We start from the raw sequence: 115343 nt of genomic DNA on the forward strand, positions 1-115343 counted from the left end.
TTTCTATTTTTAACAAAAGGGTTACGTTTAATTTTTACAATCATGATGGTTTTAATTATAATTGGACTTATTATGATAGGCGTATTATGTGCAGGGGTAATTTTTGTGCCGGAGAATAGTGTAAATAATTTTCTAGAACAAGGTAATATAACAGCTTTCATTCATTTAGAAGGGATTCAAATTGAATTAGCAGATAAGGTAATGGAAAATATTCAGTATACGAAAATGAGTGTCGTGAAATTACTATTGACTGCTACAATCTACATAGGATTATTATTATTCATCGTTGTTCAAGTAAGAAATCTGTTGAGTAATTTAAGTAAAGGAATTATTTTTTCAGAAAAGAATAGTAGAAAAATAGAATGGATAGCTTATACTGTAGTTGTATTAAGCTTGACAGTAGATACATTTCGCACGTACATTGCTTATACAGTTACTGAACAAATACAATTAGGTGAGTTGTTAGTAGGTACAGGTTTGATAAAAGAGATAAGCTTTCAATTTCCCGGAATTAATTGGACTTTATTATTATGTGGTTTCGTCATTTGGACGATAGCACGTGTATTCCGATATGGTGCGTTTTTACAGGATGAATATGATGCAACAGCTTAGGAAGTGAAAAAATGACGATAATTATTCGATTAGATCGAATGCTTGCTGATCGAAAAATGCAGCTAAGTGAGCTAGCAGAAAAAGTAGATGTGTCGATTGTCAATCTATCCAACTTAAAAACTGGAAAGGTTAGAGCTGTGCGGTTTTCTACGTTGAATGCAATATGTAAGGCATTGAACTGCCAGCCAGGAGATATTTTGGAGTATATAGACGATGAAGAATAACAGAGACCCGAAGCGTGAATGCTATTCGGGTCTCGATTTTTTTTACGGTAATTGACGATGTGAAATAAGAACTGTAAAATAAAAAAGACCGACCAGACGGTTTTTTCTTCAGTCAGTAGAAGACTCCTACCTGTGAAGGTGGCGAGATGAATGCTGACGAGGTTTCTATTCAGTGGGTGGTTTCTAAACCCCTACTGAATGAAGACAAAGCCTCCGGCGGATGTCACGGATTTTTAAAGGAATGAGAAAATGATGTTAGCCTAAAACCTTCGCAACCTGCGAAAACGGCTAACTGACCTGCATCGGTAAAAACGCCACGTCCTGTGGCATTACGAAATGACCGACATCGTGTCGGCCCTCGTGCAGGCCTGGGGACAATTCAAAATCCGGACGCAATTACGCCAAGGCGAAAAGGGGGGATTGTGTGTCATCAAAAGCAGATTTAAAACGAATACATATTATTCAAACGGCGATTCTATTTTTAAAGGATAATGATTTAAGTACTTTAACTTTAGAAAGGATAGCCGAAAGGGCGAACATTAGTAAAGGTGGTTTACTGTATCATTTTAATACGAAGGATGCCCTTCAAACTGCAATTGCTGAAACGATTTTAAACGAGGTTATACAATCCTTTGAACATCTAGCAAGTTTTGAGCAAGGGACAGGAAGGCTGTCGAGAGCATTTATTTTAACTTCTCAAAAAGATCTTGCGAATGGAGCATCTTTAAATATTGCGGTTCAAATATTGCAAAATGACCATTCATCCATCTCAACCGTTTATGAATGTTTATTAGAAGAGTTGTTTCAGGATGGCTTAGAGGCCTCCGTTGTTCATTTGATTCGGTTAACGATTGATGGATTGTATTATTCAAAACTATTAAATATCGCACCGTTATCCGATAAGGCAACAGAAGCTGTCTTTGAACAATTAATGCACATGACAAGGAAGGACTAACATACATGAGTGCTTTAGGTTTTTTATTTATTTCAATTATCGCAGAAGTTTTTGCAAGTTCGATGCTGAAACTTACAAATGGCTTTAAACGATTATTCCCCTCAATTGGTGTAGTGGTTGGCTATGGAACAGCTTTTTATTTCTTTTCTCTAACATTACAATCTTTAGCAATTGGCACTGCCTATGCGATATGGGCAGGAATAGGAACGGCGCTAACGGCATTAATCGGTGTAATCTTTTATAAGGAATTATTTAATAAAAAAAAGCTGATGGGTATTCTATTTATTATTGTTGGTGTAGTTATCCTTAACCTTGCGGGTAGCGGACATTAAGGAGGAATTTGTAAATGAAGGGTTATCTTTTTTTAGCGTTATCTATTGTCAGTGAGGTATTTGCAACTACGATGCTTAAGTTTTCAGAGGCATTTACAATTATAGGTCCATCCATCGCTGTAGCCATAGGATATGGGATTTCGTTTTATTCTTTGTCCTTATGCTTAAAAACGCTGCCATTAAGCCTTGCATATGCCATTTGGTCAGGTATAGGTACAGCCTTAACAGTAATTGTCGGAATTGTTGTGTGGGGAGAAATGTTTAATTTATACTCAGCAATCGGAATTACACTAATTATTGGCGGTGTCATTCTGCTAAATCAGGGAGACCAACAAAGTGTTCAATAAAGTGAAACGTGGAGTTCACTATTAATAATTACTCATCATCAAACGAGTATTAACGGGCAGTTGAACTCCGACCTAACTTCTTTGTTGTTGTTTAGGGAGTCATACTGCCCGTTTATTCTTGCTTTAAAACCTTCTGCAATGAACTTCAAAATATCAATTCTCCAAATGAAAGGTTAACATAATCTGAATTCGGTTAACTATTTTCCCTCAGTTTTCAAGATAAAGAACTAATTTTATAGGTAAATCGAAAAAAGTCGTCATATTCATTGTCTTTACATATGATAAAGAGAAGATGTTGGATAAAGTGAAATGGGAGATTCTTATCCCCGCTGATTGTTCATAAACCAATCAGGCTATTACGGGCAGTAGAACTCCCACTTATATTTTTTACACTAAAACCTTAAATAGGTAGTCTTACTGTCCTGGACGAATGGGCACATGTAGACTTGGGAGGGGCTGGGGGAAATGAATAATGAAAATAAAAGAAACCATTTTCTATGTGAAGCGCTCTACGACATAAAAGCACTCCAAGATATGATAAAGGATTTTCATTCTAAATACTTTGGTCAACTGCTTGTGAAAATTGTGGGAAGTGATACAATTCCCTTTTTTTTAATTACACAAAACGGTACCCATTTAAGGTTAATGGATACGGTAAAGCAGTTTGAAACAGAGTTTTTTCGTATAGAGGCTATTGATAAAGAACTTTGTCGAGGAACTGTTTCGCTTTTGCGTGCTTATGATTATGAAGGGCATGATACGAATTTAATTGCAGAGGTTGTCAGATTAGAGCGAACGTCCACAGTAAAATCCATTGAATTAAGTAGTATTTCTGCGATTCAGTTACTGAAGCCAGACATGTTAAAAGGGAAATTTATCATTGAGCCCAAATGGTGATGAAATTTTTAACTTTTTGCAGCCTATTAAAATAACATGAAAATTAGAGCATCTGTCTATATGCACGTTGTATGACTGAATTTATTAAAGAGAGAATCGTATGAAGGGAAGAGATTAATGAATGACAATTATTGGAATGTTACATCATCGTCTAGATCCTCGAACAGTTATTAAGTCTTATGCGTTTGCAGCTGTCGCAAAAGCAGAAGGGACTCAATTTTTTTACTTTACACCAAAAAGTGTTAACTTCGATGATCGTTCCATTAGAGGAAAAGTATATGAAAATGGTGATTGGCATGAAAGAACGATGCCTTTCCCAGATGTTATATACAATGCAGGGAGTCCAGAAAAATTATCCGTATCAAAGGACATTATTGAGAAATTGAAAAAGGAAATCCCTTTTACAACCTATTCTATAGGGAATAAGTGGAATGTAATGAAGCGGCTGAAGGAAGCTAAGGAGTTCGAAAAGTATTTAATTCCATCTGAAATTGTAGCAAATATTGATTTATTCCATAAATTTATCGCTTTTTATAGAAAAGTCGTATTTAAACCGACAGATGGCCGTAAGGGTAAAGGGATTTATTTTATTTCGAAAGTAGGAAGTACTAACTTTGAAGTAAAAAAGGATTCTGAAACGACTGTTTGTTCCAAGTCACAGCTAGATGAAATAATTAGAGGGCAGCTTTCTACAGGCACCTTTATCGTGCAACCCTATATTCAATCCACAACAAAAACAGGTCAAGTTTATGATTTTCGTCTTCATGTTCAAAAAAACGGTGAAGGTAAATGGGTTATAACGACGATTTATCCACGAATTGCACCAAATGGCTCTATTATACCTAATATAAACAATGGTGGATTTACGAATTATTTAGATCCTTTTCTAGAGCAGGAATTTAAAGAAGAGGCCTTTGATATTCGGCGTATGTTAGAGCATTTTTCCTTATCGCTAGCTCAACATTTAGATGAAATTCAGATGGTGCAATTTGGAGAAGTTATTGATGAAATTGGCATTGATATAGGCTTAGATGAACATCGGAAAATTTGGATGTATGAAGTAAACTGGCGACCAGGTTGCCCTCCTGCCTTTTATTTAGAATTAGACGTGGTGATTAATACGATAAGGTACGCCATGTACCTTGCTAACAACCAAAAGCAAATAAAAAGGGAAATTAAGAAACAGAAGAAAAATAAGGATATAAGCGAAGTTAAAAGTGAAAATACACAACAGACGACAAATAAGGCTATTGGCGAAGTTAAAAGTGAAAATACACAACAGACGACAAATAAGGCTATAAGCGAAGTTAAAAGTAAAATTACCCAACAGAAGACAAATAGGGCTTTACCGATTATTGCGATTACCGGCAGTGCTGGAAAAACGACATCAAAAGCATTTCTTGCCTCTATTTTATCGGAAAAATGGAATATTTTTGAGTCAAAAGATTATTGGAATACAACAGAGCATACGAAAAAACATAAAGAAGAAATTAACGATTCGCATGAGGCTGTTGTGTTAGAGTACGGGATGGCCTACCCAGGTATCATAACGAATCACTGTAGTATTATCCAACCGAATATTAGTATTATTACAAATATAGGTTTAGCTCATGTAGGCAACTTTGATGGAGATATTAAAGGCGTGGCCAAGGCAAAATCAGAATTAATACATGGCATGGATCAAAACGGTTTATTAATATTGAATAAGGACGATGACAACTCAAAATATTTAGAGACACAGCAATTTAAAGGAAAGGTATTAACAGTTGGTATTCATGGCACAGCGGACTATAATGCTTATGATATTCAATATAAAGATATCGGTATGACCTTTAAAATAAAGCTACAAGGACAGGAAATGGCTATGTATATCCCCATTTTAGGAGAGCATCATGTTTACAATGCGCTGAATGCGGTTGCAGTTGCAGATTATTTAGGATTTAGTCCAGCAGATATTCAAGCGGGGCTAAACTTTAAAAAACCACCTAGAAGATTAACGATTTATAACTGTTCAGATGATATTACGGTTATTGACGATACGGTTCACTCTCATCCACAGGGCGTACGTGCAGCTATTAATGTTCTTACAAATATAGCAAAGAAACGTAAAGTTGCTATTATTGGGCAAATGCGAGAACTAGGGGATTTGAGAGAAGAGGAATATCGTAAATTGGGTGAATATATTTATGAGCAAGACATAGATTTATTCATCACATATGGCTTTAGAACGGAGGAAATGGGAGCAGCCGCAAAGGCTATAGGGATGGATCCTTCTAAAATTTATCATTTCATTAATAAGGAAAGCTTGCATGCTCTTTTAGAGAAAGTTATAGAACCTCACGACACCATTTTAGTAAAGGGTGCTAGTAAAACGAATATGTTCGAAACGGTTAAATTTTTAGAGCAAACATTTAAAGAATAAATAAAAAAGCCCGAGTAATTGACCTTTTGAAAAGGGACAATTATTCGGGATATTTTTTGTAGCTAAACAATGAGAGCAGTTTCATGAATCTTAAATCTATGACACTTTTAGAATGAATTTTATTTCTTTTGCGGCATTTATTGCGTTATCTTTTGCTTCATCTAATGTCGCACCTTCCGCAATTACATAGGCATAACGATGTCCCATCGATAAAGGAGGGGTCAGAAATGTTCCTCTTCTCGGCTTCACATATACTTCCACAACTCCCGGTGAATTCGTTGCTCTATTTCTTCCAATAACTTTTTCTAAAATACCTTTACTTTCAACAATTACGTATTTTGTATAGACGAACTTTTTATGCCTAGGATTGATATTAGGGCATTCACCTAAAAATAATTTAAGTGTTTCTTCCACTAAATTAAATCCAAAAGCGGCAGAAATCATTGAATTCATTGCCCCCCCTGAAATTCGAGGATTAATCTCGATAAGCTTCCAGCCATTCTTTGTTAAACGGAGTTCTAAATGCAGTGCCCCATTTTCGATGTTAAACGCTTTAACAATAGATTGGAGCACCTCCTCAAGACCAGTTTGAATTTCTTTAGGAACTTTCACGAGAACCCCGTAACCAGTTATGATAAAACGTTTACCTTGAGTAATTTCTTGTTCAATAATGCCAATGACATGAGGTTGTCGCTTATAGACAAGTGCTTCTACTAAATATTGTGGGCCATCGATATATTCTTCAATCATTAGTGTTTCACGAGGATTTTTACTTCGTAGGTAGCTTAGGTGTTTATTCAGTTCGCTTGAGTCATTTGCTAACAAAACATCTTTGGAGCCTGTTGATTTTGGAGATTTTACAATGAGTGGAAATTTCAAGTTGTTAGGCACGGACTCATTAGGCTTGAGAAGGAAAAATGTAGGAGTATAAGGCTGGTTCTTTAAAAAATTTCTAGTCTTCTCTTTATCCTCCATCATTTCAATAGCTGTTGAAGATGTATAGTTTTCACAAAATTCATCACATAACATAGAGGCAATATGGACATAAGGATCGACAAAACTAACGATAGATTTTATTTCTAACCCAATTTTACTTAAATTGTTAATCTCATCTTTCATGTCTTCTATATTTGAAGTATCAATAAGAATCATTTTATGAATATCTGGGTAGGCTCTTCTCTGCTGCAATTGCTTTTCGTTGTTTGTAAAAAGTACAGTAAAATAACCTAATTTTTCTGCTGCTCTTGTTGCTTCACGACTTGACCCGGATTTGTTTGTGCCGATAAATATAATCGTTTTCAGGTATATCACTCCTTCTATTGGTACTTAGATACTTAATCAACTATATATATATGCGAAGAAATAGATTTCCTCTAGTTATGTATCTCGTCTACATCCAAGCAACTTTTAAGAAGTTACATATACTAGAAAATGAAAGGAGGGGAGATTGATATGAAGCCTCTTACAGTGCAGGATTTAAAAGCGATAACTGCAGGCGATTTAGTGCAAGGGTCGGAGGAAGTGTTGATTCAACATGGTGCATATCGACTAAAGCAAGTTAAAAGACCAAATACAGTCCTTTTTACGAGTAAGCCTATTGTCAACTGGGAAAAACTTGAGCCATTTTATCCTATAGTACTTGTAACCGATAGATTTTATAGAAAAAAAGAAGTACCTGAGCAAATAATCATCATTAAAGTAAGAGATACAGATGAGGCCTATTGGAAGTTTGTAGATTTTTATCGCAATCAATTTAATATCCCTATCGTAGCCATTACTGGTACTTCTGGTAAATCGACGACGAAGGAAATGATTAAACATATACTATCTGCCAATAAAAATGTAACATCTACGCCACTTAGTAGTAATTCTAGAACTGCTTCTTTGCAATACTTACTGAATATTGATGATCATACTGAAGCAGCCGTTTTTGAGACTGCTGTTGGTTCACCGGGAGACATCCGAATTGCAGGGGATTATTTTAAGCCGACTATTGGGATCATTACAAATATAGGAGCACATCATTTAAATTATTGTAAAACGTTGGAGGGATATATCCAAGCAAAGGGTGAAATGTTGGACATTATTAGCCCTACAGGCACATTAATCATTAATGCTGAGGATATCAACACAGGTAAAATAGATTTATCGAAGTTTCACGGCCGCATCATTAAAGTAGGCAAGCATACATCCTGTGATTTTCGAGCAAGTAATATTCGCTACCACAAAAATGGTATGTTGTTCAACGTTCATCACAAGAAGAAACTCTATGAAATCTATGTACCAGGTTTTGGCGAGCACCAAGTATATAATGCGCTTGCTGCGATTGCAGCTATTTATGAAATGGGCTTGCCGATTTCTTTAGCAGCTGAACAACTGCAATCATACCGAAAACTGAATAAGCAGCTTCAGGTGTTTAAGGGCATTAATAATTCCATATTAATAGATGATACATGGAATATTACGACTACTTCTTTGGAGGCAGGGTTAAAGGTTTTGAATGCGCTCGGAGAAGGGAAGAAAAAGATTGCCATTATTGGGACGATTACAGATTTAGGGTCTTGGGGATATATCATTCACGAGCAAGCGGGAGAAATAATTAGGCAAATTGGGGTTGATGTACTCATTACGATAGGGGAACATGCAAGTATTATGGCGGTTCATGCCATTGAGGCAGGACTGAGTTCACCTGTGTATATTTATAAAAATAGTACGCTGGCCTATAAATTATTAGAAGATATTGTAGATGAAAATACGATTATTTTCATTAAAGGAGATATGTATAGTAAAGAAATTTATAAGTTGGCAGATGATCTAAAAATAAAGAAATCATCTGCTTCCGAATAGATTTCACCTAAATAAATGTTATTTTTCATCATTTACTAGATATTGAGCATATATATAGCTGATTGCTAAAAGAAAGAAGGCTAGTTATATATTGCTCATTTATTCAGAAATGTACTTTATAGAAAGGAGGCGAAGTTAACTTGCAACATATCAGTGTGCATGAGATAAGAAAACTATTGCAAGGAGAATTATTAAGCGGTTCTGAACGCTGGTCTGTTAAACATGCGATTTATTACAACCGACATGATCTTACACAAAATCATACCCTTATGTTTGTTAGTAAAAGAGATACCATCAACTGGCAAGAAATAGATCGAAAGGGGCCATCTCTAGTCATTTCGGATAAATCATCAGAAGAATTGAAAGATGCACTGAAGAATACAACTGTAATACGCGTTAGGAGTATTGTGCAGGCCTATTGGAAATTCATTGAATATTACAGAAATCTATTCGAAATACCAGTCGTTGCTTTAACCGGAACATGTGGGAAAACTACTACGAAAGAAATGATTAAACACATAACTAGTAAGGAATGGGATGTTCAAGCATCTGTAAGTAGTAAAAATGAGCCACGGCAATCCTTGCCATACTTGACTGGAATCAATCAGAAGACAAAAGCAGCTATATTTGAATTAGGTTTGGGCAATATCGGAAATATTAAACACCAGTGTATGATCTATCAACCGACGATTGGTATTATTACGAATATAGGTGTCCATCATTTAGACGGGTGTATAAATCTTGATGGGTATATAAAAGCAAAGGCAGAAATTTTAGAAGGAATAAAAAAAGATGGCACACTAATCATTAATGGTGATGATGAAAACACTAAAAAGATCCCCTTGCATAAATTTAAAGGGAAGTTGATTACTTTTGGCGTTCACGAAAAATCAGATTATCAAGCTAAGAATATCCAATTCACAAAAGGCGGTATGCAATTTGTACTAAAAGTGTCAAATGACCAGTTCAATGTATTTGTTCCAGGATACGGTGAACACCAAGTATATAATGCGTTAGCGGCTATAGCTGCTGTAAAGGAAATGGGGCTTTCCATTGAAATCGCAATTTCGCACTTAAAAACGTTTAAAGCGATGGCAAGACATTTAGAGTTTTCAACTGGCATCGGTGAAAGTACGATCGTAGATGATACTTGGACAAATAACCCAACTTCTGTTGAAGCGGCACTAAAGGTGTTAGATACGATAGGAAAAGGGAAAAAAATAATTCTTATTTTAGGTGACATTAAGAGATTAGGCAATTTCGAAGAAAAATATCATCGAGAGATTGGCACAATGGTCGCGAAAAGAACTATTGATACGCTTATTACTATTGGTAAAAGAGCAGAAAATATCGCGAACCAAGCGTTGAAGGAAGGTACGAAGGCGGACGTTCATATGTTTAAAGATGTTTCAGGAGTATTAGATGTACTAAAGACTAAGCTCGATAGTGAAACCATCGTACTTATTAAAGGACCAATGTCTAGCAAATCTATGATCGAATTTGCGAACCAGTTGAAAAATAAATAAAAAGAAAAAGAAGCTTCCTTAAGGAAAGCTTCTTTTTTCTACATACAATTTAGAGCGGTCTTAAAAAACACGTTTTGCTGTAATATAATGCTCTTTGTAATAATCAACCATTAGTACTCTTGTATTTATACCACTAGAACTTGGAATGATAATACGGTGATCACCTGCATAGATAGCTACTAGTGAAGGAGTTTTAGAGCCTACAACACTATTAAAGAACACTAAATCACCCTTTTTTAAATTGGAACGTGAAACGGTTGTGCCAGCATTCATCAGATCCTTTAAATTGGTTGTACCAAGTTTAACGCCACTCTTGCGATAAACAAAGTCTACAAATCCTGGCGCTGTAAAGCGAAGACTTGCTTCATTATTTGTAGAGCTGATCGTTACTTTATTTTTATAATTAAAGGCGTTTTCAACAATTTTATCGCCTTTCGTTGCAGGGTTAGCTGAAAGTAGTGTAGGTAATACTCTACGAGCAGTTACATAATTATCTGTATAATATGGTTTACTATTTAAATCAGAGATAACGATATTTTGCTTAGGATCAGCCATGTGAATCATTTTATTGTTGCCAATATACATTCCTACATGATCAGGATCTGTTCCTGTTTTTTTACTCTTAAAGAAAAGTAAATCGCCTTTTTGTAATTGATTCTTTGCCACGTAAGTCCCTTGTTGCATCATATAATCTTCATTGTAAGTTCCAATATCTATACCATTTTTCTCGAAAATGTACATGATAAAAGTTGCACAAGAAAATTTATATGGATACGTAGCCTTGTATGTTGTATTACTATATGTTGCTTGACCAATTAAGCTTTTTCCAGTTTGAATTAATTGTTCCGCTTTCGCAGCAACAGCCTGAGAGTTATTTTGAGCATTAGTTGTTGCAGCCTCTACTTTTACTGGGTGAACAGTTGGTTGTACTATTCCCAATGTACTAAAACCTATCGATAATGCTAATGTTGTTGTTAAAAATTTTTTATTCATGATGTTAAGTTCCTCCTGAAGCTATTTGTTAAGTTTAATCCTGTTTTGGATTTTCTCTGGAATTAATCGTAGCATGAAAAAGTAAGGCTTCTTTGAGGTAATTGTTACCACGGTGGATGGGAATTCACTGTAAACACCTGATACAAAAGGCTTCATCGCCTTAATTTACAGTTTTATTACAAATGTTTCAGTTGGGTGAAGTAATTGTTAGAATCGAAAGGTCATAGGGTAGTAAAAGCCTTGACGGAGGGGGAAACGACGATACACTCAGCATGAAATACTTAGCGATATTCAGGTTTTCATTTTTTTGCTTTTTAGACGGCGGATGTCGATAAAATTCAAAAGTTGGGGGATAAAACGCAAAAGTTAATCGATAAAATAAAACAATTGGCCAATAAAACGAAAAAGTGATCCGATAAAATTCAAAAGTTAGATGACATTTGTTAAAACGACTGTCATGAGATATTCACCATCATATTTTTGAAAACATGCCAGTTGAATAGAAATTAACTTCTATTCAACTGTTGATTTAAATTTCCTGAATCATTTCTACTCTATTACCGAATGGATCTCTAAATTCAAAGCGTTCAAAATGAGGAATAGGAACTGAGTCGAAAATTTCAATATGATGTTCGATTAATATCTTTTTCCACTCACCTATATTTTTAACTTGATAGGCGATATGAGCTTTAGTCGTTGATCTATCAAAGCCATCTTCTGTTCCTACATGTACCTCTTTATTGCCGACCTGTAACCAAAACCCACCTCGTCCTTTAAGCGAATCAGGCTTTTCAAGTTCTTTTAGTCCTAATACTTGACAGTAAAAATGTTTCCCTTTTTCTTCTTCACCTTTTGGAATTGTTATTTGAACGTGATGTAGGCCTATAACCATTTGTTCTCCTCCTTTAATTCTAATCAATACTTACTTCTAGGATAATGATGGAAAACCCTTTAACTTCTTTCAGCGGGTGTCTAAACACTCGCTGAAATAGAGGAACTCAGACTAAGAACTTCACATCCTGCAAAAAACGCCTGAGTGGCCGACATCGTGTCGGCCCTCGTGTTGTTGCTGTCGCTGCGCTTTCGCACAGACAAAAACATGTTGCTGTCGCTGCGCTTTCGCACAAAAAACATCTGCAGGCCCAAGTACAAAGTGGATTCCGGACGCAATTAAGCCGAGGCATAATTGATTTTCATGAATGAATAGTATTCTTCCTCACGAATGAAGCCTTTGTAACACCTGTAATAAGTATTAGGGAATAGGCCCATAGAAGCCATGAGGCGAAATAACGATCTACATCAGCTGATAAATTCGGAAAAATATTATCGAAAACTAATAATACGACTGCATCAATGAGCATGCCCGGTAATACGATACAAATAGCAGCCAGTAATCGCTCAGTACCCTTTATCTTTTTCAAAGAATAAATAGGTATTGTCGCTATCAAAATGAGTGGAATAGCTAAAATGAAAGCGGCTATCATGAATAATGGTTTTTCAAGGATAAAAAAGTAATTCCCCATTAATCGGAATACAGCACTTGCTACAAGCCAAATTGCGAACCCCCAATATAAAAAGAATGGCATTGTGGTTCCTCCTCAAATTATTTCCCTAGACGATACAGTGTCTCTAGGATTTTTTCTAACTGTTGATAGAATGCATCTACGTCGAAATCGTCCCGCATCATCACTTGTACGGCTAAACCGTCAATAAGGGCATTGAGAAAAATGCTCCACGTTTCCACTGTGACACCTTCAATTGGTGATGTATCCCACATTTTTTTTAAAATGTTACATAAATGTTCATTTTCAGTCGCTAAAATTTATCCAATTTGCTGCCTAATAGCTGGGTTAGTAAAGCCAAAGACGATTAAGGTGAAAAATAATTTATGATAAAAGGCTTCGTTTTCATATCGACTTTTTGCAGAGAAAAGTGCAGATTGAATCATTTGTTGATCAATCGTCAAAATTTTATTCCAAGAATTTCTACATATATCTTGGACAATTTCTAGAATTATTTGCTCTTTTGATTTGAAATGATAATAAATAGTTCCTTGTGTCACCCCGGCTCGCTTAGCAACAGCCTTTAATGTAAATTTTTCAATCCCTTTTACCACTAAACTTTGCTTGGCAGCCGTTAATAAATCAGACTTTTCGATTCCAGTAGGTTTCGCCATTGGTTTACACCTCTCTAGTTATTAGTTAGTTGGATAACTAACTATGAAATAATAAAATATTCCTTGATTTACAAGTTTATTTTAACAATGGAGGATACACATTGGATAAAAGATAGAAGGACTTAATAACACAAGACGCTATGGTATAATAATAAAAACGGAATAATAAGATAGAGGTACAAAGTTGAATAGTTTCTCTCTAAAGACAAGCAAAGTAGGTGAACAAAGTGGGGAAATATCAATTGGATACCAAAGGTAAGGTAGCTGTGCAAAAATATCATGAGAAACAGAAGCCTGCCAAATTTGATAAAAAGCAGCAACTTGAAAAAATACGTGCGGAGTATTTGAAAAAGAAGCAAAAACAAACAGATCAATAAGAGTAGTAAAGGAGCGAGATGAACGATGTGTTTATCTCGTTCTTATTTTGAGGGCATGCAAGTATCCGATACCTCTGTATAGTTGTGAAAACGTCGTAAGCTATCTTGTGAATGAGGATGCCCCTGTTTCCGATAAATTAGTGTTGTCTACACTGATATAAAGGTGTCAATGTACACAAACCACTATGGTATAATAATAAAAACGGAATAATAAGATAGAGGTACAAATCATATTTTGATTTGTTTAAAAGGGAAGATCGGTGCAAATCCGACGCTGTCCCGCAACTGTAAATGGGAGCACGTTTCAAAAGACCACTGTTACAACTTGTAATGGGAAGGTGAAAAGTGTGATGAACATAAGCCAGGAGACCTGCCTTTATCTAGTACAACCAAAAAACCTACGAGGATAGGGGGTGTTGAGTGTGACTAGAGAACTTCTCCTGCATGCTCATAGTACGATGATTGCTGAACAGGTAGCTTCTATTGCTAATAGAAAGCCTTTTTCACCGTGGCAATCACCGTATTATGTCGTGTATTTGTCATAGTAGACATCTTTCTGTAGAGGGAAAGATGTTTTTTTATGCTAAAAATGAAGGAGTGTTACACATGAATCCACAAGTAATCGAGTATTATGAAAGTCTGTTAAAATTTGAAATCATGGAAAAGCAGTATTCAAGTACTTCTCAAACATTAGGGGAGCTAGTTGACGAGTATGTAGGGCAGGATGCTGTTCATAAAAATGATATTTTAACAGCATATAAAAATGTAATGAAAGAACTAATGGGATAAAGTGAAACTAAGTTAATATATTCCCTGAATTTATCCATTTACTTGCACGAGGTGTTATTGGTGATAATGCCGTAATTATAAGTCAAAAAACTTAGATGACCTTATAGAAAAGCAGAGTAGCCAAACCTGAAATGATTGCGTTTGGCTACTTTTTATTTCTTATAAACTGATTATATTAATAGGAATACATATAATTGTCATAAAATAATCTCTAGTACTTCATTTATATTTCACTTTTTACCTATATAATAATTTTGTGCTTATCTTCATTCAGTAAATGTTTTTATGACGACTTCCATCTTTGTAGGTGTGGATGAATGCAGATGTGGATCTTTTTTTTGTTGATGCCCAAGCATCTACTGAATGAAGATAATGCCTCCGGCGGATGCCACGGATTTTGAAAGGAAAGAATTGTGCATGCACAATTCAAAATCCGGACCGCAATTACGCCAAGGCGAAATTGATTATTTATAGATTGGAGAATACAACATGAAAAACACATTTTATCAGAGCTTTTGGCGAACGCACTTTTATGCCGCATTATTTATTACGCCACTGCTTATTTCGCTAACATTAAGTGGTATAGGCTATTTATTTTATACTGATGTTGAAAATCAGTTATATGATAAATACTTTTTTGGTGAAAGTGGAAAAACCGAGGTACAATCTATTGATGATGCTGTTAAACTTGCAGAAGAATCATATGCTGGCTATAAAACAAATAAAATTATTGAGTTAGAAGAGCCATACAATACACGTTTATCGATGAAAAATGCAGATGGCAAAGAAAAATATGTGTTTTTAGATGATCATAATCAAATTATTGGTGGTCAAGATGCTGGCTACACATTTGGGAATATTATTAGAAATATCCATAGCTCCTTATTTATTGGGGGAACGTTTGTCAATTATTTAGTTGAATTAGCTGCGTGCTGGGCTATCTTTTTAATGCTTTCAGGCATTTACATGACGTTTAAAGGAAAATTACTAAAGAAAACAAAGCAAACAAACAAACGTCAAAAGAGTAGAAAATTCCATGCCCTTCTTGGGACAATTATTACGATTCCAATGCTAGTTATTATTTTCACAGGCTTACCATGGTCTGCGTTTATGGGGAAATACATTTACCAAGCTTCACAAGATTATCCTTCTTTCGGAACGCCATTATTGCAACAGCAGCCACCTACATCTGATGTAAGTGAGATTCCTTGGGCTACTCGCCAAGAAACTCCTCCAACGTCAGACTCGGCACATGCAGCCCATCACGGGGGAGGAAATACAGGCTTTGTTGCTAACCCTAACCAACTTACTGTGGAAAAGCTACAACAAGAAATTGACGCAATGAATATCTCAAAACCATACGCTATTATTTATCCTACTAGCGAAGACGGTGTCTATACAGTTGCTAAATCTAGTAATACAGGTGTCACAGGTCTTGATGTTAGCCCAGATGATGAAACGACAATGTATTTTGATCAATATAGCGGGGAATTTATAGACAAGGTTGGCTATGAGGACTATGGTATTCTTGCTAAATGGTTTACTTGGGGTATTCCTTTACATGAAGGTCATTTGTTTGGTTGGCCAAATAAATTAATCAATTTACTAGTATGTCTAGCATTTTTAGTAGTTATTGCTTGGGGATTCAGAACATGGCTACTGCGAAAAAAACAAGGTATTTTATCTGCACCACCTAAAATCTCTCAAAAAGTATCTATTCCTTTTATCATTTTTATGATCATTTTAGGAATTCTGATGCCACTATTTGGACTTTCTTTAATTGCTGTCGTCCTTGTAGAATTAATTATAAATTTGGTGTCTAAAAATAAAAAAGAAGCTAATTAACATGCTAAAGCGATACTGTATCCTGTTAGAAAGGAATGCAGTATCGCTTTTCTTTATTTAAAGCCACCCTTTATCACTGGCGACTTGAGTAGCTTGTTGTCTAGACTCTACTTGTAGTTTCTGAATAGAGGTAGATAAATAGTTTCGAATAGTACCTTTCGTTAAAAATAGTTTTTTACTAATCTCATTTGTTGTGAGTCCTTCTTTGACAAGCTGCAGAACAGCAATTTCACGTTCATTTAGTGGATTCTGTTCTTTCATAAACAACGTAGCGGCTAAATCTCTGCTGACGACCTTTTCATCATTCATGACTTTTCTTATTGTTTCGATTAAATAGTCTATAGGTTCATCTTTTAATAAATAACCATGTACCCCACAATCCATAGCTTTTTGTAAATAGCCAGGACGTGCGAAGGTAGTAACAATCATCACCTTGCACGGTAAATTTGCCTGTTTAATTTTTTCAGCAAGGTCAAGCCCAGAAAGATTCGGCATTTCGATGTCCAAAACACATACATCTGGTAGCTCATGTTGAATAAATTCCCACGCTTTTTGACCATCTGAAACTTCTGCGATCACTTTTATATCAGGCTCAAACGACAACAAGGAAGTCAAGGCGCCACGTAACATTTGTTGATCCTCTGCTAGTAATACTCGTATCATGTAGTTTGCTCCAATCTGTAGTGTTGGATAGGCAGTGTTAACGTCACAATTGTTCCATCTGTCGGTAAATTCTCTATGGAAGCAGTTCCTAAAAGAGCATTCATTCTTTCTTTCATCGATGAAAGTCCATTCCCATACCCTTGGATATGTAAGCCGACACCATCGTCAACAATGTTTATTTTTAAAATTCCATTTATAGTATTGATATCGATTTGGCATTTTTTTGCTTGACTATGTTTAATAATATTTGTAGTTGCTTCCCGCAGACATAAGGACAGCATCGTTTCTTCTACACTCGCTAGGAGAAGCTTTGGACAGTTATTATTGATATTTATTGAGATATCCGCTGTTTGTAAATGCTGTTTACAATGAATAAGCTCACTTTCTAACGAAATAAAATTCATATCGGAAACTAATTCTCTTACTTGCTTTAACGCAGTTCGTGTCGTTGCTAAAATATCATTTAACTCATCTTTCACACGCATCGTATCTTTATCGACTAATTTTGTAGTTAATTCGGTTTTAATTTTGATCATTGTCAATGTATGACCGATCGTATCGTGAAGGTCCCTTGCAATACGTTGTCTTTCTTCTTGTTGAACAAGCTGGGTATTTACTTCTGTTAATTCCGATTGTAATTTTTTTGATTTTTCTACGTAGTAAATTAGCATTGGAAATAGTAGCTGAATAATCATAATGGGTATTAATGCTTGGGATTCTAATTTAAATGATGCTCCTGATTCAAACCAAATAACGATAAGAAACATAAAGGCAATGGCAATCATTCCTAAAGCAATATGCCATTTCTTTTTAGCTCGCCCAATTAAATCAGCAAAAATAAATCCAAAAAATAACATAGCAGATCCTTCATAAATACCTAGTATGATAATAAGAGTAAAGCCTATTAAGGAAGCAAAAAGTAAACGCCAATCTTTATTCCATAAAGCAATATAGAAAGCTACTAAAAATAACATAAGGATTATTATTTTAGCCAATAATGGTAGTTGAGAATGCGATCCTAATACTTTGGTGAATAAAAAAATTAACGAAACTACATCAATAATTAGATAATGTATCGCCTGATCTCTTGGATATATCTTTATATTTCACACCAACCTTTGTCGATTATTTCTGCGTGACACTTTGAATGGCATGTTTTCGAATCCATTCCATTGGTCCAACATGAAAATGCTTGATACAAATATGTGCAATGAAAAGTTGGAAGAGGGAAAGGGTTAACCAAATACCAATAACTTCAATGCTATTCAATTTCCCTCCTAAACCTAAGCCCCAGCCGTAGAAAATAATAGATGCCATAGTATTTTGAAGGACATAGCAACTTAAAGACATTTTCCCAATCTCACCAAATCTCTTCCATAACCAATCAAGCTTCTTATATTCTAACATTTTACCTAATATTCCAATATAACCAATAGATAGGATTGGTGCAAATAAATACCGAACAGGTAAATCAAATACTCCACCAGGAATAAAGATTAGAAGGTTTAAAGGTACTCCAATAAAAATACCGATTTTAAATAGCTTTTGTCGCGCCTGGCGTCCTTTGTCATTTTGCAAAAATACACCATTTCTCATCAGCTTAACCCCAAGTAAAAATAAAAAGATATTCATCGGGATAATAAAAATAGCTTCCGTTCTATAATAAAGAAAATTTGTTAAACGATATTGTATTTGTTCAAACCAAGTACCATTTTCATAAAGACTAACAACAGGATCGACGCCAGTAAGGTAAGCGTTGGCACCAAGCAATGAACTAACTAAAATTAGCAAAATCATTACTGCGTGGAAACTACCAAAAACGTATAAAGCGCGTTTAATCGCTTTATCACCAAATTTAACAATAAAGACAACAATGATGGCTGTCACAGCATAGCTCATTAAAATATCGTATTCCATGACTAACGTGAAGTGGATAAGCCCCTCCATAAATAAAAAGACTATTGTCCAAATATACATTCCTGGCCAAGCATTTCCTTTTCGTAAAGCTTGCTGATATTTTAATTCCAAACCAACACCAAACATGATTGTTAATAAACCAAGAAGTTTACCGTTTACGAAAAATAAGACTACCATTCGTAAAAAATCGTTCAATGACCACCAACCTGAATAATTGCTCGTTGTGATATACGAAATATCACCAAGATAAGCAAAAATCCAAATATTAGTGCCAAGTGTCCCTAATACAGCAAAGCCACGTAACATATCGATTAAGGGTAATCTTTGTTGAACTTTCATCATGTAATCACTCTTTCTGTGTTTTCTTATAATTATGATAAGAAAACAACAGGAAAAAACATATTCACACCAGTCAAAGGTTCTTTATGACAGGTGTCATTTAAGGTGTCTCAAAAGCAAAGGAAGGCCATCTCGGAAGGTGGGACACAGATCGATTCGTCTATTGTTTTCGAAATTAGCGTAATGAAAATAAGAATGTTATTTATAAAATAAATATTGCGAAAACTAATATAATTAGTTAAAATTGAAATACGATTAGTTCGCAGAGGGGATTTGATGTAGAATGAAAGTTGAAAATAGTGGCACAGTGTATCAATTGTCCTTTATGCCGAGGATTTTTCCTGTTAATTGTTATTTCGTAGAAGAAGAAAATGAGCTTACACTGATCGATGCAGCATTACCATATAGTGCAAAAAGTATAATAAAAGCTGCTGAAAATATCGGAAAACCGATTACGAGAATAATCCTTACCCACGCACATAATGATCATATTGGAGCGCTAGATACGTTAAAAGAATTATTACCACATAGTAAAGTGTACATTTCTTCTAGAGATGCACTTCTATTGGGAGGGAATAGTTCCTTGCTACCAAATGAAAAAAACACCCCTATTCGTGGGGGCCTTCCAAAAAATATTAAAACTAAACCGGATGTATTACTTGAAGAAGGGGATCGTGTTGGTTCATTAGAAGTGATTGCAACTCCAGGGCATACACCTGGTTCCATTTCTCTTTTCGATACGCGTAATAGAAGTTTAATAGCAGGTGATGCCCTTGTAACTAGAGGAAAGCTAATAGTAACGGGAATGCTGAATCCGTTGTTTCCGTTTCCTGCTCTTGCTACATGGGATAAAGAGACAGCTCTAAAAAGTGCAAAAAAATTAAGCAATCTGAATCCGAGTTTACTTGCTGTAGGGCATGGGAAGATGTTAAAGCAACCGCAGGAGCGATTGAACATAGCCATTGCTAAAGCAGAAAATGCTTTTTTATCATCTAAATAGGAAGTGAAAAAAATGTCCCGTCGAATGAAGTTGGATGTATCTATTATTTTACAAAAGGCAACAGAGATAGCTGATGAGCAAGGATTGGACCAACTTTCAATTGGACTATTAGCTGAAAAATTGGAAGTACGGCCACCGTCCTTATATAACCATCTTGATGGCTTAAATGAATTGAAACAGAAATTAGCCATTCAAGGTGTAAAAAAACTACATGAATATATGCTACAAGCTGCAGTAGGACGTTCGGGTGATGACGCCATTCGTGCAATTAGTCAAGCATATCTTCAACTTGTTAGAGAACATCCGGGGTTATATGATGCTAGTTCTCGCTTTCCAGATGCGAATGATCAAGAATTACAGCAAGCCCAAGAGTCTGTCGTACAACTAGTACTTCAAGTGCTAGATGTCTATCATTTACAAGAAGAAACTGCGATTCATATAGTCAGAGGATTACGGAGTATTCTACATGGATTCTCTTCGATTGAACAGATGGGGGGATTCGGGTTGCCACTAGATATCAATAAAAGCTTTTCAATCCTAATCAATACCTTTATTGAGGGCATTCATGCAGCTACGAAAAATCAGAACTTGGAAATGAATAACTAAGGGAAGAGAAGGAGACACGGAGGATTAATTTCAGTCGATAATACAAAGGAAATAATATTGGAGTAGGAGACTTGACATTGAATACGAGTTTCCTACTCTTTTCATGTAGAAAGCAGTTGCGATTAATGCTTTCTTTTTGAATAACGTGACATACTACTATTTAGTACATGAATAAATTCTATAATCTAATAGCCCTTCATACTTTAAGATCATTTCAAAATGTTTATCCATTACTTCATAAAGTTCAGGTTCAATATGCTCTGAGTGATTAAGCTCAGGTACTGAGAAAATCGATTTGTTTTTTTGTATACGAATATGTTTAAAACCAGCCTGGTTAAATAAGTCTACCCAATCCTTTTTCATTGAACACGAATCAAATCCATAAAACTCTTTGATTTCTTTTTCAATTTTCTCTTCAAGCGGTTGATGAATAGTAAATTCAATGGCAATAAACCGACCGCCATTCTTTAATAAACGAAAGATTTCTTTAAGTGCATTAGGTTTATTGACAAAAGAAAGCACAGATTCAGAAATAATATAATCAAATGTATGATCGGATAAAGGTACTTGTTCTATTGAACATTGCATTATTTTTACGGGTAAGCGATTTTTTTTCATTCTCTTTTTAGCTTTTGCGACCATTACAGAATTAATATCGATGCCTGTTACCTTTGCTTCATACGTCTCTGCCAAATATGCAGCGGTTTGGCCTGTACCACAGCCTACATCTAAAATATATGGATTTTCACCAATGTTCTCGGCCTTGAATAGTTCCTTTGTTAAATTAAGACCACCAGGGTGCGCACCGCCTACACCAAATTTGGACAGAAATTCTAGATATTTCGAATTTTGAATCGGAATCCCTTCTTTATTCGTATTTTTGTATAATATGAAATTTAAAATAGTATGGTTCCAGCAAGAGACAAAGTTGTTATCAAGAACCTTCACTAATGAATGGACTTCAATATGTATATTATTTTTGAGCAACTTCTCCGATAGTCTAAACAATAAAAAAATACAGACGTATACTAGTTAAAAGATATTTGATAGGGGGTGAATTGATGCCATTTTTTCCGCCTAATTCTAGAATGAGACCATTTCCACCAAGCTATAGACAAGGTTTTGGCCCTCCTATGCAAGGTAGACAAGGGCAACCCTTTTTTAATCCTTACCAGCAACCCCAAACCTCTAGATTTGGAAGATTACCACAACATTTAAATACAATTATGGGCCACTCGGGAACAATAACATATGGAGTTAATATGTTAAGACAAATGGGGGCTTTTATGAATTTCTTAAGATAGAATGTAAAATGATTTTTTTAGTTGAACTTATATAAAACCCCTCTTAAGAGAGTAAATGCTTAAGAGGGGTTATTGATTATTTCATTTAATGTTTATTTTGCTGAAAGTTGTTTTTCGATAATAGAACGGTTTTTCTCTTTAAATACTTCATTATGTGATGACACGACCCCTTGGCGATAGGCAGTAGGCTCTAAATATGTTTTGATAGAATTCACGGCATTGGCTGCATCCTGGAAAGTCCCTAAAAGGAGATTTATTTTTCCTTCAAACGCTAATATATCACCTGCTGCAAAAATTCCAGGCTGTGCTGTTTCTCCTGTTGCTTTCCCTTCAAAATAGTAATCATCTTTTTTAGGAATGGTAATTGTTTGCTCCAATTCTAATGATGCTTCACGGTTATAGCCATGACTAACGATGACTTCATCAATTTGACGCGTATAGCTTTGTTTTGTTTTTGTATTTTCACATGTCACTAATTGGATGGCTGTTTTCTCGGCATCGGCAGTTAATTTTGTAATAGTCGTATTACACTCAATCTTTACGCCAGCATCTAAAGCTTCTTGAATTGTTGCCTCATGAGCGGATAACGTATCTTTACGATAAACAACAGTTACGTTTTTGGCGATAGGACTTAGTTCAACTGCCCAGTCGATCGCAGCATTTCCGCCTCCCGAAATAATGATCTCCTTGTCCACAAAACGTTGATATGACTGCACGGTATAGTGTAAATTAGTCATTTCATATTTTTCTGCACCTTCTAGTGAAAGCTTTTGAGGATTAATAATACCACCACCAACGGCTAAAAGAACGGTTTTAGAATAATGTTTATCTCCTTGCGCAGTATGAAGAACAAAAATATCATCTTGGCGCTCGATAAAATCGATTTTTGTACCTGTTACAATGGTTGGATGAAACGTTTTTGCCTGTGCAATTAACTGTTTCACAAATTGTTCGCCTAATACAGGGGGATGACCACCAATATCCCAAATTAGCTTCTCGGGATAAAGTAAAACTTTACCACCAAGCTGTTGTTGACTCTCAATTAATTTCGTTTTCAATCCTCGTAAACCACTATAAAAGGCGCTGTATAGGCCTGCGGGACCACCACCAATAATTGTTACATCGTATAAATGTTGCATTTATATCACCACATCCTAAAAAAATAATAAAAAAGTATTTGACAAAACTAAATAAGAAAACTAGACTAATTCTAGTGATAATGATTATCATTGTCGGTTAATCGCTATCATAGCATGGAAAGAACAAAAAGGAAAGAGAGGTTACGTCGTGCGTTTACAAGTTGAATCGATTCGTATCGGCTACGAGGACAAAACGATTGTGCATGATTTATCGTTACAAATTCCAGACGGTAAAATAACGACTATCATTGGTTCCAATGGGTGTGGTAAATCTACACTTTTAAAGGCTATTACAAGGATATTGAAGCATAAGAGTGGACAAGTCATACTGGATGGTCAAAATATTTCCGAGATGAATACAAAAGAATTAGCGAAAGAACTGGCTATATTGCCACAAAGTCCGGAAAGTGCACATGGTTTAACAGTGGAAGAGCTTGTATCCTACGGTCGATTTCCATATCAAAAGGGCTTCGGTAATTTATCGCAAAAGGATAAAGAAATGATTGACTGGGCCTTAAAGGTAACTAAAACGGATGACTTTCGTCTGAACACAGTTGATGCCTTATCAGGTGGACAGCGTCAACGGGTGTGGATCGCGATGGCATTAGCTCAAGAGACCGATATAATTTTTTTAGATGAGCCAACAACTTATTTAGATATGGCCCATCAGTTAGAAGTTTTAGAATTACTTAACAAGCTTAACGAAGAAGAAGGACGCACAATTGTCATGGTGTTACATGATTTAAATCAGGCAGCACGCTTTTCAGATTATATTGTTGCGCTATCAAAAGGAGAGCTAGTGAAGTTTGGTACTGCAGAGGAAGTTATAGTACCTGAAGTATTAGAAAAAGTGTTTAATATTGATGCAGTCATTGGTAAGGATCCTCGAACTGATAAACCAATGTGCATTACATATAACTTACTACAAACAGTGTAAAAGGAGATAGATTTATGAAAAAGTGGTTATTACCAATGTTTATGATGGTCGTACTAGTGCTTGCAGCGTGCGGCAATAAAGAAGAGAAGACGGATGAGGGCTCTAAAGATAAGGCATCTGCAGAAACGATTACGTATCAATCAGAAGCTGGCCCTGTTGAAGTACCAGCAAATCCTAAACGTGTAGTTGTATTATCTTCATTTGTTGGGCATTTACTACAGCTTGACGTTAATGTTGTCGGTATTGATTCATGGGCTGCAGATAATCCAAACTTCAAAGATGGTATTAAAGATGCAGTAGTTGTTGAGAATACGGATATCGAAAAAATTATCGAGCTTGAGCCAGATTTAATTATTGGTTTAAATGGTATTGAAAATGCAGATAAATTAGGAGAAATCGCACCAACTGTGTTGTTCACTTATGGTAAAGTGGATTATTTACAGCAATTCATCGAAATCGGTAAAGTGGTGAACAAAGAAAAAGAAGCAACTGATTGGGTAAAAGATTTTAAAGAACGTGCTGCAGAGACGGGTACAAAAATTAAAGAAAAAATCGGTGAAGATGCTACAGTTACTGTCGCAGAAATGTATAATAAACAAATGTATGTGTATGGAGATAACTGGGGTCGAGGAACAGAAATTTTATATAAAGAAATGGGCTTGAAAATGCCTGGAAAAGTAAAACAAGATGCTTTAAAACCAGGTTATTTTGCAATTTCTACAGAAGTATTAAATGAATATGCAGGTGACTATGTAATTTTTAGTACATTTAAAGGTGAGGAAAGCGCCATTAAAAATGCTCCGTGGTTTAAAGATTTAGAAGCGGTGAAGAATGGTCATTTATTTGAAGTGAGTGGCAACGAATTTTACTTTAATGATCCAAAAACTTTAGAATATCAACTAGATTTCTTTGAAAAGAAATTTTTACAATAATTTCAGTAGAGAGTAGCGAAGGCAAATGATAAAGTTTCGAAATTTCCCGTTTTGGCTTCAAGTATTGCTTGCACTGATCTTATTAGCAGTAACAGTTACGATCTCGCTTTGTATAGGCGCGGCTAATACGAGTATTCAAGATGTTTATCAAGCGATTGTCGGACAAGACGGTGGCAAGCACTACTCTGTATTACGTGAAATTCGATTTCCTCGTATTATTGCTGCTATTTTTGTAGGTAGTGCACTTGCAGTTGCTGGGGCTATTATGCAAGGAGTTACTAGAAATCCATTAGCAGATCCAGGTCTCCTTGGTCTAACAGCAGGTGCGAATGCGGCACTAGCATTGACGATGGCGTTTATTCCAAATACCTCGTACTATATGTTTATTTTTGCATGTTTCATAGGTGCGGGTGTAGGGATGATTGTTGTCTATGGTATTGGCGCTTCAACGAAGAATGGCTTTTCTCCATTAAAGTTAGTCTTAGCTGGGGCAGCCGTATCCGCTCTATTACAAGCAATAGCAGATGGAACGGGAATATTATTTAAAATTTCAAAAGATGTTTCGATGTGGACGAGTGGTGGTTTAATTGGCACTACATGGCAAGCATTAATAATTGTTCCTGTTATTGTAATAGGATTAGGGGTAGCTTTTGTGTTTAGTCGTCAGCTAACCATTTTAAGTTTAAATGAAGAAGTAGCTGTCGGATTAGGACAAAAAACAACAGTCATTAAAGGAATTATGATGTTTGTCGTTGTTATTCTTGCAGGCTCCGCAGTTGCGCTAGTAGGCAATTTAGCATTTGTGGGGTTAATGGTACCACATATTGTCCGAGCAATTGTTGGAACAGACTATCGATTTGTCCTACCGATGAGCGCTATTATCGGTGGATGGTTAATGGTCACTGCAGATTTTGCAGGTAGAATGGTTAATGCCCCATATGAAACACCGGTAATTGCAATTATTTCAATTATCGGCCTTCCGTTCTTCTTACTTCTTGTTCGAAAGGGAGGTCGTCAAATTGTTTAAAATCGGACGAAAAAAACAACGTAGATGGCTCATGGTTTGGATGCTATTAACAATAGCTATTTTTGTAATGGGTATTTCAATGGGAGCAGCTTCAGTTTCGATTGATCGCATAATACCGATTTTACTTGGAGACGGCAGCTTCAAAGAATCATTCGTACTGTTTTCTGTTCGCTTGCCAAGATTATTTGTGCTAGCAGCAGCAGGGATGGCGTTAGCATTAGCTGGTGCCGTTTTGCAAGGGGTAACACGTAATGATCTAGCGGACCCGGGTATTATTGGGATTAATGCTGGAGCAGGTATAGGAATTACGCTATTTTATATCCTTGTTGATGGTGATTTACCTCATTTCGCGTATGTGTTACCACTTGTCGGATTTGCCAGCGCTTTATTAACGGCACTCCTCATTTACTTTTTTTCATATAAGCGTAATGTGGGTGTACAGCCGATCCAACTTATTTTAGTCGGGGTAGGTGTAGCATCTGCCTTAGCAGGTGTAATGATGATATTAATTTCCTCTGCTGAGCGTAGTGATGTGCAATTTATCGCACAATGGCTTGCGGGGAATGTTTGGGGAACAGACTGGCCATTTTTCTGGGCTTTATTGCCTTGGCTTGTGCTAGGCATACCATTTATTTTGTATAAAGCAAATGTGTTAAATGTGCTGGCAATGACTGAACCAACAGCGGTTGGCTTAGGATTAAACATCGAACGAGAGCGTTTGCAATTATTAGTAGTCTCTGTCGCATTAGCTGCGGCAGCTGTATCGATCACAGGAGGCATTGCCTTTATCGGTCTGATGGCTCCCCATATTGCAAAGCAGCTCGTCGGACCGCGCTACCAGTTCTTTTTACCACTCACATTATTAATTGGTGCCAGCTTACTAATGTTTGCAGATACAATTGGCCGCGTAGCTATTTCGAGTGCGACCGTGCCAGCAGGTATTGTTGTAGCCTGTATCGGCGCCCCATATTTTTTATATTTACTACGAAAAAACGACTGAATGGCTTAGGCTGTTCGGTTGTTTTTTTGAACGAACGTAGTTCTGCGAATTCAAAGATGTGGATAGAAGGTGCTGCAGCAAGTCGTGGATAGAAAGTTGAGAATGATGGATGGAGAGCTCAAAGTCGTGGATAGAAAGGAGAGAATGATGGATAGAGAGCTCAAAAACGTGGATAGTAAGCCAGGAATGATGGATAGAGAGCTCAAAAACGTGGATAGAAAGACGGGAATGAAGGATAGAGAGCTCAAAAACGTGGATAGAAAGTAGAGAATGATGGATAGAGAGCTCAAAGTCGTGGATAGAAAGCCAAGATTGATGGATAGTAGCGTCGTCAAAGTGGAGATATGAGGCAGAAAAGTAGTAGTCGATGCAAGAACAAGGCGATTTTTCCATTCTTTTTATCTATAAAATTGGGCTATAAATTTAATTTTCACATCTTGTATTTCAAGTTTTTTGGAACCTCTGTTTATACATGTAATTATTTATATAATAAATACAGGAGGGGAGAGACAATGATTTTATTAGCACGACAGCAATCACAAATGCAAAAAATGCTAGAAGCTTTGGTAAGAAGGTTGCCTAGTACACATGTAGACTACATGAATTATTTTAATAGGTTAATGCGTATACAAGCTGGCTTTGCTGGAGAAAAGCGAGTAGATGCAGAATGGCTTGAAATTAATTTGCCCAACCCACATTATTTCCTTCATGATTTACAAATAGTCAATCACTTCGGGACTACACATCAAATAGACACTGTATTAGTGTGTCCTCATTTTATATTAATCCTAGAAATAAAAAACATAACAGGCTTCCTTGAATTCGATGAGTCATTTACTCAATTTACAAGGACTACTGCAGAAGGTGATGTTGAGGGAATGATTGATCCTTTTCATCAAGCTAGACGACACGCCGACTGGATAAAGGGGATATTACAGCATTACAAAGTTAAGATTCCTGTTCATTATGCAGTCGTTTTGGCAACGAAAAATGCAATTTTATCAGAAAGTTTAAAAGGACAACCAATTTTCCATGTTTCAGGATTACGTTACTATGTAAGAAAATGTCTTAAACAGCATAATGAGATGATACTAGAAGCTGATGATCTCTCTCTTTTTGCTACTAATTTATTAACCAGGCATATGCCAATTAAAAGAGAAATAACCGTTCCTGTACAGGATCTTCTAAAAGGTGTGTTATGTGTACGTTGTTCAAATGGACAGCAAATGAGCTATTCCAATAAAAAATGGACTTGTCAACGCTGCGGATTAGTAGATCAGGATGCTATTCTCAGAACGCTTGATGATTACAAGTTATTAGTGGGCGATTCGTTAACGAATAAAAGCTTTTGTGATTTTTTCGCAATAGATTCACCCGATCTAGCGTATAGACTATTGCAGAAATTACCTTTGAATGCTGATGGGAAAAAAAGACATAGAAAATATTGGATTAAAGATGGATAGAGCGCTTTGAGCTGTGGATAGAAAGGCGAGAAAGCTAGATAGAGCGCCCAAAAACGTGGATAGAAAACGGAGAAAGCTGGATAGAGCGCTCAAAAACGTGGATAGAAAGCGTAGAAAGCTGGATAGAGCGCCCAAAAACGTGGATAGAAAGCGTAGAAAGCTAGATAGAGCGCTCAAAAACGTGGATAGAAAGGCGAGAAAGCTGGATAGAGCGCTCAAAAACGTGGATAGAAAGCGTAGAAAGCTGGATAGAGCGCTCAAAAACGTGGATAGAAAGCGTAGAAAGCTGGATAGAGAGCTCAAAAACGTGGATAGAAAGCGAAGAAAGCTGGATAGAGAGCTCAAAAACGTGGATAGAAAGGCGAGAAAGCTGGATAGAGCGCCCAAAAACGTGGATAGAAAGGCGAGAAAGCTGGATAGAGCGCTCAAAAACGTGGATAGAAAGCGAAGAAAGCTGGATAGAGCGCTCAAAAACGTGGATAGAAAGGCGAGAAAGCTGGATAGAGCGCCCAAAAACGTGGATAGAAAGCGAAGAAAGCTGGATAGAGCGCTCAAAAACGTGGATAGAAAGCCAAGAAAGACGAGAAGCCCGACCCAAAACTCCGAATTTCCCGACTAATTCCTACTAGACAAATAAAAACGAAAAGCGTATAGTTAGTTAGGCTAACTAACTAAAAAGGAGTGGTAATGTTGACGATCGAACAAGAATTTTTTAATCAGTACCGCTTAATGTATAGACCGTTTATCAATCTAATAAATGTGCAGTTGGGGAAATATCAGCTGTATAGCTCTCAATGGGCTCTTCTTCGGTTATTGATGGATAAAGGGCCACATACATTTGTGGATATTGCGAATTTCATGTTTATTGAAAAGCCGAGTGTGACGAGACTTGTGCAAAAGCTTGTGGAGCTTGGTTACGTGGAAACGGTAGCGGGTAGGGATAAGCGCGAAAAGCTTGTACAATTGACGGCTGATGGTGAAGAGATTGTGCAAGAAATTCAAGCGCATTTAAAACCAACTATGGAACAGGCACTCGCGGGGGTATCGGAGCGGGATATTGAAATTGCGACACAAGTGTTAGCGAACATTTGTGCAAACATCAATCGGTAGGAGAGAAAAAAGTGGAAGCAACTAGACATAAACTTTGGACGAAGGACTTTTTAATCGTCTCACTTATTAATTTTACCATTACATTAATATTCTTTTTATTGATGGTAACGATTGCAGGCTATGCGGTTGAGCATTTTGGGGCTTCGACTAGTACGGCAGGTCTTGTATCGAGTATTTTTATTATTGGTACTTTATTTGGGCGTCTTGGGACAGGGCGTATTATTGGGGATTGGGGTAGTAAAAAAACATTATTTTTTGGATTATTATTGTTTATGCTATCCACGATGTCTTATTTTATCGCGACGAATTTGCCACTTCTAATGGTCAATCGTTTAGTACAGGGTATTGCACTTGGGATGGCTAGTACGGCGACAGGGACAATTATTGCACAGATTTTACCTTCTGATCGACGAGGAGAAGGTATCGGTTATTACAGCTTGAGTGCTATTTTAGCTACTGCTATCGGACCGTTTGTAGGTATTCTTCTAACGCAGCTGTTTGAAGATTATCGGATGATTTTTGCTGTCGATTCCGTATTAGCTATTGTATGCTTCTTGTTGTATTTTATCGTAACCGTTCCAGATGCACCGAAGAAGGCCAAAGAAATGGCGGAGAAAACAGGCTTTAAGCTCACTAATTTTATCGAAATGCGTGCCGTGCCAATTGCTTTTGTGGCGCTCGTTATTGGCTTTGCCTATTCAGGGGTTATGTCATTTATGACGTTTTACGCGAAAGAGCTTGATTTGGTAACAGCAGGAAGTTATTTCTTTATTATATATGCAATTGTTATTTTAGCGACACGTCCTTTTACAGGAAAATTACTAGACACTAGAGGTGCAAACATTGTTATCTATCCATGTTTAGTTATTTTTGCACTAGGAATGTATGCTTTTAGTTCGGCGACTAGTAGTGTTGTATTTTTACTAGCCGCAGCTTGCATAGGGATAGGTTATGGCAATTTCAATTCAGTAGCGCAAGCAATAGCGATTAAAGTTACACCAAATGAGCGTTTAGGACTTGCGACATCGACATATTTTATTTTATATGATTTAGGTTTAGGGGTTGGTCCTTATTTCTTAGGATTCTTCGTTCCGACTTCGGGGTACAGTGCCATTTTCTTTGCGATGGTATTTGTTATTTTAGTGTCAATTATCCTTTATTATTTCTTATATGGAAAATATGAAAATAGAAATCAAGCAAAAATTTCGTAGTTTAGAATGATTATATTGTGGAAAAAACGCCATTTATCTAGTTATCTAATTAGATCGACTATAAAATGTCGTTTTTTTCTATAAATAAAAATACTTCTTGCAATTGCACTTGATAATCATTATCATTCTCGATATAAACTATTTCGGAAGTAGGTACTTAGCATGAAAAAAACATCATTATTGTCAGTATTAGTTGCAGGAGGTATTCTAATGACTGGCTGTGGAAATACAGATGAAGCTAAAAAAGACGATAAGCCAGCAACAGAGCAAGCAGAAAAAGCTACAAAAGTTGATTTATCTGCTGAACTAGCAGCCTATCAAACATTTGCATTAGAGCAAATGGATCAATTTTTAGTAGAAACGGAAAAATTTGTGGAAGCATTTAAAGCTGGTAAAATTGAAGAGGCAAAAGCAGCTTATGCGCCGGCACGTATGTATTTCGAGCGTTCGGAGCCAATCGCAGAGAGCTTTGGTGACCTTGACCCACGTATTGACGGTCGTTTAGCTGATATTAAAGAAGAAGGCAAAGGCGAAGAAGCATGGTCGGGCTATCATAAGCTAGAACATGCGCTTTGGGTAGAAAACAAAACTGCAGGCTACGAGGCAGTTGCAGATCAATTACTAGCAGACGCTAAAGAATTACACGCATTAGTTCAAACTGTAGAAGTAACACCTGATTTAATGATTACAGGTGCGGTTGACTTATTAAATGAAGTATCGACATCAAAAATCACTGGTGAAGAAGAAATCTATTCTCATACAGACCTTTATGACTTTAAAGCAAACATTGAAGGTGCAGAAAAAATCTTTGAAATCCTACGTTCTAAATTAGAAGCAAAAGATAAAGACTTAGTTGCTACATTAGATGAAAAATTTAAAGCAGTAGATGATTTATTAGCGAAGCATGCGACTGCTGATGGCGGATATGTTTCTTACGAAAAATTAACTGATGAAGACACAAAAGCACTTTCAGCAGCAGTTAATCAACTTGGTGAACCATTAAGTCAAATGGGTATTATTTTAGAGTAATTTTTGGAGTGATAATAAATGACAGCGTCAAATGATGAAAAATGGATGAATAAAAAAATATCGAGACGTGACATGTTAAAGCTAACAGGTATCGGAGCAGCTGGTATAGCTATCGGTGCCTCTGGCTTAGGTGGTGTTATGAAAGTAATGGGCTACGATGTGTTCGAGCCTGTTGCGGATAGCACGACTGCACGTAATAAAGTTGATTTTTATGGAAAACATCAATCTGGCATTATTACACCAGTTCAGACAAATATTTATTTTGCTTCTTTAGATGTTTTATTTACATCAAAGAAAGACTTACAAGAGTTGTTCAAAAAATGGACACCTCTTGTTGTTCGTTTAATGAATGGTGAATTAATGGTAGATTTAACAACAAATACTAGAGTTCCTACAGGAGATACAGGTGAAGCAGAAGGTTTAGACGCTTCAAATTTATCGATCACAATTGGTGTTGGCCCATCTTTGTTTGATAAGCTTGGGATTCAACATTTGAAGCCTGCAGAATTAAATGATTTACCACATTTCCCAAAAGATCAACTACAAAAAGAACTTACAGGTGGAGATCTTTGTATCCAGGCATGTGCGGATGATCCACAGGTGGCATTCCACGCAGTACGTAACTTAGTTCGTGCAGCATCTGGTAAGGTAGAAGTTAAATGGTCTCAAGCAGGCTTTAACTCATTCCCAGCTGGTGGAGGAACACCGAGAAATTTATTTGCATTCAAGGATGGCACTGGAAATCCGTCGACTGCCGATGACAAAGATTTAAATAAAGTTGTATGGGTTGATAAAGGCTGGCTAAAAGGCGGCTCTTATTTAGTCGCACGTAAAGTTCAAATGCATCTTGAAACATGGGATCGCACATCTTTGAAAGATCAGGAGGTAACATTTGGTCGTTATCGCGATAGTGGTGCACCTTTTGGTAAAAAGAAAGAGTTCGATGATTTCGATGTAGAGGCGAAGGATAGCAACGGTGAGTACATTATGCCAGATACGTCACACGTACATTTGGCACGTAAATCAGGTGCGCGTATGTTACGTCGTTCGTATTCTTATGCATCAGGTGTTATGACGAATACAGGTGCGCATGATGCGGGACTCATGTTTGTTTCTTTTCAAAAAGACCCAGCCCAATTTATAACAGTTCAAAATAGCTTAGGACGTTTGGATAAAATGAATGAGTATACTACACATCGAGGCAGCGCAGTGTTCGCTTGCTTCCCTGGTGTACAAAAGGGGAGTTATATAGGTGAAGCACTTTTTAACGCGCTGTAGCTTAGTACTTTGCTTGTTATTGGCACTTGCTGCACCAGTGCAGGCAGCGCAATCATATAGTCACTTATACATTTCTATTAGTGATGCGCTAATGAATACGAAGCAGGATAAAGAATCCGAAGCTGAGCAAGCCCTTGAACAGTTTGCAACAGACTGGGCGTCGGTTACATCAGAGCAAAAGAAAGCAAAAGAAAAAGTTGATAATATTCTTGCACAAGCAGTTGAAGCTACTACTAAGGATGAACGTTTAAAGGCACTATCTGAATTGTCAAATGCCTTACGTGCATTAGAAAAGCTTGAGAATCCTGTAGATGAAGCGGCGCAGCGTGCAGAATTTGGCACGAAATTTAAACCTGTCATGAAAGCATTTGAAGATGCCTTAGCAAGTAGGGATTTAGCTACAATCGACGCAGCCTATAAGGATTTCAATACGAAATGGAAAAAAATTGAACGTCCTGTGCGAGAGCAAAGTATTGCCATGTACGGGCAGATTGAAACACAGATGGCCTTTATACGGATCACACTTGCTTCTGAAGAGCCAGATGTAGCATTAATGCAATCACAATATGCAGAATTAAAACAAACAATTGAAGATTTTGTAGCAGGTAATGAAACGGCGGAAGTTGTAGAAGGAGAGTATTCTTTAGCAACATTAATTGCTTATATTGATGAGGCGAATGATTTTATCGATGCAGGTGACTACAAGGCAGCCTCAGATAAAATTCGAGAGTTCATTAAAATTTGGCCAAGTGTAGAAATAGATATTTCAACACGTAACGGCAGCCTGTATACAAAAATTGAAAGTGATATGCCAATCATCGTTAGTGACTTATTGAAGTCTAACGTAGATGTTAAAGCAGTTAAAAGTAAGCTTAATACTTTCCGCACTGAAATTGAGCTGATTCAAGGTGACTCAGATTACACGCTGTGGGATGCTGCATTAATCTTACTACGAGAAGGCTTAGAGGCACTGCTTATTATTATGGCATTAGTATCATTCTTAGAGAAGTCTGGACAAAAAACAATGCGCAAATGGATATATGTTGGTGCATTTGTAGGGATCTTTTTATCAGCAGTAGCAGCTGTTTTAATGTCGACAATTTTCCAATCAGCGACAATTGATACGAGTCGAGAGCTCATGGAAGGTTATATTGGTTTATTAGCCGCTGCAATGATGATTGGAGTTGGTATTTGGCTCCATAGTAAATCGAGTGTGGTAAGTTGGAATCGCTATATTTCCAAACAAATGGGCAATGCCATCTCTACTGGCTCGGTGTTTGCCATGGCATCAATTAGCTTTTTATCTGTTTTCCGTGAAGGTGCAGAAACACTTGTCTTCTATGCAGGAATTGCACCTAAAATGGAGACATCTCAGTTTGTGCTAGGGATCGTAGTAGCACTTTTAATATTAGCTATTTTTGCATTTGTATTATTTAAAGCAAGTGGAAAAATTCCAATTCATAAATTTTTCGCTGTTGCTACGGTGTTAATCTACGTATTGGCATTTAAAATTATTGGTGTCAGCTTGCATACATTGCAGTTAAGGGATTCAGTTTCAACAACTATTGTAGATGGCTTGCCAGTTGTCAACATCATTGGTTTCTATCCAACAGTAGAAACTATGATTGGACAAGCAGTTTTACTTGTACTAGTTGTAGCAACAATCATTTATAAAAAGAAACAAAAATAAATAGAAGGGCAGATGAATAGACTTTCATCTGCCCTACAGCACGTCGTTAAAAAATTAATTAAAGTGTATCTTTAAGCAAATGTTGATTTTTACTTCGAGGTGGCGCTTTCCGCGGAAATCAACAATTCCTCATCAATGTACAAAACCATAAGCTAAAAAAATTATTATCAATATAGAAAAATCGGTGCTAGGTTTGACTATTATTTTAAACATGGAAATCCTCGATAGATTGAAGAATATGTCAGTACTAAGCTCCTCATAGTATGCTGTAGGGTTTCTGATCCAAAGGATTTACCCAGCCACTACCTCTAGCGGTTTGCTTTTCTAGGAACGTTCGACGAGCCGCTTTACCTTTATATAATAGTTTGATACAAAAGTAGTAGAAAGATAGAAAATAGTCTCTTGACCAGTAAGTGGTTAAGAGACTATTTTCTTTTGGCGTAAATCCATTAGCCCGTTTTTATAATTAAGCCTATTAGGTAAGTGTCAAATTTTATTTATATGTTAAAATTATGTTATAAATTGTTAAAATCCCTGTAGTAGATGTGTTTTCTATTATTACAAATCATTAACATAATATATATACTATAAAAATAGTGAATTAATAATAATATGATTACATATATATGTAATGGGGAAATATGTTTTGAATAGTTCGACCATTTACGACATGGCGTACGCGATAATTGTCGTCTGTACGGTATAGACCTAAACCGAAAGTATCTTTTGCAAAAAAACTGACATTCTTTAAATTGAAAGGAGAATTGACCTGATGTCAAAGAAGAATTGGAAGAAGCCGTTAAATACCTTTTTAGCAACAACTCTAGTCGCAAGTATTGTCGCACCTGTAGCACCCATTACAGTAAATGCTGAAACACTTGCAAAGGATTTAATCATTTCAGAGTATATTGAAGGAACTTCCTTCAATAAAGCGATTGAAATTTATAATGGTACAGGTGCCGCGGTTGATTTAAGTAATTATACGCTAGAACTTCATACGAACGGAGAAGCTACCGCGAAGAATAAAGTGAGTTTGACAGGTACTCTAGAAAACGGTGCTACGTATGTTTTACATCATAAAGATGCAGATCCAAACATTAAAGCAAAAGGAAATCTAGAGAACATAACGGTTATTAATTTCAATGGAAATGATCCAGTCGTATTAAGGAAATCTGGTGAAATAGTCGATTCCATTGGACAAGTTGGTTCTTCAGCAGATTTTGCTAAAGATGTAACTTTAGTAAGAAAGAGTTCAGTTTTGACGGGTGATACAACTGTTAATGATCCTTTTAATGCAGCATCGGAATGGGATTCATTACCGGTAGATAATTTCTCCAATTTAGGCCAACACGTAATGGATGGCAATACAGGTGGTCCTGTTGACCCCGAAGTACCGGCAATTCTCTCAATTGGAGATGCTCGGAATAAAAGTGTAGGTGAAACGGTAACGATCAAAGGTAGAGTTGCAGCAGGCTTAAAAAATACGTTTTCGGTTCAAGATGAGACAGGTGGTATTGCGGTAAGACCTACTAGTCTAGCTATGTCTGTCGGAGATGAAGTTACGTTAAAAGGGAAGTTAGTTGACTATCGTGGTTTACTACAATTAGATGGTGCTACAATCGTTGAAAAAGTTGAAAATGCTGGGGTACCTGCTCCAAAGGTAGTAGCAGGGGCTCAAGTGAATGAAGAGAGTGAATCGCAGTTAGTAACAGTGAAAAATGTTACGCTTACAGATGTTCAACAAGGTGCAGGATGGGCAAACTTTACTGCAAATGACGGAACGAATTTTCTTGTGCGAGATGAGACAAATTCTCTAGGCTTAACTGTTGGTACAAACTATGAATCTATCACTGGAATTGTTCAACAGTTTGATAAAGACTATCAGGTGATTCCTCGATCAGAAGCAGATATCGTAGTGGATAGTGCAGCACTAAAGCCTGCTAGCGCATCTCCTGGAAGTGGGACGTTTGTTGGGAAAACAACAGTAACTTTAACAACATCGACAGCAGATGCAGAAATTTATTACACATTAGATGGTACAGAGCCAACTGATAAAAGTCTTAAATATGAGACACCAATTGAAATTAGGAAAAATACGACTTTAAAAACAATCGTTAAAGCTAAAGATGGCACGTTTAGTGAAATAACTACATTTGAATATAGCATTGCAGATAAATTACAGATTCATGATATTCAAGGTGCAGGGCATGCTACAACATTTGATGGTAAAACAGTTGAAGGAATTGAAGGGATCGTAACTTATTCATTCACGTTAAATAATAATTGGTATTATACGATTCAAACACCAGATGAATTAGCCGATCAAGATCCGAAGACTTCTGAAGGTATTTTTCTGTACAGTGGAAAGAAACCATGGCCAATAAAGGTTGGGGATTTAGTATCTGTTAAAGGTAAAGTAAGCGAATATGCATACGATGGTTATGATGACAGGCAGCAAACAGATTTAAAAACAACACAAATTAATGTGCGTGACGATCAAGAAGGAAAAGTGGAGGTCATTAAAAGTAATGTAGCCTTACCAAAAGCAATTGGAATCGATAAGTTAAAAATGTCCTTTAGTAAAATCGACAGTGATAATCTTGGGGTTTTTAATCCAACAATCGACGCTATTGATTTTTGGGAAAGTATCGAAGGCATGAGAGTAGAAGTTGAAAACGTGAAAGCGGTAGCACCACAAGAGCATGGGGATTTAGTAACAGTACTTGAAGGTGAACCAACAAACACAATTCACGGTGGGGTATTGCATGAGAAAGAAAATGCAAATCCAAACAGAGTTCAATTCCGATTAGAACCGAATGGCGCTGCACGTGATTTTGAAGTGGCTACAGGTGATAAATTTAAAGGGCCAATTACGGGAATCGTAGGCTATTCCTATCAAAACTTTAAAATCTATGCTTCTCTAGATGAGATGAAGGCAGCTCATGAAAAAGGAAATACATCACCTGAGACGACAAAAATAGTTAAGGAAGAAGATAAGTTAACAATTGCCTCTTATAATTTGGAGAACTTCTCTAATAACAAAACTTCTACTACTGATGATAAAGCGAAAAAATTAGCAAGAGCAATTGGTATTGATATGGGTAGTCCTGATATTGTTGGTGTAACAGAGGTACAAGATAATAACGGGCCATCTGCAGGAGATTCAAAAGCGGATCAAAGTTATCAAAGATTAATCGACGCCATTAAAGGTGTAGGTGGTGTCGAGTATCAGTATGTTAATATCGATCCAATTAACAATCAAGACGGTGGAGCACCAGATGCAAATATTCGAGTTGGCTTCCTTTATAATCCAGAGCGGGTGAAGTTAAAGGATGGTATTCCAGCAGGGGATGCGACAACAGCTGTTGGTTATGAAGATGGGAAATTAACAGTGAACCCTGGGCGTATTGATCCAGCAAATGAAGCGTTTAAAAGTAGCCGTAAACCTTTAGCAGCGCAATTTGAATTCCAAGATGAAGATGTAATTGTGATCGCAAATCATTGGAATTCTAAAAGTGGAGATACCCCATTATTTGGTTCGATTCAGCCTCCACAGTATGGAAGTGAAGTACAACGTAAAAAAATCGCTAATATTGTTTCTAATTTTGTTGGAGACATTAAATCAAAAAATCTAGATGCAAACATTGTTTCTTTAGGTGATTTTAATGATTATCAATTTGCGGATGCGCTTAAAATCCATGAAGGTCAATGGATGACGAATATGATTAATAAGGTAGAGGCTCCTGATCGTTACACATATGTATATCAGGGGAATTCACAAATATTAGACCATATTTTAGTGTCAAACAATTTGGCAGAGAAAACAGATGTTGATATTCTTCATATTAATGCTGATTTTACAGACATGGCAGGTCGTGCAAGTGACCATGATCCAGTAATGGTTCAAATCGATGTAAATAAAGATTCAGCTGTTGAATCGATTAAACCTGAAATAGTATATGACTATAAGAACTTCAAAAAGAACAAATTAACAATCAATAAACCTAGTATAGCACTTCATTTAGATGCGCAATCTGTTATCCCAAAAGGTGTGTTCCTTAAAGGTGGCTATGCAGAACTACATGGAGAAGGCTTTAAGACGACTGATGTTATCCTTAGTCCAGTGAAAGCAGGGATGATTGTCGACCTTAAAGGCAATAGCGTGAAAACACTCACAATTGAAGGTCCATATGTCAGTGAAATAAGAGGCGCTGAAAATTTGGATATACAATCGATAATCTATAAAAAGGGTGCAGCTCCTGAGCAAATTAAATTTACAAATTCGAAGGGGAAACCGATTGTGAATCCTTCTTTGCCTGCTGAAAACAATCAACCAATCATTAAAGAACCTATTACTAACAAAACTGTAGCTATTGGTGAGGAAATTAAAATTGATTTAACCAATCATTTTTCCGATCCTGATGGGGATAAACTTTCATTTATTGCTACAAAAGGGACGATAAATGGAACGGTATTAACAGTTAATTTAACAGAGGGTAGTCATATTGTTGGCGTTACAGCATCTGATGGAAAGAAAAGTGTCACAACAAGTTTCAGCGTGACAGTCATTGCTAATGATTATTATACAGGTGCTTATAACAAGGAAGGTCAAGCACTGAAAAAGGTTCTTCATGATATTATCTCCGTACAAAAGGTACTTTCTTATGATGATGTTTGGAATGCATTGAAGTATACGGATGAAGATCCTGCTAATCCGAGTAATGTCATTTTATTTTACTCTGGGAAATCTAGTCCAAAAACAAATAGTGGTGGCAATGTAGGGAACTGGAACCGAGAGCATACGTGGGCAAAGTCACATGGTAACTTTGGGACAAGCAATGGACCAGGAACAGATATCCATCACTTACGCCCAACTGATGTACAAGTTAATAGCTCAAGAGGAAATTTAGACTTTGACAATGGTGGCAGTCCAGTGGCAGGCTGTAATGGTTGCTTGAAAGATTCAGATTCATTCGAACCACCTAACCGCGTAAAAGGTGATGTAGCACGTATACTATTATATATGGCCACTCGCTATGAAGCTGGAGATAAGGTGGATCTTGAATTAAATGACAAAGTTAATAATGGAACAGCTCCTTATCACGGTAAACTTTCTGTTCTTTTACAATGGCACAAGCAAGATCCTGTAGATGAATATGAAAAACAAAGAAATGAAAAAATTTACGAAATCCAAGGTAATCGAAATCCATATATAGATCATCCTGAATGGGTGGAGAAGATATGGTAAGTTAAAGAAGCGTACTCAAAACGCCACTTCAATGTTTAAGTTGAAGTGGCGTTTGAGTTTTGTTACACTCTTTTCAATTCTACTAAAATTCGTAGTGCTCATTAGTGTTTTGAATACTTATTCTTTTCAAAAGCGCATTTTCAGTAGATCCATCGAATTCAGCATGGAATACTATATCATCAACAGTAAATGTTGCGAAATATAGTATTTGGTCAATAGTATCCGTGAAATCATTTGTTTCTATTGTCACTTTTTGATTTATAGCTTTTGAAATATCTTTTGCCGTTACTTCTTTAAAGTTAAATAAAAGAACATGTGTAATTGGTCCGTTGTTTATGTTTCCATCGTAAAATGTAGTGCAAATTGAGTAATCTTCATACGATTTGCATAAAACACCTTCAAAAGATTCTTCTTTCGCTATAGCCTTATTCTTTTGAACGCCATCACCAATAGTGTCCATAAAGGAAATCCCGGTTTTGGTGAAACTATTATTTAATGCTTTCATAAATGCTTCATTATGTATTATTGGAAGTCCTGTTTCTAGCAATATTTTTTCATTATTTGCTAATAGATGATTGTCTTTTACTACATAGGTTTGATTTACTTCTGTCCCTACTAAATGAAAGGAATTTGTAGTGGGATTTACAGTTATATCCTCCCTATTTTCTGCATATGCTTTGAAGCCCAATATGACACGAGAATTATCATCAGAAGCCTTAATAAGGTTTACTTCATGTGAAATCGTTTTGACGCCTGGTTGAAAGTCACTCGCGATGAGTATTTCTTTATCATCTGGTCCATTCAGTACGCCATGGAATGCAATTTCGTTATGAATTGGATATTCATAGTGTAGATCACTCCAGTTCTCCCAAGCTTTATTTGTTCTATTATATTTCCCTACGATGTAGCCGTAATTGGTTTGATCACTATAACCCAAAATATATTCAGGGATTTTATCTCCATCAAAATCGACAAATTGTTCAGCCGCTACAGGGAATTTAGATTTCGTTTGCTCATACCATTCACTTGTATTTACCGTACTCTGCCATTCTTCTTTCGATTGAGGGAGAGCTTGCTCTGCTGTTTGCTTCTCAGAAGCCTCTTCATTTTTCTTAGAAACTCCCTCATTACTCGAACATCCTACTAATAAACACACCAGTAAGAGGATAGACAAATTTCTTAACATCCTGAAAACCTCCATTTAATCTATAATCTAGTCATAATCTATCATTTATTATTCTACCTTTAGTCACATATTAGTATCTACATATTTTTTCGAAAGTACCAATATTTATTGGAAAACCGATATGTTTACTAGAAGAAGTATTTTAACAAGTTCATAAAGTAGATGCTGATAGTGAGATTATGGAAGCTTGATAAGGAAATTGTAGTGGAATCTTGTCATGTGAAATCTGAGTTTAGCAGATATGGAAGTGTGAGAGATCGAACGCTGGGTACTCAAAACGCCACTTCAATGTTTAAGTAGAAGTGGCGTTTTATTCTTTTCAAACGTATATTTTCAGTAGGATCATCGAGTTCAGCATGATATATGTTGAAGAATCGATTTTACACGGCAAAAGCGTGAAAATGATCATATTTTATATGCTGTTGACGTCAAAACCCTAAGCAATCTCTTTCTTTACCTTTTTCACAATAGAATGTGAAGATAGTCTACCATGCAGTAAATAATAAACACCTATTCCGATTATGATAAAGAATGAACAATAAAAATATATTGATCCGTAATCAATTTTAGCTGCGGCAATACCAAAGATAAATGAGCCAATGCCGAACCCAAAATCATAGATAGAAAGGAATGTAGCCGTAGCCAATGCTCTTTTTTTAGGAGGTGCTACTTGAATAGCAATAGTTTGAAAGCTAGGAAATACAGTTCCCCATCCAACACCAATAAGGGCTGCTGATGTAAGAAATAACAAGGACGTATTCGATACACTCAGTAAGAACGTACCGACTGCAAAGCATAAAATAGCGGGATAAATGATTCTATTTGCCCCGAATAAATCAAACCATTTTCCGGTAAAAGGTCGTGATATTAAAAGAACCACTGCGTACACAACAAAGAAATAACTAGCAGCTTCCACTAAGCTTTGCTCTTTAGCATATAAGGATACGAAGGAAATAATTCCTGAATAAATCAGTCCAAAGAAAGCTGAAACCAATGATACAGGAATAGCGGAACGTTCCAAATAATCTCCAACCTTCATGCTTGTGTTTCGTTCAATTTCCCGTTCTTGCATAAAAGTTTTCTTAGGTAACTTAACAAATAATCCTGCAACGAGTGCAAAGAAAGCAAAACTTGCATTGATGATAAACATTAGACTTGTCGCTGTTTGTTGCATAACAGTCAAACCTAAAAAGGGACCAATAGCCATAGCAAGATTTAGCGTTAATCCATAGTACCCCATTCCTTCTCCTTTACGGGATTCAGGGATGAGATCAGCTACAATTGCTCCAGTGGCTGTTGTGGCCATCCCAAAGCCAATTCCATGAAAAAAACGAAGAAATAGTAAGCCAATCAAAGATTGCGGAATAAAATACAAAGTTGAAGCTGCGAAAAGAACAAGGAGGGAACTTATAAAAACGACGTATTTTCCTGCCTTTTCGATCCATTTACCTGCAAATGGGCGTGTTAGGATGGAGGCAATCAAAAAAACTGTAGTAATAAGTCCAGCTTCAGTTTTGGCACCATGCAATTCTTGTATAGCATATATCGGTAATGTGACCAATAAATAAAAAAATGTTGTAAACACGAGAAAATTAGTAATGGCAATACTGATAAAATCTCTTGTCCATAATCGAGGTTTATCCAATATTTGCACCTCCTCAAAATATTAAATTCCTTGTACCACCCGCTGAAACAGAGGAACTTAGGCTAAGACCTTCCAAGATAACAGAAGTTCCTTGAATTCTTACTGCTATCAAGTTGATTCCCACAAAATATGTACGTAAATAATGTTATCAGTGACCTTTTTCTAAATTCATTATTCATTTATACTGTCATTTCTAAAAGGTACAGTTTATAATAAACACAAATGACAGATGAGGTATTTCAATAATGAATGAGCTAATTTTTAATATCAATCGAGAAAATAATATTCCAATGTACCAACAAGTTTATCAATACATAAGAACTCAGATTTTATCTGGTAAATTAGAGTGGAATACAAAGTTGCCATCGATTAGGCAACTTGCTCTCCAACTAGAGGTCAGCAGAAACACAACTCAGCTAGCTTATGAACAATTGCAATCGGAAGGGTATATTCGAAGTGAGAACAAAAAGGGGTTTTTTGTAGATGCAAATATATCGGATGAGACGCTTAATTATGAACCTATTAAAGAACAACATCATGAAAAGAATCAAACTGACATAAAAACGATTGACTTTAAAATCGGGACAGTGGATCAAGAGAACTTCCCTTTGAAAACATGGAGAATGCTTACAAACAAAGTTATTAAAGACCCTAGCATGTTTTCATACGGAGAAAAGCAAGGCGATATTCAATTAAGAAAGGCACTAGTAGATTACTTGTTCCAATCAAGAGGGGTTAATACTTCTGCTGAACAGATTATTATTGGCAGTAGTACACAACACTTGTTATTACTTTTGACGCTGTTGCTAAAGCAAGACTATCAATATCTGGCAGTAGAAGACCCTGGATATAATGTGGCAAGGGACCTATTTGCGCTTCAGTCATTTATCATAGATCCAATCCCGGTAACAGAACAAGGCATTCAAGTTGATCGCCTTTTACAGTCACCTTCTAGACTTTTATATGTCACTCCTACTCACCACTTTCCATATGGAGTAACTATCCCCGTCAATGAAAGATTAAAGTTAATTCAATGGGCAAAAAGGGTGGAAGGATATATTATTGAGGATGATTACGATAGTGAATTTCGTTACATTCATCAACCTATACCATCTCTTCAAAGCTTAGATTCTAATGATAGGGTGGTTTATTTAGGAACTTTTTCAAAAGCATTGCTACCTTCTATCCGGGTTAGTTATATGGTTTTGCCAAAGAGGCTAGTAAGTGAATATAAAAAGATACTTCCTTTGCTTGAGCAAACATCCTCATCTATTCATCAGAGAACATTGGCGGCCTTTATGAATGAAGGATATTGGTACTCACACTTAAGGAAGATGAAGGCTTTGTATAAACGTAAAATGAACCTATTGAATAGGGAATTACTAAAACACTTTAAAAATGATGTTGAAATAAAAGGTAGTAGCTCCGGAGTTTACGTTATTATTGAAGTTAAAACAAAAATGAGTGAAAAAATGCTAATAGAAAGCGCATATGAACACGGAATAGCAGTTCATCCATGCTCACAAACTTTCTCGAAATATAAACCACAATATCCACACATCTTACTTGGATTGGGTAATTTAAGTGAGGAAGAGATCATAAAAGGAGTTTCACAATTAGCAAAAATTTGGTTGTAATCTTATAAGGGACCGCATAACATCGGTATTTAAAAGAGATCAAATAAGAAAGAAAACCTGTTTGTATAGCTCCATTCATTTATGATTCAATACTATTTAACATAATTGATATAGTACTTTTTAAATATATAATTTTTCCTTTAACTATTGTATTTATCAATAGTGTTCTATGGTTTAGCAAATTCAAACTTGAATTTTATGAGCATATGCTTTGGGCTTATATTGCTTTCTTATTATCCGTTATTGTTTCGTTTCAAAGAAAAGCCTCCTGGTGAAACCTTAGTATTACACGCAGATTTTTTAATGATTTTGTACATCACAGTAGTGCAGTGTATTTTTTTACTTTTTTTTAATGGCATTCTTTATATAACTTATATAATTCTAAAAAAATCAAAAAGTTTTAAAAGAAGGTTGTTAAAAAGACACTAAATCTCCTTTTACAAAATAGAAAATAACGTTTAGTAAATTTAATCTTGCTGCAAAAAATAATTCGTTTTAAGGAGAGAATGGCAATTTGGCATTCCATGGGTGCTTCCGTTCTACGCCAGCTTATAAATTAAATGAAATAGTTAACTAAATTTCTCTGGTTGACCTTATAATCCGAACATGGTGCTTTAGAAGCAAAGCATAGAGCTGTTCAAACGCTCTTTTTTTATTTTAAAGTGGAGCAGCAATTAAAACATAATAATCTTGAAACGAAAACAAAAGAAATACGACTACCTTTATAGAAGGAGTGATATGTTTGAAAAGGTTTGGTTTAATTCTGTATTTATCACTATTATCAATATTTTTACTCGGTTGCCAACAGGAAAGTGAAATTAACAATCTGAAGAAATCTTCTCACCCCGAAGAGGCAATGAAGAATGGCGATGTAGTCAATGTTCACGGAAAAATTAGTAACTTAGATAAATTCGAGAATTTTATAAAAAATGCTAAAAAAGGTGTAAAAGATGATGTTCGTATTACAATGTACACGATTGAAGGAGACCCAATTTTTTATAATTTAAATTATGACGGCAACGAAATTCAATATACTTATGATGATTCACAAGATGGATATGCGGGTTCTGGAAAGGGAATCAAAAGTACGTCTTGTTCTAATTTAGAATCAAGAAATAATGATGAAGGCGAATACTATTTAAGTGGGTGTTCGTCGGTTGTTGGAGATACTTTTTCCTTTCAAATTTCACAATAGGGAAAAGACTAAGGAGTAATATACACGCCAGTATCTGAAAGGCTTTCTGATAAAAAATATCAATCTTATAGTGGGCTGTTTGCATTTAATTTTGTTCCATACTTTTTTATTTTTATAATACTAGGTGCAACCTTGCCACCAGTGATTGATAACATAATTTAGTTTAATTTAAATGGCATCAAAGGCGTTCTAATAATAATAGGGACATATTGGTCTATATTATAGTCTCCATTTTATTTTTTTAACTTGATTTTAGTATTTACTACATATTGGTTTAAGTTCAAATAGTGTTTCAATTTGTTCTTTTTGTAAACGAAAATAAAATTGTTATTAAAGTGACGGTGCTTTCCTTGAAAATCAAAGAGTTGCATGGGCAGCTCTTTTTTTCTTTATTGAACGATCCTAGGCAATTAAGTTGAAATAGATTTGATTGCAATTATCGTAAAATAGTTTATTGTAAAGAGAAGTTATGATTAAAGGGTGTGCAGCTATGTTATATTTCGGAGAATTAGTATATCCAGCATTTATACAACAGGATGCTGATGAAACATATGGTGTTTATTTCCCTACTCTTTTTCCTGAAAACGGGTGGGATATTCCTTTGTGCTGGGGCAAAACCAAACTTATTGCGATAAAAAATGCAGAAAAGGATTTAGCTTACTCTTTAGCAGGAATCTTATATGATAATGAAGAACTTCCTAAACCTATCCCTATTCAAAGTAACAATCTTTCTCAAGGAATGGATTTAATCCATGTGAAGACTTCGTTTGAACCGTATGCCGAAGAAATACAGGAACATTTGAAAAACGCACATTGGCATATTGACTATTACGCTGAAGAATATGAAGAGAGAATCGAGGCCATTGGTTATAAAAATGACCAAGGAAAGTGGGATATTCAATTTGGAGATTATTCAGAGGAGGAGGAAATTCTTTTTTTTGATTCCTCGCACCGAAGAAATCCCGAGTGGCCGTTTAATATGATACTATTTTCAGTACATACAAGATCTGAAGCACAAGAGAAATTTAATCAATTTGTTGAAAAAGTAGTTATCAAACATCGTACTTCCATTGAGTGGTTAGAGAGGGAAAAAGAACGACTGAAATTTGAAAAAGATAATAAAAAAATTATGTTCAAATCAATTAATGAATTAGTAAAAAAGGGACAGATTTCTGCAATGCAAGCAGCAATATTAAAAAAAGAAGTAACAGATCCAGAATACAGTATCAATTAACTGAAAGAGGTAACCATCTCATTATTTTTGAGGTGGTTTCTTTTTTTTATAGGGTGGCATCACTTAAGAGTTAAGGAACTGATATGAGCAGATATAGTAAAGTACAATATTAAATTACATCCCTATATTGAGTGAATATGTGAAGGTAAAGAAAAAACATTTGGTTATCGATACGTTCTATTTTTAATAAAGTTTGAAGTTAGCAAAAAAGCAATTCCAATAAAAATGTATAGTAGTGCTGCAGATTTGTTCGGAATAAATGAATTGTAATTAAGAGGGCCGAGTGATGTTCCAAATCCACTCATACACATAAAGAAGCCTATCCCAAAATGAATTTTCCGATTGTAGTATGTTTTTTCATATATAGATCCCTCCTGAAATATGGATTTTTGTATATCTAAGCGAAATATAATTTTGGAATTTTGATTTTGAGGAGATTAATAAATAAAGTAATTCACTACTTCGTCGAATATCAATAACTTGTGTAGAAATATACCTTAACTAAGAAGTTGAGTGGGGTGTGGAAAAAATTACATATATGAATAAATGCAATACATTGTTAAGATTTGATAGGTCAAGTATTCTTTGGTAAGAAATTAGAACAGTGGCATTTCTCCAATAAGTGAAGACGTTTTTTACAAACTAAGCAGAATAGTTCAAGATCGATAATTAGTAAGTATTTTGTTGTGAAAGGAAAAGTAATGAGTAAGGTAAAACTATATTTAACCTATCGAAAAAGATCATATCTTTTATATATGGCACTTTATATTACAGGTTTCATTGTTGCTAACTGTATATTTGGACCTCCGAAGCATTATGTTGCCCCTATTTTATCAACGATATTAGTTTATAGCTTTTTAGAGTTTCGAGAATATAAAAGTTGGAAAAAAGAAAATTATTGAATTTAGTATCCTCAAGGAGGTTTGCTTGAAGATCATTGGAATGCTTAGACAGCTCCATTTTTCTTCTTGTGCTAACGGTGCGGTTTAGTTAAAGAAGGAAAAAATTACATATGTAAATAAAGTGAAAATAAATAACTTGATAATAAAAAGAGGTGTTTGATTTGAACGCTAAAACCTTACATGAATGGGAACAAAAACACGATGCAAAAAATCAAACAATTAAGGGATTTTGGAAAGTTTTAGGAAATGGCGTGAGGAAGATAGATATGACTATTTAGACACGTTTAATGGGAAGTTGTACGAAGAATTCATTAGTGTTGAAGAAAAATCCATCGAATTAATATATAACTTCTCAAGGGTTGAAGCATTTGTGTTCTTTACTGTGAATTTTTTTTACTTTGATAAAGAAATTGGAACATACTCCATTGAGTTCGACTTGGATGGGGAAGTATTAGATGAATATTTAGTTGTTGACCATTTATCCATAAAAAATATTATTTCAGAAATAAAACAAAACATAACGACTGCGCGAAAAGCATTAAAAGAGGGCATTGAATTAAAATCAATATCCAATATTACTGGTATTGATGAAACTTCAATAGAAATTATAAAGAAAAAATATTGTTGAACTAATAGGATGCAAAAGTTTAACAAGGTGTTGCAGCGGCAGCATCTTGTTTCTTCTTGTGCTAACGAAGCAGTTTAGTTGGATAAGAAGTATGAAAAGATAAAAATAAAAAAGTGTGGGAGAAATTATATGAAATATACTTGCCCTTGTTGTGGATATAGAACATTAGACGAAGAGCCACCAGGAACTTATGATATATGTGGAATTTGTTATTGGGAAGATGATGGAGTTCAATTTGATGACCCTGATTGTGAAGGAGGAGCTAATATTCCATCCTTAAGGCAAGCACAAAAAAACTTTATTGAATTTGGTTCTTGTGAAGAAAGGTGTATTGAATTTGTAAGAAAACCTAATGAAAAAGACGAAAAAGACCCTAATTGGAAACGGTTATTATAAAGTAAGTAAGGAATTAGGATAAACGAGGGTGTTTTTATTTGAAAAAGGAAATTTCAAAGGCTTTAAAACGAATAGAAGAGGATATTAAAAATGATGATTTGGGGAAGGCAAGGGATAGATTCACGGGTTAATATCAACCTTTCCAAATGAATTAAAACTCCGTAAAAAGTTGGGAGATATTTATTTCGAGTTAAAATATCCTGCAATGGCTGGTCGATATTGGTATTTAGAAAAGAAAAAGACCTCAATAATGATACATGCGTGTATAGAATTTGAAAACTCTATGGGAAATGACATTAATAATATAGCAAGAGCTTTAAAGTATAAAGGCGATATTGAAATTTTGATAGGACTGGAATTAGACACAGCACTTTTATATAAAGTAAAAGAAAAATTAGTAGAAGAACCAGATGTTCCAACAGAACTTAAAGATAAATTAATTATCTTTGGTTGTCTTTCAATAACATTTTTAATAACTATTCTTATATTTGTTGGAGCTGCTACAGTTCTTAGCTGGATTTTTTTTAATTAGTTTTGCAATAGTGGATAATGGAAAGAAATTTGCTGCTAATGGGGTGTAATAGCTGTAAAGAAAGGTTGTATTTGACAGACTTTTTAGGAAGGATCATGTAAAAAGAATTTTAAGCATAGCGTTAATTTAAGAAGAGGTAAATATTTTCAATTGTATGGGGGAGTCACATTGGTAAATGAAGTAATTACAAATGCTAAAGAAATGATTCAAAGGTCTGGAACATCCACTAGGATAGCGACAGATGAAGAAATAAATGCCCTAAATGAAAAACTAGATATTAAACTTCCGGAATGGTTGATAGAATTAATGACTACGGTAGAGGTGTGTGATAGTGAATTGGTGGTTCCTTTTTATGCAGAAGATGAAGATCCTCAATTACGAATCGAATTCTTGAATCCAAAGTGTATTATTGAAGAATGTTTAGACGCTGTTCCTGGATGTGCAGTATTTGAAAATGGTTATATTTGTATCGGAGTAGAAATAGCAATTGGTGATGCTTACGCAATAAATATACACGAAGGAAATAATCCTCCTGTCTATTTATTAGATCATGAATATGGTGAAGAGACTGAGTGGATCATTGAAAATAAACGAACTGTTGTAGAAAAAATATCCGACCTTTTCCTAGTTGCTAGAATAAATAAATGATTATCTGTTTACTGAAGTTAAACTTTTTATTGAACTAACGGGGCGGATTAATTGAATACGAATAATGGTATGCATGAAGTAAATAATTTCTGTAACAACAATACTGTAAATGAAAATAATTCTATATTTGATTAACGATTAAAATTTTTTGTATTGAATTTCAGTTCATAATAGTATAAAATTTACAAAATTACATATAAAAAGCTGTGAAAAGAAGAGTAAACATACGTACTATCTACAGAGACCTCTGGTAGCTGAAAAAGAGGGATAGGAAATGTGTTGAAACAAGCCTTTGAGCTGTGTATAGGATTTGTTTGTTGGAACAATGATGATGCAACGTATTCTCACGTTATAGAGATAGGGTATCGCAGGTGATTTATTCACAAAGCCGTACTTGATAAGGTTTCTACAGGAATGTAGAAATGAACTGGGGTGGCACCGCGATATGACTCGCCCCCAAGATAACAATCTTGGGGGTGAGTTTTTTTATTTTGTTTTACAAAAAAATAAAATAGGAGTGGTGATTATGTCCAGATGGAAGTATCCTTTCATACTATTAGGAGGAATAGGCATTTCAAATGTGGGTGCATGGGTTTACCTAATTGCACTGAATTTAATGATATTGAATGAAACAGGTTCCCCGCTTGCAATTGCTTTATTATATATACTAGGTCCAATTGCAACTATATGTTCGAATGCTTGGGCAGGTAGTTTAATTGATCGGGTAAATACACGACGACTTATGATGGGATTAGATGTTTTCCGAGCAATATGTATTGCGTTAATTCCATTTTTACCTTCACTTTTTTATGTTTATGTACTAGCGTTTATCATTAATATGGGAAGTGCCATTTTTCAACCTACATCTATGGTTTATATGACTAAACTAATACCTGAAAAAGATCGGCAACGCTTTAATGCACTACGTAGTTTTATCAACTCTTGTGGTTCACTAATAGGTCCTGCCATCGCAGGGATTTTATTTTGGGTGGGAACTCCCTATACTGCCATCTATGTGAATGCAGTGGCTTTATTTTTTTCTGCACTGATTATCATGATGCTACCAGATGTTGATTCAGGACTCAAAGAGACAGAGGGGCAAAGATTTACATGGGATATGATAAAAACTGATTTTTGGGTTGTTTTTAACTTTAGCAAGGACAATTCCTATGTCACAAAAATATATTTATTATTTAGTGGTACTACTATATTCATGACCGCAATCGATTCTCTTGAGGCAGCATTTGCTAAAGGAGTACTTTCAATATCAGATACCAATTATGGGTTTTTATTAAGTGTTTTTGGAGCTGGAATAATAATTGGATCAATTATTAATTCAGTATTTTCAAAACAACTTGCCGTTAATCTTTTAATAGGTATTGGTACCATTTTTACCTCAATAGGTTATTTAGTACTTTATAGTTCTAGTGGCTTTTTTAGTGCGGTACCTGGTGTATTTTTAATCGGGTTTGCTGTAACGTTTGCAAATACAGGGTATTTGACTTTCTATCAAAATCATGTACCAGTGAAGATGATGGGAAGATTCGGAAGCATCTTTAGTGTCATTGAAGCAGGTTTCATTGTTGCTTTAACGGTTTTAATAGGTTTAGCTGCTGAATTAACTTCGATTCGTCCTGTGGGGTTAATAGGATCATTTGCCTTCTTCTTATTAGGGGTATTGGCATTAAAAGCTGTATCAGGTGCAAAACTTCAAAAATATTTTAAAAATGCGTCTTCTTTAAACAGTTAATTAAAAAGGCTTGAATCACACTTTACTTTGTTATGTGTATTATTGCGAGTGGAGTTTTCTATCAGTTTAGAAAAGGGCAGAAGTGTTGAATTAAGGTATTAGGAAACTTATTAAAATCGTATAAAGGGGTTAAATAAATGAAATACATTGAATCAGAAAAGGTCACTAAAGAAGAAAAAGAACATATTTTTCAAGAATTATTAAAATACAATCTTGATAACATTGAAGAAAAGGTAGTAAAAGATATTGGTCTTTTTGTAGAAGATGAAGAAGGAAATAGAGTTGCGGGGTTGATTGGTGATACACATGGAAATTGGTTAGAAGTAGAGTATTTATGGGTAAGTGAAAAACTTCGCGGACAGCATATTGGTACGGAATTGATGCGTAAAGCTGAGAAGATTGCTATTAATAGAGGTTGCAAATATGCCTCCCTAAATACTTTTAGTTTTCAAGCACCTAATTTTTACGTGAAGCTAGGCTATAAAGAAGAATTTGTACTCAATGATTATCCGTTAACGGGAAAGCGATACTATTACACAAAAAAGCTTTAAGATTCAATTGTTAATAAGAACGCTGAATAAGGTTAGCTTATTAAAGGCGACCGAGGGCGATACGGAGAAATTTAAGTAGAGGACTTTTCTCGACTTTTCAACAATATTTTTCACACATCAATCTAAGGGCTTGTGAGTAAAATTACACACAAGTCCTTTTGTTATGATTCCTTTATTGCTCCTACAAACTCCTACATGGCTTTGTAGGAAAGATTGGACAAAATCTGTGAGAATTTGATTTCTCTACGCCACTTTTCAACCATCATAAGCTCATTAACCCCATCTAAGAACCTGTAACGGTTAAACTTTCTTTGTTAGTACTTCATTTTCACCAAACATTATATTTTATCTGTAAAGCTTACTAGTAGCTTTAGCTTGTTGCTTCGTCAACCTTTACCTTATTAGACTAACAATGCAGTTAATTGAATCAGGAAAAAATTACATATATAAAGTAAGGCAATACATTGTTAAGATTTGATAGGTCAAGTATTCTATGGAAAGAAGTTAGAGCGGAGGAGTTTCTCCAACAAGTGGTACTGATAAGATTAAAAATAAAGGATATGGTTTAAAAGGTGGATTTAATGAAACAAATAACAATAGGTTCCTGGACTATCGAGGTAGATGTAAATAAAACAAAGGAATTTTATAGGAAACATCATTTAATCACCGAAGGTTGTGATTGTGACTTTTGTGCAAATTTTGTTTTAGCCTGCGACAAGTTCCCTCCAGCAATTAAAGAACTCTTTGATTTACTTGGTATTGATCCTCGAAAAGAAGGAGAGGTTTCTGAATATATGGAAAATAAAGATGGTACACATTTATATGGTGCATTTTATCATATTGTTGGAAGAATAATTGAGGGACCAAAACTGTGGATGCCTACAGAGGAAGGTAGTGAAGTTTCATCACCTACCTTTGAAAAATATTATGGTGTTGAATTAGGTTTTTGTGAAGGTTTATCATTATTTTTCGAAGGGCTTCCAATACCAACAATTCAGTTTGAAATACAAATGAATATTCCATGGTTATTAAGCTAATGAAACTGTTTAGTTGAATAAGAAACAATTTTTAATAGACTGTAACAAAAAATTCAGAGGTGAACTAAGAATGATTGGCTCTCCTGAAATAAATAAAGTGATTAGAAAAATTTTATCACCAGTATTAAAGGATAATGGATTTGAAAAAGTTAATACTCGACGTAATTGGGGTTGGAAGGACCACTGTATTTTGGTATTGGACATAACTGCTGTTGGAAAGTATTTTTCAGATGTAACAGGATGGTCTCCGATGTCTGTGTATGTAGAATTAGGGATATATTATGACTTTGTTCTACCTAAAGATGGTGAAATAAAGATTGGAACAAAAGGTGAATTACTACCCAAATCCCATCAATGCCAGTTACAAAGACAGTTATTTTGTAGCCTTGACCAATCTAAATACACTAATGACTTTGACAATCCTGCTGAAAAAGAGCGTAACGATATTTGGTGGATACAACCAGATGGCTCTAATATCGAGGAAGTCATAAGTGATATAAAACAAGATTTCATAACTAATGGATTAGAGTGGTTAAAAAAAAAACAGATTTGAAGACAGCTTTTCTAGAAATTGAAAAAGAGAATAACTCTTTCAAAAAATTTTATAAAGCAAAGTATTTTGCAGAGCATTTAAATGATAATGCAAAGCTTAATGAGTACAATCTTTTGTTAGAACAAGAGCAAAAAAGAATTGGTAAGATATTAAACTAAGTTAATAAATATTTAAATGCTGTATTCTTTACATGTGTGTATCCATAAATAAGGCTAAAAAAGGATGTTGTCGGTTGAACTACTATAAAAATAAAGTAGCCTGGTGCCATTTATGCAATCAGGGGTGGGTAGAAATAGTACAGGAGAAGAAAACAGGCAACCTTTTGATAGCATGTTCTGAGTGTGAATCCATGTGGAGACACCCAGATGATATAAAAAATCAAAAAAAATTCACATCGGCTTTTGATACAACAATCGAAGATACAGTTGAGGATGAAGAAGATGTATTTTTAATATTTGAGTCGTATGTTGAAATCCAACACCCAACTGATAAAGATGTTCAAACAAAGAAATGGGGAAAATATATCATAGAGAATTAATAAAACATTGCTAGTATTGTTATGGATTGAGAAGAATACGGTTATCCAAAGATTTAGAAATAGACTCTAAATGAAATGATATTTTTTATAATTTTCTATAAAATATAGTACCCAATGAAAGTTTGGTAATATTAAAAGCCACGTTTGCTGTTAAATCAGTGTTTGTGGCTTTTTGTATGAACATTATTTATGCAAATTTTATTCAAAGGTATATGAGCATTGTTACAATAAGACTTTTCAATATTTTGCAGAAAACGCTGCAAGTTAGTTGAAGAGTGCTGTATGACTTCAACATTTAGTAATTTAATGGAATTAGATTTTTAGAGTGCTTAATCTATTTATGGTAAAATGTTACTAAAATAGAAGACGCATATGGAGGGATACTATGAATCAAGCGGCTCAGGAGTACTGGAATGAATATTGGAAGAATCAACCTGAACCTCAGCCTGTTAGTGCATGGCAATTTGGGGCCGATCCTGATTATCTCGCGCAATTGGTGGTAGAGGGAAGTAAAACAGCAACATGCTCAGGATATATTTTTTATGAACTGGAGAATGAACCACTGCCAACAACAGAGGATTACAGCATTATTTTAAACAACAATGATAAACCTGTAGCAATTATTAAAACAGTAGAAGTTACGCTAACTCCTATGAATGAGGTCACTGAAGAGTTTGCTATTGCAGAAGGAGAAGGAGATAGAACCTATACATATTGGTGGGAAGCTCATGAAAAGTTCTTCAGAAATGAGTTAAACGCAATCGGACGTGAATTTTCGGAAGATATGCTCCTTGTTTGTGAGCGTTTTAAAGTGGTGGATGTGAAGAATGGATAAAGATTCATTCTTAAACAACCGTGCGTATTTTTTAATAAGAATCGCTTTTCTTAATGAACTAACGGGGGCAAGAGTTTAAGATCAAGCAAGAAATCTGCTTACAAAGTTTTTATTAGATAGTATCATTTTCATTGTTACTTGTTGAGAGAAAGGGGAATTGACTTTGTTAATTGAAAGTGTAATAGACTACATATCGAGCCTTAAAGGGTATTCATCTATAAAAAAAATCAAAAAAGGATACTCACCAGATGAAAAATACATAGTTACTGTCGGGCAAAATCAATACTTTATACGATTATCAGACATACAATATCACGAAAAAAGAACCGTCGAATTTTCATTGCTTCAAGCATTAGAAAAACAAGGCGCACAAACGAATAAAGCCTTAGAATGTACTTTATTGAATGAGGCTAATCTTTCTGTCATGGTATTAAGCTATATTGAAGGATACCCTGCAGATGAATTCATTTGGAATCTTTCTGATGTGGCGCAATTTAATATAGGTCTTGCTGCTGGGAAGGAATTAAGAAAAATTCATCAGCTACATGCCCATGTCCCACAAACGATGCACTGGGAAGAAGCTCAAAAAAAGAAATTCAGTTTTTATTTAAATGAATATAAAAAAGGTAGTTATCAACTGCCAAAAGAGCAAAAAATACTAAACTTTATTGAAAACAATTTCCACCTTCTTAAAGATCGACCTATAACATTACTTCATGATGATTTTCATCTTGGCCATATCATCGTTCAAAATAACACGTACAATGGCGTAATTGATTTTAATGGTTATGATTTTGGTGACCCATACCATGATTTTTATAATCTTTCTTTGTTTAGCAGAAGACATAGTATCCCATTTTGTATTGGACAAATAAATGGTTATTTTACAGAATCTCCAGACGATACATTTTGGCGAATATATGCCCTTTATGCAGCGATGAATATCGTCTCTACGATTGTGTGGACGAAAAAATATGATGAACAATCTTTTGATGATGCATTAGAAAGAATCCATCTCATTTTAGAAGATCATGACTATTTTAATTTGAATCAACCATTATGGTATAAGTCCATACCAATTGATAATGTTACAGGTTTATAAACGGCCATAGTATATTTTTAAACTGAACTATATTAATAAAATATAGTTCAGTTTTTATTTATGAGCAAAATCTATCCGCCTCTTATTCTACTAACGCAGCAGGTTAGTTGAAGTAGGAATTAACTTATTATCTATATCACAGAATGACGATAATGCAAAAAAATGATTAATCAAGAATAAGAGATTATTAACCTATAATGTAATCTCTTTACATTAATAGTTAAATATACGTTACTATTATTTAAAGTATAACTTTTAATGGGAAAGGAGTTTTAAAGGTGAAAAAAGAGAGTGATCATTTATGTTTCATCGATAATATAAAAATAGCTTTAATTATGCTTGTAGTAGCTCACCATGCTGGACAAGCCTATGGACCAGGTGGTTGGTGGTATTTTTTGGATGGTGAATCCATCAACTGGTTGGGTAGGTTTTTCTCTGTAAATGCAGCATTTTTTATGAGTATGTTTTTCTTTTTATCAGCCTATTTTCTCCCTCAATCGATCGCCAGAAAAGGGCCGAAACGGTTTTTAAAAGAACGGCTTATTAGAATTGGTATTCCATTACTACTGGGATTTCTCGTGATGATTCCTATTTTGATGTATTTATATTACATTAATTTCAGAGATTATGAACCTATCCCATTTTTATCTTACTATGTTAATATATTTTTTGGACTTGGTAATGAACCCGCGAATTGGACTGGGCCATCATGGCCTGATATGCAATTTGGCCATTTATGGTTTTTAGAGCATTTACTTGTGTATGCGATTGTGTTTTCGGTCTGGACCTTCTTTACATCTAAGAAATTCACACAAAAGTCTGATAGAAACATTAAGGTTTATCAGATTCTCTCCCTGTGGTTGGTCGTTAGTTTAGTGACTTTTATTACAAGGATATGGTTTCCTATTGATCATTGGACAGCTTTTTTAGGATTTATTCAAACTGAATTTGCACATGTACCACAGTATGTGAGTTTCTTTTGTTTAGGCATTATGGCTTATCATCGCAAATGGTTTTTAACTATGAGTGCGAGAGCAGGATACATCTGGCTTGTTAGTGGAATATTAATAGTGACCATTTTGTATTTTGGAGGAAATACGATAGATCCTTTTCTTTTAAAGGGTGGACAAAACTTCGGTTCGTTGGCTCGATCATTAATTGAGACGTTACTGTGTATTTCACTTGTAATCGGTCTTCTAATTTTATTTAGAGAGAAAGTTAACGGCGCTAATCGTTGGTCAAAGATGTTAGCAAACAATGTATTTATTGTTTATTTCATCCATGTCCCAGTAGTTGTCTTCCTTCAATATACATTTAATGACCTACCAATATCAGTCTGGACTAAATTTCTTATAACGGTGTTTTTAGGAATCATTCTAAGCTTTTTGCTAAGTCATTTTGTATGGCGTAAGATTCCATACCTCAAAAAAATGATGTAAAAGGAAATAATTTTTAGATAAGTGAAAAAGCCAGCATTAATGCTGGCTTTTGTCTTAATAGGATAATGATGTGTCATAAAAATAATGGTTCTTTTTCAACTAACAAGGTGCTTTACGTCAATAAGGAGTGGAGACATTTTCTACTTAAACTAAACCAGCAGAATAGTTGACGATAAAATATGGGGTGGCAAGAGATGAGAATAGCAGATTCTAAAATTATTTCTGCCACTAATGTGTTAATGATGAAGAAGATAGCTATTTTCTTTAAGGAATAGTAGGTAATTTGCATAGAATTTGCGGAGAGGCTCCAGAAAACAATAATTTAAGCTATTGCTTAAATTACGCATTAGAAGTTCGCTAGTGATATTACATTCATTAATGGTCGCAACGACTACAGTACTATAATGTATGACATGTGTGACTGGAGATATTATGCAGGTGGGGGAGCTACTTTTCATACGGTAGATGGTGGACATTTTTTTATTACAGCGAATTTTTGACTTGTTGTGGATATTATCAAGCAAACATTGACAATATCGAATAAAATTCTAGAAAGGTAATGATAGCTCGTTTATTGTGTACTAATTTTCATTTATCTTAATTGGAAAAGAGGTTTTGAATAAATGAATAACAATATTATTTTTGGGATAGTATTATTAGCGCTAAGTTTGTTTCTTAAGCCATTTATGGCGATTGTGGGGCTGAATGAAAGGTTATTCAGCTTGCACTTGCAAGGTGAAACAGTGTTTTCATTGAGTCCATTCTAAGTTCGGATTATTTTGGCAGTAATTGGGGTTATCATGCTTATCATCGGCGGTATGCAAGTTACAAAGCAGAAGAAAAAATAATTGAAAGGATAGAGAACACAACAATTGATCTTGCTACAATATTGAATATTTATAACCAAGGTATTGAAGACCATGTTATCTAAATAGATGAAAATCTTTAGGACCTTCTTCAACTAATGAGGCTCTTTTCTTGATGATCATTGAGTTCCATATGCAGCTCTTTTTTTATTGAACTTACGGCGACAGGTTAGTGGAAGAAGGAATATGACTTCAAATAGGGGGAGCAACAGGAAAATACGGATTTGCAACGTTATGAAAATTTAATATAAAAAAGCCGAATTTAATGTCTATGGAATTCGGCTTTTTACGTGGCTTTAAATAAAATTCGATGTTCAATTTAGATACTTCCACGATATGAGTAAACGAAACAAACGAGGTCATTATTTACTTTTGTTTAAAGGGACGACCAATTCCAACTCCTTTATCTCTTCATTAAAGCCCTCTTTGTTTGTATGACTTGGCTTGAGTGTAAATGATTTTGGTATCGTATCCATTGGAGGCAAAGTCAGTATCATATGATGACCATAGTTCCCAACAGCCATGCCTGCTTGTAGTTTCAGTTTATCATATACATGACCATTATCATCGACTACAGAGAAATCAAACCATGGCCAAGTATCGTTTTCATCCATTTCAGTAGGGTAATCAATCGTTAGGTCTATTCTTGTTGATAGAGGTGAAAATGTTACTTTGTCGGCTGTTAATGTATAAACTTCATCAACAGTTCTAGTTGTAACTTTTGGATAATACTCAAATACATCACCTTTTATTTTATTAAGTGGGAAAGATACATTCAACTTGCCCTTATAGCCAAATAAATCTTCTCCATGGACGGCAATTTCAATTTCATCTCCATATTCATTATAATTAGAAAAGGTTAATTGATGATGTTCAATTATTGTTTTCGAGTTTATGTCATCTTGCCCTGTTGAACCAATCGCTGGTTTAATTGGTTGTCCATTAATTGTTAAATAATTAAAGCCGACAATTTTTTCTTCCATCGAAAGTTCTTTTTCTCCTGTGTAAACGACTGTTACGATTAAACGGCTGCCATCATAAGCTGCTTCTTTTACAGTCATTGTTAAGCCATTTTTACTATCTTGTTTATCAATTACTGTCGTAAGTTGATCGTGTTCGATTTTATCTGAGGCAATATCTCTAAAGTCCTTATAAATTGGACCAATCAGGGGGATATTTGATAATGCTTCTGCCATGCCTGTTGAAACAAATCCAGAACCAAGCAAAGATATACATAGCCCACATGCAACCAAGATTGACTGTTTAGTTGCTCTTCCTACTTTTCTTTTTTTCTTGGCTTGAAAGATAGCCGTTTTTTCCCTTGCCTTTAGCTTTTCAACAGGTACATTTATGCTGTCGATAGATCGATTGAAATTGTCTTTATTCATACAGATAACCCTCCTTTAAAATGGGTCTTAACTCTTTTTTCGCTCTATTTAAGTGTGATTTAACAGTTCCTTCCGGGTAATTCATTATCGCAGCAATTTCCTTAATGGACAGATCGTGGTAGTACCTCAACAAAATAATGGTTTTTACAGTAGGATTTAAGAATTTAAAGGCTTCAGACAAATCCATTGAATGCATGATAAAATCACTATTTTCAGAAGCGATTAATTCATTAAAGATTTCCTCATTATCTGCAGTAAAATGGCGGGACTCTTTTCGTATAAAATCAATCGATTTAAAAACTAGAATTTTTGTAATCCAACTTGAAAAACTTTCAGGCTTCTTTAATGTTTTTATTGAAATATAGGCAGTATAAATTGTTTCTTGATAGACATCTAAAGCATCTTGTTCGTTTCTAACGTATGCATATGCAGTTCGGTACAACTTTTGTCGAACAGAATCAATCAGTTGTTCAAATGCTTCATCATCACCCTTTTTTGCTTTTTTTACTAATTTTGCTAAATCCATTTTGGTTCTCCTCTCCGTTACACAATAAAGTCGAATGAACTAGTAAATTGGTTGCAAAATAATTAATTAAGCAACATTGTAACTTGGAATACGGAAACGATTCGAATAATGAGAAGCCACAAGTGGAAAATTTTCAATTGTTATACACTATCTTTTTCTATTCCCCTTAGCTCTGTATACACATCATATGCGTATCAAAAATCAGTCAAAGAAAAAAGAATTACCATAAGCATGTCCCGCAAAGGCATGCCCACTGATAATTCCCCAATTGAAACGTTCTATCTCGACGGAATCTACCGCACGACAAATGCGCATATGATTCAAATCGTCGAAGACTAAATTACCTATAATAACAATATCCGTATTCAAACAAAATTTAACAGCCAGTCCCACATACCTGAATGAAAACACTGCTATCATTCAAAAAATAACGTTACATCTGCCAGTTTACTTAAGCTAAAATGCTCTCTGACTGTTTAATAGTTGGTTTATAGGAATTCGCAACTTCATGTACCTACAATAATTTAGATTACAATTATGTTTATATAGTAACTAATTCAGCTTTCTTTTTCTTAAGTGGTGCAAGCTCTGGTAGACGTACCCAACTTAAACCAAGCGTTCCTTCACCTGCATGAACCGCTACACAAGCACTTAGTGGTAATACGGAGAAGTTTATGAGCGGATATTCGTTCTCTAAAGCTTTTTTCCAAGCGGTTGCGCCTTCTTCATCATTACAGTGAATAATTGCAACTTCAGGGATATTACTTTTTTCTAGATCTGTATTTAAAACATTTTGTACATATGTTTTAGCTCTAGTCGTAGCGCGTACTTTTTCTTTCATAACGGGCTTCCCATCTTCAAATGATATGACAACTTTAATATTCAACAAGTTACTTAAAAATGCTTGAGTCCCTGAAACTCGACCACTTTTATGTAATTGTGATAAGTTAGCCGGAATAAATGAAAGCTCACTGTTATCTGCCATCTCATTGATTCTTTCAACAATATAGCCAGGTTCAAAACCTTCACGCTCTAACTGCTGACCGAGTTTAATCATTTTCATCATCGGAAATGACCCGATTTTTGAATCCACTGGATATACTTCAAATTCAGCTTGACCAGCTGCTGTGAAAGTGCTTTGGTAAGTGCCCGAAAGATGTTGAGAGGTATGAATTGCAATTGCACATGTATACCCTTGTTCTTTTAATGATTTATATAAGTCTACAACTTCACCAATAGCAGGTTGTGATGTCTTTGGATTTTTTTTAGCATTTCGTAGCTTTTCGTAAAACTGATCATGTGTCATATCAACAGTTTCGCGTAAAGCCCCTTCTTCGAACACTATATTAAGTGGTAATACGTGAATTTGATTGTCCTGTATGAACTTTTCATCTAACAATGCTGCTGTATCTGTAACCCATGCAATTTTCTTTTCCATTTAAAAGTAATCCCCTTCATCTATCGTAGAATATTATTCATTTTATCTTATGCAACTATACACAGATAAGATCATCATGAGTAGTGATATTTATAATACTGTATTTATTTTTTTACAATCTTCGACATTATTTCGACAATAATTGCGATAAAAATTATTTCATTCGCTAATTGTTGGGCGCATATACGACGTTATTGGCTGAAACCCGATAGCAAAAATGGGAAAATCGGCTTGGATTACTGTGATCAACTGTATCGCTTAGAACGGCAATATAAGCATCTCTCACCAGGAAAGCGTCGTAAAGCACAGCAAAAGCAATCTAAACCGATTGTCGAAAAGTTTCAGGAATGGGTAGATAAATCGCCTTTCTGGAAAAAACACCTTGGATAAAGTTTCTAAAAACACATTAAATCGTGTACATGGGTTAAAAGTTTCTCTGTTAGATGGTCGAATTGGAATTGATAATAATCCAGCTGAAAATCCGATTCGTCCTAATGTGATTGGCCGAAAGAACTGGCGTTTTTCTGTGAGTGAAGCTAGTGCTAAAGCGAATGCACTGCTTGAGTCTGGCTGAAACAGCAAAAGCGAATGGTATCGATTTCTATCAATATTTAGTTAAACTAATGATGGAGCTGCCGAATTTACCGATCCATCAGCAACCCAAAATTTTAAATAAAAACATGCCTTGGTCGAAAAATATCTAAGCCACATGTGCAAAATAGCCATCTATTCGAAGATGTTTTCAATGGATAAAGAAGCGAACGAAGTTTTCTACGAAAGAAATGATACAACGATTTTTGCAGGTAGTGTGGAAGTACTTCCTGAAGTTGAATATTATCAGATAAATGAAAGTCAGTTAGATGATTTTTTTGACTTTTACGAACAAAATGAAGATGTATTGCTTCCACAAGAACATAAAGTATTTACCGATTGGTTTAGTGAATGTTGGGGGAAAGCGGGAGGAGGTTTATTGAATTTACCATCATACTTCGTTTTCCACGATGATTATAAATCCTTTGATTTAAAAAATTTCCAATGGTTTGATGATGAAGAAAAATGGTCATAGGTAGTAAAGTATGCATGTTTATTAATTTTCATCTTTAACTAACGGACGGGTGGCTTTCCTTGAAAATCAAAGAGCTGTTTTAGATAGCTCTTTTTTTCTTATTGTACTAACGGTTTAGTTTAGTTGAATAGTGTTATCTAACTTATGTTCAACAATCGGGCCATTTTGTTGAATAAGAGTGGGAAATATAAATCCAAATATATAGTATTGTCGATTCTAAGGAATATTCTATGTAATAATATATATATGAAGTTTTGTAAGGAGGATATGCTATGAGTATAGTAGATTGATTACTCAGATTTTAAATAAGAGGAAGGTGGTAAATCAAATTTTAAAGAGGTGTTCAAATTGAATAATTTAATGATTAATGCTGATTTTGGGAAGCTATGGTTTCATAATATATCTAAAATCCTAAGTGAACGTTTTCGCGAACTAATCATACCTATTATCATATTGGGTCTGTCTGGATCGCCATTAATGACTTCATTAGTGCTTTTATTTCAGAGAATTAGTTCCGTATTTTTTTCTATTCCAATAGGTACTTGGATTGAGAAAAAGAACCTTGTTTTGATTTCTTCGATCTGTAATTTAATATATGCTATATTATTGTTTCTATTGGCATATTTAATAACAATCGATATAACGAGCCTTTTTGTTATTGGGCCAATATTATTTTTCATGGGTTTAGTGGAATTGATGTTAAATATTGCCCTTTCAGCTATGGTACCTAAAATTGTTGGGAGGCAACGTTTATTAAGTGCTAATAATTCATTAGAAGCAGCTGATGCGATTGTAACCTTAATTGGTCCAGCCTTAGGTGGAATTATACTTGCGAAATATGGCCCGAACATTACCTTAACTGTTTGTGGTAGTTTATTACTTATTTCAATGTTATTTATTTCACTTATAAAATACCGAAATATAAGTGAGGAAACGGATGATAAGCCCCTGAAGGGAAAACAGAAACTGAAGAGTTTCATTCGGGATTCCCAAGAAGGTGTAAAGTACCTCTATGCTAATGGAGCTCAAATTGTATCGACGATTTCGGCTTTGGTACTCGGATTTTCAACCAGTTTTATTGTGCTTAGTGTTATCATTCATTCTAAATATACTCTCCATTTTTCAGAAGAGTATATTGGAATACTGTTATCTTGTGCTGGTATAGGCAATGTCGTTGGCGTACTTATAATGAACAAATTTAAAAATGCAAACTGGTTATACTTTCTCAGTACTTTAATGATCATATCTTCATTTGGAATCTTATTATTGATATCAAATTCATTTATCGTCATGTGTTTCGGAATGATAATCTTTGATGGGGCACTTTCTATGGCATTTGTTGTTCAGATAACTGTTCAACAGGGCATTACTCCAGACCATTTGATCGCCAGGGTTCGAAGTTCCATATACGTTTTAGGTGGAATTGCAGCAATGTTAGCGACTATACTATCTGGTTTGATTTCTGAATGGAACTCTATGGCAGCCTTGGCATTTGGATCATTGGTTTTATTAGTCAATGGCTTGTTTATTTTTAAATATAAAAAACAAGGAGTAGCAATGGATAAAATCAGTCCAATTTATGCTGCATCCAAAAGTAGCTGAATGATGGATTTAATAAAGGTAAGGAATTATACTTCATTGTTCTATCGTTAAAGTTTAAGAAGAGGAGTCCACGTTGAAATGTATGTATTTAAAGACCCCAAACACGTTCCTTTTTCTATAATGTTTTGAGCAAAACTATATACTTATTGCAAATGAATTTTAATAACGTTATCAAAAATCAAAGGAACTTTCTAAAATAAGAGCTTGCTATCCATGCATTTATATAATGAGGAAAAGGGGGAGATTAGATAGAACGAGTAAGCTTTTATAATCAAAAAAGGTTTGAACGTGATGTAGAGAAAACTTTCACTTCTCAAGGAGACTTTATCCAAAGACTTATTCCGGGCGCAGATATACAACACGTTAGTAGTACTGCTATACCAAATAGTCTTACTAAGGGAGATTTAGATATACAGGTTCGTGTTTCTGAATATCAATTTAATCAAACTGTTGAAGCTGCCTCGTTAGTTGAATAGCAACCTTTATCTTTTATTACTTAGAAGTTTAAGAAATAGGCTTTAATGTACAAAATAATTGATATAAGCTCCATTTAAATTACTGCAACATTAGATTGATTTAATTGTTGTAGTAAATAGGGTCATCTGTGGTAAAAAAAAGAGGATATATAGAGCGAATTTAATTAAGCTCTTCTATCCTTTTAATTTCTATACATATAATGTGTGACATTAAATAAGAATTCACCTATTTAAAATAGTTTCAGCTTATAACTTGACTTTTAATAAAAATTACTTTCATCTGCCTTTTTTCAAGTTATACAACCCAATGAGACGGACGTTTCAGGTGGGAAGGTAATTTTGTTTCATGATTGCCTTGTGCCGAATTAATTTGCATTTGGGTTAAAAACATACTTGTTGAAAGGTCTGCGCCGCGTAAATTGGCATCACGTAAATCTGCGCCAATAAAATCAATTTCTCTTAAATCTGCATTTTCTAGATTGGCAGCAATTAAATAAGATCCTCGAAGATCGGTAGCTCTTAAATCTTTACCTTTTAAATTTTTCCCCATCCAATCAACCCCTCGATTGTCATACTTTCGAGCGTTTTTTCTAATCTTTACGATAAGACTTTGGCGGATTTGTTCACTTGTTTCTAATAGTAAAACATTCACTGGCAGCCGGAATGTAGGAATATCTATTGCTAGCAATGCATCAGCTTCCAGCTCTGTTGCACGCTGTAGCTGTTCTAATTGTAAATGTAGTTTGTTATATAGGGATGAATCAACCTTATACGATAAAGCCTCCGCTACGTAAGCAATCATTTCATAAAGTTGTTCCATAATCGGAAAGACACGAAACATTATCTCGGAAACTTCAGGGAATTGTCGCCAGTCTTGTCCATGAAAAGTTGTTTGTGAAACCTTTTGTCCAGCTCCTAAACAATCAAAAACTGTACATCCTTTAAACCCTTGATCTCTAAGTTTATGATGAATTTGGCAGCTAAAATCTGATTGTAGATTAGGGCAAGGTGTTCCGGCCGCTTTATGAATGGCAAAGTCACTAGAAGCAGCAATATTTAAAGCCGTGCAGCATAGACCAAAACAGCTTTGGCAATCAGCCTGTAAGCTCTCACGAATTTTTTTTCCAATTGTATAATCCATTTTTTTTACTTCAGACACTTCTGTTTTCCTCTCTTAACACGTAAATTTCTTACATTTAATTCTATCACTTATTTTGATTAAAAGGATATTTTTGTGTGGAAGGTTTCTACATATCGAAGAGGCTTTGTCATTTCTTATAAATGTTTATCGTTTAGCTCTATATAGATTAGATAAACGGATTGATAATTTTTACAAAAACGGAATGTCCTATTGACAATTTATTGTAAAAGGTTATAATTTTTTATAGACAGACAGTCGGTCTATTGAGGGGGGCATAAAAATGAGAAAAGAAGCAATGGAGCGTAGAAACGAAATACTTGATGTAGCTGATGAGCTTTTCGGTCAGAAGGGCTTTGATGGCACAAGTACTAACGATATTCTTGAAAAGGTTGGTATTGCACGGGGTACGCTATATTATCACTTCAAGTCGAAGGAGGATATTATGGACGCGTTAATTGAACGGTATAATGCACAAATTCTAGGTGCTGCAAAAGAAATTGCAGCAAATAAGAGCATCCCTGTTAACGAGCGTATTATCCGTGTTGTAATGGCATTAAACATAAGTAGCGGAAACGGTAAGGAAATTATTGACCATATACATAAGCCGCAGAACGCGCTTATGCATCAGAAAATACAAAAGGTTATTATGAACGGTCTTCCTCCAATACTGACGGAAATAATCCGTGAGGGTATTGAGCAAGGATTATTCAGTACACCGTATCCATATGAATGTATGGAAATGATCGTGGCTTATACGAATACCGTTTTTGATGATGATATGGTTGAAATGACCGATGAAGAGCGTGCTTCACGTATACCAGCTTTTGTCTTCAACGTAGAAAGACTGCTCGGTGTCGAAAGTGGAAGCCTTATGTACATGATGAAGATTTTTGGCAATGGGGGTGAAGAAAATGGAAACAACGATGGTTGATTCCAAGCGTCTTTTTAAAAAATTTCTTCTGCTTTGGTCAGGGCAGCTAATTTCAGCAATAGGAAGCGGGCTTACAGCGTTTGGGCTTGGGATTTATGTTTTCCAGCAGACAGGAAAGGCATCGGCAATGGCACTTGTCACCTTACTTGCGTTCATGCCTTCGCTACTATTAAGCCCTGTGGCAGGAGTGCTTGCGGACCGTTATGACCGAAGACTCTTAATGGTGTTAGGCGACAGTTTTTCAGCGATAGGACTTGTGTATATTTTTATATGTATGCTTAGCGGGGAAGCATTGCTATGGCAGATTTGTGTGGGAGTTACAATAAGCTCGGTGTTTTCATCGTTACTTGATCCCGCATACAAGGCTACGGTTACGGATTTACTGACCGAGGAACAGTACACGAAGGCAAGCGGGTTAGTCCAGGTGGCGGGTTCTGCAAAATATTTGATTTCACCCATCATTGCCGGATTTTTGCTCACCGTTTCGGATATAAAACTTTTACTTGTTATCGACATCTGTACTTTTTTTGTAACGGTTATCTCAGCGCTTGCTGTACGAAGAGGTCTTGCTTCAAAGAAATATGAACAGACACAATCATTTTTCAATGAGTTCAAAGATGGTTGGCGTGCAGTTTCTCAAAATCGAGGTGTACTCGTTCTTGTTATCATGACATCGGTGCTGACATTTTATCTTGGCATTATTGAAACACTGTCTATTCCGATGTTGCTTACTTTTACGAACAGTTCTGTAATCGGAATGGTGGAAACTATTGTCGCTACTGGGATGCTCGTATCCAGTGTAATCATAGGACTTCTTCCGATAAAAAAAGGATATGTCAAAATTCTTGCATTTTCACTTTTTTTTGAAGGGATATTTATGGCGATATTCGGGCTTCGGGAAAATATAATACTGATCTGTATTTCAGGCTTTTTCTTTTTTGCCATGATGCCATTTGCAAACTCAACATTGGATTTTCTTGTTCGTACCAATATTGATAATGCTGTTCAGGGTAGAGCATGGTCACTTATAGGGGTAATTTCACAGCTTGGATTTGTAGTGGCCTATGCGCTTTCGGGTATACTTGCAGATTATGTGTTTACTCCTTTACTAGTTGACGGTGGATTGCTTGCTGACAGTGTAGGGAAAATTACCGGTACAGGTCAAGGTAGGGGAACGGGCTTCCTCATCATCATCGCTGGAATTTTATTAAGTATTACTTCATTCATTTTGTTCAACTTGAAATCGGTGAAAAAGCTTGAAAACAGAGGTGACTTATGTATTACAGATTAATTCGAAATGACATTTTAAAAAGCAAATTGATAACGCTGACAACAACGTTATTTGTCGCTGTTGCGGCTATGCTCGTTTCCTTATCGGCAATACTTATGGTAAATCTTTCAGGTGCTATCGATTCACTTATGAATCAGGCGAAGACGCCGCATTTTATGCAAATGCATTCTGGGGATATCGATACTGTCCGACTTACAAACTTCGCGGAGCAAAACAGCAAAGTCGATGAATATCAAGTACTTGAGTTTCTCAACTTGGATAACAGTCAAATTATTTTAGGTGATCGTTCACTTGCAAATAATGTTCAAGATAATGGTTTTAGCATACAGAGTGAAAAGTTTGATTATCTTCTTGATCTTGATGGAAACATTATTAACGTATCCGATGGTGAGCTGTATGTACCAATAAACTATATGAAGGACGCCACTACGAAGGTCGGTGATAAAGCTATATTAGATGGAAAGGAATTTACTGTAGCAGGATTCCTCCGGGATTCACAGATGAATTCTATGCTGTCTTCTTCAAAAAGATTTCTCGTAAGTGCGAATGATTACGCTGCAATTAAAAGCCATGGAAGTGTGGAGTATTTGATTGAGTTTAGATTAAAGGATTTATCGGCACTCGGTGAATTCGAAACTACTTATGCTTCCGCGGGACTTGAAGCGAACGGACCAACGATTACATTTCCACTTTTCAAAACAATAAACGCATTTTCTGATGGGATTATGATAGCAGTTATTCTTCTTATAAGCGTTCTTGTCGTTGCTATCTCATTTATGTGCATACGCTTTACACTCCTTGCGAAAATCGAAGACGATTACCGTGAAATTGGTGTAATGAAGGCAATAGGACTACGCCTTTCCGACATTAAGAAAATTTATCTTGCGAAGTACGCAGCAATTGCGGCAGTGGGTAGTATTCTCGGTTATGTACTTTCGTTGATGTTCAAAAACATGTTGCTAGAAAACATCCGGCTTTATATGGGGGAAAGTGAAAACTCTTCTTTTGCCACGTCTTTAGGGATCATCGGCATTCTACTTGTATACCTTGCAATAATAGCCTTTGTAAGCGGAGTGCTGAGACGCTTTCGGAAAATATCTGCGGCAGAAGCGATACGCTTTGGCATTTCGCAGGAAAAAAGCACAGGCGCAAAACATGTTTGCCTGAACAAAAATAAGCTGTTAAATACGAATCTTTTCTTTGGGATCAAAGACGTTCTCGCAAGAAAAAGACTTTATGCCACAATGCTTGTAGTACTTGTCATTTCAGCATTTATCAGTATTGTTCCACAAAACCTATACAACACGATTTCCTCAACAAGCTTCATTAAATATATGGGAATTGGAAACTACGATATTCGCCTTGATATTCAACAAACTGATCAAATCTCTAAAAAAGCTGAAGAAGTTTTAGAATATATGAACAGCGACAGTTCCATTTCAAAGTATACCGTCCTTACAACAAAGACATTCAAAACAAAAATGGAAGACGGTTCGGAAGAAAATATAAAAATCGAACTTGGCGACCATTCGATATTCCCTATCGAATATACCGAGGGCAGAGTACCCGCTGTAGAAAACGAAATTGCGCTTTCGGCTTTAAACGCAAATGAATTGAACAAAAAAGTCGGCGATACAATTACGGTCATCATAAAGGGGAAGGAGAATAAGCTCACGGTAAGTGGCATTTATTCTGACATTACGAACGGTGGTAAAACGGCAAAGGCTGTATTTACCGATCATTCGGAAAATATAATGTGGAGCGTTATTTGTGCAAAGCTTTCAGATAAAACTCTTGTCGATGAAAAAATCTCTAACTATGCGGACCGATTTACTTTTGCTAAGATTTCCAATATTGATGAGTTTGTCAAACAAACTTTCGGCTCGACTATAAAATCAGTCGAAAAAGCATCCTTCGCCGCAATTGCAATAGCACTTGTAATAACGATTCTAGTTACACTGTTGTTTATGAAAATGCTTGTCGCAAAGGATAGATATTCGATTGCGATAATGAAAGCACTAGGTTTTACAAAGTTGGATATTACGGTGCAGTATGGTTCGCGAGCAGTATTTGTATCAATAATCGGAATAATTGTTGGCGCCATTCTGGCAAACACTCTTGGAGAGGTACTTGCAGGTGCAGTTATTTCCTCGTTCGGGGCGTCATCGTTTAGTTTTTCAATCAATCCACTTTCGGCGTACGTGCTTTGTCCGTTATTGATGATTTGCTCGGTACTTATTACAACAATCATTGGCACATCGAGCGCTGGGAAAATAAAAATATCCGAAAATATAAAGGAGTAGCTTATGAAGAATCTTATAATCGGTGAACATATTGTAAAATCTTTCGGTGAGGGCGATGAAAAACACAATGTTCTCGACGGAGTGTCCGTTGACATAAACGAGGGGGAATTTGTTGCGATCATGGGACCCTCGGGCTCGGGAAAATCAACGCTAATGTTTGCATTGAGCGGCATGGACAGTATTGATGGCGGAAGGGTTACGTTTGATGGAAATGATATATCGTCCGTCGGTGAGGCTGAACTTTCAGATTTACGTAGAACTAAAATGGGCTTTGTTTTTCAGCAGCCAACTATGCTTAAAAATCTAAATATTCTCGATAATATTATTCTTCCATCAATTCGTGATAATAGAAAAAACGTTGCAAAGATTTCAGAGAAAGCAAGAGGGCTTATGAAGAGGGTAGGCATTGCGGAGCTTGAGATGCGGGATATTACACAAGTTTCCGGAGGTCAGCTTCAGCGAGCGGGAATATGTCGAGCGCTTTTGAACAGCCCGAAAATCATCTTCGGCGATGAGCCTACAGGCGCACTAAATTCAAAATCGGCCCAGGAAATCATGGACATTTTTTCTGAAATTAACGCGGGCGGTACTGCAATTATGCTTGTCACTCACGATGCAAAGGTTGCGGCCCGTACGGAACGCATAATGTTTATGCTCGACGGAAAAATTGTCAGTGAGCTAAAGCTTCCAAAGTTTGACGGTACAGATATTGATGGCAGAGTTGAGAAAGTAACAGAAAAAATGTGGGAAATAGGAATATGAGTTGCTGTAACAACTAATACTGAATCTCACAATGGAAAATGAAAGATTTCTAGAGTAGTTACGTATCAAGTTGGCAATAAATGATTGGTCATAGAGAAAAGCAGGGGAATTGGTTCACTAGGCCTAAAGTAAAAGGATTCACGCATAGTTTTGTGTGTGAATCTTTTTTTGCCTTTGGAAGCAGGATGTGGATAAAACTCAGAAGTTGGGTGATAAAAATTAAAAGTTGGGCGATAATTTCTGAAAGTGTTCCGATAAAACTAAAAGTTGGATGTCATTCCCCCTCGCTGTGCTGAAGGGGCATACATTTTCAACTGAATTTCATGAAGGAAGAGCCTTTTATTAAAAGGTTCTTCCTTTTTTTGAATTAATACTTGCAAACTAAAAAGTCATAGTGTAATATCTAACTAGTACACTATGACGCGAGGTGTTTATGTTGAAAAAATTCGCAGGGCTTTTAAAAAAGGAATGGGTGCTCTATAGAGCATGGCTATTTGTTGGAATTTTTATTGGGATCACACTGTCAATATTAGTTCCATATTTAATTAGGCGGTTAAGTGATGGATTTACGATGGAAAATCAGCTGTCATTTGCTTTCTCAATACTAGTACTTATATTAGGTGGATTTTTTTCGATATTACAATTCCTAGCTAGTATCCGTCATGACTTAAAGACCAAAGAGATATGGCTGCATTCAACTAGTTCTATCGCACAGCTTGTAGGTGTGAAAATCGTATTTTCCTTAATAGGATACGCTATCTTTAATTTAATCTTTATGAGTATAGCTATTTATAAAATCAAAGAGGAATTTATAGGTAACTTCGCGCAAATGTTTTTATTGCTTTTATTTTATGTAGCAGTGATTGTTATGTTGCAATTGATGATGTTTGTGATCATGCTATTATTTTTAGCATTTAATCTCCAAATGAAACACTTTATTGGTGGTTTTTCCATTGTGATCACGATGGTTGCCTTTTTCATGAGTGTGAATTTATGGTTTAAATTTACAGCGAGTAATTTATATGATAATATTTTCCATCATATAGGAATTCGTTTGACTTTTCTGAATCAATTTTTCCCACAGGTACAATCATTTCCGTTTACCATGGGCACAATGTATGTCGTCGAAGAAGTAGCAACGATTATTTTTGTAGCGGTCTTATTTATCATAGCGACTAAGTGGCTTGAAAAGGTGGTTTTACGATGACAATCGACTTTTCGCGTGATAAGCCCATCTATAGCCAGCTCGTAGATCGGATATGTGGGGACATTTTGAAAGGGAAGCTAGTGCTTGGAGATCGACTTCCTTCGGTTCGAGAATATGCAGTGGAAACTGGTGTCAATGTGAATACTGTGCAACGAGTGTATAAGGAGTTAGAAGCAATGAATATAACGGAAACCAAACGAGGGCAAGGTACATTTATTACAACCGATGATGGGCGAATTGCTCTATTACGGGAAGATATGAAAAATCAACTGGCAGATCATTTTTTAACTTCTATTGAAGCGCTTGGGTTTTCAAAGGATGAGATGCTCGTTGTTTTACAAAATAAATCGTGAGGTGAAATAAATGCTACAGCTATCAAATGTTTCTTTTCGTTATATGAAAAAGCCTATTTTACAAGATGTGTCTTTTTCCATCCCTGTTGGACAAATCATTGGACTTGTTGGGGAAAATGGTAGTGGCAAGTCGACATTATTAAAAGTATTGGCCGGCCTATTACGTCCGACAAGTGGTGAGGTATTGCTAAATGGAACGTCTGTTACACGCAGAAGTGCTGATGAAATTGCCTATTTACCAGATATTGATTTGTTTTTTGATTTTTACACAGGTGAGCAGCTTTTTCAGCACTATGCCTCTCAATTCGAAGATTTTTCGTATGATAAAGCTTGTATCGTTGCAGAGTTTTTACAGGTTGATAAAAATGTGAAGCTACGGCAATTATCCAAGGGGAACCGTGGCCGGATGAAAATGGCCGCAACTCTTGGGCGAGAGGTACCTTTTTATTTAATGGATGAGCCTTTCTCTGGTCTGGATCCAATCGTTCGTGAACAGCTGATTAAAGGGTTAATTCAATTTACTGACATTGAACACCAAACAATATTATTATCAACGCATGAGTTATATGAGGTAGAGCCTATTTTAGATCAAATCATTTTATTGCAAAATGGATCGATCATTGCACAAGAGGAAGTAGAGATGATTCGAGATGTTTCGAATAAGGAAGCTGTGCAATGGATGAAGGCGTTTTATAAGAAAGGGTGAAATTTATGACAACACAACCAATTGTTCAATTGCAAAATTTATCAAAAACTATTGGTGGCAAGCAATTGATTCAGCAATTGAATATCGATTTATATCCAGGGCAAATCACTGGATTTTTAGGACCGAATGGCGCAGGGAAAACAACGACAATTCGTATGATGACAGGTCTTATGAATCCATCAGAAGGGAAAGTCATTATTGATGGTCTTTCCTTACAGGACAATTATGAGGAAGCGATTAGTAAAGTCGGTGTAATTGTAGAAAATCCGGAAATGTATAAATTTATGACGGGCTATAAAAACCTATTGCACTTTGCGCGTATGCATAAAAACGTTACAAAAGAGCGTATTCAAGAGGTAGTGAGACAGGTCGGCCTTGAAAATCGTATTCATGAAAAGGTTTCGACGTATTCGCTAGGGATGCGTCAGCGTTTAGGACTTGCTCAGGCACTACTTCATCGACCAAAATTTTTAATTTTAGATGAACCTACTAATGGTCTAGACCCAGCAGGTATTCGAGAGTTTCGTATGTACTTGCGTAAAATTGCAGCTGAGGATGGCGTATCTGTATTTGTTTCCAGTCATTTATTATCCGAAATTGAATTAATGTGTGATCGAGTAGCTGTCATACAAAATGGCAAACTCATCGATATTCGTGATATCAACGTTGAAACATCTTCGTTTTATTATATTGAAGCTACACCAAATGATCAGGCTGCAGCACTTCTACAAAAGCTCGATTACAACTTTGTGGCGGAAAATAACGGTTATGTAGTGGAAATAAAGAAAGAGGATATACCGAAACTCATTCCTCAATTTGTTAACGAAGAAATTCAATTATTTGCCGTACAACCGCATCAAAAAACGTTGGAGGATCAATTCTTAGAAATGACAGGAGGTGGCCAAATTGCTGAATCTAATTCAAAATGAGTGGATGAAATTATGGCATAAAAAAGGAACTTGGGCAATGGTTGCGCTACTAATCCTTTTTATTATTGGTCCTGGTATTATGATGAAATACCAGGAAATAAAGTACAATAGCAATAACAGTGAAACGTGGCAGGAAAGTGAACAGCAAGTCATTAATCTTAATAAAGAAATGATGGAAGATGAAAATATATCGGCAGAGGATAAAAAGCACTTTGAAGAGGAAATGGCTATTTCTGAGTATCGATTAGCAAATGAACTGCCGTCTCAAGAAGATGGAAGCGTAGCAAGCTTTATGTCATTTGCTGGTAATATGCTGAATTTAGTAACATTATTTACAGTTATTATTGCAGCAAGTATCGTATCAAGTGAATTTGCTACTGGTACGATTAAAATGCTATTAACGCGTCCAGTTTCACGGGCAAAAATATTAACTTCAAAATTACTTACAACTTTCATATTTGGACTCTTTTTATATGTTGTCACTTTCATAGTAAGTGCTCTAGTTGGACTTATACTATTTGGTGGCGGAACTGGTGTTGAGTTAGAAATGGTCAATGGTCAGATTGTTGAAAAAGCAGTGTGGAATGATTTAGCATACCACTATTTACTTTCTGGCGGAGACTTTGTCATGTCAATATTGTTTGCTTTCCTAGTGGGCTCTGTTTTCCGTTCAAGCTCTTTAGCAATTGGTTTAACGATGTTCTTATCCTTTACAGGCGGAATGATTGTCATGTTCTTAAGCAGATTTAAAATCGTTAAATATATTTGGTTAACTCATTCAGATTTAACACAATATGAACGTGGTAGTTCAATACTAGATGGCATTACAATGCCATTCTCACTCACGATCCTTGCGATTTATGCTGTTCTTTTCCTTGCGATCAGCTATATGTCCTTTATGAAACGTGACGTCACAGCGTAAATAATAGAATTCATGAAATGTAGTCCAATTGGTTTAAGCCAGACTTCCAATTGGGCTATGTTTTTTTCCTATAAATAAATCAAGCTTATGTGTAATAGGATTTAAAATTTTGGAATCCCTGCCTTCATTTCAAAAATAATGTTTATTTTTTGTATGAGTGATAATATAATGATAGCAACTTAATGAAAACGCTTTTTTCTATTAAGTGGTCTAGACAACTATACCAAAGGGGGATATTTAATGTTAGCTTTCTTACAAAAAATCGGTAAGTCGTTAATGTTTCCAATCGCTACATTACCAGCAGCCGCAATATTGTTACGCTTAGGCTCTGATGACATGCTTGGTGCAGTGTCAAATGATGTTATTAAGCATATTGCAAGTATTATGGCAGCATCTGGTGATGCGATTTTAGGTAATTTACCTATAATATTTGCGATTGGTATCGCGATGGGTCTAGCACATGATAATAGTGGTGGTGCAGCATTAGCGGGTGCCATTGCACATCTAGTGTTAGTCGCAGTATTAGGATCTGTAAATGAAGATCTGAATATGGGAGTATTCGGTGGCATTATTGCAGGTATTACAGCAGGCTTACTTTATAACAAATTCTATAATGTAAAATTCCCAGAATGGCTGTCATTCTTCGGAGGACGGCGTTTTGTGCCAATTATAACGTCCATCACGATGGCGGTTTTAGCAGGTATTTTAGCTGTTATATGGGGACCAATTCAAGGTGGTATTGATTCAGTAGGGAACTGGTTAATCGGTGCTGGATCACTTGGTGTTGGGTTATATGGCTTCTTAAATCGTCTATTAATTCCAGTCGGTTTACATCATGTTATTAATACGATCATATGGTTTGACTTTGGTGAATTTACTAATGCTGCAGGCGAACTTGTCAAAGGAGATATTCATCGATTTTTAGCAGGAGACCCATCAGCAGGACATTTCCAAGCAGGTTTCTTCCCAATTATGATGTTTGGATTACCAGCAGCGTGTCTTGCGATGTACTTTGCAGCGAAAAAGAAAAATCGTGCAGTAGTTGGTGGTATGTTCGTATCTATCGCGTTGACAGCATTTTTAACAGGTGTAACTGAGCCTATTGAATTTACATTTATGTTTTTATCACCAGTACTTTATGGGATCCATGCAGTTTTAACAGGTATTTCGCTTGCCGTTGCCTATATTATTGGATTCCGTGACGGTTTTGCTTTTTCCGCAGGTTTAATTGACTATCTTTTAAACTTTGGATTAGCAGATAGTCCATGGCTATTACTTCCTTTAGGATTAGGTTTCGGGGCAATTTACTTTGTCGTTTTCTATTTCTTAATCAAGAAGTTAGATTTAAAAACACCTGGTCGTGAAGACGAAGATGAAGAAGGGGCAGATGTTACTTCAGCTGTTTCTGATGATTTAGATGTACGTGCTTTCCATACAATCGAAGCATTAGGTGGACAAGAGAATATTAAGCAAGTTGATTACTGCACAACACGTCTTCGTATGACTGTTGGTGATGCGGATCAGATGGATGAAAAAACATTAAAACAAACGGGCGCACGTGGTGTTATGCGTATAAGTAAGACAAATGTGCAAGTAATTATCGGTACATCTGTAGAGTTTTTGGCAGAAGCTATGAAAGATCGCCTGAAAAAAGGGAATCCAGCGCCTTCAAATGTAGATGTACAAAAAGAAGCGTCTGTTGAAGAAGTAACAACAGCAGAAGGAACAAATCCTTCCAATGATTTTGAAATGCCGATTACAGGAGATTTAATACCGTTATCTGACGTGCCAGATGAAGCTTTCTCGTCAGGTATAATGGGGCCAGGTTTTGGTATTCATCCAAAGGATGGTACAGTTCATGCGCCATTTGATGGTCAAGTAGTAATGGTTTTCCCAACGAAGCATGCGATCGGTTTAAAATCTAATACAGGTGTTGAAATATTAATTCATGTCGGTTTAGATACGGTCACTCTAAATGGTGAAGGTTTTGAAGCAATGGTTACAGAAGGTCAAGTAATTAAACGTGGCGATACATTATTAAAAGTTGATTTTGAGAGTGTTAAAGACAAAGTACCGTCTATCGTTACACCAGTTGTTTTCACAAGTTTAATGGGGCAAGAAATTACACTTGAAAAAACTGGTTTCCAACGATCAGGTTCACGTAACATTATTTCGATGAAGAAGTAACAAACAAAGGATGCTGTCTAAAAAGGTCCATCTAACAAAATGAACATGCACTAATCGTAAATCCGCTTAATTTTCTGTGGGAAAGCATAGTCCCACAGAAATCTATGCGGGTCGTAGTACTATATCAAAATATTAGCATTGATAGGATCGCTTCAAACACTTAGGCCAGTATCTTCTATCAATCCTAGGAGATGTTTTTAATGAATTTATTAATCCGTAACATCACAGTTGTCAATGCAACAGGACGACTGGAATGTGTCGACGTTTTCATGAAGGATGGGGAAATTGCACAAATTGCGCAGCAAATTAACGCAGATCAAGTGCAAATTATAGATGGTACAGGGAAATTTTTATTCCCTGGTTATATCGATATGCATATTCATGGCTCTGCTCAAATGGACACGATGGATGCATCGAATGAAGGTCTTCATACGATGGCGAAATCACTTGCAAAAGAAGGAACAATAGGCTTTTTAGCAACGACGATGACACAAAGCTATCAAAATATTGAACGTGCTCTTGAAAATATTTCGGAGTTTACTTCAAATCCAGACGAGGCAGAACTTCTAGGTATTCATGTAGAAGGTCCTTTTATATCAAAAAAGCGTGTAGGTGCACAGCCGCTTGAATATGTTGTACCACCTGATTTCGCTGTTTTTACAAAGTGGCAAAACGTAAGTGCCTATAAAATTAAACAAATTACAATGGCGCCAGAAGAACCAAATGGATTTGAGGTCGTTCAAGCAATTGCAGATAGCGGTGTGGTCGTTTCAATTGGTCATTCTGATGCAACATTTGAACAAATGAAAGAAGCGGTTCGTCATGGTGCAACACAAGGCACACATTTATACAACCAAATGCGCCCATTCCATCATCGAGATCCAGGTGTTGTCGGTGGCGTATTATTATTAGAGGAAATGAAGGCAGAAATCATTGTTGATTTTATCCATATGCACAAGGATGCCGTGAATATGGCATATCGTTTAAAAGGAGCAGATGGTATTATTTTAATAACCGATGCAATGCGAGCAAAAGGAATGCCATATGGAGAATATGACTTAGGTGGTCAAATGGTTCATGTCTCCGAAAATGGAGCGCATTTATCAAATGGAGCCCTTGCTGGGAGTGTATTAAAAATGGACCAAGCTGTACGGAATATGCAACTCATCACGAACTGCACGTTAGAAGAACTTGTTAAAATGTCGAGCTACAATGCAGCAAAACAACTAAAACTGACGAACAAAGGACAAATCGAACAAGGATTTGATGCAGATGTTGTGATTCTGGATGAACAGTTAATGTTGCAACAAACAATTAAGGCTGGAAAAGTAATCTACGAAGCGTAAGATTTCGTATGCCTGTTTAATAAGTAAATAAGGGGGAATAGGAAATTGAGACTGGAACGCTTTGCTTCAAAAGAAGATTTATACGCTCGCGCAGTAGACATTATCGTGAATACTAAAAACGAAGGTGCTACAACGTTTGGTCTAGCTACAGGTGGTACAATGGAACCGTTGTATAGTAAAATTTGTGAAACTGATATTGATTTTACGAATTGTATCAGCTTCAACCTGGATGAATACGTTGGACTTAGTGCTAAACATAAACAAAGTTACGCATATTATATGTACAAACATTTATTTCACAACAAACCATTTAAAGAATCTTACCTACCGAATGGTTTAGCTAATAATCCTACTGAGGAAATGGCAAGCTATGAATCATTATTACAGCAGCATCCATTAGATTTTCAATTGCTTGGGATCGGACAAAACGGTCATATCGGCTTTAATGAACCAGGCACATCATTTGATTCGCTGACACATCTTGTAACGCTTGAAGAATCAACACGTCAAGCGAATGCACGTTTCTTTGATTCAATTGATGACGTTCCAACCCATGCATTTACGATGGGAATTCAATCAATCATGCGCGCTAAGTGCATTTTGTTAATCGCTGTAGGAGAAGCAAAACGTGATGTATTAGAACGCGTTCTTGCATCTGAATATACAGAAGATGTCCCGGCAAGTGTATTAACAAAACATCCTAATGTCATTATATTAACAGATTTAAAAAAGAGGAGAATGAACAATGAAAACAAAACAATTTACAGTAGTAGACCCACTAGGAATTCACGCACGTCCAGCAAGTCAATTAGTAGCAGCTGCAACACCTTTTGCTTCTTCTATCGAGTTACAGACAGAACAAAGAACAGCTAATTTAAAATCGATTTTAGGCGTTATGGGATTAGCTCTAAAACAAGGTTCAATGTTTACATTACACGTAGAGGGGGAGGATGAAGAACAAGCGTTTACTGCATTAACAAAATTAATTTCAGAAACGGGGCTAGCACAATGATCCGACTCAAAGGTATTGCCGCATCTGACGGCATTGCCATTGCAAAAGCATATTGTTTAGTACAACCGGATTTATCGTTTGCGAAAACAACTATTCAGGATATTGATGCAGAGCAGCAACGCTTAGTGGCCGCGCTTGAAAAATCAGCAGAAGAGTTAGCCGCTATTCAACAGCTAACGCAAGAAAAGTTAGGGGCGGAGGAAGCTGCCATTTTCGGTGCACATCTACTTGTCGTAAAAGATCCAGAATTAATTGGACCGATCAAACAAAAAATTGCCGAAGAAGCTGTCAATGCTGAATATGCATTGAATGAAGTTTCGACGATGTTTGTATCATTATTTGAAGGTATGGATAACGAATATATGAGTGAGCGTGCTGCAGATGTGAAAGACGTGTCAAACCGCGTTTTAGCGCATCTACTCGGTGTACATATTCCAAATCCAAGCAATATTAATGAACAGGTGATTGTTGTAGCAACTGATTTAACACCTTCTGAGACTGCACAATTGGACCGTAATTTTGTACTTGGCTTTACAACGGATATTGGTGGTCGTACTTCACACTCTGCCATTATGGCACGTTCACTAGAAATTCCTGCCGTTGTAGGGACAGGTACAGCAGTTGAGTCCATTCAAGATGGAGATTTATTAATCGTGGATGGTTTAACAGGTGATGTACTTGTGAACCCAACAGAAGAAGTGGTTGCAACCTATAGAAAAAAAGCGGAAGACTTTACTGCTCAACAAGCAGAGTGGGCAACATTACTAAATGAAAAAACGATTTCCAAAGACGGTGTTCAAGTTGAACTAGCTGCGAACATTGGGTCACCAAATGATTTAGAAGGCGTTCTACGTCATGGTGGTGAAGGAATCGGTTTATATCGTACAGAATTTTTATATATGGGACGAGACAATTTACCTTCTGAGGAAGAACAATTTATGGCCTATAAAACGGTATTAGAAGGAATGGAAGGTAAAGCGGTTGTCATCCGAACACTCGATATTGGTGGAGATAAAAATTTACCATATTTACCGCTTCAAGAAGAAATGAATCCGTTTCTCGGTCATCGCGCGATTCGTCTATGTTTAGAGTATCAAGACATTTTCCGTACACAATTGCGTGCATTACTACGTGCATCCAATTACGGTAACTTAAAAATTATGTTCCCTATGATTGCGACATTGCAAGAATTCCGTGACGCGAAAGCGATTCTTTTAGAAGAAAAGGAAAACCTACTTGCACAAGGCGTAACGGTAAGTGAGATTGAAATTGGCATTATGGTTGAAATTCCATCAACAGCAGTGATGGCAGATATTTTTGCGAAAGAAGTAGACTTCTTCTCGATTGGTACAAATGATTTAATCCAATATACGATGGCAGCGGATCGTATGAATGAAAAAGTATCTTATTTATATCAACCGTACAATCCTGCTATTTTACGTTTGATTAAAATGGTCATTGATGCTGCTCACAAAGAAAATAAATGGGCTGGTATGTGTGGTGAAATGGCAGGGGATGAATATGCTGTACCACTATTACTTGGTTTAGGTCTAGATGAATTTTCAATGAGTGCAACATCCATTTTAAAAACACGTACCTTAATTAAACATTTATCCGTAGCGGATATGCGAGTATTAGCAACAGAAGCATTACAATTAACAACATCTGATGAAATATTAGCTAGAGTGAAGCAAGCTGTTCATTAATTGAAAATAATAAGTAGTTGAAGATCATGAAAGAGGGTGATCTTTAACTGCTTTTTTATTTAGGACCATTCTTGCTAATGATTTGTTTAGGAAAGGATTTAGGACGTAAATACATTTCGATATCAAAGAGTGTACTAAGGCAGATTCTCATTAGCAATTGCTTCATAGTTATTCGTTAATGGAATGTTCCCATATTGTTTCGAAAACGAAATATGTAACAGCGGATATAGAGGCGTTTTTATCGGTTTGTCATACGATCTACAAACGGTTAGCAAATTAGAATTAATTATATTGAACTTTTACGTTAATCTGCATCATTTATTCACATTTACTTTCTATACTAGGGGAATATCGGAATTCATAACTAGTTTAAGAAGAGTGGGAAAAATGAAAGCAGGGAAAATAAATTTTTGAGTTTAATAGTAACGAAAGATGAATGGCTAAATTGGAAGTAACTTGCTAATGCGGGTAAGTTACAAAAGAAGGTGAATGTATGTATAGTTTAATATCGAAAATAAGTCAAATAATCAGTGAACCTATAACAGTATTTTTAAACGCCTATGAACATTCCCCATTCATTATAGCAATTCTTCTCGGATTAGTAGGCGCTTTAGCACCTTGTCAATTAACGGGGAATATGAGTGCTATCACTTTTTATGGAAATCGATCTTTGCAAATGAAAAACAATTGGCAGGAAATTGTATTTTTTATATTAGGGAAAGTCGTTGTTTTTAGTTTAATAGGTTTATTCGCCTGGCTATTCGGTCAGTCCTTTGAAACGGAGATGACAAAGTATTTTCCAATTTTTCGTCAAGCTATTGGTCCAATCATGCTAATAACAGGGCTCGTCCTAATTGGAGTTTTAAAATTAAAATTTTTAAATCGAATCCCTACTTATATTCCTGCTGTTTTAAAAGAGGGAAAATTGGGCTCCTTTCTGATGGGGGCTAGTTTTTCTATTGCATTTTGCCCTACGATGTTTGTGCTATTTTTCGTATGGTTAATGCCTACTGTTGTAACCTCTTCATATGGGGTAGTTTTGCCGGCCATTTTTGGAATTGCCACTTCTGTGCCACTTCTAGTGATGCTGGGGCTTATCCATTTATTTGACGCAAAAAGGTTTATTATGCGTACAAGCATGAAAATGGGAAGAGTGATTCAAGTCGTAGCGGGGATTATTCTTATTCTAATCGGCCTAACGGATACAATTACTTACTGGGGGTTGTATTAAAGTGGAAGAAAGTAAAAAGAAGAGAAGTAAAGTAAAAATAAAATAGCGATATGTACTTACAATATTTCGCATTTCTCCCGTTAAAATAAACAACCTTTTGCTTTTGGTTGCACAGGAGAAAAGCGAATTTTTTTGATTTCGTTAATGGGAAAGTGCTTTTATGTATAATAGAGCAGACAATGCAAATTTTCTTATAAATATGAATAGAAAGAGTGAAAAAAATGATAGGTGCAACATTATTATTTATCCTTGCAGGTATTGGGGAAATTGGAGGCGGCTATTTAATATGGCTTTGGTTAAGAGAAGGTAAACCATTTTACTGGGGCGTTTTAGGCGGAATTGCGTTAGCTTTATATGGAGTAGTCGCTACTTTTCAATCCTTTCCAACCTTTGGGAGGGTCTATGCTGCCTATGGAGGTGTCTTTATTGTCCTTTCCATTTTGTGGGGCTGGGGAATAGACGGAGAAAAACCAGACATATTAGATTGGGTTGGAGCTGGTATTTGTTTGATTGGTGTGATGGTGATTTTATTACCTCGTTCCTGATAGATTGTTAAAGTGATTAAAGTAGAACATTAAGCTAAAAAAGGCCAATTTTTCATTAATTTAGTGTGAAAATCAAATTAGAGGATTTTTAGAATTTGAATCGAATATTTGTAGTAATGCCGAAAAAGTATGGGGGTTGCAATTTTGCTACTTTATTATTGATGTGTATCATCTACCTAAAAAAATTTAAAATAATTTAGGAGTTGATATATGATGATATACAAAAATTCTATTGATGGAACTTCGGATGAGATGTTGAACGGCTTTTTTGTGGATTGGCCGAATCCACCAAATCCCCAAACTCACTTAAAGTTGCTAAAAAATAGTAGTAAAGTAGTTATTGCTTTAGACGATCATGCGAACCAAGTAGTTGGATTTATTACAGCGATTAGCGATGGGGTTCTATCTGCTTATATTCCGTTTCTTGAAGTTTTGCCGGATTATAAAGGAAAAGGTATTGGTAAGGAATTAGTCAATCAAATGTTAAAGGAACTTGATCATATTTATATGGTTGATTTGTGTTGTGACAATGACTTAGTTCCTTATTATGAAGAGTTTGGCATGATCAAATCAAACGGTATGCTTGTTAGGAATTACGAAATGCAATCGGGAATTTCAAACAAATAAATAGTTAGAAAAACGCTTGGATATATTCCAAGCGTTTTTTCGTGCTTAATTATTCGTCAATGCTTTCTACGATTTCATGTGTGAGATGATTGTTATTTTTTTATAGCAACAAAACGTAATCTGCAATAATCAGCAACCCATTGATGATTCTGATAAAGCATTGGCTTTAATAATTGTTCGCATTTTGCATAAATGTGTTCTTTTTCAGTTTCCGATAAATGCTGGAGCATATTAGTGCTGAACATTACTAACCAATTTCGTAGCCCATCCTCGCCCTGAAGCGGTGTTGGACGTTCATATAGTGAAATCATGTCAACTGTAAATCCAGCACCTTCCAACTTCGATTGATATTCTTCTACAGTTGGAAAATACCACGGGAAATATTCCTCAATATAAGGAAGGTTATATTCTTCCATACTTTTTTGAAGCGCCCAAACAATAGAAGCAATATTACCGTGTCCACCCATTTCAGCGATGAAGCGACCACCTTGTTTAAGTGCACTGTGAATGTTTTTGATGACCGCATCCGGATGCTTCATCCAATGTAATGCAGCGTTTGAAAAGGCAGCATCGAATTGATTGGTTATATGAAGTGCTGTAGCATCCATTGTGAAAAACGTAATGGATGGATATTTTTGCTGTGCAGCAATAATCATATCGTGGGAGGCATCTATCCCTTGAACATGGGCGCCATGAGTAGCAATTTCATGGGCTAAGTCACCAGTGCCACAGCCGACATCTAAAACTCTTTCATTTATTTGTGGAGCCAGCAAATCAACTAAGCTTCCTCCAAATTTTGAAACAAAGTCATGTTTTTGATCATATAAATTCGCATTCCATTTTGGTGTCATTTCCCTCATCTCCTTTGTTTGAGCATAACAGAGAGTTTAATTGTACAGAAATGCGTAAAATGATTAGTTTTGATTCCACATTGGAATATAGGGGGACCGGTTTAATAGTTTCGGTAGACCGTATCATAAGTAAGTGCGGTAAAAATGAAAGTCCTAAAGTATTGATTTACCTGTGCAGCTACTCAATTAAGTCATTTTTTTATTATATTATATGGAAGAATTGTATAAATAATATATAAGCATTTTGTTATAGGTAAAATGAAGGTATAATTTACTTTATGTTGAAAAAAATTGGAAAATAGATTCGGTTGTAATTTTCGGGAAAATGAATTTTCACAATTTAAATGAGGGTGGTTTTTTTATGTGGATTTTTTTGGGGGGGATAATAATAGGACTTTTACTACTATGTATACGCCTACATTATCAAAAATTTAAGCTTCAACAAAAAGTAGAGTTATTAGAACCACTGGTGGAATCGGTTGAAAATATACGTGATATTTTATATTACTGTGAGACGGTTCCTAAGTTGAAATATCTATATTTAAGTCCTACTGTTAATAATCTCCTTGGTCCAAATGCATTAAGAGATCATGTACAGGATCCTGATAAAATTTTCGAAATAATCCATCCAGATGATTATGAGATCTTAGTAAAGAAAATAGTAGGGACACTTAATTTTAACCAGCCTATTACGGTACGCTTAAGAAATCATCTAGGGGAATACATTTGGTCTGAAGAATATGCTACGCCTGTTTATAAGGACGGCAAGTTTGTAGCTATACAAGGTTTATTTAGAAATATTAATGATAAAATCGTATTACAACAGCAATTAGAGTACAAATCTACTCATGACGCCTTAACAAATTTGTATAATCGTGATTATTTTCAAGTAAAGATGGCTCATTTTAACGAACACAACGACCCGATTACAGTAGTCCTAGCAGATTTAGATGAGCTGAAATGGGTTAATGACGAATATGGTCATCAAATGGGAGATAAATTAGTTTGTGAAACAGCAGCTTGTTTGGAAGCTTATGCAGATAATGACATGCTTATAGCAAGAATCGGTGGTGATGAATTCTCTATTCTTATTCCAAATAAAAGCGTTTTACAAGTCGAGCAATATTTAAAAAATGTTGAGATGAAAATGCAAAGAGACTATAAAGATTTGCCGTTCTCATCGATTAAAATATCTATCGGATATGAATATAGCAATTCCTCTTACGGCGTTATGGAGCAGTTGTTTAGCCAAGCAGATGCGAAGATGTATAAAAATAAGAAGAAAAGAAAATTATTAAAGGAAAAGGTTTAGTCTGTTATGTTGACGCAGTAAACCGCACTATAAGGAAGTGCACTTATGAAAAGAGAGCTTGGGACATAATAAAAAGTCATCATTTTTCGAAAGTAAAAATGGTGACTTTTTGCTATTGAAGGAATTGTTTTTAGTTCTAGGTACGCTTTGAGGGGGTGTTCCTGAATTTGTATTCTCAAGTGTATCATTGTTTCACTAGGGGCCGAACCTGGACTTCTGTAAATTTAGTAACTATCAAATTTTTATAAAAAAGTTCCGGGCGGGGAAAGAAAGGTAAGATTTTTATGCTATAATTTCATAGCGGACTTTTAGTTCGTCAGTACATATTCAATAGTTCGAAGCAATGCAACCTAGTAATAAAAATAGATGGAGATTCATTCATAATGAAAAGGTTCTTACTAAAATGGTTAGGATTAGCAGCTATTTACTCAATAGGTGTAGCAATTAGTCTATTAACTTCAACAAATGTTTTTATGCCTGACACAGGCTTAGACTCCCGAAAAATTGAGCGCAATATAAAGAAATTAAGGTTATCTTTATGGTTCAATGATTTATATGAAGATGACCGGCATCATAGCAGTTTCTTTATCAATATACATGTTAGAAAGTATTTAGAAAGCTCTATTCGTGTTTATCTACTAAAGAGTAGCGAAAAAGAACAGAAAAAATTTATTCAACTATTAGAGAAAGTCGCTCAAGAACGAGAGAAAAATAAAGTTAAAAAAACTGCCTGAATCCGTATCAAATAAATCTCTAGTAAACAAAGTAAACTCCTTGTTTACTAGAGATTTTTATTGTAATTATTTTATTAAAATGCTCTTGTTTTTAGCGTTCCAAAGTACAGTTTTACCAAGTGCTTCACTTACAAAGCGAAGTGGAACAAATGTCGTGCCATTTATGACTTCAGGTTTTACTTGAAGTGTCTTGTAACTGCCGTTAACAGTTACAAGATAGCTATTAGTATTTAATACGATCTTTGAACCGTTTAACTGTACTGTAATATCATTGGTTTTAGAATTCCAGTCAACTTTTGCACCAAGTTCTTCACTTACAAAGCGTAAAGGAACTAATGTTGTTTCTTTTTTAGTGAAAGGTGCAACAGCAAGCGTTTTGCTTTTACCATTTATATAGGCTGTTTTACTGTTTAAATATAATAAAATCTCGTTACTTTTTGTTGTTGCGTTTGGATAACCAGCAGTTAAAGTATACGTACCAGAAGAATATTGATTACCCCAATAGTCAGCGTAAACTTCGATATAGTATGTGCCGGCTGCTAAATATTTTGAATAAGACTGTGAGCTAGAGCTATAATCCAACAATTTTTTATTTGCATCATAAATTTTAAAACGTGTTGGCGCTGAAGTATCGGATAACGAGACGTTAACATTGCCTTCTTTATTTAACGTAATTGAATAAAAATCAATATCGCCGCTATTTGACAATTGAGATTTAATTGGAGCATTTGACTTGATAGGGAAAGCATTTTCAAGCGTATCATTAGGTTCAAATGTTGATGGATTGTGCTCTTTGGAATTTGTAGAATAAGTCGCAATTAAGTCATACGTACCAGAAGAGTATTTATTATCCCAATAGAAATCATAAACTTTAATATAATATGTACCAGCTTTTAAAGGTTGGGAAAGAGAAGAGTTATTACTAGCAATTAATTGTTTATTACTATCATATAGATCAAATTTAATTGGTGCAGAAGTATTTGCTAAATAAATATGAACATCACCACTGTCTACAGTCGTACTAAACTTATAGAAATCTAAGTCATACACATTTGAAAGTAAAGAAGAAATCTTTTTTCCTGACTGTATAGGGAAAGCATATTCACGCGTATCATTAGGTTCAAATGTAGTCGAATCATGAGTTACATTTCCACTACCATACGTCGCTTTAATTTCATAAGAACCACTAGAATATCTATCATCCCAATGGTCAGGCTTAACTTCGATATAGTATGTACCTGCTTTTAAAGTTTGGAAAGTAGATGAGACATTCCAAGCAATAATTCCAATAAAATTTTTATTACTATCATATAGAGAGGAATTGATTGGCGCAGTAGTATTTGCTAAATAAATATGAACATCACTATCTTGCGTAGTATTAATTTGATACCACTGTGATTCATCTGAAGATGTTAGTGTGTTTGAATGTGTGTTGCCAGATTCTAAATAAATCGTATCTGATGCATGACTTGTTGAAGCGAATCCAACCATAGCAAACATCACAAGAAATAAACTTAAAATATGTTTTTTCAATAATGACACTCCTTTAAAATAATATTGTATTATTATACAAATAAATAACTATAATATCAACAAAAGGATAAATTAACCTAGTTTTAAAGGATTATATCTTAAAGAAAAAATACTAAATAGCTGATGGAAATTAAATTTCAACTTCATGAAATTGGTATAAATATTATTTTAAGGTAATTGTTGATGAATATTAATGAACTATGTATCAGGGCAGTATATTAAATTATAGATGGACAACTAGCGACTTTTTACCCTAAATATATAACGAATCAAGATGCAAATAATAATGGTTATATCTAACCCGACCTTGCGAATAAATGAATATGTCGTTAGGTCTTTTTGGTGACCGTAAATTTATTTGCTTTGGAGTGGTACCAGTCCCAGCTAAACAAATACAATTGTTCACAAAAAAATTTCACCCTCATGTGTTGTTTTTTTGTCAACGTTTATTGGATAAAAAAAATAAGGGATGTGGTTCAGTGACTTGGGTAATTAGCGCTTGTCATCTCAATAACTGTTGCATTAGTGGAGTAATTTTGTTAATAATTGCTTTTGTAGCGTTCCTTTAACTTCTTTCAGCAGGAGATCTTTGTGCAATCACAAGGTCGAAACTGGACGCAAATGGGTAGAATTTATCTTAAGTGTTGACAAAATGTCAACATGATAATAAACTTCTTGATAATGATAATTTTATATACAACTGTTTAATGTATGTTAGTCACAGTAAGAAGGAGGAATCAAAGATGGCTGAGCAGAGAAACAGTATTACTCTTGGTGTATTGCTGAGAGAATTATTAAAAGAACGTTCATTATCTATGCGGAAGTTTAGTGAACTCACTGGAATCGATACAGCTACGATTTCACGGATAATAAATGGAAAGAGAAAAGCGACCCCACAACATTTAGAAAAATTTGCTGACTGCCTTGGCGTTCCGTTAATCAATCTTTTTGAAGCAGCGGGATACGCTATAGAACAGAGACAAGAAGAGTCAGATTCAGATTCAGATTCAGATATGCATACGTCTGTTGACGCAATACAGGCTCTACTTAAATCTTCAAATGTTTATGATGATGAATTTTCGGTAGCACATGTTGAACAGAAACTAGAAAGCTATGGATTATATGCGCAAACAGAAGAAGGTAAAAGTTCGATTCATAATGATTTTGATGAAAAAATTAAGAGTGTAGGTAGCATAGGTCCGTTTATAAGCAAATTAAAAGAGTTATATGAGAAATTCTCATTAGGAAAGGGCACAATTTTTGAACTAACTGTAATTGGAAGTACATTATTATATTTTATTATTCCAGTAGATGTTATACCTGATTATCTATTTGCTGTTGGTTATTTAGACGATGCCATAGCTGTACAACTTACTTCAAAGGCATTACTAAAAATATAATTTAGAGTTAATGATAGGTGGATATGGATGAAAAAAAGCAAAAAGAGCCGTAAATGGCTAAGAAATTTGTTCTTAGCATTCGCATTAGTAATCGTAGCAGGGCTTATTTATTCGGTTTATCAATACAAGAGTGGATTGGCTATGGCAGACGATAGTCGTATTAAAGATAACGAAAAGGCGTATGACCCATTTGAAGGTGCAGATGTGCAATTTGGTCAGATTAATGTGCTATTACTGGGAAGTGACGCTAGGGACGAGGATGGTAGATCGGATTCGTTAATGATTGCACACTATGACCAAACGACGAATGATGTAAAACTTATTTCTATCATGAGAGATACGTATGTTGACATCCCAGGGCACGGAATGAATAAAATAAATTCTGCTTTTGCCTTTGGAGGTCCTGAACTTGTAAGGAAAACAATTAAGCAAAATTTTGATATTGATGTTAATTACTACGCTATCGCGGATTTTAAAGGATTCCCCAAAATTATTGACCTTTTAGCACCGGATGGAATTGAAGTTGATATTCCATATGAAATGTCCTATGGAATTAGTATGACCTTACATCCTGGAAAACAAACTTTACATGGTGACGGGTTATTAGGCTATGTACGATTCCGCCACGACCGTTTAAGTGATTTTGGACGAGTGGAACGCCAGCAAGAGGTTTTGACAAAGGTGAAAGAACAAATCGGTGTTTCAAGCTTAATGAATTTGCCAAAATTACTTGGTGTTGCAGATTCATATTTTGATACAAATGTTGATAATAAAACAATCCTTACCATTGGAAAAGGGATTGTAAATGGAAAATCTAGTATGGACACTTTACGAATTCCAGTTGCAAATTCTTATGAAGATAAACGTACGAATGTAGGAGATGTTTTAGATATTAACTTAGATAAGAACAAACAGGCGTTAGAGGAGTTTTTATCATCGAAGGACAGTGAAAAAATGGCTAAGACAGACGAAATTTCATCTTAAGTGAAAAGGTATCGAGTTAGCAACACAATAAAATTAGAGTATGTTTTGAACAGTTTTCAAAGCATACTCTTTTTGTTTCTATAATTAGATATCACTGCATTATCAAGATAAGTTACTACATATTCCAATCTGCTACTAGCGAATTTATTTCATTTCATGCTATAGAAAAGGTAGCTGACGAATTCATTCATCAGCTACCAATCTTATTTTTCAAGTTTTGTTAATGTTTTACCGCTCCAACCAAAGAGGATCGTCAAAATTGGTCCGAGTAGACAGAAGAAGGTAAATGGCAAGTAAGATGTTGTTGGTATATCTAGTACACTAGCAATAAAAATACCACAAACACTCCACGGAACAAGAGGATTGACTACTGTCCCTGCGTCCTCCATAACTCGGGAAAGATTTTTAGGGGCAAGTCCAACTTTTGCAAACTGTGCTTTAAAAGCTTCACCCGTTAGTAGGATAGATAAATATTGCTCACCAATTAATGTGTTCACACCGATCCCAGTAATGGCAGCACCCGTAATAACAGAGCCAGCGCTCTTAAAGAAGCTCTCGACCTTCGCTAAAATACTTTGAATAATGCCGAGCGTAAATAATAGTCCGCCCATTGTTAATGCTAATAAGACTAAGGCAATTGTAAATAGCATACTGTTCATACCACCACGAGACAGTAGTGCATCTACATCTTTATATCCTGTAGTAGATACATAGCCTTCAAAAAGGATTTTAAAGACATTCGATAAGGCAATCGGTTCTTGTATGTAGGCAAGTCCGACACCAAGAATGGAGACCACTGCGAGTGTGATAAGCGCAGGTGCTTTATAAAAAGTCATAATAATGAGAACAACAATTGGTAATAATGTATACCAATGAATAAGTCCAGTTGACAATAAGCCCTCTTTAAATAGCTCAACTGTTTCAAATGAAGTATTTCCACCTGTTGGCGAAATGATTGCATAAAGGATGAATGAGATCAAGAAAGCTGGAATCGTTGTCCAACCCATATTTTTAATATGCTCGAAAAGATCTACACCAACTGTACCAGATGCAAGATTTGTTGTATCCGATAGGGGAGACATTTTATCCCCAAAGAAAGCTCCGGAAACAATCGCACCAGCCGTTATAGCTAAAGAGATATCCATTGCACCAGCAATCCCCATAAAAGCAACGCCCACTGTTGCAACAGTCGTTAAAGAACTCCCAACTGAAACACCGACGATACTACAAATTAAAAATACGATGGCAAAGAAAAAGCTTGGTGAAACAGTTAAAAAGCCATAGTAGATAAGTGTTGGAATTGTACCACCCATAATCCAACTAGAAATTAAAATACCGATAAAGAAGAAAATAAAAACTGCCCCAAGTCCAGCACTTGCACCAGCAATCATACCAGTTTCAAGCTCACGGAACGGAACTTTTTTTAGTAATCCATATGCAATTAAAAGTGAAATGACAAGAAAAATAGGTATATGGGGTGTCGCCTTTAAATACCCAATACTGTATGCCATCACGGCAATAATTAAAAGTATAATAAAGCTTGCCTCGATAAATCGAGGGTTACTCTTTGCTTCAATTCGAAACATGCTAATCCTCCTAACAGTTACTTCTTCACTTCAATGCGTTGAAGCCCAAAAGTATTATAGCATGCAGAAACATTTTGTCAATGATATCAGTAGTGTTTTTCCTTTTAGTAGCGACTTTAATGGCTACTGAAATAATCCCAAGTATTTTTGACAATTAAAATACAGGTCATGATGATAAAAATAGTACGCATCATTTTTGTCCCGCGTTTCAGCGCAAATTTTGAACCTAGTATGGCACCGAAAATCATGACAAAGCCCATCGGTAGGCCATATAAAAAATTCACTTTTCCTAAAAGTAAAAACATAGCAAGCGCTGCTAAGTTTGAGGTGAAGTTAAAAGCTTTTGCATTACCCGCAGCTTGCAAAAAATCATTGCCCATCATTAATAAAATGAAAATAAAAAAAGAACCAGTACCAGGTCCGAAGAAACCATCATAAAAGCCAACAGCAGCAAAAGCGCCGACAAAGATGATTTTCTTCCTAGTACTTAAAATCCGCTCTTCAGGTTGTTGTCCCCAATCTTTCTTAAAAACCGTATAAGAGGTAACAAGGACGAGCATAACAAGCATTAGAGGCTTTAAAATAGCAGGTGATACAAGATGCACAGTATAGGCACCAATGAATGAACCAATAAAAATAAAAGGTATTATTTTTCGATTCTTTTTTACATCGACCTTGCCAGCTCGTAAAAAAGTTAACATGCTAGTCCCGTTACTAATTGTATTGGCGAGTTTGTTTGTGGCAATCGCTGTACTTGGTGGTAAACCAACCGCCATAAGCGCAGGTAATGAAATTAACCCTCCGCCACCGACAATCGCATTTAAAAAGGATGCGATAAAGCCGAGTACTAAAAGTATTGTAAGTGATAGTAAATCGATGTCCATATGTATATACTCACAACCTTCTTTCACGCATATTGTGTAAGTTACACTTTTCTTATAACAGTACTGCGAATTGTAATAAATGGCAATGGAGTTTTTCATTTCTAATGTAAATTTCGTTTACAATTCCTTAACATTAATAAAGATGAAAAAAATAGGAAGGAAAAAAGTTTTTCAAGTATTTTTATAAAAATAAAAGAAATAATGGGTATATTTAAAGAAAAAACGTTCATTTTTGTTATCGAGTTTCCAACGTTTTCAACTTGGAAAAGTACCTAGAAATAATTGTGGCAAATTTTATATTACATTTTTGTAAATTCAACTCGTTTATGTTTAAAAATATGTAGAAGTATGTGAAAGTTTTGTTATGATGATTGCAGAAATCGACAATATTCATTCAACAGGAGGAACATGATGTTCAACTCAAACAAGCAAGATCCATTTTTTAAAGCATTATTAAATATTTCTAAAAATGTCAAAGAAGGTATTTATTATGCTCACAATGCGCGTATTCAAGATATAGATGCACTAAAAGAAATCGCAGACACAATGAAGGACTATGAAACAAGTGGAGATAAATTAATTCACGAACTTATTGTGATGTTAAATAAGTCATTTATGACACCAATTGAGCGTGAGGATATTTTAGCACTTGCCAATAAATTAGATGATGTTATTGATGGAATGGAAGGCTGTATTGCTCATTTTGATATGTATAATTTAACAGAAGTGACAGAGCCGATGCGTCAATTCTTAACTTATATTGCGAAAAGCACAGACGAAATGGTCCAAGCAATGGAGCTATTAAATAGTAAAAAGCTTGTTGAAATGCGTAAACATGCTATTCAAATTAAGGACTATGAGCGTGAATGTGATGAAATTTTCCGTTCTTCGATGAAGCAATTATTTATTCAAGAAAAGGATCCAATGCGCATCATGGTGTTTAAAAGTATTTACGAACAATTTGAAGATATAGCTGACAGCTGTCAAACAGTAGCAAATACAATTGAAACAATAATTATGCGTAACGCGTAAGATGGAGAGTACTAAATGGATACGATATTACTGATAACAATATTAGTCGTTATATTTGCACTTGTATTCGACTTTATTAACGGCTTCCATGATACAGCCAACGCGATCGCAACTTCTGTATCAACAAGGGCATTGAAGCCACGTACAGCAGTATATATGGCTGCGGTTATGAACTTCATTGGAGCTATTACATTCGTTGGGGTAGCGAAAGCATTAACAAAGGATATTGTTGACCCGTTCAGCTTAAATTCTTATATTGGGGATACTACAGGTTCTGTCGTTATTTTAGCGGCATTATTTTCAGCGATTACATGGAACTTAGTAACGTGGTACTTTGGAATTCCGTCTAGTTCATCGCATACATTGATTGGTTCTGTGGCAGGTGCTGCCATTGCAGCGGCAGGCTTCAATATATTGAACTATAGTGGCTTTATAAAAATCCTTCAGGCACTTATTTTCTCACCATTACTTGCGTTTGCAGGTGGTTTCTTAATGATGTCTTTATTCAAAGTATTATTTAAGGATATGAATTTATATCGAACGAATAAAGGATTCCGGACATTGCAAATTGGTACAGCTGCTTTACAATCATTTACTCACGGTACAAACGATGCGCAAAAAGCGATGGGGATTATTACGCTAGCTTTAATTGCAGGAGGCTTGCACCATACAGACGATATTCCTTTCTGGGTACGTTTTGCAGCAGCATGTGCGATGGGTCTTGGTACTTCTGTAGGTGGTTATAAAATCATCAAAACAGTCGGTGGTAAGATCATGAAAATCCGTCCAGTAAACGGTGTTGCGGCAGATCTTGCTTCTGCATCCATCATTTTCGGTGCGACATTAATTCACTTGCCAGTATCTACAACACATGTTATTTCTTCATCTATTATGGGTGTAGGTACAGCACATCGTGTAAAAGGTGTTAAATGGGGCATGGCACGAAAAATCATAACAACATGGGTAATCACGATGCCTATTTCCGCAGTCATGGCTGCAGCTATTTACTATATCTTAAGTTTATTTTTCTAACATAATGAGGGAATGCACGCAATTTGTGCATTCCTTTTTTTATTTGTTTTATTGGATAGGATTGATGGATTGATTCAAAGGTGAAGCGAAGGATTCCAACTAGAGCGGGGGAAAGAAATGCAGGCGACGGATAGACCGAGCTGAGCGACGGATAAAAAACGAGAAGTGACGGAAAGCCAGATCTATGGTAATTATAAAGAAAGTATAAAGTTCAGAAAAAATGTCTTTTTACATAGTAAGGTTAGTGCAGGAGGAAGTCAGATGAAAGAAAAGCTATTAGTGATTGAGGATGATACGGCGATTGGACGTATTGTGAAGGAAACGCTTGAGCAAGAAGGTTACCAAATTACTTGGGCAACAACAGGACTCGAAGGGCTAGCTGATTTTCAAGCTGATACATTTGATTTAGTGTTAGTCGATTGGATGTTGCCGGAGATGGACGGTCTTACTGTTTGTCAAAATATTCGTTGGGAAAGTGATGTACCTATTTTAATGATGAGTGCGCGTAAGGAAGAGGCAGATAAGGTTGAGGGCTTGCAGGGCGCTGATGATTATATTGCGAAACCGTTTAGCTTAGAGGAGTTAAAGGCACGTGTCGCCTCACACTTACGTCGTTGGAAACGTTATACGAAAAAAGAAATAACAGAAGATGTTACATCCTTTGCACAAGGCTTAAAAATGGATTGGCAAAAGGAATCAGTGCGCCTTCATGATAAAGAGCTTACCTTAACACAGAAGGAATTTGCGCTGTTAAAACTACTTGCGAAAAATCCAAACCAAACTTTTTCAAAAGAAGAATTATATCAGCATATTTGGCAACAAGCGAGCGTAGATGAAACACATACAGTCACAGTACATATAAAGGCGCTACGAGAAAAGTTAAAGGACCCAGTCAAAACCCCGTATTATATACAAACAGTTTGGGGCAAGGGCTACCGCTTCATTGGTGAACCGCTATGAAAATAAAAACTTGGTTACTCATCACTTTTTTCATCGTGATGGTGTTACCGATAACAGGTGCTTATAGCCTTTATGTGTGGATTAATGCCTATTATCAAGATAAAAACGTTGCAGAGTATTTCGAAAAAATGACAGAGCTTAATCAGGTGAAATCCATTCTTGAAGATCCTGCGCATTATAAAAAAAATGCGGATATACAAGAGATTGAAGGATTATCGAATGATCAACTCGCCATTACACTTTACACAAAATCAGGCATTCTTTTGTATTCCTCAAATCCATTGAAATCGGACTATGAATCTAGGGATACTATTTTAAAAGGTTTATATGAACTAAAGCAAAATTACAATGCCTTTACGTATAAAGAACCTGTTTATCAAGATGCGGAATTGCTTGGGGTATATGAAATTCAATTAATTCGGACGGATTGGGTAAAGGGTGTAGAAAGTCGTTCTTGGCTTGTAATAGCCAGCACTATACTATTATTCCTCCTTATTTATTTTGCAGTTATGATGCTGCTTAATCGTAAATTAAATCGACCGTTACATGAACTAATGAGGCAAATGCGTGCTTTTGCAAAAGGGGAGCATGTGGAATCGAATTTAGAAGCAAGAAAAGATGAAATCGGGGAACTTGCTCAAACCTTTCTGGCCATGCAGGACGAAATTGAAGCCGCACGAGCGCATTTAAAAGTTGAACAACAGCAAAAGGAGCTAATGATTGCGAGTATTTCCCATGATTTGAAAACGCCACTTACAGCTATTCAAGCGTATGCCGAGTCTTTACAAAGCAAGGCGCTATCAGAAGAACAACAAGATGAGTACCGACAAATTATATTAACAAAGTCCGAAACGATGAAGCAGATGTTAGAGGATTTACTAATGTTCACTATACTGCGATCCACAAGCTATCATTTAGAACTTGTTGCAGTAGATGGGGCCGAGTTTTTTGAAATGGCATTGTCTGATTATGAGCAGCTATGCAAGGATCGAGGATTTATGCTTGAAGTCACTTGTGACATAGAAGGTATGTATGCAGTCCATCCGAAGCAACTTCAACGGGTGATCGACAATTTAATGAGCAATGCTTGGCGCTATGGAGCTTTAGGTACAACGATAGGCTTAGCAGCCGTGAATGCTGGAGAGTGTCCAATATGGTGCTTTGATTTTGTACGGGCAGCCCAAAGAAAGCAAGACGGTATGTATATCATCTTGCAAAATAACGGGCAAGGTGTAAAAAAAGAGGATATTGAGAAGTTATTTGAGCCCATGTACCAAGCAGATTCAGCACGAACAAAGGCTGGGGAGCGCGGCACTGGACTAGGATTAAATATAGCAAAACAAATTATAGAAAAGCATGGTGGGACAGTCGAGCTGGTATCAAAAGAAGACTATGGAACAGCTGTACTTTGCTGGTTGCCACCATTTAAAGGAGAGAATTGATGATGGATTGGAAAAAATCATTACGTGCAGCAGGTTTAGTTGCCGCGCTAACATTTAGCTTAGTAGGATGTAATACGGAGGGGGCATATTCACCACAGGAAATTATTGACCAAGCATTACAGGAAACGAAAGAACCACTTACTTATTACGCAGAATACAAGATGGATATGGATGAGGCTGGTGGAAAAGCTCAAGTTAAGGAGTGGACTAAAGATGGTAAACGACGTGTTGAGATAACAGCTGAAAATGGTGAGCATGTCATCACAGTCAATAATGGCTCACAAGTCACTTTATATGATGTTGTAAAAAACACTGTTCATAAAATGGATATAGATGAAGGTGGTCCGGTTTTATTTCAATCACCAAGAGATCAGGCAGAAGCATTATTTAATTTAGTAAAGGATACACATGACGTGAAAATGGGAGGGGAGGAGAAGGTTGCTGGAAGAGATACGTATAAAATTGTAGCGAAAGCCAAAAAAGACGATACTTTAGTAGGTGATATTGAAGTATGGATTGATAAAAAAACTTGGGTGACGTTAAAAACTATAACGAATAGTGCTGGAAATAAAATAACATCAGAGTATACGAAACTAGACGACAGTGCAAAAATTGATGATGCACAATTTACAATTGATATTCCAAAGGATGCAAAAGTCGAGGAAATTAGCGGGCATGAATCTGAGTCGGTAACAATCGATACAGTGAAAGGAGAGCTTGGTGAATTATTAATGGTGCCAGAAGAAAATGGTTTAATTTTGGAGGATATTTCATTAGATAAAGGGATAGAAGGACGTTCAGAATATACTTTTAATTATACAAAGAACAGTCAGAAAGAAATTTCAGTAACAGTTTTTAAAGCAAGTGGTAATGCACCTGAGGTTGATCCTACTTTAGGTGAAAAAGAAATAGACATCCGAGGTCAAAAAGGGACTGCCATGGACGAGAAAAAATTCCGTTATATTGGCTGGCAGGAAAATGGTTATCAATATGGCATTATGAATGAAAACCCTGAGCGAACAATCGAAGACCTTAAAGCCTATGCAGAACAAATGATCATCGGTAAATGAGGTGAATTGAAATGAAAAGAAATGAATTTATTAAATGTCTTGCGTTGTTTTTATTTAGCACAGTTTTTTTATACGGTGTAGGTGAAACATACGGTGTTCCGTGGCTGCAATTTCATTTCTTAGGACAATTCAATGATGAAGGTTTTTATTTCAGTTTTGGCTCTCTAATCCCTATACTTGGTGGCTTACTAATAGTTGCTCTATATGAAACGAAAATTAAACGCCTCATCTAATATGAGGAAAATCCACTTTGAAAAAGAGTGGATTTTCTTTTATATCTTGATTTATTTACAAGTATAAATGCTATAATATGTAAAAACTTCAAAGGGGAACTATGAATGGGACGGGAGATTATAGAAACAAACTATTTTACTTTGCATCATTTATGTGACGGTGTTTATGCTGCGGTTGCTAAACCAGGTCAAGGTGCTTGGGGTAATGCGGGAATCATTGATTTAGGTGACGAACTTCTAGTTTTTGATTCGCTAAGTACTCCTTCAGCGGGGGAAGAGTTAAGACGCCAAGCTGAAAGTTTAACCGGTAAGAAAGTTAAGTATTTGATTAACAGTCACTATCACGGGGATCACGTTTTTGGGAATCAAGTATTTTCGGATACAACAATTATTTCTACATATGTAACGGAGAAATTGTGCAAAGAAAAGAATAAGATTGAAGACTACGAGAAGGAAAAGCAGGATATGAATCAATACCTGCTTCAGCTAAAAAGTAAAATTGATTCAACAGAGGACATCATTATTAAAAAGAGTTTAATCAACCAATATCAAGAAATGTCGAAGGTTTTGGATGATTTATCTCAATTACAAATTGTGTTACCATCCATGTTGTTTGAAGAAAAACTGACTATCACAGGTTCCGATAAAACTGTGGAATTATACTGTTTAGGTGGGGGACATTCACCGAGTGATACATTTATGTACTTACCTAAAGAAAAAATAGCTTTTATGGGGGATTTAGTGACAGAAGATTTACATGTCCCGATCTATAACCCAGAAGAATTTTTGAACATATTAAAGCAAGTTAAACAAATCGATATCAATATAATTGTTCCTGGTCATGGTAATGTTGCAGATTTGACTGTATGCGATACGTTAATTGATTATTTATCTTATATGACTCAACAAGCAAAAGAGGCCCTTCAACAAAAGTTGTCACTGGAAGATTTTATTTCTGAATTTGATGTACCTAAAACGTTTAGGGAGTGGAAGGGCGTAAACGGTATTAAAGCTAACCTTACAACGGTATACACATACCTTCAAAAAAGCTGAAAATCCACTTTTGAAAAAGTGGATTTTTTTAGCGTTGATGAAATACGGACAATAAAATCTGATTAATGATGATTAGTATAGCAAATACATAAGCTAATTTTGTTTGACCTGTTGCATATAGTGCTATGACGGCTAGCGAGAATATTACAAATTCAAACATAAAATGCGAAATCCCACTCAATGGAAATGTTGCTTTGGGAGAACCAAACATACTCCATAGAACTACAAACAAAGCGGGTGCTCCAACCCCAAGTAAGAGCTTGAAGAATATGCCTTTCCCAGTTTGTATACCCCAATATCCATAAGCCATTAACACGCAAATTTCTAATAGAAAGCGAAGAACTAAATTCAACACCATATGATCCCTCCGAAAAATAGTTTTTTAAAAGGGTAAACATAATCGCTGATAAAATACCGTTCACTGATAGAGCCTCAACTTCTAACTTAAACTATTTGTTGTAAATGTGTTTTATTGAAAGCTGCTTCATATTTTAAACCATAGCCTAGTGCACGATCTAAAAATATATGAGCTAACCAAATTATAGAAGCCATTAGTAGCGGTGATGATGCAGTGACAAAGCCTATAATTAAGAGAATACCTGGCAGGACTAAACTGTGGCCAATATTGTAAAATAACGCGCCAACTTTAGTGTTTACTATGTAGCCTAACATCGTTATATCAGGTAGTAATAAAAGTAGTACAAAATATAGGAACGAAAATTCAAAATGCCAGTAGAAAAATACAGCTACTAAAAGTGCTATTAAATATTCCGATGAGATAATTTTACGTAGTTTCATGATGAACACTTCCTTCTTGTAATTTATTATACATATCCTCGATAAGTGAGCCGATGACTAACTTATTTTCTGCGTATTTTCCTTCAGCCATTAATGTTTGAGTGAGCTGTAAGGATTGTAGTGCCTGCTGATAAAAATATAACTGCTGCTCAATGTGAGTAATCTTTGCAGAGAAAAGCTGTACGGTCTTTTGATTGCAGGAATCTGAAGTAGGCTTTTGCTCTAGTGTAAGGAGTTGATTGATTTCTTGTAATGTGAAGCCAAGCTGCCTTAAGACTAAAATAAATTTGATTGTATGTTCACACGTGACATCATAAACGCGATAGCCATTGTCCTGTTTATTTGGATGTAGTAATCCTTCTTTTTCATAGTAACGTACGGTATCCGTAGATAAATTATACTTTGCTGCAAACTGTTTAATATGCATGTGAGCACCTCCTAAATTTATCCTAACATTGGAGTATGCTCCAAGGTCAATACGAAAATTGAAATTTTTAAAAATCAAGTGAAACGGTCATTTCTTGGCAGTCGTTTATAGTGTAAGAGGGGGAGGTGGACGGCATACTTGAACAAATTATGGATGATCATGCAGAGCATTTATTGCGTCTCGCCTATTTTTACGTGAAAAATAGACACGCGGCAGAGGATATCGTGCAGGAGGTTTTTATAAAATTTTCTCAGCATGATTATGAGGAACGTGGACAGCTACGTGCTTATTTATCAAGGTTAACGATTAATAAAAGCAAAGATTATTTAAAAAGCTGGCATTTTAAGAAATTAATTTTACAAGAAAAAATATTCCCTGAGAGGGCTAACATACAGAGCGACACACTGATTGAAGCGGAGGAAAGGACCCAAATTGGGGCAGCTATTTTAAAGCTTCCACTAAAATATAGAGAGCCAATCATCCTTTATTATTTCGAAGAGATGAAGATTGCCGAAATAGCACAAGTTCTAGGTATTGTAGAAAACACTGTTAAAACAAGGTTAAAAAGGGCAAGAGAAGCTTTAAAGTCTCAACTAAAGCTGGAGGAATGGGAGGTGCTTGGACATGAATGAATGGCAAAAAGAGTTGTTGAAAGTGGCAGGGGATATGGTAGAGAGTAAAGAGCGTGTTAAAAATCGTGTCTTACAGCAGCGAGATGTCAAAGCTAAAAAGCCCATTCGTTTCGCGCTTTTAACAGTGATTGTCACGTTTTGCTTCGTTGGATTTGTTATGGTGCAGCTACTGAATAAGGAGACGAAACAATCTGCAATTATGTTTAACGATACACAGCTTACCCATTTTGAAAATATAATGCGCATTAATTGGGGCAAACAAGACGAGGAATTTTATACAAAAGAGGCAATAGAGCGCTACAAGAAGGTAGTTGCCACTTATTATTATGCGAAGTCACTTAGTCTCCAATATTCTGACGCAGAACTAAAGGCGGTAAGGAAGGAGCATTATGACGAGCTTTTTATGTTACAACAATCACCTGAATATGCGAAGCTTTTAAAAGAGAAGGGAATCAAGAACTACTTTAAAACATATGTGGAGCCTTTGTTACCGATGTATACAGCTCAAAAAAAGCTGGATTCCTTTTACCGAGGAAAGTATCCTACTCTCCCAAACGGTATAGTACAAGAAATAGCCGCTCAGGATGCTATCCGCTATTTTGATAAGCATTTTGCAGATCAGGTAAAAGCGATAAAGGAGCAAAAAGGAATCAAGAATTATTCAAGTAATTCACATGGAATTAAGTATGAGGGAACAGTCATAAAAGTAGAATCCAATGCCTTTCTATTTGTTGAAAAGGCTATTCCTGAGGACTTAGAAAACCTATCGCAAGAGCAAATTATGAAAAAGTACCCACAAGCAACTTGGTATCCGGTTTTGGATGGTTTCCCGGTAAAGCAAGGAGATTATGTCAGTGTAGAATCAAATAGGAGTGAGTCAATTGATGAAAATGGTAGAGTCACAAATTACGGCGTATTAAACAATGTGGAAATTGTTGAACCAACAGTAACGACTATGCTCAACGTTCAAAACGAACAGGAAGTCATGCAATTCTTTCGACAAACAGAGTGGCAGCCTGTTGAAAATATTGGATACCCTCCAGATTATTCATTTATACTAGATGGAGTTCGGGTAGATATCTGGGATAGTTCCGGTCAATCACTTGATTTGTATAAAGTAGGTTATGGTATGGTACATCTAAATAATGAAAGGTCAGTAGAGTTAAAGAAGCTTTTAAGTATTGAAGAATCTTTACATTAAACGTTATGATAATATAATTTGGGAGCGCTTTCTTTATGACGAGGTTTGATTTCTTTGAATTCTTTTTGTGATGTAGAACAGTTGATTTTTGCGATTAGTTTAACATTTGTTTACGTCCTGAGTATTTTGATTGGAGGCTGGGCGACCCGGTGGGAATATTAGTGTCACAGATGAGTATTTGGAGCGCAAGCGAAGCGGGGAGAGGAACGAAGGCTAAAGATATCAAGTCCTGTGATTGCAGCTTGGTGACTAACTCTCATGTTGTTGCCGCTACGCTTTCGCACAAAAAAACATCTGTTGCCCCGAAGCTCCCAGGAAAGTAGCTAGCCGGAACGGAAATCAACCACATATTATGATGATGATCCACACATATCTAGCCATCCACACCTTCTTCAAGTCTCTTTCGAGAAGAGGCTGTTTTTTTTATTTAACGGAAAATTATGGTATCTTTAATATTCCCCCTATAAAAAGAGTCATTTTACAAAAGGAATCACAATTTTTTAGGATAAATGAATCACTGAATGGGATTTTGAGGTAAATTTTACTCATAAATTTGAAAATAAATGAGTCTGAGGAATTGTAATATTTGGCACATAAAGATAGTATTAAAGAAGTAGGGTTACTTTAAGGAGGGGCGGTATGAACACACAGGAGTTTGAAGAATTATGGATTACGCTCAATGAATTGTATGAAGCGAATCGCTTTATAGAATATATAGAATTAAGTAGTGCCGCAATTGAAAGTGCTATTGAGCTTGGTATGTATAAAAAAGCAATCCTGTTATTACGCTATAGCTGTGCAAGCTATTTTCAAACAGGTGATTTGCAAGTATCCATTAGTGTGCTAGAGCAATATCGAGAATTAACCTTCCAATATGGCGATGATATCGATTTAATCCATCATTATATTTTAGCATCCATTTATTGGGGGACATTCGGCCATATAAAGAAATCGAAAGAGTTTATGATCAAGGGACTAGAGATTGCTGAACGTATTCAACATACAGATAGCATAGGGAAAATTTATAATAATTTAAGCGACTTAGAAAACTCTTTAGGGAACTCTCAAAAAGCGAAGGATTTTGCATTAAAGAGCTTATACTATGCCAATTATTTTGAAAAAAAGCATGAAAATCCTTATTCAGGGATTATTTATTCAAAAATAAACTTAGCTGTTGCACAAATTTGCTTGGAGGAATTTGATGAAGCAGATGAATTATTGCAAGAATTGCTAGTGACGATTAAGAAACCACCTTACTCCAAGTTACAATTGGAGGTTATGAATGCCTATGCATTGCTCTGTGAAAAACAGGGGCGCATTGGCGAGGCCATTGATTTGTATCAAAAGTCGAAGCACTATGCCTTACAAAATAATGATTTGTCTATGCTTCAAACTATTTATAATTCTTTAGTGAAGCTAATAGAAGAACAAGGGAATAAGCTTGTATTGTGCTCGATACAAAAGGAATATATTAACATTCTATTGGAAATACAAAGGGAAAATTATACTCATTTGTTATTTGAGATGGAGTATAATGACCAGAAAAAACGTTTTGAAAAAACTTCTTACGTTGATCCATTAACGAATATTTATAATCGACGTTATTTTGATGAGAATGCAGAAAAAATGCTGGAGAAAGCTTCGGTAGAAAATCAGCAATTAGCATTAATGATGATTGATTTAGACCATTTTAAAGAAATTAATGATGCTAATGGTCATTTATTTGGTGATGATGCTTTAACGATTACTGCAACTACATTAAAGGATTATTTTCAATCATTTGAGTCGATTGTTGCTCGTTTTGGCGGAGATGAGTTTATTGTTCTTAGTCAATTACCGGAGGGTGAATCTATTCAAACGATAACGGAAAATCTCTATCAAACATTAAACTCTATGTCCTTAACAATTAATGATGAGACCGTTCAGTTGGAATTTAGTATTGGCGTCAGTACGAATAAACAAGGTCAGATTGCCACTGTTGAGGAGCTGATCCATAATGCGGACAAAGCACTATATACGTCAAAGCGCAATGGTCGTAACCAAAGCACTGTTTTTAATCAATATAGTGGTGCGGGGAATCGTAATTAAACAAGTTAGATGATGGGTACTGGCGTGTAAGTGCAAATATTTAGTATCAATCAAAAAGGATCTGCTTCATTCCAACGTATAGTCGTTGGAGTTTCGCAGATTCTTTTCTTTTGAAAAAATTTTTAAAAAAAGTGAATCGGAAATGAAGCGGCGTCCGTCAGTAGTTTAGAAAGAAGGTGAGGACAACGATGGATATCGAAAATATTATTGCAGAGCACGGTGATTATTTACTAAAGGTTGCTTATTTATATGTGAAAAATGAAGCAACAGCTGAGGACATTGTGCAAGATGTGTTTATCGCCTTTTATCAAAAGCAGGAGCAATTTCGTCAAGAAGCATCATTACGTACATATTTAGTGAAAATGACGGTCAATCGAAGCCATGATTATTTGCGCAGCTGGAAAAGTAAACGATTGACACTCTTTGAAAAAATAACAGGACGTACGACAGCAGTCACGCCTGAAAAAGAATATCTTGCTAAATCCACAAAACGAGAGCTAGTAGAAGCTTTGTTTACATTATCTGTGGCCTATAGGGAAGTACTGATTCTCTATTATTTTGAGGATATGACGACAGTTGAAATTGCACAGCTCGTATGTTGTCCAGAAGCAACAATACGTACAAGATTACAGCGTGCTAGAAAGCAACTTGCAACAGCAATCGGTGATTATGATTGGGAGGTGTTACGCCATGAATCAATTTAAAGAAGATATGCTAAAAGAGCTTCATGAAGTAAAGCTTACAGATGAAAAAAAACAGGCTATTGCTCAGAAAGCACGTAGTAAAACGAAACAAAGAAGAAGCAGTCCGTGGCAATATCGTGTGGTGCTTGCGACGTTTACGATGTTGGCCATTGGTTTTAGTTATTTATTATCGCAGAATAAACATTCAAGTAGTCATCAGGCAGCTAGTGTACAGCAAGAAGCGGATACATGGAGCCTATGGACAATTTTACAAAACGAATTTGTAAAAGGTATATTGCTTTTTAGCTTCTTGATAGGGATTGCTTTGATTGTGAAAGGTGTGTTAATCAAGAAAGGCTATGGCCTACCGGTGTGCATTGAGTGTGGGGAAACTTGGTCAGAGAAGCAAGCTCGAAAAATGTACCGGAAAAATGGACAAATCGAATGTCCTTATTGTGGGAAAAAACAATATCGCACAAAAAAATCAATGAAAATGGGTGGTATTTTAACGTTCCCGATTCCACTTATGGTATTTATGCATATGATTTTTAATAATATTTCTATTGGGACTATTTTCTTTATGGCGGGTGTTCTTATTTATTATCGACTACTAGCACCATATGTATTTGATTTACAAGAAGATGATCCTATCAACGATCCGCTTTGGTAATTTGTATAGAGAAATTGCTAGTTCACTATAGTAATTTCTTTTTTATTAGATTAGATTGCCAACGGGTGAGAGGATACAATATTCGCTACGGTTTTGGCTATAAGGCACTTCTTTAAATGAATACCGATATGAAAAGCCCCTCCTATATCACTCGGCTAACGAGTGATTAGGAGGGGCTTTAATTATTCCTATTTTTAACCACATTCGCGAAACGTTTAGCGGTTATTTCTCATGCAAATTAAACTTTCTGCTTGTCAATCTCTTGGTCCTTGTCCTGGTCCTGAGCAGGTTGCTCCGATTGCTCTACTTGTGTCGGTAGTTCTTCCGAATGTTCAGGTTGCTCTTTCTTCAATCCCATTCTTTTACGAATAAAGCCCCAAATCGCACCGACAGCCAGCACAATTATGATCCCGAACTTCTTCAATAGAGGGAGGAGTACAGCAAAAAAGCCCGCTTTTTTGGCAACTGCTAGACCCGCACCTCCAAGAATTAATCCTGTTAAGCCGAAATCAGCTACCTTATCGGTTTTTTTGTCAAAATCCTCATAGCGCTGACCCTTCTTTAAGTTAAACTGCGACAGGATCTTGTTGTTAAACACTATACGATCTGCCTGCAAATTTGCCGGATCTGAGACTAGTATCGCCGAGATATAGCCTTCACGGGATAGAATTCGCACATTGTAGTTAATAACACCATTGTTCTGATTATCATGGGCTAATAAAGACCACGACAAACTATGTAATTGGTTGTCGTAGAATGGAGCAACATCCCATTTGTCAACGAATAACTGATTTTCAGGGCTTAACTCCTTATTCATTTCTTCAGTACCTTCTTTGTAGCTTTCCAACAAGGCATCAGCATCGATTTCCGCTTTTTCGTCGTCTTCTATATATCCAGATTCGTCATATTCGAAATAAACGGCCCAAGTCTGAGTTTCATCCTTTGGAAAAACCACGCCGATTTCTGACCCGCTCGGCTCCATTCCGCCCTGCGTTAGGTACTTTTTCGTATCTTCGGCATTCAGAAAAATAAAATCACTGTCTAACTCCAGTTCCGCTAAATTTGTCCCCACGTCAACTTTCTGTCCACCTTCGACCCAATTTAGCTCTTCTTCGGCGAATGCGGGAACCGCACACACCATCATAATTAAAGTCATAGCAGTTACTGATTTTAATAGTCTTGCAATTAACGATTTCAAAATATCTTCCTCCCAAAAATCACATGTTCTTATGCTGCGGACGACTTGTCCTTCTTTCCTTTAAATAAATGAATGCATACTAGGACGGCGCCTATACCTGCAAGAGCAATTTCGACATAGGTTTCGCCTCCGCCAAAAATGTCGTTAAAAACGGTAAATAATTTGAATTGTAGACCGAATTGCGGCAGAATAAATGCCCCTAAACCTAAAATTAAAAGAATGATTCCAGTGCGTAACATAACTTGCCTCCTTAATAATGGAAAAATACTTAAGTATGTTACCATATAAACCAAAATGTTACAACGCGCATTCTTCCAACTATAAGTATGCAGGCACAATTACTACCACTTGCTTGCACACGATTGGAGACTGAGATACCTATCCTTCATTTTCAAAATACGGGTCTTTTTCCGAATGATTTTTATCCGAATTGACTAATTATAGTCAAAAAACCAATATTAATTGTAGAATGTTAACGAATCGTACATTCAATAACATATGTGACTAATTATATTTACGCATTTTTTAATAAGCATTTTTGGATTTTGATTTTAGTTTGTGTGATATTCTTATCAAATAGTTCCTGATTTATTTAAATTACATGAAGACATATGATAAGAAATTGCTAGTTTACTATAGTGATTTCTTTTTTTATAGCAATTTTTCGAAATAGATTGACAACAGTTTTCATTTGCTTTATGTTTGTGTTAACTTATTTTCATCTATAGTTAACGCACAAGGGGAGGAAATTTAGTTTGAAAAAGAGTAGTACATATAATTATGTGTTAGCGGCATTTGGTGCAGCGATTATTGCTGTTCTTGCACAAGTAACGATACCGTTACCACTTATTCCAATAACAGGACAAACATTAGCAGTAGGATTAGTCGTAACGATTTTAGGAACAAAACTTGGAACGTTGTCAGTATTGATATATATTTTGCTTGGAGCGGCAGGTATTCCAGTATTTAGTGGTATGTCAGGAGGATTTGCGATTTTAGTTGGCCCTACAGGTGGCTATATTGTCGGATTCCTTGTCACAGCAATCATTATGGGCTTATATTTAGATAAATTCGGAGTTACAATTTTCCATGCTATTACTTCGAACATCATTGGGATGGTTGTGACATTGGCATTTGGAACGACTTGGTTAAAAATCGTTGGAGATTTAACTTGGACAGCTGCATTTATGGGTGGTGCGGCACCGTTTATTATAGTAGGTATTGTGAAAGCCATTATGGCAGGATGGTTTGGCGTAATTGTTCGTCGTCGCCTAGAGCGAGCACATTTAATTTCTTTCAACGTGGTCCAAACTCGTGCTGAACAGAGGAACTCAGTCTAAGAACGCCACGTCCTGTGGCAATTTATCTGTGTGAAAGCGAAGCGACAGCGACACACGACTGAGTGACCAACATCACGTTGGCCCAATGCCTTCGGTCGCAATTATACCGAAGCATAATTGATTAGAACTGATTGCATAGGAGGAATTGTTTTGGCAACGTTATGGACAGGTGGAAAAATTTACACGATGGCACAAGTTGGCGAAACAGTTGAAGCAGTCCTAGTTAAAGAAGGAAAAATTGTGGCGACAGGCTCAGTAGAGAGCTTGTCGCCACAAGCTACTTCTATTAAACATTTACAAGGGAATGTGATGTATCCAGGCTTTGTCGATAGTCATTTACATATTATTGGATACGGGGAAAAATTAAAGCATATTGATGTATCGAACGTCAGAAGTAAGGATGAGCTACTGGCCATTATTCGTGAAAGGATGCTGGAAGTTCCCGCAGATCAATGGGTAATTGCGATAGGACTTAATGAGACACAGTTTGAAGTTCCTATTTTCCCAACATTATCGGAACTCGATGCTTTAGGGGAAGCACATTTAATAATTAAGCGTAGTTGCCATCATTTAATTTTGGCAAATTCCAAGGCAATGGCATTTGCAGGAATAACAAACGACACACCATCACCAGAAGGTGGCGTCATTGAAAAAGTAGATGGTCAGCTAACAGGTGTCTTAAAGGATGCAGCATTGTATATGATTGTTAACCATATGCCCCATATTACGCCTGAATATATCGAGGATGCGCTTGAGAAGGCGGTAATATCCTTGCAATCATATGGCTTAGTGGGTGGTCATTCTGAAGATTTAAGCTATTACGGGCCACCGATTCAACCAATAAATGCTTTTCGAAAGATTGTCGAGGCAAGGCAATCGTTTAAAGTTCATTTATTACAGCACCACACAGTATTTAAGGAAGTAACTAAGATGGAAGAAACATCTTCTCCGTATTTAGAGTTTGGTGCAATGAAGATCTTTATCGATGGTGCCTTTGGAGGACGTACTGCAGCCTTACGAGAACCATACTGTGATGAGCCAGGCAATTACGGTATGCTTGTCCATTCAACAGAACAATTAGAGCAATATGTTCAACTTGCACGACAGCATGGACAAACAGTGGCCGTGCATGCCATTGGGGATTTAGCCATCGAAACAATTTTAAACGTATTTGCTACCTATCCGCCCCAAGAAGGTCAATTAGATCGTGTTATTCATTGTAGCTTAGTGGATGAAGGGATAGTAGAAAAACTTGCTGCGTTGCCAGTCGCTGTGGATATGCAGCCGCAATTTGTGCAGGGCGAGTATACGGCAGAACTAGCTAGGCTAGGGGAGGAACGAACAAAAGGCTTGCACCCATTAAAATCACTACTTGCTAGCGGATTAGTCGTTGCAGGTGGCAGTGATGCCCCGATTGAAGTACCAAACCCCTTACACGGAATATACGCGGCAGTCACAAGACGGAATTTTGGAGAATCTCATAACGGCTACGGACCAGAGGAGAAAATATCACGTTTTGAGGCAGTACAACTCTATACTGTAGGAGCTGCACAAATAATAGCCCAAGACGATATTCGAGGTAAGATTGAAAAAGGCTATACAGCAGATTTCACTATATTAGAAGAGGATCTTTTTACGATAGCTATTGAAAATATTCCACAAGTAAAAGTGGTATATACGGTTGTGGATGGCTGTATCGTTTATGAAAAACGCTGTAAAGGATAAACTTTACAGCGTTTTTTCATTTAACAAATATTTTTTTAAGCGCTATTGTTTTTCTGATAAGTTTTCCACTCGATGCTCTAACGCTTTCACCCGTGTTGTTAAATCGTCCACTTTTTGTTGAAGTGTTTCTTCAGGAGGTAGAGGAGCTGTCGATTTCATTTTTTTAATCATATTAATCATCACGAAAAATATGGCGAGGAAACATACAAGAAGTACAGTTGTACTAATAAGATCTCTAAAGTTAAAAATCGTATGTATCATAATTATTAGCCCCCTTAAATTGTATCGATTTTATTATTTACTGAGTGACATACAAAAAAGTTTCAAAAAAATTTTTAGACACTACTATAAATACAGAAATCTTATCATTTTTACTCGCATATTATATGGGACAAATTGTATTTCAAGAGCTCAAGTAATTTAACATAAATGGCTTTACATATCCTGTAAGGAAGAGTTTATAAAAATCGTAAAGATGCTTAAGATAGGGGATACGATAGGTATGACTGGGGTGAGTAAATGCACAAAACAGGACAAGTGATGCGCCAAGCCGTCTACAATATTTATAAGTATCGCTTTGATTATATACAAGTTTTCGCACTGATTAAATTATTTCAGTTTTTATTAATTGTTCCAGTAACAGCTATCGTATTTAAGCTAATGCTACGAGTTACCGGGTACACACAAATAACTGAGCAAAATATTCAAAGTTTTGTGGGGCATCCCTTTGTCATCTTGATGATCATTCTTTTGATAATGCTCATTTTGCTATTTATTTATTATGAAATGGGCTTTCTTTTTATAATGGCCTTTCATCAACAAAGAGGTACTCGCTATCGATTTCAACACATGTGGCAGCAACTCAATCGTAAGATGCTTTCCTTTTTTAGTATTCAAGTCATTTTTTTAATTATTTATATTGCACTTTTATTGCCATTAACTTCATTGATACTTCCGCTAACATTCACACAAACCTTTTCCCTTCCACATATTTTGACAGATGATATCATGAGCAGTCGTTCTGGTCGTTTATTCTATGCGGCTATAACAATATTTTTAGTTATAGTAGGGATACGTAGCATTTTGACAATGCCGATTTTTACAATCCAGCCAAAAATATCATTACTTCGTTCATTCATACAAAGCTGGCGCTTTTCAAAGCGCGGCTTGTTGGGCCTCCTTGGATTAATATTCATGCTTATTATAGTTCATTTACTTGTGATGCTTGGCATTACGATAATAAGTACTTTTCCATTATATTTGTTGGAGCGTTTGATTCCGAGCACCGCACTTGTAACAGCAGCGATTACTCTTGCTTTTTTAGAAATGGTGTTTGGAGTGTTATTTAGTTTACTGCAAGCAATGATTTCACAAGTAATGGTGGCGATTACCTATAAAACGCCTATTTTAGGTAGATCACGATTTACACCGAAATTTAGAAAAAGAAACTATAAGCCGTTAACTTTCATCATTTTGGTTGTTTTCATCGCATTAAGTGTGATGAATGGTATTTCATTAGAGAAAAGTGTCTATGCACAAGATACAAAAATTATTGCACATCGGGGCTACACGAAGGGAAATGTGGAAAATACGATCAGCGGCCTTGTCAGTGCAGCAAGTTCGGGTGCAGATTTAATCGAGATCGATATTCAACAAACCGTTGATGGACAATTCGTAGTATTTCATGATCAAACATTAAGAAGACTCACAGGTAAAAATGGTGTTATCGCCAATATGACGCTCGGTGAATTGAAGACGTTAACAATTCATGCTAATGGCTTTAACGACAAAATTTCTTCATTGGATGATTTTATTGAAATAGCAAAAGCCCTAAATGTATCCTTACTAATTGAACTAAAAGTACATGGTAAAGAAACAGAAGACGTATTGCCCAAGTTAGTAAAAAAACTAAAAGCTTACAAAGTCCTTGATAAGTATTATGTGCAATCTTCAGATCCACAAATGATGTCACAAATAAAAAAATTGGCACCGAACTTACGTGTTGGAGTTGTCTATGCATTAAATATCGGGCCGATGGATGAAACCGTTGATTTCATTTCACTAGAGGAAGCATGGGTAACAGACCAGCTAATCTCAGAGATGAAGCAGCAAAAAATTGACTTGTTCGTATGGACATTGAATAATAATCGGTCATTACATGATTTTATTCGGAAAAATGTCAATGGAGTCATAACCGATCTCCCCGATATGGCTTTGGATATACGAACAAAGCAAAATGAACGTGAATACTTTTTACAGCGAATACTCAACCTACTTCAATTCATGTATTAAATCTGTATGGAATGCGTGTAATACTAGATTAAAAGAAATACCCGCGGAGGGAAGAATACCGCGAAAGGAAGGCGAATATCCGCGCGAGGGGGAAATACCCGCGGAAGGAAAGCGAATACCCGCGGAAGGGGAGCAAATACCCGCGCGAGGGAAGAATACCCGCGGAAGGAAGGCGAATACCCGCGCGAGGGAAGAATACCCGCGGAAGGGGAGCGAATATCCGCGGAAGGAAATACCCGCGGAAGAAAGGCGAATACCCGCGCGAGGGGGAAATACCTGCGGAAGAAGAAAAATACCCGCGCGAAGCAAGGAAATATCCGCAAATCAATACAAACAATATAAGTAAAAGCCGAGATTCTTCGTTGTAAAAGAATCTCGGCTTTTTTAGCGTTCCTCTAAAAAAGTTGGCAAGGCTGTAACCTTTTTCTTTTATAATCGACTACTTCTATGAATTCGTGAAATGAAGGAGATGCTTTTTTATGAAAATGAAGAAAGTCGTACCATTTGCCATGTCAGCATTATTAATCGGGGGCGCTGTAGTAGCTCCAACCGCATCAGCAAACGAAGGAGAAGCAGTTGTGACGAATGCTACTGATAATAAGGAGCAAAATCCAGAAGTTCAACCAACTTTTATTAAAATAGCTGGAACAATTGAGAGTGTTGAAAAGCGTGAGGATGCAACCTATTACACTGTGAAAGAGAACGAAAATACAAATGTTTTTGTCGTAAATGACGAGACACTAGTTTTCGATAATATAGGTAAAGAAGTTAAACTACAAAAGGGTGATCAAGTAACAGCTTACACGTATGCAAATAAGCCAATGCTTATGATCTATCCACCACAATATAACCCAGAAGTAATTATTGTTGAAACAAAAGAAATGGGAATTGTAGAAGTAGATTATTTCAATAAAGAGTTGGTGAATACTGATAACACGTTAAAGCTAAATGTTGGCAAAGAAACAGAATTACTTAGCCTATCTGGTAAAAAAGTAAAAGCTAAAGATTTAGCAGAGCAACATTTACTAGTGTTCTACACAATTACAACAATGAGTATTCCAGCACAAACTCCACCTTCAAAAGTTGTCGTTTTAGATACGATTGCACAGGAACAAGGTGAAGTAGATCCGTCAAAAGCTGCTGTACAAGAAATTATTAACAATGACTTTTATGAGGTTGAAGGTACTAAAATGGTACCATTACGTTTAATTGCCGAAGAGTTAGGCTTTAAAGTAGAATCAACAGGAAAAGGCGCTATTATCTCTAAAGGCGCAGTATCTTATACAATTACACGTGGTCAAAAAGAATATGGCTATAATAAAGCACTTCGTTATTTTAAGGTAGCACCAGCTTTATTAGAACCAGCGAAAACATATGTACCAGTTGAATTTGTCGAAGAATTAATGGAATAAAATGTTGTATTACCCCCTTCATGGCATCGTGCTGTGGAGGGGGGTTTATTTTAACTTAGTATATGCTTTAGAAAGGATGCGGCTCATCGGACGCTCTCAAGAAAGTATATAGTCGGAACGGAAATCAGCCACACGCTATGGTGATGCGCTATTCATCCCTCATAATT

Annotated in this window: 107 protein-coding genes, 3 pseudogenes, 1 riboswitch and 1 other annotated feature (1 of these 112 cut by a window edge); of the genes and pseudogenes, 83 read left to right on the plus strand and 27 right to left on the minus strand. The window is 35.9% G+C overall.

The features are described from left to right. From B1B04_RS04730 to B1B04_RS04760, 7 genes are all read left to right on the plus strand, one after another. Positions 1-612: the 3' portion of a DUF2975 domain-containing protein gene (locus tag B1B04_RS04730; protein WP_079560163.1), read on the plus strand. 27 nt of this gene lie to the left of the window's left edge; only the last 612 of its 639 coding nucleotides appear in the window; its start codon lies off the left edge, out of view; it ends in the stop codon at positions 610-612. 11 nt (positions 613-623) lie between these two features. Then, a complete protein-coding gene (locus B1B04_RS04735; protein ID WP_079560164.1) occupies positions 624-836 on the plus strand; it encodes a helix-turn-helix domain-containing protein in 213 nt (70 codons plus the stop codon). A 424-nt stretch (positions 837-1260) separates the two neighbouring features. Next, positions 1261-1791 (plus strand): TetR/AcrR family transcriptional regulator, encoded by a 531-nt coding sequence (locus tag B1B04_RS04740; protein ID WP_079560165.1) that lies wholly within the window; start codon positions 1261-1263, stop codon positions 1789-1791. 5 nt (positions 1792-1796) lie between these two features. Beyond that, entirely contained in the window at positions 1797-2123 is a 327-nt protein-coding gene (locus B1B04_RS04745) for a DMT family transporter (RefSeq protein WP_079560166.1), read from the plus strand. A gap of 14 nt (positions 2124-2137) precedes the next feature. Beyond that, positions 2138-2470, plus strand: a complete 333-nt coding sequence (locus tag B1B04_RS04750; protein WP_079560167.1) for a DMT family transporter — start codon at positions 2138-2140, stop codon at positions 2468-2470. Between the two features lie 465 nt (positions 2471-2935). Next, positions 2936-3367: a hypothetical protein gene (locus B1B04_RS04755; RefSeq protein ID WP_079560168.1), complete on the plus strand. Its 432-nt coding sequence runs from the start codon at positions 2936-2938 to the stop codon at positions 3365-3367. Positions 3368-3488: 121 nt separating this feature from the next. Then, complete coding sequence (locus B1B04_RS04760) at positions 3489-5789, plus strand: YheC/YheD family protein (RefSeq protein ID WP_094075067.1); 2301 nt, start codon at positions 3489-3491, stop codon at positions 5787-5789. A 96-nt stretch (positions 5790-5885) separates the two neighbouring features. Here the strand turns inward: B1B04_RS04760 and B1B04_RS04765 are convergent, their stop codons facing one another. Next, complete coding sequence (locus tag B1B04_RS04765) at positions 5886-7091, minus strand: ATP-grasp domain-containing protein (protein WP_170938906.1); 1206 nt, start codon at positions 7089-7091, stop codon at positions 5886-5888. A 150-nt stretch (positions 7092-7241) separates the two neighbouring features. Here B1B04_RS04765 and B1B04_RS04770 point away from each other — a divergent pair, with 150 nt between their 5' ends. Together B1B04_RS04770 and B1B04_RS04775 are read left to right on the plus strand one after the other, a co-directional pair. Continuing rightward, positions 7242-8636: a UDP-N-acetylmuramoyl-tripeptide--D-alanyl-D-alanine ligase gene (locus B1B04_RS04770; protein ID WP_079560170.1), complete on the plus strand. Its 1395-nt coding sequence runs from the start codon at positions 7242-7244 to the stop codon at positions 8634-8636. Positions 8637-8776: 140 nt separating this feature from the next. After that, positions 8777-10162, plus strand: coding sequence for a UDP-N-acetylmuramoyl-tripeptide--D-alanyl-D-alanine ligase (locus tag B1B04_RS04775; RefSeq protein ID WP_079560171.1), 1386 nt, complete (start codon positions 8777-8779; stop codon positions 10160-10162). 60 nt (positions 10163-10222) lie between these two features. Here B1B04_RS04775 and B1B04_RS04780 read toward each other — a convergent pair whose 3' ends face one another. From B1B04_RS04780 to B1B04_RS26065, 5 genes are all read right to left on the minus strand, one after another. Next, the gene (locus B1B04_RS04780) at positions 10223-11155 is read right to left on the minus strand and encodes a C40 family peptidase (RefSeq protein ID WP_079560172.1); all 933 of its coding nucleotides are present in this window, start codon (positions 11153-11155) and stop codon (positions 10223-10225) included. A gap of 529 nt (positions 11156-11684) precedes the next feature. Beyond that, complete coding sequence (locus B1B04_RS04785) at positions 11685-12047, minus strand: VOC family protein (RefSeq protein ID WP_079560173.1); 363 nt, start codon at positions 12045-12047, stop codon at positions 11685-11687. A 301-nt stretch (positions 12048-12348) separates the two neighbouring features. Further along, positions 12349-12741, minus strand: coding sequence for a DUF5367 domain-containing protein (locus B1B04_RS04790; RefSeq protein ID WP_079560174.1), 393 nt, complete (start codon positions 12739-12741; stop codon positions 12349-12351). Between the two features lie 17 nt (positions 12742-12758). Beyond that, a complete protein-coding gene (locus B1B04_RS26060; protein ID WP_240518200.1) occupies positions 12759-12899 on the minus strand; it encodes a hypothetical protein in 141 nt (46 codons plus the stop codon). Between the two features lie 78 nt (positions 12900-12977). Beyond that, positions 12978-13331, minus strand: coding sequence for a TetR/AcrR family transcriptional regulator (locus tag B1B04_RS26065; protein ID WP_240518201.1), 354 nt, complete (start codon positions 13329-13331; stop codon positions 12978-12980). A 242-nt stretch (positions 13332-13573) separates the two neighbouring features. On the opposite strand from B1B04_RS26065, the gene B1B04_RS26360 reads away from it, so the two are divergent. The 4 genes from B1B04_RS26360 to B1B04_RS04810 all read left to right on the plus strand — a co-directional run bounded on the left by B1B04_RS26360 (position 13574) and on the right by B1B04_RS04810 (position 16342). After that, on the plus strand, positions 13574-13708 hold the full coding sequence (locus B1B04_RS26360) for a hypothetical protein (protein ID WP_276207742.1): 135 nt from the start codon (positions 13574-13576) through the stop codon (positions 13706-13708). A gap of 202 nt (positions 13709-13910) precedes the next feature. After that, positions 13911-14100: riboswitch (cobalamin riboswitch) on the plus strand. A gap of 30 nt (positions 14101-14130) precedes the next feature. Continuing rightward, positions 14131-14253: a hypothetical protein gene (locus tag B1B04_RS26365; RefSeq protein WP_276207739.1), complete on the plus strand. Its 123-nt coding sequence runs from the start codon at positions 14131-14133 to the stop codon at positions 14251-14253. Between the two features lie 61 nt (positions 14254-14314). Then, entirely contained in the window at positions 14315-14497 is a 183-nt protein-coding gene (locus B1B04_RS04805; RefSeq protein ID WP_079560371.1) for a hypothetical protein, read from the plus strand. 489 nt (positions 14498-14986) lie between these two features. Next, positions 14987-16342: a PepSY-associated TM helix domain-containing protein gene (locus B1B04_RS04810; protein ID WP_079560175.1), complete on the plus strand. Its 1356-nt coding sequence runs from the start codon at positions 14987-14989 to the stop codon at positions 16340-16342. Between the two features lie 57 nt (positions 16343-16399). Here the strand turns inward: B1B04_RS04810 and B1B04_RS04815 are convergent, their stop codons facing one another. From B1B04_RS04815 to B1B04_RS04825, 3 genes are all read right to left on the minus strand, one after another. Next, positions 16400-17005, minus strand: a complete 606-nt coding sequence (locus B1B04_RS04815; protein WP_079560176.1) for a response regulator transcription factor — start codon at positions 17003-17005, stop codon at positions 16400-16402. Continuing rightward, positions 17002-17862 carry a histidine kinase gene (locus B1B04_RS04820; protein ID WP_346426982.1) on the minus strand — a complete coding sequence of 287 codons (861 nt, stop codon included), beginning with the start codon at positions 17860-17862 and terminating at the stop codon, positions 17002-17004. Before B1B04_RS04820 ends, B1B04_RS04815 begins: the two co-directional genes overlap by 4 nt. A 268-nt stretch (positions 17863-18130) precedes the next feature. Further along, the gene (locus B1B04_RS04825; protein ID WP_079560372.1) at positions 18131-19261 is read right to left on the minus strand and encodes a DUF418 domain-containing protein; all 1131 of its coding nucleotides are present in this window, start codon (positions 19259-19261) and stop codon (positions 18131-18133) included. A gap of 283 nt (positions 19262-19544) precedes the next feature. Between B1B04_RS04825 and B1B04_RS04830 the strand changes: the two genes are divergently transcribed. Continuing rightward, positions 19545-20261 (plus strand): MBL fold metallo-hydrolase, encoded by a 717-nt coding sequence (locus B1B04_RS04830; protein WP_079560177.1) that lies wholly within the window; start codon positions 19545-19547, stop codon positions 20259-20261. A 12-nt stretch (positions 20262-20273) separates the two neighbouring features. Continuing rightward, positions 20274-20867, plus strand: coding sequence for a TetR/AcrR family transcriptional regulator (locus B1B04_RS04835; RefSeq protein ID WP_079560178.1), 594 nt, complete (start codon positions 20274-20276; stop codon positions 20865-20867). Between the two features lie 156 nt (positions 20868-21023). Here B1B04_RS04835 and B1B04_RS04840 read toward each other — a convergent pair whose 3' ends face one another. Together B1B04_RS04840 and B1B04_RS04850 are read right to left on the minus strand one after the other, a co-directional pair. Beyond that, on the minus strand, positions 21024-21854 hold the full coding sequence (locus B1B04_RS04840; protein ID WP_240518203.1) for a class I SAM-dependent methyltransferase: 831 nt from the start codon (positions 21852-21854) through the stop codon (positions 21024-21026). 409 nt (positions 21855-22263) lie between these two features. Beyond that, a complete protein-coding gene (locus B1B04_RS04850; RefSeq protein WP_079560180.1) occupies positions 22264-23310 on the minus strand; it encodes an NAD(P)/FAD-dependent oxidoreductase in 1047 nt (348 codons plus the stop codon). Between the two features lie 148 nt (positions 23311-23458). Here B1B04_RS04850 and B1B04_RS04855 point away from each other — a divergent pair, with 148 nt between their 5' ends. From B1B04_RS04855 to B1B04_RS04915, 13 genes are all read left to right on the plus strand, one after another. Next, positions 23459-24247, plus strand: a complete 789-nt coding sequence (locus B1B04_RS04855) for an ABC transporter ATP-binding protein (RefSeq protein ID WP_079560181.1) — start codon at positions 23459-23461, stop codon at positions 24245-24247. 14 nt (positions 24248-24261) lie between these two features. Beyond that, entirely contained in the window at positions 24262-25179 is a 918-nt protein-coding gene (locus tag B1B04_RS04860; protein WP_079560182.1) for an iron-hydroxamate ABC transporter substrate-binding protein, read from the plus strand. Positions 25180-25204: 25 nt separating this feature from the next. After that, positions 25205-26206: a FecCD family ABC transporter permease gene (locus B1B04_RS04865; RefSeq protein WP_079560183.1), complete on the plus strand. Its 1002-nt coding sequence runs from the start codon at positions 25205-25207 to the stop codon at positions 26204-26206. Further along, positions 26199-27206, plus strand: coding sequence for a FecCD family ABC transporter permease (locus B1B04_RS04870; protein ID WP_079560184.1), 1008 nt, complete (start codon positions 26199-26201; stop codon positions 27204-27206). The genes B1B04_RS04865 and B1B04_RS04870 overlap by 8 nt, the downstream gene beginning before the upstream one ends. Before the next feature lie 69 nt (positions 27207-27275). Next, on the plus strand, positions 27276-27473 hold the full coding sequence (locus B1B04_RS04875; RefSeq protein ID WP_079560185.1) for a hypothetical protein: 198 nt from the start codon (positions 27276-27278) through the stop codon (positions 27471-27473). A gap of 245 nt (positions 27474-27718) precedes the next feature. Continuing rightward, a complete protein-coding gene (locus tag B1B04_RS04880) occupies positions 27719-28669 on the plus strand; it encodes a nuclease-related domain-containing protein (protein WP_079560186.1) in 951 nt (316 codons plus the stop codon). Positions 28670-28682: 13 nt separating this feature from the next. Continuing rightward, positions 28683-29288, plus strand: a complete 606-nt coding sequence (locus B1B04_RS04885) for a hypothetical protein (RefSeq protein WP_079560187.1) — start codon at positions 28683-28685, stop codon at positions 29286-29288. A gap of 68 nt (positions 29289-29356) precedes the next feature. Beyond that, positions 29357-29779, plus strand: coding sequence for a MarR family winged helix-turn-helix transcriptional regulator (locus tag B1B04_RS04890; protein ID WP_240518204.1), 423 nt, complete (start codon positions 29357-29359; stop codon positions 29777-29779). Positions 29780-29790: 11 nt separating this feature from the next. Continuing rightward, complete coding sequence (locus B1B04_RS04895; protein WP_079560189.1) at positions 29791-30990, plus strand: MFS transporter; 1200 nt, start codon at positions 29791-29793, stop codon at positions 30988-30990. A gap of 162 nt (positions 30991-31152) precedes the next feature. Next, positions 31153-32019: an iron uptake system protein EfeO gene (gene efeO, locus B1B04_RS04900; RefSeq protein WP_079560190.1), complete on the plus strand. Its 867-nt coding sequence runs from the start codon at positions 31153-31155 to the stop codon at positions 32017-32019. 18 nt (positions 32020-32037) lie between these two features. Further along, the gene (gene efeB, locus B1B04_RS04905) at positions 32038-33297 is read left to right on the plus strand and encodes an iron uptake transporter deferrochelatase/peroxidase subunit (RefSeq protein ID WP_079560191.1); all 1260 of its coding nucleotides are present in this window, start codon (positions 32038-32040) and stop codon (positions 33295-33297) included. Further along, positions 33272-34987 carry an FTR1 family iron permease gene (locus B1B04_RS04910; RefSeq protein WP_079560192.1) on the plus strand — a complete coding sequence of 572 codons (1716 nt, stop codon included), beginning with the start codon at positions 33272-33274 and terminating at the stop codon, positions 34985-34987. The genes efeB and B1B04_RS04910 overlap by 26 nt, the downstream gene beginning before the upstream one ends. A gap of 772 nt (positions 34988-35759) precedes the next feature. Continuing rightward, complete coding sequence (locus B1B04_RS04915; RefSeq protein ID WP_079560193.1) at positions 35760-40235, plus strand: endonuclease; 4476 nt, start codon at positions 35760-35762, stop codon at positions 40233-40235. A gap of 82 nt (positions 40236-40317) precedes the next feature. On the opposite strand, the gene B1B04_RS04920 is transcribed toward B1B04_RS04915, so the two are convergent. Together B1B04_RS04920 and B1B04_RS04925 are read right to left on the minus strand one after the other, a co-directional pair. Beyond that, the gene (locus B1B04_RS04920; protein ID WP_079560194.1) at positions 40318-41421 is read right to left on the minus strand and encodes a hypothetical protein; all 1104 of its coding nucleotides are present in this window, start codon (positions 41419-41421) and stop codon (positions 40318-40320) included. Positions 41422-41857: 436 nt separating this feature from the next. After that, positions 41858-43066 carry an MFS transporter gene (locus B1B04_RS04925; RefSeq protein ID WP_079560195.1) on the minus strand — a complete coding sequence of 403 codons (1209 nt, stop codon included), beginning with the start codon at positions 43064-43066 and terminating at the stop codon, positions 41858-41860. 245 nt (positions 43067-43311) lie between these two features. Here B1B04_RS04925 and pdxR point away from each other — a divergent pair, with 245 nt between their 5' ends. From pdxR to B1B04_RS05010, 15 genes and pseudogenes are all read left to right on the plus strand, one after another. After that, positions 43312-44703: a MocR-like pyridoxine biosynthesis transcription factor PdxR gene (gene pdxR, locus B1B04_RS04930; RefSeq protein ID WP_079560196.1), complete on the plus strand. Its 1392-nt coding sequence runs from the start codon at positions 43312-43314 to the stop codon at positions 44701-44703. Between the two features lie 742 nt (positions 44704-45445). After that, positions 45446-45898: a DUF4362 domain-containing protein gene (locus B1B04_RS04935; RefSeq protein ID WP_079560197.1), complete on the plus strand. Its 453-nt coding sequence runs from the start codon at positions 45446-45448 to the stop codon at positions 45896-45898. Positions 45899-46388: 490 nt separating this feature from the next. Next, a complete protein-coding gene (locus B1B04_RS04940; protein WP_079560374.1) occupies positions 46389-47132 on the plus strand; it encodes a type II toxin-antitoxin system HicB family antitoxin in 744 nt (247 codons plus the stop codon). Positions 47133-48263: 1131 nt separating this feature from the next. Further along, positions 48264-48662 carry a hypothetical protein gene (locus B1B04_RS04950; protein WP_139376942.1) on the plus strand — a complete coding sequence of 133 codons (399 nt, stop codon included), beginning with the start codon at positions 48264-48266 and terminating at the stop codon, positions 48660-48662. A gap of 129 nt (positions 48663-48791) precedes the next feature. Then, positions 48792-49058 (plus strand): CPCC family cysteine-rich protein, encoded by a 267-nt coding sequence (locus B1B04_RS04955; protein ID WP_079560200.1) that lies wholly within the window; start codon positions 48792-48794, stop codon positions 49056-49058. A gap of 38 nt (positions 49059-49096) precedes the next feature. Beyond that, positions 49097-49590, plus strand: a pseudogene (locus B1B04_RS04960) (DUF6584 family protein). A 168-nt stretch (positions 49591-49758) separates the two neighbouring features. After that, entirely contained in the window at positions 49759-50238 is a 480-nt protein-coding gene (locus B1B04_RS04965; protein ID WP_079560201.1) for an SMI1/KNR4 family protein, read from the plus strand. Between the two features lie 197 nt (positions 50239-50435). After that, positions 50436-50699 (plus strand) — a binding site (T-box leader). 65 nt (positions 50700-50764) lie between these two features. Beyond that, a complete protein-coding gene (locus B1B04_RS04970; RefSeq protein WP_079560375.1) occupies positions 50765-51988 on the plus strand; it encodes an MFS transporter in 1224 nt (407 codons plus the stop codon). A gap of 137 nt (positions 51989-52125) precedes the next feature. Beyond that, positions 52126-52539, plus strand: a complete 414-nt coding sequence (locus tag B1B04_RS04975) for a GNAT family N-acetyltransferase (RefSeq protein ID WP_079560202.1) — start codon at positions 52126-52128, stop codon at positions 52537-52539. Between the two features lie 581 nt (positions 52540-53120). Beyond that, entirely contained in the window at positions 53121-53576 is a 456-nt protein-coding gene (locus B1B04_RS04980; RefSeq protein ID WP_079560203.1) for a hypothetical protein, read from the plus strand. A 13-nt stretch (positions 53577-53589) separates the two neighbouring features. Continuing rightward, positions 53590-54129 (plus strand): DUF4304 domain-containing protein, encoded by a 540-nt coding sequence (locus tag B1B04_RS04985; protein WP_139376943.1) that lies wholly within the window; start codon positions 53590-53592, stop codon positions 54127-54129. Between the two features lie 232 nt (positions 54130-54361). Beyond that, positions 54362-54667 (plus strand): hypothetical protein, encoded by a 306-nt coding sequence (locus B1B04_RS04995; RefSeq protein WP_079560206.1) that lies wholly within the window; start codon positions 54362-54364, stop codon positions 54665-54667. A 385-nt stretch (positions 54668-55052) separates the two neighbouring features. Next, complete coding sequence (locus tag B1B04_RS05000) at positions 55053-55502, plus strand: ASCH domain-containing protein (RefSeq protein WP_079560207.1); 450 nt, start codon at positions 55053-55055, stop codon at positions 55500-55502. Between the two features lie 163 nt (positions 55503-55665). Beyond that, the gene (locus B1B04_RS05005; RefSeq protein ID WP_079560208.1) at positions 55666-56604 is read left to right on the plus strand and encodes an aminoglycoside phosphotransferase family protein; all 939 of its coding nucleotides are present in this window, start codon (positions 55666-55668) and stop codon (positions 56602-56604) included. A 278-nt stretch (positions 56605-56882) separates the two neighbouring features. Continuing rightward, entirely contained in the window at positions 56883-58043 is a 1161-nt protein-coding gene (locus B1B04_RS05010; protein WP_079560209.1) for an acyltransferase family protein, read from the plus strand. Between the two features lie 1228 nt (positions 58044-59271). Here B1B04_RS05010 and B1B04_RS05020 read toward each other — a convergent pair. The 3 genes from B1B04_RS05020 to B1B04_RS05030 form a co-directional block, all read right to left on the minus strand. Beyond that, positions 59272-60297, minus strand: a complete 1026-nt coding sequence (locus B1B04_RS05020) for a DUF4179 domain-containing protein (RefSeq protein WP_079560210.1) — start codon at positions 60295-60297, stop codon at positions 59272-59274. Continuing rightward, a complete protein-coding gene (locus B1B04_RS05025; RefSeq protein ID WP_079560211.1) occupies positions 60290-60823 on the minus strand; it encodes a sigma-70 family RNA polymerase sigma factor in 534 nt (177 codons plus the stop codon). Before B1B04_RS05025 ends, B1B04_RS05020 begins: the two co-directional genes overlap by 8 nt. Before the next feature lie 541 nt (positions 60824-61364). Beyond that, positions 61365-62261: a DegV family protein gene (locus B1B04_RS05030; protein WP_079560212.1), complete on the minus strand. Its 897-nt coding sequence runs from the start codon at positions 62259-62261 to the stop codon at positions 61365-61367. 156 nt (positions 62262-62417) lie between these two features. On the opposite strand from B1B04_RS05030, the pseudogene B1B04_RS26545 reads away from it, so the two are divergent. The 3 genes and pseudogenes from B1B04_RS26545 to B1B04_RS05045 all read left to right on the plus strand — a co-directional run. Beyond that, positions 62418-62965 (plus strand): annotated as a pseudogene (locus B1B04_RS26545) (IS66 family transposase); the annotation flags it as partial. A 41-nt stretch (positions 62966-63006) separates the two neighbouring features. Then, the gene (locus B1B04_RS05040; protein ID WP_079560213.1) at positions 63007-63327 is read left to right on the plus strand and encodes a hypothetical protein; all 321 of its coding nucleotides are present in this window, start codon (positions 63007-63009) and stop codon (positions 63325-63327) included. Between the two features lie 348 nt (positions 63328-63675). Beyond that, positions 63676-64929, plus strand: a complete 1254-nt coding sequence (locus tag B1B04_RS05045) for an MFS transporter (RefSeq protein WP_079560214.1) — start codon at positions 63676-63678, stop codon at positions 64927-64929. 771 nt (positions 64930-65700) lie between these two features. Here B1B04_RS05045 and B1B04_RS05050 read toward each other — a convergent pair. Further along, entirely contained in the window at positions 65701-66564 is an 864-nt protein-coding gene (locus B1B04_RS05050; protein WP_079560215.1) for a pentapeptide repeat-containing protein, read from the minus strand. Between the two features lie 262 nt (positions 66565-66826). Here B1B04_RS05050 and B1B04_RS05055 point away from each other — a divergent pair, with 262 nt between their 5' ends. The 17 genes and pseudogenes from B1B04_RS05055 to B1B04_RS05135 all read left to right on the plus strand — a co-directional run bounded on the left by B1B04_RS05055 (position 66827) and on the right by B1B04_RS05135 (position 84604). Beyond that, positions 66827-67477 (plus strand): TetR/AcrR family transcriptional regulator, encoded by a 651-nt coding sequence (locus B1B04_RS05055; protein WP_079560216.1) that lies wholly within the window; start codon positions 66827-66829, stop codon positions 67475-67477. Next, entirely contained in the window at positions 67458-68768 is a 1311-nt protein-coding gene (locus B1B04_RS05060; protein WP_240518205.1) for an MFS transporter, read from the plus strand. Before B1B04_RS05055 ends, B1B04_RS05060 begins: the two co-directional genes overlap by 20 nt. Next, positions 68753-71071, plus strand: coding sequence for an ABC transporter permease (locus B1B04_RS05065; protein ID WP_079560217.1), 2319 nt, complete (start codon positions 68753-68755; stop codon positions 71069-71071). Before B1B04_RS05060 ends, B1B04_RS05065 begins: the two co-directional genes overlap by 16 nt. Before the next feature lie 3 nt (positions 71072-71074). Then, positions 71075-71833 (plus strand): ABC transporter ATP-binding protein, encoded by a 759-nt coding sequence (locus B1B04_RS05070; protein ID WP_079560218.1) that lies wholly within the window; start codon positions 71075-71077, stop codon positions 71831-71833. 433 nt (positions 71834-72266) lie between these two features. Continuing rightward, positions 72267-73040: a hypothetical protein gene (locus tag B1B04_RS05075; RefSeq protein WP_240518206.1), complete on the plus strand. Its 774-nt coding sequence runs from the start codon at positions 72267-72269 to the stop codon at positions 73038-73040. After that, positions 73037-73393, plus strand: a complete 357-nt coding sequence (locus B1B04_RS05080) for a GntR family transcriptional regulator (protein WP_079560220.1) — start codon at positions 73037-73039, stop codon at positions 73391-73393. The genes B1B04_RS05075 and B1B04_RS05080 overlap by 4 nt, the downstream gene beginning before the upstream one ends. A 10-nt stretch (positions 73394-73403) precedes the next feature. Continuing rightward, positions 73404-74099 (plus strand): ABC transporter ATP-binding protein, encoded by a 696-nt coding sequence (locus B1B04_RS05085; RefSeq protein WP_079560221.1) that lies wholly within the window; start codon positions 73404-73406, stop codon positions 74097-74099. A gap of 5 nt (positions 74100-74104) precedes the next feature. Beyond that, on the plus strand, positions 74105-75028 hold the full coding sequence (locus tag B1B04_RS05090) for an ABC transporter ATP-binding protein (RefSeq protein ID WP_079560222.1): 924 nt from the start codon (positions 74105-74107) through the stop codon (positions 75026-75028). Then, positions 74997-75950 (plus strand): ABC transporter permease, encoded by a 954-nt coding sequence (locus B1B04_RS05095; RefSeq protein WP_240518207.1) that lies wholly within the window; start codon positions 74997-74999, stop codon positions 75948-75950. Before B1B04_RS05090 ends, B1B04_RS05095 begins: the two co-directional genes overlap by 32 nt. A 240-nt stretch (positions 75951-76190) precedes the next feature. Further along, positions 76191-78137 (plus strand): N-acetylglucosamine-specific PTS transporter subunit IIBC, encoded by a 1947-nt coding sequence (gene nagE, locus B1B04_RS05100; RefSeq protein WP_079560224.1) that lies wholly within the window; start codon positions 76191-76193, stop codon positions 78135-78137. A 200-nt stretch (positions 78138-78337) separates the two neighbouring features. Next, positions 78338-79483 (plus strand): N-acetylglucosamine-6-phosphate deacetylase, encoded by a 1146-nt coding sequence (nagA, locus tag B1B04_RS05105; RefSeq protein WP_079560225.1) that lies wholly within the window; start codon positions 78338-78340, stop codon positions 79481-79483. A gap of 45 nt (positions 79484-79528) precedes the next feature. Beyond that, positions 79529-80206 (plus strand): annotated as a pseudogene (locus tag B1B04_RS05110) (glucosamine-6-phosphate deaminase); the annotation flags it as partial. A gap of 22 nt (positions 80207-80228) precedes the next feature. After that, positions 80229-80495, plus strand: a complete 267-nt coding sequence (locus tag B1B04_RS05115) for an HPr family phosphocarrier protein (protein ID WP_079560226.1) — start codon at positions 80229-80231, stop codon at positions 80493-80495. Continuing rightward, positions 80492-82201 (plus strand): phosphoenolpyruvate--protein phosphotransferase, encoded by a 1710-nt coding sequence (gene ptsP, locus B1B04_RS05120; RefSeq protein WP_079560227.1) that lies wholly within the window; start codon positions 80492-80494, stop codon positions 82199-82201. The genes B1B04_RS05115 and ptsP overlap by 4 nt, the downstream gene beginning before the upstream one ends. A 493-nt stretch (positions 82202-82694) precedes the next feature. Continuing rightward, positions 82695-83432: an urease accessory protein UreH domain-containing protein gene (locus B1B04_RS05125; RefSeq protein ID WP_079560228.1), complete on the plus strand. Its 738-nt coding sequence runs from the start codon at positions 82695-82697 to the stop codon at positions 83430-83432. A 221-nt stretch (positions 83433-83653) separates the two neighbouring features. Then, positions 83654-83977, plus strand: coding sequence for a YnfA family protein (locus tag B1B04_RS05130; RefSeq protein ID WP_079560229.1), 324 nt, complete (start codon positions 83654-83656; stop codon positions 83975-83977). A 213-nt stretch (positions 83978-84190) separates the two neighbouring features. Next, positions 84191-84604 carry a GNAT family N-acetyltransferase gene (locus tag B1B04_RS05135; protein ID WP_079560377.1) on the plus strand — a complete coding sequence of 138 codons (414 nt, stop codon included), beginning with the start codon at positions 84191-84193 and terminating at the stop codon, positions 84602-84604. Between the two features lie 92 nt (positions 84605-84696). Here the strand turns inward: B1B04_RS05135 and B1B04_RS05140 are convergent, their stop codons facing one another. Then, a complete protein-coding gene (locus tag B1B04_RS05140) occupies positions 84697-85455 on the minus strand; it encodes a class I SAM-dependent methyltransferase (RefSeq protein WP_079560230.1) in 759 nt (252 codons plus the stop codon). 361 nt (positions 85456-85816) lie between these two features. On the opposite strand from B1B04_RS05140, the gene B1B04_RS05145 reads away from it, so the two are divergent. Both B1B04_RS05145 and B1B04_RS05150 read left to right on the plus strand, forming a co-directional pair. Further along, positions 85817-86767 carry a sensor domain-containing diguanylate cyclase gene (locus tag B1B04_RS05145; protein WP_079560231.1) on the plus strand — a complete coding sequence of 317 codons (951 nt, stop codon included), beginning with the start codon at positions 85817-85819 and terminating at the stop codon, positions 86765-86767. 383 nt (positions 86768-87150) lie between these two features. Beyond that, a complete protein-coding gene (locus tag B1B04_RS05150) occupies positions 87151-87501 on the plus strand; it encodes a hypothetical protein (RefSeq protein ID WP_079560232.1) in 351 nt (116 codons plus the stop codon). 66 nt (positions 87502-87567) lie between these two features. Here B1B04_RS05150 and B1B04_RS05155 read toward each other — a convergent pair whose 3' ends face one another. Next, on the minus strand, positions 87568-89034 hold the full coding sequence (locus B1B04_RS05155) for a copper amine oxidase N-terminal domain-containing protein (RefSeq protein WP_079560233.1): 1467 nt from the start codon (positions 89032-89034) through the stop codon (positions 87568-87570). A gap of 743 nt (positions 89035-89777) precedes the next feature. Here B1B04_RS05155 and B1B04_RS05160 point away from each other — a divergent pair. Both B1B04_RS05160 and B1B04_RS05165 read left to right on the plus strand, forming a co-directional pair. Beyond that, positions 89778-90434 (plus strand): helix-turn-helix domain-containing protein, encoded by a 657-nt coding sequence (locus B1B04_RS05160; RefSeq protein WP_079560234.1) that lies wholly within the window; start codon positions 89778-89780, stop codon positions 90432-90434. A gap of 141 nt (positions 90435-90575) precedes the next feature. Beyond that, positions 90576-91418 (plus strand): LCP family protein, encoded by an 843-nt coding sequence (locus B1B04_RS05165; protein ID WP_481817175.1) that lies wholly within the window; start codon positions 90576-90578, stop codon positions 91416-91418. Positions 91419-91621: 203 nt separating this feature from the next. Here the strand turns inward: B1B04_RS05165 and nhaC are convergent, their stop codons facing one another. After that, complete coding sequence (gene nhaC / locus B1B04_RS05170; RefSeq protein WP_079560236.1) at positions 91622-93004, minus strand: Na+/H+ antiporter NhaC; 1383 nt, start codon at positions 93002-93004, stop codon at positions 91622-91624. A gap of 116 nt (positions 93005-93120) precedes the next feature. Then, positions 93121-93888 (minus strand): sulfite exporter TauE/SafE family protein, encoded by a 768-nt coding sequence (locus tag B1B04_RS05175; RefSeq protein WP_079560237.1) that lies wholly within the window; start codon positions 93886-93888, stop codon positions 93121-93123. A 411-nt stretch (positions 93889-94299) separates the two neighbouring features. On the opposite strand from B1B04_RS05175, the gene B1B04_RS05180 reads away from it, so the two are divergent. The 7 genes from B1B04_RS05180 to B1B04_RS05210 all read left to right on the plus strand — a co-directional run bounded on the left by B1B04_RS05180 (position 94300) and on the right by B1B04_RS05210 (position 100710). Then, positions 94300-94920: a DUF47 domain-containing protein gene (locus B1B04_RS05180; RefSeq protein ID WP_079560238.1), complete on the plus strand. Its 621-nt coding sequence runs from the start codon at positions 94300-94302 to the stop codon at positions 94918-94920. A 15-nt stretch (positions 94921-94935) separates the two neighbouring features. Then, entirely contained in the window at positions 94936-95952 is a 1017-nt protein-coding gene (locus B1B04_RS05185) for an inorganic phosphate transporter (RefSeq protein WP_079560239.1), read from the plus strand. A 261-nt stretch (positions 95953-96213) separates the two neighbouring features. After that, positions 96214-96912, plus strand: a complete 699-nt coding sequence (locus tag B1B04_RS05190; RefSeq protein WP_079560240.1) for a response regulator transcription factor — start codon at positions 96214-96216, stop codon at positions 96910-96912. Continuing rightward, the gene (locus tag B1B04_RS05195; protein WP_079560241.1) at positions 96909-98354 is read left to right on the plus strand and encodes a HAMP domain-containing sensor histidine kinase; all 1446 of its coding nucleotides are present in this window, start codon (positions 96909-96911) and stop codon (positions 98352-98354) included. The genes B1B04_RS05190 and B1B04_RS05195 overlap by 4 nt, the downstream gene beginning before the upstream one ends. Beyond that, positions 98354-99424 carry a LolA family protein gene (locus B1B04_RS05200; RefSeq protein ID WP_240518209.1) on the plus strand — a complete coding sequence of 357 codons (1071 nt, stop codon included), beginning with the start codon at positions 98354-98356 and terminating at the stop codon, positions 99422-99424. The genes B1B04_RS05195 and B1B04_RS05200 overlap by 1 nt, the downstream gene beginning before the upstream one ends. An 11-nt stretch (positions 99425-99435) precedes the next feature. Continuing rightward, positions 99436-99657 carry a hypothetical protein gene (locus B1B04_RS05205; protein WP_079560242.1) on the plus strand — a complete coding sequence of 74 codons (222 nt, stop codon included), beginning with the start codon at positions 99436-99438 and terminating at the stop codon, positions 99655-99657. A gap of 105 nt (positions 99658-99762) precedes the next feature. Then, complete coding sequence (locus tag B1B04_RS05210) at positions 99763-100710, plus strand: MBL fold metallo-hydrolase (RefSeq protein WP_079560243.1); 948 nt, start codon at positions 99763-99765, stop codon at positions 100708-100710. A 28-nt stretch (positions 100711-100738) separates the two neighbouring features. Here the strand turns inward: B1B04_RS05210 and B1B04_RS05215 are convergent, their stop codons facing one another. The 3 genes from B1B04_RS05215 to B1B04_RS05225 form a co-directional block, all read right to left on the minus strand. Beyond that, complete coding sequence (locus B1B04_RS05215; RefSeq protein WP_079560244.1) at positions 100739-101068, minus strand: YrdB family protein; 330 nt, start codon at positions 101066-101068, stop codon at positions 100739-100741. Between the two features lie 86 nt (positions 101069-101154). Then, a complete protein-coding gene (locus tag B1B04_RS05220; RefSeq protein WP_079560245.1) occupies positions 101155-101508 on the minus strand; it encodes a DUF4260 domain-containing protein in 354 nt (117 codons plus the stop codon). Continuing rightward, positions 101495-101935 carry a MerR family transcriptional regulator gene (locus tag B1B04_RS05225; protein ID WP_079560246.1) on the minus strand — a complete coding sequence of 147 codons (441 nt, stop codon included), beginning with the start codon at positions 101933-101935 and terminating at the stop codon, positions 101495-101497. The genes B1B04_RS05220 and B1B04_RS05225 overlap by 14 nt, the downstream gene beginning before the upstream one ends. 125 nt (positions 101936-102060) lie before the next feature. On the opposite strand from B1B04_RS05225, the gene B1B04_RS05230 reads away from it, so the two are divergent. The 5 genes from B1B04_RS05230 (at position 102061) to B1B04_RS05250 (ending at position 107209) form a co-directional block, all read left to right on the plus strand. Then, positions 102061-102567: a sigma-70 family RNA polymerase sigma factor gene (locus B1B04_RS05230; protein ID WP_079560247.1), complete on the plus strand. Its 507-nt coding sequence runs from the start codon at positions 102061-102063 to the stop codon at positions 102565-102567. Next, positions 102560-103768, plus strand: a complete 1209-nt coding sequence (locus B1B04_RS05235; RefSeq protein WP_079560248.1) for a hypothetical protein — start codon at positions 102560-102562, stop codon at positions 103766-103768. The genes B1B04_RS05230 and B1B04_RS05235 overlap by 8 nt, the downstream gene beginning before the upstream one ends. A 639-nt stretch (positions 103769-104407) precedes the next feature. Next, positions 104408-105856, plus strand: a complete 1449-nt coding sequence (locus B1B04_RS05240) for a tetratricopeptide repeat-containing diguanylate cyclase (protein WP_079560249.1) — start codon at positions 104408-104410, stop codon at positions 105854-105856. A gap of 188 nt (positions 105857-106044) precedes the next feature. Further along, the gene (locus B1B04_RS05245) at positions 106045-106560 is read left to right on the plus strand and encodes a sigma-70 family RNA polymerase sigma factor (RefSeq protein ID WP_079560250.1); all 516 of its coding nucleotides are present in this window, start codon (positions 106045-106047) and stop codon (positions 106558-106560) included. Next, a complete protein-coding gene (locus B1B04_RS05250; RefSeq protein WP_079560251.1) occupies positions 106547-107209 on the plus strand; it encodes a TIGR04104 family putative zinc finger protein in 663 nt (220 codons plus the stop codon). Before B1B04_RS05245 ends, B1B04_RS05250 begins: the two co-directional genes overlap by 14 nt. Positions 107210-107447: 238 nt before the next feature. Here the strand turns inward: B1B04_RS05250 and B1B04_RS05255 are convergent, their stop codons facing one another. Continuing rightward, a complete protein-coding gene (locus B1B04_RS05255; protein ID WP_094075070.1) occupies positions 107448-108407 on the minus strand; it encodes a DUF2167 domain-containing protein in 960 nt (319 codons plus the stop codon). Between the two features lie 29 nt (positions 108408-108436). After that, complete coding sequence (locus tag B1B04_RS05260) at positions 108437-108646, minus strand: hypothetical protein (protein ID WP_079560252.1); 210 nt, start codon at positions 108644-108646, stop codon at positions 108437-108439. Between the two features lie 516 nt (positions 108647-109162). On the opposite strand from B1B04_RS05260, the gene B1B04_RS05265 reads away from it, so the two are divergent. Then, a complete protein-coding gene (locus B1B04_RS05265) occupies positions 109163-109747 on the plus strand; it encodes a biotin transporter BioY (protein ID WP_079560253.1) in 585 nt (194 codons plus the stop codon). A 150-nt stretch (positions 109748-109897) separates the two neighbouring features. Continuing rightward, positions 109898-111472, plus strand: coding sequence for an amidohydrolase (locus B1B04_RS05270; RefSeq protein WP_079560254.1), 1575 nt, complete (start codon positions 109898-109900; stop codon positions 111470-111472). 42 nt (positions 111473-111514) lie between these two features. Here the strand turns inward: B1B04_RS05270 and B1B04_RS05275 are convergent, their stop codons facing one another. Next, on the minus strand, positions 111515-111733 hold the full coding sequence (locus B1B04_RS05275; RefSeq protein ID WP_079560255.1) for a hypothetical protein: 219 nt from the start codon (positions 111731-111733) through the stop codon (positions 111515-111517). Between the two features lie 258 nt (positions 111734-111991). On the opposite strand from B1B04_RS05275, the gene B1B04_RS05280 reads away from it, so the two are divergent. Both B1B04_RS05280 and B1B04_RS05285 read left to right on the plus strand, forming a co-directional pair. Beyond that, on the plus strand, positions 111992-113764 hold the full coding sequence (locus B1B04_RS05280) for a glycerophosphoryl diester phosphodiesterase membrane domain-containing protein (RefSeq protein WP_079560256.1): 1773 nt from the start codon (positions 111992-111994) through the stop codon (positions 113762-113764). Positions 113765-114243: 479 nt separating this feature from the next. After that, complete coding sequence (locus B1B04_RS05285; protein WP_079560257.1) at positions 114244-115176, plus strand: stalk domain-containing protein; 933 nt, start codon at positions 114244-114246, stop codon at positions 115174-115176. Positions 115177-115343: the final 167 nt, after the last annotated feature.

The sequence above is a fragment of the Lysinibacillus sp. KCTC 33748 genome, from assembly GCF_002237755.1.
Lineage (GTDB): Bacteria > Bacillota > Bacilli > Bacillales_A > Planococcaceae > Lysinibacillus.

What these genes read in the sequence shown, in the direction of transcription:
- B1B04_RS04970 (WP_079560375.1), top strand. Translation starts at nt 50,765, where the DNA reads ATGTCCAGATGGAAGTATCCTTTCATACTATTAGGAGGAATAGGCATT.
- B1B04_RS05180 (WP_079560238.1), top strand. Translation starts at nt 94,300, where the DNA reads ATGTTCAACTCAAACAAGCAAGATCCATTTTTTAAAGCATTATTAAAT.
- B1B04_RS05190 (WP_079560240.1), top strand. Translation starts at nt 96,214, where the DNA reads ATGAAAGAAAAGCTATTAGTGATTGAGGATGATACGGCGATTGGACGT.
- B1B04_RS05040 (WP_079560213.1), top strand. Translation starts at nt 63,007, where the DNA reads ATGGATAAAGAAGCGAACGAAGTTTTCTACGAAAGAAATGATACAACG.
- B1B04_RS05215 (WP_079560244.1), bottom strand. Translation starts at nt 101,068, where the DNA reads ATGGTGTTGAATTTAGTTCTTCGCTTTCTATTAGAAATTTGCGTGTTA.
- B1B04_RS04780 (WP_079560172.1), bottom strand. Translation starts at nt 11,155, where the DNA reads ATGAATAAAAAATTTTTAACAACAACATTAGCATTATCGATAGGTTTT.
- B1B04_RS04815 (WP_079560176.1), bottom strand. Translation starts at nt 17,005, where the DNA reads ATGATACGAGTATTACTAGCAGAGGATCAACAAATGTTACGTGGCGCC.
- B1B04_RS04890 (WP_240518204.1), top strand. Translation starts at nt 29,357, where the DNA reads ATGTTGACGATCGAACAAGAATTTTTTAATCAGTACCGCTTAATGTAT.
- B1B04_RS04955 (WP_079560200.1), top strand. Translation starts at nt 48,792, where the DNA reads ATGAAATATACTTGCCCTTGTTGTGGATATAGAACATTAGACGAAGAG.
- B1B04_RS05165 (WP_481817175.1), top strand. Translation starts at nt 90,576, where the DNA reads ATGGCAGACGATAGTCGTATTAAAGATAACGAAAAGGCGTATGACCCA.
- B1B04_RS04835 (WP_079560178.1), top strand. Translation starts at nt 20,274, where the DNA reads ATGTCCCGTCGAATGAAGTTGGATGTATCTATTATTTTACAAAAGGCA.
- B1B04_RS05235 (WP_079560248.1), top strand. Translation starts at nt 102,560, where the DNA reads ATGAATGAATGGCAAAAAGAGTTGTTGAAAGTGGCAGGGGATATGGTA.
- B1B04_RS05060 (WP_240518205.1), top strand. Translation starts at nt 67,458, where the DNA reads ATGGAAACAACGATGGTTGATTCCAAGCGTCTTTTTAAAAAATTTCTT.
- B1B04_RS05220 (WP_079560245.1), bottom strand. Translation starts at nt 101,508, where the DNA reads ATGAAACTACGTAAAATTATCTCATCGGAATATTTAATAGCACTTTTA.
- B1B04_RS05020 (WP_079560210.1), bottom strand. Translation starts at nt 60,297, where the DNA reads ATGAATAAAGACAATTTCAATCGATCTATCGACAGCATAAATGTACCT.
- B1B04_RS04750 (WP_079560167.1), top strand. Translation starts at nt 2,138, where the DNA reads ATGAAGGGTTATCTTTTTTTAGCGTTATCTATTGTCAGTGAGGTATTT.
- B1B04_RS05030 (WP_079560212.1), bottom strand. Translation starts at nt 62,261, where the DNA reads ATGGAAAAGAAAATTGCATGGGTTACAGATACAGCAGCATTGTTAGAT.
- B1B04_RS05260 (WP_079560252.1), bottom strand. Translation starts at nt 108,646, where the DNA reads ATGTTACGCACTGGAATCATTCTTTTAATTTTAGGTTTAGGGGCATTT.
- efeB (WP_079560191.1), top strand. Translation starts at nt 32,038, where the DNA reads ATGACAGCGTCAAATGATGAAAAATGGATGAATAAAAAAATATCGAGA.
- B1B04_RS04850 (WP_079560180.1), bottom strand. Translation starts at nt 23,310, where the DNA reads ATGCAACATTTATACGATGTAACAATTATTGGTGGTGGTCCCGCAGGC.
- B1B04_RS05070 (WP_079560218.1), top strand. Translation starts at nt 71,075, where the DNA reads ATGAAGAATCTTATAATCGGTGAACATATTGTAAAATCTTTCGGTGAG.
- B1B04_RS26065 (WP_240518201.1), bottom strand. Translation starts at nt 13,331, where the DNA reads ATGGCGAAACCTACTGGAATCGAAAAGTCTGATTTATTAACGGCTGCC.
- B1B04_RS05250 (WP_079560251.1), top strand. Translation starts at nt 106,547, where the DNA reads ATGAATCAATTTAAAGAAGATATGCTAAAAGAGCTTCATGAAGTAAAG.
- efeO (WP_079560190.1), top strand. Translation starts at nt 31,153, where the DNA reads ATGAAAAAAACATCATTATTGTCAGTATTAGTTGCAGGAGGTATTCTA.
- B1B04_RS04980 (WP_079560203.1), top strand. Translation starts at nt 53,121, where the DNA reads ATGAAACAAATAACAATAGGTTCCTGGACTATCGAGGTAGATGTAAAT.
- B1B04_RS04760 (WP_094075067.1), top strand. Translation starts at nt 3,489, where the DNA reads ATGACAATTATTGGAATGTTACATCATCGTCTAGATCCTCGAACAGTT.
- pdxR (WP_079560196.1), top strand. Translation starts at nt 43,312, where the DNA reads ATGAATGAGCTAATTTTTAATATCAATCGAGAAAATAATATTCCAATG.
- B1B04_RS05200 (WP_240518209.1), top strand. Translation starts at nt 98,354, where the DNA reads ATGATGGATTGGAAAAAATCATTACGTGCAGCAGGTTTAGTTGCCGCG.
- B1B04_RS05150 (WP_079560232.1), top strand. Translation starts at nt 87,151, where the DNA reads ATGAAAAGGTTCTTACTAAAATGGTTAGGATTAGCAGCTATTTACTCA.
- B1B04_RS04880 (WP_079560186.1), top strand. Translation starts at nt 27,719, where the DNA reads ATGATTTTATTAGCACGACAGCAATCACAAATGCAAAAAATGCTAGAA.
- B1B04_RS05000 (WP_079560207.1), top strand. Translation starts at nt 55,053, where the DNA reads ATGAATCAAGCGGCTCAGGAGTACTGGAATGAATATTGGAAGAATCAA.
- nagE (WP_079560224.1), top strand. Translation starts at nt 76,191, where the DNA reads ATGTTAGCTTTCTTACAAAAAATCGGTAAGTCGTTAATGTTTCCAATC.
- B1B04_RS05025 (WP_079560211.1), bottom strand. Translation starts at nt 60,823, where the DNA reads ATGGATTTAGCAAAATTAGTAAAAAAAGCAAAAAAGGGTGATGATGAA.
- B1B04_RS05240 (WP_079560249.1), top strand. Translation starts at nt 104,408, where the DNA reads ATGAACACACAGGAGTTTGAAGAATTATGGATTACGCTCAATGAATTG.
- B1B04_RS05175 (WP_079560237.1), bottom strand. Translation starts at nt 93,888, where the DNA reads ATGGACATCGATTTACTATCACTTACAATACTTTTAGTACTCGGCTTT.
- B1B04_RS05125 (WP_079560228.1), top strand. Translation starts at nt 82,695, where the DNA reads ATGTATAGTTTAATATCGAAAATAAGTCAAATAATCAGTGAACCTATA.
- B1B04_RS05280 (WP_079560256.1), top strand. Translation starts at nt 111,992, where the DNA reads ATGCACAAAACAGGACAAGTGATGCGCCAAGCCGTCTACAATATTTAT.
- B1B04_RS04860 (WP_079560182.1), top strand. Translation starts at nt 24,262, where the DNA reads ATGAAAAAGTGGTTATTACCAATGTTTATGATGGTCGTACTAGTGCTT.
- B1B04_RS04770 (WP_079560170.1), top strand. Translation starts at nt 7,242, where the DNA reads ATGAAGCCTCTTACAGTGCAGGATTTAAAAGCGATAACTGCAGGCGAT.
- B1B04_RS05085 (WP_079560221.1), top strand. Translation starts at nt 73,404, where the DNA reads ATGCTACAGCTATCAAATGTTTCTTTTCGTTATATGAAAAAGCCTATT.
- B1B04_RS05275 (WP_079560255.1), bottom strand. Translation starts at nt 111,733, where the DNA reads ATGATACATACGATTTTTAACTTTAGAGATCTTATTAGTACAACTGTA.
- B1B04_RS05075 (WP_240518206.1), top strand. Translation starts at nt 72,267, where the DNA reads ATGTTGAAAAAATTCGCAGGGCTTTTAAAAAAGGAATGGGTGCTCTAT.
- B1B04_RS05145 (WP_079560231.1), top strand. Translation starts at nt 85,817, where the DNA reads ATGTGGATTTTTTTGGGGGGGATAATAATAGGACTTTTACTACTATGT.
- B1B04_RS04755 (WP_079560168.1), top strand. Translation starts at nt 2,936, where the DNA reads ATGAATAATGAAAATAAAAGAAACCATTTTCTATGTGAAGCGCTCTAC.
- B1B04_RS05140 (WP_079560230.1), bottom strand. Translation starts at nt 85,455, where the DNA reads ATGACACCAAAATGGAATGCGAATTTATATGATCAAAAACATGACTTT.
- B1B04_RS05210 (WP_079560243.1), top strand. Translation starts at nt 99,763, where the DNA reads ATGGGACGGGAGATTATAGAAACAAACTATTTTACTTTGCATCATTTA.
- nhaC (WP_079560236.1), bottom strand. Translation starts at nt 93,004, where the DNA reads ATGTTTCGAATTGAAGCAAAGAGTAACCCTCGATTTATCGAGGCAAGC.
- nagA (WP_079560225.1), top strand. Translation starts at nt 78,338, where the DNA reads ATGAATTTATTAATCCGTAACATCACAGTTGTCAATGCAACAGGACGA.
- B1B04_RS04825 (WP_079560372.1), bottom strand. Translation starts at nt 19,261, where the DNA reads ATGAAAGTTCAACAAAGATTACCCTTAATCGATATGTTACGTGGCTTT.
- B1B04_RS04785 (WP_079560173.1), bottom strand. Translation starts at nt 12,047, where the DNA reads ATGGTTATAGGCCTACATCACGTTCAAATAACAATTCCAAAAGGTGAA.
- B1B04_RS05245 (WP_079560250.1), top strand. Translation starts at nt 106,045, where the DNA reads ATGGATATCGAAAATATTATTGCAGAGCACGGTGATTATTTACTAAAG.
- B1B04_RS05115 (WP_079560226.1), top strand. Translation starts at nt 80,229, where the DNA reads ATGAAAACAAAACAATTTACAGTAGTAGACCCACTAGGAATTCACGCA.
- B1B04_RS04915 (WP_079560193.1), top strand. Translation starts at nt 35,760, where the DNA reads ATGTCAAAGAAGAATTGGAAGAAGCCGTTAAATACCTTTTTAGCAACA.
- B1B04_RS04820 (WP_346426982.1), bottom strand. Translation starts at nt 17,862, where the DNA reads ATGTTATTTTTTGGATTTATTTTTGCTGATTTAATTGGGCGAGCTAAA.
- B1B04_RS05160 (WP_079560234.1), top strand. Translation starts at nt 89,778, where the DNA reads ATGGCTGAGCAGAGAAACAGTATTACTCTTGGTGTATTGCTGAGAGAA.
- B1B04_RS05285 (WP_079560257.1), top strand. Translation starts at nt 114,244, where the DNA reads ATGAAAATGAAGAAAGTCGTACCATTTGCCATGTCAGCATTATTAATC.
- B1B04_RS04810 (WP_079560175.1), top strand. Translation starts at nt 14,987, where the DNA reads ATGAAAAACACATTTTATCAGAGCTTTTGGCGAACGCACTTTTATGCC.
- B1B04_RS05195 (WP_079560241.1), top strand. Translation starts at nt 96,909, where the DNA reads ATGAAAATAAAAACTTGGTTACTCATCACTTTTTTCATCGTGATGGTG.
- B1B04_RS04865 (WP_079560183.1), top strand. Translation starts at nt 25,205, where the DNA reads ATGATAAAGTTTCGAAATTTCCCGTTTTGGCTTCAAGTATTGCTTGCA.
- B1B04_RS04940 (WP_079560374.1), top strand. Translation starts at nt 46,389, where the DNA reads ATGTTATATTTCGGAGAATTAGTATATCCAGCATTTATACAACAGGAT.
- B1B04_RS05205 (WP_079560242.1), top strand. Translation starts at nt 99,436, where the DNA reads ATGAAAAGAAATGAATTTATTAAATGTCTTGCGTTGTTTTTATTTAGC.
- B1B04_RS04920 (WP_079560194.1), bottom strand. Translation starts at nt 41,421, where the DNA reads ATGTTAAGAAATTTGTCTATCCTCTTACTGGTGTGTTTATTAGTAGGA.
- B1B04_RS05130 (WP_079560229.1), top strand. Translation starts at nt 83,654, where the DNA reads ATGATAGGTGCAACATTATTATTTATCCTTGCAGGTATTGGGGAAATT.
- B1B04_RS05135 (WP_079560377.1), top strand. Translation starts at nt 84,191, where the DNA reads ATGATATACAAAAATTCTATTGATGGAACTTCGGATGAGATGTTGAAC.
- B1B04_RS04745 (WP_079560166.1), top strand. Translation starts at nt 1,797, where the DNA reads ATGAGTGCTTTAGGTTTTTTATTTATTTCAATTATCGCAGAAGTTTTT.
- B1B04_RS04735 (WP_079560164.1), top strand. Translation starts at nt 624, where the DNA reads ATGACGATAATTATTCGATTAGATCGAATGCTTGCTGATCGAAAAATG.
- B1B04_RS04805 (WP_079560371.1), top strand. Translation starts at nt 14,315, where the DNA reads ATGAATCCACAAGTAATCGAGTATTATGAAAGTCTGTTAAAATTTGAA.
- B1B04_RS05185 (WP_079560239.1), top strand. Translation starts at nt 94,936, where the DNA reads ATGGATACGATATTACTGATAACAATATTAGTCGTTATATTTGCACTT.
- B1B04_RS04975 (WP_079560202.1), top strand. Translation starts at nt 52,126, where the DNA reads ATGAAATACATTGAATCAGAAAAGGTCACTAAAGAAGAAAAAGAACAT.
- B1B04_RS05090 (WP_079560222.1), top strand. Translation starts at nt 74,105, where the DNA reads ATGACAACACAACCAATTGTTCAATTGCAAAATTTATCAAAAACTATT.
- B1B04_RS05080 (WP_079560220.1), top strand. Translation starts at nt 73,037, where the DNA reads ATGACAATCGACTTTTCGCGTGATAAGCCCATCTATAGCCAGCTCGTA.
- ptsP (WP_079560227.1), top strand. Translation starts at nt 80,492, where the DNA reads ATGATCCGACTCAAAGGTATTGCCGCATCTGACGGCATTGCCATTGCA.
- B1B04_RS05055 (WP_079560216.1), top strand. Translation starts at nt 66,827, where the DNA reads ATGAGAAAAGAAGCAATGGAGCGTAGAAACGAAATACTTGATGTAGCT.
- B1B04_RS04790 (WP_079560174.1), bottom strand. Translation starts at nt 12,741, where the DNA reads ATGCCATTCTTTTTATATTGGGGGTTCGCAATTTGGCTTGTAGCAAGT.
- B1B04_RS04830 (WP_079560177.1), top strand. Translation starts at nt 19,545, where the DNA reads ATGAAAGTTGAAAATAGTGGCACAGTGTATCAATTGTCCTTTATGCCG.
- B1B04_RS05225 (WP_079560246.1), bottom strand. Translation starts at nt 101,935, where the DNA reads ATGCATATTAAACAGTTTGCAGCAAAGTATAATTTATCTACGGATACC.
- B1B04_RS05065 (WP_079560217.1), top strand. Translation starts at nt 68,753, where the DNA reads ATGTATTACAGATTAATTCGAAATGACATTTTAAAAAGCAAATTGATA.